Annotated in this window: 94 protein-coding genes and 2 pseudogenes (1 of these 96 only partly in view); 61 read left to right on the plus strand and 35 right to left on the minus strand. The window is 65.8% G+C overall.

Annotated features, from left to right (window positions below; all coding sequences use genetic code 11):
- Window positions 1-10 precede the first annotated feature (10 nt).
- The 22 genes from NG697_RS08790 (at window position 11) to dnaE (ending at window position 25,626) form a co-directional block, all read left to right on the plus strand.
- Window positions 11-385 (plus strand): SCO2097 family morphological protein, encoded by a 375-nt coding sequence (locus tag NG697_RS08790; RefSeq protein WP_252600732.1) that lies wholly within the window; start codon window positions 11-13, stop codon window positions 383-385.
- A gap of 465 nt (window positions 386-850) precedes the next feature.
- A complete protein-coding gene (gene mraZ / locus NG697_RS08795) occupies window positions 851-1,279 on the plus strand; it encodes a division/cell wall cluster transcriptional repressor MraZ (RefSeq protein ID WP_058929387.1) in 429 nt (142 codons plus the stop codon).
- 168 nt (window positions 1,280-1,447) lie between these two features.
- Window positions 1,448-2,440: a 16S rRNA (cytosine(1402)-N(4))-methyltransferase RsmH gene (rsmH, locus tag NG697_RS08800; RefSeq protein ID WP_252600736.1), complete on the plus strand. Its 993-nt coding sequence runs from the start codon at window positions 1,448-1,450 to the stop codon at window positions 2,438-2,440.
- Window positions 2,437-3,132: a cell division protein FtsL gene (ftsL, locus tag NG697_RS08805; RefSeq protein ID WP_252614029.1), complete on the plus strand. Its 696-nt coding sequence runs from the start codon at window positions 2,437-2,439 to the stop codon at window positions 3,130-3,132. The genes rsmH and ftsL overlap by 4 nt, the downstream gene beginning before the upstream one ends.
- A 62-nt stretch (window positions 3,133-3,194) precedes the next feature.
- Window positions 3,195-4,991, plus strand: coding sequence for a peptidoglycan D,D-transpeptidase FtsI family protein (locus NG697_RS08810; RefSeq protein WP_252609131.1), 1,797 nt, complete (start codon window positions 3,195-3,197; stop codon window positions 4,989-4,991).
- Between the two features lie 89 nt (window positions 4,992-5,080).
- Window positions 5,081-6,721 (plus strand): UDP-N-acetylmuramoyl-L-alanyl-D-glutamate--2,6-diaminopimelate ligase, encoded by a 1,641-nt coding sequence (locus NG697_RS08815; RefSeq protein ID WP_252600743.1) that lies wholly within the window; start codon window positions 5,081-5,083, stop codon window positions 6,719-6,721.
- Window positions 6,722-6,727: 6 nt separating this feature from the next.
- Complete coding sequence (locus tag NG697_RS08820) at window positions 6,728-8,194, plus strand: UDP-N-acetylmuramoyl-tripeptide--D-alanyl-D-alanine ligase (RefSeq protein WP_252600744.1); 1,467 nt, start codon at window positions 6,728-6,730, stop codon at window positions 8,192-8,194.
- Window positions 8,191-9,300 carry a phospho-N-acetylmuramoyl-pentapeptide-transferase gene (mraY, locus tag NG697_RS08825; RefSeq protein WP_252600745.1) on the plus strand — a complete coding sequence of 370 codons (1,110 nt, stop codon included), beginning with the start codon at window positions 8,191-8,193 and terminating at the stop codon, window positions 9,298-9,300. The genes NG697_RS08820 and mraY overlap by 4 nt, the downstream gene beginning before the upstream one ends.
- A complete protein-coding gene (gene murD, locus NG697_RS08830) occupies window positions 9,282-10,859 on the plus strand; it encodes a UDP-N-acetylmuramoyl-L-alanine--D-glutamate ligase (RefSeq protein WP_252600746.1) in 1,578 nt (525 codons plus the stop codon). The genes mraY and murD overlap by 19 nt, the downstream gene beginning before the upstream one ends.
- Before the next feature lie 2 nt (window positions 10,860-10,861).
- Window positions 10,862-12,250: a putative lipid II flippase FtsW gene (gene ftsW, locus NG697_RS08835; protein ID WP_252600750.1), complete on the plus strand. Its 1,389-nt coding sequence runs from the start codon at window positions 10,862-10,864 to the stop codon at window positions 12,248-12,250.
- A gap of 6 nt (window positions 12,251-12,256) precedes the next feature.
- Window positions 12,257-13,357: an undecaprenyldiphospho-muramoylpentapeptide beta-N-acetylglucosaminyltransferase gene (murG, locus tag NG697_RS08840; protein ID WP_252600752.1), complete on the plus strand. Its 1,101-nt coding sequence runs from the start codon at window positions 12,257-12,259 to the stop codon at window positions 13,355-13,357.
- Window positions 13,354-14,730, plus strand: a complete 1,377-nt coding sequence (gene murC / locus NG697_RS08845; RefSeq protein WP_252600755.1) for a UDP-N-acetylmuramate--L-alanine ligase — start codon at window positions 13,354-13,356, stop codon at window positions 14,728-14,730. Before murG ends, murC begins: the two co-directional genes overlap by 4 nt.
- Entirely contained in the window at window positions 14,723-15,661 is a 939-nt protein-coding gene (locus NG697_RS08850; protein WP_252600758.1) for a cell division protein FtsQ/DivIB, read from the plus strand. The genes murC and NG697_RS08850 overlap by 8 nt, the downstream gene beginning before the upstream one ends.
- A gap of 187 nt (window positions 15,662-15,848) precedes the next feature.
- On the plus strand, window positions 15,849-17,081 hold the full coding sequence (gene ftsZ, locus NG697_RS08855; protein ID WP_252600760.1) for a cell division protein FtsZ: 1,233 nt from the start codon (window positions 15,849-15,851) through the stop codon (window positions 17,079-17,081).
- 8 nt (window positions 17,082-17,089) lie between these two features.
- Window positions 17,090-17,779, plus strand: a complete 690-nt coding sequence (locus NG697_RS08860) for a purine nucleoside phosphorylase YfiH/LACC1 family protein (protein WP_252600763.1) — start codon at window positions 17,090-17,092, stop codon at window positions 17,777-17,779.
- Window positions 17,772-18,515: a YggS family pyridoxal phosphate-dependent enzyme gene (locus NG697_RS08865; protein WP_252614030.1), complete on the plus strand. Its 744-nt coding sequence runs from the start codon at window positions 17,772-17,774 to the stop codon at window positions 18,513-18,515. The genes NG697_RS08860 and NG697_RS08865 overlap by 8 nt, the downstream gene beginning before the upstream one ends.
- An 88-nt stretch (window positions 18,516-18,603) precedes the next feature.
- The gene (locus NG697_RS08870) at window positions 18,604-19,134 is read left to right on the plus strand and encodes a cell division protein SepF (protein ID WP_056342219.1); all 531 of its coding nucleotides are present in this window, start codon (window positions 18,604-18,606) and stop codon (window positions 19,132-19,134) included.
- A gap of 120 nt (window positions 19,135-19,254) precedes the next feature.
- Complete coding sequence (locus tag NG697_RS08875; RefSeq protein WP_056342216.1) at window positions 19,255-19,542, plus strand: YggT family protein; 288 nt, start codon at window positions 19,255-19,257, stop codon at window positions 19,540-19,542.
- 177 nt (window positions 19,543-19,719) lie between these two features.
- On the plus strand, window positions 19,720-20,415 hold the full coding sequence (locus NG697_RS08880) for a DivIVA domain-containing protein (protein ID WP_252600771.1): 696 nt from the start codon (window positions 19,720-19,722) through the stop codon (window positions 20,413-20,415).
- A 93-nt stretch (window positions 20,416-20,508) separates the two neighbouring features.
- Window positions 20,509-21,099 (plus strand): signal peptidase II, encoded by a 591-nt coding sequence (gene lspA / locus NG697_RS08885; protein ID WP_252609134.1) that lies wholly within the window; start codon window positions 20,509-20,511, stop codon window positions 21,097-21,099.
- Entirely contained in the window at window positions 21,092-22,018 is a 927-nt protein-coding gene (locus tag NG697_RS08890; protein WP_252600775.1) for an RluA family pseudouridine synthase, read from the plus strand. The genes lspA and NG697_RS08890 overlap by 8 nt, the downstream gene beginning before the upstream one ends.
- Before the next feature lie 50 nt (window positions 22,019-22,068).
- On the plus strand, window positions 22,069-25,626 hold the full coding sequence (dnaE, locus tag NG697_RS08895) for a DNA polymerase III subunit alpha (protein WP_252600778.1): 3,558 nt from the start codon (window positions 22,069-22,071) through the stop codon (window positions 25,624-25,626).
- A 10-nt stretch (window positions 25,627-25,636) separates the two neighbouring features.
- Here the strand turns inward: dnaE and NG697_RS08900 are convergent, their stop codons facing one another.
- On the minus strand, window positions 25,637-26,134 hold the full coding sequence (locus tag NG697_RS08900; RefSeq protein ID WP_252614031.1) for a flavin reductase family protein: 498 nt from the start codon (window positions 26,132-26,134) through the stop codon (window positions 25,637-25,639).
- A gap of 159 nt (window positions 26,135-26,293) precedes the next feature.
- On the opposite strand from NG697_RS08900, the gene NG697_RS08905 reads away from it, so the two are divergent.
- The 3 genes from NG697_RS08905 (at window position 26,294) to nrdR (ending at window position 28,872) form a co-directional block, all read left to right on the plus strand.
- Complete coding sequence (locus tag NG697_RS08905) at window positions 26,294-26,827, plus strand: FecR family protein (RefSeq protein WP_252600780.1); 534 nt, start codon at window positions 26,294-26,296, stop codon at window positions 26,825-26,827.
- Window positions 26,828-26,836: 9 nt separating this feature from the next.
- Window positions 26,837-28,213, plus strand: coding sequence for a histidinol dehydrogenase (gene hisD / locus NG697_RS08910; protein WP_252600783.1), 1,377 nt, complete (start codon window positions 26,837-26,839; stop codon window positions 28,211-28,213).
- A gap of 152 nt (window positions 28,214-28,365) precedes the next feature.
- On the plus strand, window positions 28,366-28,872 hold the full coding sequence (gene nrdR, locus NG697_RS08915) for a transcriptional regulator NrdR (RefSeq protein ID WP_252600785.1): 507 nt from the start codon (window positions 28,366-28,368) through the stop codon (window positions 28,870-28,872).
- 77 nt (window positions 28,873-28,949) lie between these two features.
- Here the strand turns inward: nrdR and ppgK are convergent, their stop codons facing one another.
- Window positions 28,950-29,753, minus strand: coding sequence for a polyphosphate--glucose phosphotransferase (ppgK, locus tag NG697_RS08920; protein WP_252614032.1), 804 nt, complete (start codon window positions 29,751-29,753; stop codon window positions 28,950-28,952).
- A gap of 57 nt (window positions 29,754-29,810) precedes the next feature.
- Window positions 29,811-30,689: a type I methionyl aminopeptidase gene (gene map / locus NG697_RS08925; protein ID WP_252614033.1), complete on the minus strand. Its 879-nt coding sequence runs from the start codon at window positions 30,687-30,689 to the stop codon at window positions 29,811-29,813.
- Between the two features lie 120 nt (window positions 30,690-30,809).
- Between map and NG697_RS08930 the strand changes: the two genes are divergently transcribed.
- A complete protein-coding gene (locus tag NG697_RS08930) occupies window positions 30,810-30,974 on the plus strand; it encodes an SPOR domain-containing protein (RefSeq protein WP_252569270.1) in 165 nt (54 codons plus the stop codon).
- A 34-nt stretch (window positions 30,975-31,008) separates the two neighbouring features.
- Here the strand turns inward: NG697_RS08930 and panB are convergent, their stop codons facing one another.
- Window positions 31,009-31,914, minus strand: a complete 906-nt coding sequence (panB, locus tag NG697_RS08935) for a 3-methyl-2-oxobutanoate hydroxymethyltransferase (RefSeq protein ID WP_252614034.1) — start codon at window positions 31,912-31,914, stop codon at window positions 31,009-31,011.
- Between the two features lie 264 nt (window positions 31,915-32,178).
- On the opposite strand from panB, the gene glnA (NG697_RS08940) reads away from it, so the two are divergent.
- The 4 genes from glnA (NG697_RS08940) to NG697_RS08955 all read left to right on the plus strand — a co-directional run bounded on the left by glnA (NG697_RS08940) (window position 32,179) and on the right by NG697_RS08955 (window position 37,574).
- A complete protein-coding gene (glnA, locus tag NG697_RS08940) occupies window positions 32,179-33,519 on the plus strand; it encodes a type I glutamate--ammonia ligase (protein ID WP_056342417.1) in 1,341 nt (446 codons plus the stop codon).
- A 6-nt stretch (window positions 33,520-33,525) separates the two neighbouring features.
- Complete coding sequence (locus tag NG697_RS08945; RefSeq protein ID WP_252614035.1) at window positions 33,526-36,537, plus strand: bifunctional [glutamine synthetase] adenylyltransferase/[glutamine synthetase]-adenylyl-L-tyrosine phosphorylase; 3,012 nt, start codon at window positions 33,526-33,528, stop codon at window positions 36,535-36,537.
- 66 nt (window positions 36,538-36,603) lie between these two features.
- Entirely contained in the window at window positions 36,604-37,047 is a 444-nt protein-coding gene (locus tag NG697_RS08950; protein ID WP_252600793.1) for a VOC family protein, read from the plus strand.
- Entirely contained in the window at window positions 37,026-37,574 is a 549-nt protein-coding gene (locus NG697_RS08955; protein WP_252600808.1) for a GNAT family N-acetyltransferase, read from the plus strand. Before NG697_RS08950 ends, NG697_RS08955 begins: the two co-directional genes overlap by 22 nt.
- A gap of 267 nt (window positions 37,575-37,841) precedes the next feature.
- Here the strand turns inward: NG697_RS08955 and glnA (NG697_RS08960) are convergent, their stop codons facing one another.
- Complete coding sequence (gene glnA / locus NG697_RS08960; RefSeq protein WP_056342177.1) at window positions 37,842-39,266, minus strand: type I glutamate--ammonia ligase; 1,425 nt, start codon at window positions 39,264-39,266, stop codon at window positions 37,842-37,844.
- A gap of 284 nt (window positions 39,267-39,550) precedes the next feature.
- On the opposite strand from glnA (NG697_RS08960), the gene NG697_RS08965 reads away from it, so the two are divergent.
- On the plus strand, window positions 39,551-39,988 hold the full coding sequence (locus NG697_RS08965; RefSeq protein WP_252600795.1) for an RDD family protein: 438 nt from the start codon (window positions 39,551-39,553) through the stop codon (window positions 39,986-39,988).
- 86 nt (window positions 39,989-40,074) lie between these two features.
- Here the strand turns inward: NG697_RS08965 and NG697_RS08970 are convergent, their stop codons facing one another.
- The 4 genes and pseudogenes from NG697_RS08970 to lipB form a co-directional block, all read right to left on the minus strand.
- The gene (locus tag NG697_RS08970; RefSeq protein WP_252614036.1) at window positions 40,075-40,431 is read right to left on the minus strand and encodes a DUF3817 domain-containing protein; all 357 of its coding nucleotides are present in this window, start codon (window positions 40,429-40,431) and stop codon (window positions 40,075-40,077) included.
- Between the two features lie 99 nt (window positions 40,432-40,530).
- The gene (locus tag NG697_RS08975; RefSeq protein WP_141140114.1) at window positions 40,531-41,283 is read right to left on the minus strand and encodes a DUF4191 domain-containing protein; all 753 of its coding nucleotides are present in this window, start codon (window positions 41,281-41,283) and stop codon (window positions 40,531-40,533) included.
- Between the two features lie 86 nt (window positions 41,284-41,369).
- Window positions 41,370-42,354 (minus strand): annotated as a pseudogene (locus NG697_RS08980) (lipoyl synthase).
- Window positions 42,351-43,019: a lipoyl(octanoyl) transferase LipB gene (gene lipB, locus NG697_RS08985; RefSeq protein ID WP_252609146.1), complete on the minus strand. Its 669-nt coding sequence runs from the start codon at window positions 43,017-43,019 to the stop codon at window positions 42,351-42,353. The pseudogene NG697_RS08980 and the gene lipB overlap by 4 nt, the downstream one beginning before the upstream one ends.
- Window positions 43,020-43,155: 136 nt before the next feature.
- On the opposite strand from lipB, the gene NG697_RS08990 reads away from it, so the two are divergent.
- Window positions 43,156-45,042 (plus strand): serine/threonine protein kinase, encoded by a 1,887-nt coding sequence (locus NG697_RS08990; protein ID WP_252600155.1) that lies wholly within the window; start codon window positions 43,156-43,158, stop codon window positions 45,040-45,042.
- A gap of 54 nt (window positions 45,043-45,096) precedes the next feature.
- On the opposite strand, the gene NG697_RS08995 is transcribed toward NG697_RS08990, so the two are convergent.
- Complete coding sequence (locus NG697_RS08995; RefSeq protein ID WP_252600156.1) at window positions 45,097-45,990, minus strand: TIGR01777 family oxidoreductase; 894 nt, start codon at window positions 45,988-45,990, stop codon at window positions 45,097-45,099.
- Between the two features lie 74 nt (window positions 45,991-46,064).
- Between NG697_RS08995 and NG697_RS09000 the strand changes: the two genes are divergently transcribed.
- Window positions 46,065-49,556, plus strand: a complete 3,492-nt coding sequence (locus tag NG697_RS09000; RefSeq protein WP_252609148.1) for a S41 family peptidase — start codon at window positions 46,065-46,067, stop codon at window positions 49,554-49,556.
- 125 nt (window positions 49,557-49,681) lie between these two features.
- On the opposite strand, the gene NG697_RS09005 is transcribed toward NG697_RS09000, so the two are convergent.
- The 5 genes from NG697_RS09005 to NG697_RS09025 form a co-directional block, all read right to left on the minus strand.
- Complete coding sequence (locus NG697_RS09005) at window positions 49,682-50,110, minus strand: OsmC family protein (RefSeq protein ID WP_252614037.1); 429 nt, start codon at window positions 50,108-50,110, stop codon at window positions 49,682-49,684.
- A 232-nt stretch (window positions 50,111-50,342) separates the two neighbouring features.
- Entirely contained in the window at window positions 50,343-50,693 is a 351-nt protein-coding gene (locus NG697_RS09010) for a hypothetical protein (protein ID WP_252614038.1), read from the minus strand.
- A gap of 162 nt (window positions 50,694-50,855) precedes the next feature.
- A complete protein-coding gene (gene sucB, locus NG697_RS09015; protein ID WP_252614039.1) occupies window positions 50,856-52,580 on the minus strand; it encodes a 2-oxoglutarate dehydrogenase, E2 component, dihydrolipoamide succinyltransferase in 1,725 nt (574 codons plus the stop codon).
- Between the two features lie 124 nt (window positions 52,581-52,704).
- Window positions 52,705-54,087: a dihydrolipoyl dehydrogenase gene (lpdA, locus tag NG697_RS09020; protein WP_252614040.1), complete on the minus strand. Its 1,383-nt coding sequence runs from the start codon at window positions 54,085-54,087 to the stop codon at window positions 52,705-52,707.
- A gap of 283 nt (window positions 54,088-54,370) precedes the next feature.
- A complete protein-coding gene (locus NG697_RS09025) occupies window positions 54,371-55,897 on the minus strand; it encodes a leucyl aminopeptidase (RefSeq protein WP_252600162.1) in 1,527 nt (508 codons plus the stop codon).
- Between the two features lie 260 nt (window positions 55,898-56,157).
- Between NG697_RS09025 and NG697_RS09030 the strand changes: the two genes are divergently transcribed.
- The 4 genes from NG697_RS09030 (at window position 56,158) to NG697_RS09045 (ending at window position 61,443) form a co-directional block, all read left to right on the plus strand.
- Window positions 56,158-57,096: a proteasome assembly chaperone family protein gene (locus NG697_RS09030; protein WP_252600163.1), complete on the plus strand. Its 939-nt coding sequence runs from the start codon at window positions 56,158-56,160 to the stop codon at window positions 57,094-57,096.
- Between the two features lie 70 nt (window positions 57,097-57,166).
- Window positions 57,167-58,528 (plus strand): MFS transporter, encoded by a 1,362-nt coding sequence (locus NG697_RS09035; protein ID WP_252614041.1) that lies wholly within the window; start codon window positions 57,167-57,169, stop codon window positions 58,526-58,528.
- A gap of 81 nt (window positions 58,529-58,609) precedes the next feature.
- Complete coding sequence (locus NG697_RS09040; protein WP_252614042.1) at window positions 58,610-59,869, plus strand: DUF4192 domain-containing protein; 1,260 nt, start codon at window positions 58,610-58,612, stop codon at window positions 59,867-59,869.
- 266 nt (window positions 59,870-60,135) lie between these two features.
- Window positions 60,136-61,443, plus strand: a complete 1,308-nt coding sequence (locus tag NG697_RS09045; protein ID WP_058929344.1) for an RNA polymerase sigma factor — start codon at window positions 60,136-60,138, stop codon at window positions 61,441-61,443.
- Window positions 61,444-61,611: 168 nt separating this feature from the next.
- Here NG697_RS09045 and NG697_RS09050 read toward each other — a convergent pair whose 3' ends face one another.
- Window positions 61,612-61,833, minus strand: a complete 222-nt coding sequence (locus NG697_RS09050; protein WP_056345317.1) for a DUF7455 domain-containing protein — start codon at window positions 61,831-61,833, stop codon at window positions 61,612-61,614.
- Window positions 61,834-62,089: 256 nt separating this feature from the next.
- On the opposite strand from NG697_RS09050, the gene NG697_RS09055 reads away from it, so the two are divergent.
- Complete coding sequence (locus tag NG697_RS09055) at window positions 62,090-64,198, plus strand: DNA gyrase/topoisomerase IV subunit B (RefSeq protein ID WP_252600166.1); 2,109 nt, start codon at window positions 62,090-62,092, stop codon at window positions 64,196-64,198.
- An 81-nt stretch (window positions 64,199-64,279) separates the two neighbouring features.
- Here the strand turns inward: NG697_RS09055 and NG697_RS09060 are convergent, their stop codons facing one another.
- On the minus strand, window positions 64,280-65,305 hold the full coding sequence (locus NG697_RS09060; protein ID WP_252600167.1) for a M56 family metallopeptidase: 1,026 nt from the start codon (window positions 65,303-65,305) through the stop codon (window positions 64,280-64,282).
- 6 nt (window positions 65,306-65,311) lie between these two features.
- Entirely contained in the window at window positions 65,312-65,698 is a 387-nt protein-coding gene (locus NG697_RS09065) for a BlaI/MecI/CopY family transcriptional regulator (RefSeq protein WP_056345326.1), read from the minus strand.
- A gap of 263 nt (window positions 65,699-65,961) precedes the next feature.
- Here NG697_RS09065 and NG697_RS09070 point away from each other — a divergent pair, with 263 nt between their 5' ends.
- The 3 genes from NG697_RS09070 to cydD are packed head-to-tail and all read left to right on the plus strand — an operon-like array spanning window position 65,962 to window position 72,121.
- A complete protein-coding gene (locus tag NG697_RS09070; RefSeq protein ID WP_252600168.1) occupies window positions 65,962-67,554 on the plus strand; it encodes a cytochrome ubiquinol oxidase subunit I in 1,593 nt (530 codons plus the stop codon).
- A 22-nt stretch (window positions 67,555-67,576) separates the two neighbouring features.
- Complete coding sequence (cydB, locus tag NG697_RS09075; RefSeq protein ID WP_252600169.1) at window positions 67,577-68,626, plus strand: cytochrome d ubiquinol oxidase subunit II; 1,050 nt, start codon at window positions 67,577-67,579, stop codon at window positions 68,624-68,626.
- Between the two features lie 6 nt (window positions 68,627-68,632).
- The gene (cydD, locus tag NG697_RS09080; RefSeq protein WP_252609153.1) at window positions 68,633-72,121 is read left to right on the plus strand and encodes a thiol reductant ABC exporter subunit CydD; all 3,489 of its coding nucleotides are present in this window, start codon (window positions 68,633-68,635) and stop codon (window positions 72,119-72,121) included.
- 6 nt (window positions 72,122-72,127) lie between these two features.
- On the opposite strand, the gene NG697_RS09085 is transcribed toward cydD, so the two are convergent.
- Entirely contained in the window at window positions 72,128-72,646 is a 519-nt protein-coding gene (locus NG697_RS09085; RefSeq protein WP_252600171.1) for a DinB family protein, read from the minus strand.
- A 9-nt stretch (window positions 72,647-72,655) separates the two neighbouring features.
- Window positions 72,656-75,166, minus strand: a complete 2,511-nt coding sequence (locus tag NG697_RS09090) for a DNA gyrase/topoisomerase IV subunit A (RefSeq protein WP_252609155.1) — start codon at window positions 75,164-75,166, stop codon at window positions 72,656-72,658.
- A gap of 112 nt (window positions 75,167-75,278) precedes the next feature.
- Here NG697_RS09090 and NG697_RS09095 point away from each other — a divergent pair, with 112 nt between their 5' ends.
- The 3 genes from NG697_RS09095 to NG697_RS09105 all read left to right on the plus strand — a co-directional run bounded on the left by NG697_RS09095 (window position 75,279) and on the right by NG697_RS09105 (window position 79,998).
- Window positions 75,279-77,963, plus strand: a complete 2,685-nt coding sequence (locus NG697_RS09095; protein WP_252600173.1) for a bifunctional acetate--CoA ligase family protein/GNAT family N-acetyltransferase — start codon at window positions 75,279-75,281, stop codon at window positions 77,961-77,963.
- 42 nt (window positions 77,964-78,005) lie between these two features.
- On the plus strand, window positions 78,006-78,752 hold the full coding sequence (locus tag NG697_RS09100) for a DUF5998 family protein (RefSeq protein ID WP_252600174.1): 747 nt from the start codon (window positions 78,006-78,008) through the stop codon (window positions 78,750-78,752).
- Window positions 78,753-78,831: 79 nt separating this feature from the next.
- A complete protein-coding gene (locus NG697_RS09105; protein WP_252609159.1) occupies window positions 78,832-79,998 on the plus strand; it encodes an alkaline phosphatase family protein in 1,167 nt (388 codons plus the stop codon).
- Window positions 79,999-80,002: 4 nt separating this feature from the next.
- Here the strand turns inward: NG697_RS09105 and sepH are convergent, their stop codons facing one another.
- Window positions 80,003-81,376, minus strand: a complete 1,374-nt coding sequence (gene sepH / locus NG697_RS09110) for a septation protein SepH (protein WP_252614043.1) — start codon at window positions 81,374-81,376, stop codon at window positions 80,003-80,005.
- Window positions 81,377-81,594: 218 nt separating this feature from the next.
- Here sepH and NG697_RS09115 point away from each other — a divergent pair.
- Window positions 81,595-81,819 (plus strand): annotated as a pseudogene (locus tag NG697_RS09115) (DUF4193 domain-containing protein); the annotation flags it as partial.
- A 10-nt stretch (window positions 81,820-81,829) separates the two neighbouring features.
- Here the strand turns inward: NG697_RS09115 and NG697_RS09120 are convergent.
- Window positions 81,830-82,318, minus strand: coding sequence for a DUF3093 domain-containing protein (locus NG697_RS09120; protein WP_252600177.1), 489 nt, complete (start codon window positions 82,316-82,318; stop codon window positions 81,830-81,832).
- A 115-nt stretch (window positions 82,319-82,433) separates the two neighbouring features.
- Here NG697_RS09120 and dut point away from each other — a divergent pair, with 115 nt between their 5' ends.
- The 4 genes from dut (at window position 82,434) to NG697_RS09140 (ending at window position 84,941) form a co-directional block, all read left to right on the plus strand.
- Complete coding sequence (dut, locus tag NG697_RS09125; RefSeq protein WP_252600178.1) at window positions 82,434-82,976, plus strand: dUTP diphosphatase; 543 nt, start codon at window positions 82,434-82,436, stop codon at window positions 82,974-82,976.
- Window positions 82,977-83,081: 105 nt separating this feature from the next.
- A complete protein-coding gene (locus NG697_RS09130) occupies window positions 83,082-83,819 on the plus strand; it encodes a DUF3710 domain-containing protein (RefSeq protein ID WP_252600179.1) in 738 nt (245 codons plus the stop codon).
- On the plus strand, window positions 83,812-84,174 hold the full coding sequence (locus tag NG697_RS09135) for a single stranded DNA-binding domain-containing protein (RefSeq protein WP_374209911.1): 363 nt from the start codon (window positions 83,812-83,814) through the stop codon (window positions 84,172-84,174). Before NG697_RS09130 ends, NG697_RS09135 begins: the two co-directional genes overlap by 8 nt.
- Window positions 84,171-84,941, plus strand: coding sequence for a DUF3159 domain-containing protein (locus NG697_RS09140; RefSeq protein WP_252600180.1), 771 nt, complete (start codon window positions 84,171-84,173; stop codon window positions 84,939-84,941). The genes NG697_RS09135 and NG697_RS09140 overlap by 4 nt, the downstream gene beginning before the upstream one ends.
- Here NG697_RS09140 and NG697_RS09145 read toward each other — a convergent pair.
- Window positions 84,908-85,657, minus strand: a complete 750-nt coding sequence (locus NG697_RS09145) for a potassium channel family protein (protein ID WP_252600181.1) — start codon at window positions 85,655-85,657, stop codon at window positions 84,908-84,910. The two genes, NG697_RS09140 and NG697_RS09145, sit on opposite strands and share 34 nt — an antisense overlap.
- Window positions 85,657-86,328, minus strand: a complete 672-nt coding sequence (locus NG697_RS09150) for a potassium channel family protein (protein ID WP_056345371.1) — start codon at window positions 86,326-86,328, stop codon at window positions 85,657-85,659. Before NG697_RS09150 ends, NG697_RS09145 begins: the two co-directional genes overlap by 1 nt.
- Before the next feature lie 118 nt (window positions 86,329-86,446).
- On the opposite strand from NG697_RS09150, the gene NG697_RS09155 reads away from it, so the two are divergent.
- The 8 genes from NG697_RS09155 (at window position 86,447) to NG697_RS09190 (ending at window position 98,108) form a co-directional block, all read left to right on the plus strand.
- Complete coding sequence (locus tag NG697_RS09155) at window positions 86,447-88,423, plus strand: APC family permease (RefSeq protein WP_252600182.1); 1,977 nt, start codon at window positions 86,447-86,449, stop codon at window positions 88,421-88,423.
- Window positions 88,420-89,844, plus strand: coding sequence for a class I SAM-dependent RNA methyltransferase (locus tag NG697_RS09160; RefSeq protein ID WP_252614044.1), 1,425 nt, complete (start codon window positions 88,420-88,422; stop codon window positions 89,842-89,844). The genes NG697_RS09155 and NG697_RS09160 overlap by 4 nt, the downstream gene beginning before the upstream one ends.
- 152 nt (window positions 89,845-89,996) lie before the next feature.
- Complete coding sequence (gene acnA / locus NG697_RS09165) at window positions 89,997-92,807, plus strand: aconitate hydratase AcnA (protein ID WP_252600184.1); 2,811 nt, start codon at window positions 89,997-89,999, stop codon at window positions 92,805-92,807.
- Window positions 92,808-92,936: 129 nt separating this feature from the next.
- On the plus strand, window positions 92,937-94,910 hold the full coding sequence (gene dxs / locus NG697_RS09170; RefSeq protein ID WP_252614045.1) for a 1-deoxy-D-xylulose-5-phosphate synthase: 1,974 nt from the start codon (window positions 92,937-92,939) through the stop codon (window positions 94,908-94,910).
- The gene (locus NG697_RS09175) at window positions 94,907-95,524 is read left to right on the plus strand and encodes a DUF402 domain-containing protein (protein ID WP_252600186.1); all 618 of its coding nucleotides are present in this window, start codon (window positions 94,907-94,909) and stop codon (window positions 95,522-95,524) included. The genes dxs and NG697_RS09175 overlap by 4 nt, the downstream gene beginning before the upstream one ends.
- Window positions 95,521-96,081, plus strand: coding sequence for a hypothetical protein (locus NG697_RS09180; protein WP_252600187.1), 561 nt, complete (start codon window positions 95,521-95,523; stop codon window positions 96,079-96,081). Before NG697_RS09175 ends, NG697_RS09180 begins: the two co-directional genes overlap by 4 nt.
- An 11-nt stretch (window positions 96,082-96,092) precedes the next feature.
- Window positions 96,093-97,070 (plus strand): aldo/keto reductase, encoded by a 978-nt coding sequence (locus NG697_RS09185; RefSeq protein ID WP_252600188.1) that lies wholly within the window; start codon window positions 96,093-96,095, stop codon window positions 97,068-97,070.
- Between the two features lie 12 nt (window positions 97,071-97,082).
- A complete protein-coding gene (locus NG697_RS09190; RefSeq protein WP_252609165.1) occupies window positions 97,083-98,108 on the plus strand; it encodes a nucleoside hydrolase in 1,026 nt (341 codons plus the stop codon).
- 9 nt (window positions 98,109-98,117) lie between these two features.
- On the opposite strand, the gene NG697_RS09195 is transcribed toward NG697_RS09190, so the two are convergent.
- A complete protein-coding gene (locus NG697_RS09195; RefSeq protein WP_252614055.1) occupies window positions 98,118-99,374 on the minus strand; it encodes an FAD-dependent oxidoreductase in 1,257 nt (418 codons plus the stop codon).
- 133 nt (window positions 99,375-99,507) lie between these two features.
- On the minus strand, window positions 99,508-100,419 hold the full coding sequence (locus NG697_RS09200; protein ID WP_252614046.1) for an aminoglycoside phosphotransferase family protein: 912 nt from the start codon (window positions 100,417-100,419) through the stop codon (window positions 99,508-99,510).
- 212 nt (window positions 100,420-100,631) lie between these two features.
- On the opposite strand from NG697_RS09200, the gene NG697_RS09205 reads away from it, so the two are divergent.
- The 3 genes from NG697_RS09205 (at window position 100,632) to NG697_RS09215 (ending at window position 103,767) form a co-directional block, all read left to right on the plus strand.
- Window positions 100,632-101,480: an ECF transporter S component gene (locus tag NG697_RS09205; RefSeq protein WP_252600191.1), complete on the plus strand. Its 849-nt coding sequence runs from the start codon at window positions 100,632-100,634 to the stop codon at window positions 101,478-101,480.
- 10 nt (window positions 101,481-101,490) lie between these two features.
- The gene (locus NG697_RS09210; RefSeq protein WP_252614047.1) at window positions 101,491-102,237 is read left to right on the plus strand and encodes an energy-coupling factor transporter transmembrane component T; all 747 of its coding nucleotides are present in this window, start codon (window positions 101,491-101,493) and stop codon (window positions 102,235-102,237) included.
- Window positions 102,238-102,312: 75 nt separating this feature from the next.
- Window positions 102,313-103,767 carry an ABC transporter ATP-binding protein gene (locus tag NG697_RS09215; protein ID WP_308293083.1) on the plus strand — a complete coding sequence of 485 codons (1,455 nt, stop codon included), beginning with the start codon at window positions 102,313-102,315 and terminating at the stop codon, window positions 103,765-103,767.
- On the opposite strand, the gene NG697_RS09220 is transcribed toward NG697_RS09215, so the two are convergent.
- The 9 genes from NG697_RS09220 to NG697_RS09260 form a co-directional block, all read right to left on the minus strand.
- Complete coding sequence (locus NG697_RS09220; protein ID WP_252600194.1) at window positions 103,753-105,969, minus strand: 3-hydroxyacyl-CoA dehydrogenase NAD-binding domain-containing protein; 2,217 nt, start codon at window positions 105,967-105,969, stop codon at window positions 103,753-103,755. The two genes, NG697_RS09215 and NG697_RS09220, sit on opposite strands and share 15 nt — an antisense overlap.
- On the minus strand, window positions 105,966-107,264 hold the full coding sequence (locus NG697_RS09225; RefSeq protein WP_252600195.1) for a thiolase family protein: 1,299 nt from the start codon (window positions 107,262-107,264) through the stop codon (window positions 105,966-105,968). Before NG697_RS09225 ends, NG697_RS09220 begins: the two co-directional genes overlap by 4 nt.
- Window positions 107,265-107,384: 120 nt before the next feature.
- Complete coding sequence (locus NG697_RS09230) at window positions 107,385-108,713, minus strand: HRDC domain-containing protein (RefSeq protein WP_252614049.1); 1,329 nt, start codon at window positions 108,711-108,713, stop codon at window positions 107,385-107,387.
- 31 nt (window positions 108,714-108,744) lie between these two features.
- A complete protein-coding gene (locus tag NG697_RS09235; protein ID WP_252600197.1) occupies window positions 108,745-109,395 on the minus strand; it encodes a DUF3000 domain-containing protein in 651 nt (216 codons plus the stop codon).
- 61 nt (window positions 109,396-109,456) lie between these two features.
- Window positions 109,457-110,572 carry a threonine aldolase family protein gene (locus NG697_RS09240; RefSeq protein WP_252609204.1) on the minus strand — a complete coding sequence of 372 codons (1,116 nt, stop codon included), beginning with the start codon at window positions 110,570-110,572 and terminating at the stop codon, window positions 109,457-109,459.
- A 74-nt stretch (window positions 110,573-110,646) separates the two neighbouring features.
- Complete coding sequence (locus NG697_RS09245; RefSeq protein WP_252614050.1) at window positions 110,647-111,411, minus strand: SDR family oxidoreductase; 765 nt, start codon at window positions 111,409-111,411, stop codon at window positions 110,647-110,649.
- On the minus strand, window positions 111,408-112,775 hold the full coding sequence (locus tag NG697_RS09250) for a DUF6421 family protein (protein WP_252600199.1): 1,368 nt from the start codon (window positions 112,773-112,775) through the stop codon (window positions 111,408-111,410). The genes NG697_RS09245 and NG697_RS09250 overlap by 4 nt, the downstream gene beginning before the upstream one ends.
- A 154-nt stretch (window positions 112,776-112,929) precedes the next feature.
- Window positions 112,930-113,439: a peptide-methionine (R)-S-oxide reductase MsrB gene (msrB, locus tag NG697_RS09255; protein ID WP_252600200.1), complete on the minus strand. Its 510-nt coding sequence runs from the start codon at window positions 113,437-113,439 to the stop codon at window positions 112,930-112,932.
- 14 nt (window positions 113,440-113,453) lie between these two features.
- Complete coding sequence (locus NG697_RS09260) at window positions 113,454-113,945, minus strand: hypothetical protein (protein ID WP_252614051.1); 492 nt, start codon at window positions 113,943-113,945, stop codon at window positions 113,454-113,456.
- Window positions 113,946-114,164: 219 nt separating this feature from the next.
- On the opposite strand from NG697_RS09260, the gene NG697_RS09265 reads away from it, so the two are divergent.
- On the plus strand, window positions 114,165-115,343 hold the 5' portion of the coding sequence (locus NG697_RS09265; RefSeq protein WP_252600234.1) for an alpha/beta hydrolase family protein. Its footprint extends 24 nt past the window's final position; 1,179 of the gene's 1,203 nt are visible here — the first part of the coding sequence; it begins with the start codon at window positions 114,165-114,167; its stop codon lies off the right edge, out of view.

A 115,343-nucleotide genomic window follows, 5' to 3' on the forward strand; every position in this document is an offset into this window, starting at 1 on the left:
GGAGGTCGTGATGCCGCTCTCGGAGCACGAACAGAAGCTGCTGGAGCAGCTGGAGAAGCAGCTGCACGAGGACGATCCGAAATTCGCGAATTCCATGGGTTCGGATCCCGGGCGAACGTGGTCCACCCGTCACATCGTGATTGGTGTGCTCTGCACCCTCGCGGGGATCGCCGTGCTCCTGGTCGGCGTTACAGTCCCGAACATCTTTGTCGGTGTCCTGGGCTTTGTGGTTATGGGCGGCGGTGTGTACTTCGCCACAATGCGCAACGCTGCAGGCGGCAAGCAGCGCTCCGCACCTGGCACAGGTAAGTCCGGAAAGCCCAGGAGTTCATTTATGTCCAGCCTGGAAGAGCGCTGGGACGAGCGCCGCCGCGACGAATCCTAAGGCAGCGCCTGCAAGTCCGGTGCAATGGCCATAGGTTCAGGCCTGCCCTCCATTTCGCTCCCCACGGTCAGGATGACCGCAGCAGAAGACCCGCCACGGCGGGTCTTCTGCGTTTAACCCGCAACAGGTAGCGGCCGGTGCCCTTTTGCGCGCTGGAAACGACCCCTACTGCGGCCCGGATGAGCGGCCGGACGCCCGCGGATCCGCCGTCAGCGTCAGATGAAAGCCCGACGTCGGCCTGGCACCGCCGTCGGGCAGATATGGTTCGCACCGAAACGGCGCCGGGCCCTCCACTTCCATCCACCGCCTGCTCCCGCGCCATTTGGGGGACGAAGGCCTGAAATGGGGGAATATTGGCTTGATTTGCGTTGACTGTGGTGGAAAGTGGAGTAATGTGGAGGACATAAGAGGGTAGTTGCAACACAGGGGATGTGCAGTTCCTGACGGCAGACAGGCGGTGGGCCAGTGTTTCTGGGCACACACTCGCCACGTCTGGACGAAAAGGGCCGAATTATCCTCCCTGCGAAGTTCCGTGAGGAGCTTGCCAGCGGGCTTGTTCTCACCAGGGGACAGGAACGGTGCATCTACGTCTTCAGTGAGCAGGAATTTGCACGTGTCCACGAGCAAATGCGGGAGGCGCCCATTTCCTCCAAGCAGGCCCGGGACTACATCCGCGTCTTTCTCTCTGGAGCCTCGGACGAGGTACCTGACAAGCAGGGGCGCATCACCATTCCGGCCGCGCTCCGGGAGTACGCAGGCCTCGGCAGGGAACTGGCCGTCATCGGTGCAGGAACCCGGGCCGAGATCTGGGATGCCCAGGCCTGGAACGAGTACCTCGCGGAGAAGGAAACCGCCTTCTCCGAAACCGACGACGCCATTCCGGGGATCCTGTGATCACCTGAACGGCCCGGCGGACGCTTCTTGAACGAGATCTCCAGCCGCCCATCGGACAGTCAACCTGGCTCACTTCCCCGGAGCCAGGCCGGCAGGACGATAGGCGCGGATGGGGATCTGGCCCAAGAAGCAGCACTACCAACACCCACGGCAGGAAAGGACGAAGGCATGAACGATCACCCGAAGCCAACGTCCGAACGCCATGTGCCGGTCCTCAAGGACCGGTGCATCAATTTGTTGGCCCCCGGCTTCGAAGCTGCCCGCCTCCGAGGTGAGACCCCCATCGCGATTGATGCGACCCTCGGCATGGGCGGCCACTCTGAAGCCATGCTGGAGCGTTTCCCGGATCTGCACCTGATCGGCATCGACCGTGATGAGGAAGCCCTGGCACTGGCAGGGGAGCGGCTGGCGCCTTTCGCTTCCCGGACCGACCTGGTCCACGCCGTCTACGACGAAATCGCCGAAGTCCTCGAAGACCTGGGCGTGGCACAGGTTCATGGCATCCTGATGGACCTGGGCGTTTCATCCCTGCAGCTGGACCAGCGTGAGCGTGGCTTCGCCTATTCCTTTGACGCTCCGCTGGACATGCGGATGGACACCAGCCGCGGGCAGACCGCAGCAGATGTGGTTAACAACTACAGCGAAGAGGATCTCGTCAGGATCATCCGGAAGTGGGGCGAGGAGAAGTTCGCCGGCAGGATCGCCAACAGGATTGTCGCGGCGAGGACAGTTAAGTCTTTCGCCACCACCGGGGAACTCGTGGAACAGATCCGCTCCGTGGTGCCGGCGGCAGCCGCCAAATCGGGCGGCCACCCGGCCAAACGGACGTTCCAGGCACTGCGCATTGAAGTGAACGAGGAACTCGACGTGCTGGAGCGCGCTGTTCCTGCCGCCGTGGCAGCAACGGCCCTGGGCGGACGCATCGTGGTGATGTCTTACCACTCCCTCGAGGACAAAATCGTCAAATCAGTTTTCCAGGCTGGCTCCAAATCCTCCGCGCCGCTCGGATTTCCGGTGGAGCTTGAGGAACACAAGGCCTTCCTCAAAACCCTGACCAAGGGCACCGAGGTACCCACCGCCGTCGAGATTGCAGAAAATCCGCGCGCAGCCTCCGCCAGGCTGCGGGCCGTGGAACGTATCAGAGCCAGGAGAGAAGCATGAGCACTGCCGCCGTCAAGAACTTCCCGGTCGTTTCCGGCAGCAGCGCCCCGGCGATCAGGTCGCTTCCTTCTGGCACCGGCCGCAGGGAACGCACACCCCTGTCTGTGGTGCGTTCCGCCCCCAAGAAGCGCCGTGCGCCGTTTGTGGTGATGTGTTTCGCCTTGCTCGCTGTTGCGCTCGTAGCCGTGCTGGTCCTGAACATCTCAGTCTCTACCTCCCAGTACCAGCTGGTGGAACTGAGGGGTAAGCAAAGCACGCTGACCAAGCAGAACCAGGACCTGACACAGCAGGTCCAGAACTTCGAGGCGCCCCAGAACCTGGCGGCAAAGGCCTCAGACCTGGGCATGGTGGCTTCGACCGTCAAAGGCCAGATCGACCTCTCCACCCTTGCCGTCACGGGCAAGGCAACTCCGGCGGTGAAGGGTGGCGCGGCTGGATCGGTTATCCCTGCTCCAGCTGTAGAGGGAGTGCTCACCGTGGTTCCCCCGGCGACGAAGTGGGAGCCGCTGACGAACCGTAAACCGGCTGCCGAGGAACCGGCCCCTGCTGCGGCCCCTGCATCGGCCCGGGCAGCGGCACCTGCCGCTGCAGCACAGCCGGCTGAAGCGCCCGCACCACCGGCACGTGCCGTGGAGCTCCACGGCGGTTCGGTTCCAGCACCCGAACAGAAGGTGCCCGGGTCTAACCGGTAGCCGCTGAAGGACAACCAGTCAGGTAATAAACAGGCAACAAGGCGAGCAGCAAGGGAATCACGGTGGCGCAGAGGACGGGCAGGGCAAAAAGCGGCAAGGCCCCTAACGCCACCAAGCGGCTGCGCCTCGGCCTGGGCATTATGCTGACGCTGCTATTAGTGGTGGGCGGCAAGCTCTTTTTCGTCCAGGGGCTCGACGTCGGCGGGATGGCCGCAGCTGCGCTCGATTACCGGATGCGCGAGACTTCCCTCCCCGCCGAACGCGGCAGCATCCTTGGCGCCAACGGGACGGTCCTGGCCAACAGTGTGATCCGCTACAACGTTGTGGTTGACCAAACCACCAACACGAAGACAGAGAAGTTCTGGCGCCTGGAGGAGGGCGTGGACAAACTTGTTGAAGTCAGCCGGGAGCAGGGCATCAGCGAACTCGCGGCTGTCCTGGGCATGGACGCTGACGAACTCAGGAACGCCGTGACGGGCGAATCGAAGTACCACATCGTCGCCAAGGACCTGAAGCCGGATGTCGAGCTCAGGGTCTCGGATCTCAGTATTCCCGGCATCGTCACTGAGGGCGTCAGCAAACGCGTGTATCCGAACGGTTCCGTGGCCGGCGGTATTATCGGCTTCCTCCAGGACGGCAACACCGGCCAGGCGGGGATCGAGCAGACCCAGGATGGGCTGCTGCGCGGGAAGGACGGCAAGCGGCTCTTCGAGATCGGTGCCGACGGTCTCCGGATTCCGGTCGGCGTGGATGACCTGACACCGCCGGAGGACGGCAAGGACGTCAAGCTCACGCTCAATTCCGATCTCCAGTATTTCGCCCAGCAGGCCATTCAGAGCCAGTCAGACAAACAGGGCGCCGAGTGGGGTGTCATCACGGTGATGGACGCCAAGACCGGTGACATTGTCGCGATGGCGGACACTAATGCCCCGGATCCGAACGATCCCGGACGGGTGGCTGCCAAGGACCGCGGCGTGCGCTCCGTTACCGCAGCGTATGAGCCCGGCTCGGTACAGAAGATGATCACGGCCGCCGCCTTGATTGAAGAAGGAAAATCCAGCCCCCTGGATACGTTCACTCTCGGACCGTCGTACACCGTGGACGGCCAGACCTTCACAGACGCCTTTACCCATGGCACCGAAGAGCGCACGCTCGCCGGCATCCTGGGTTGGTCAATGAACACCGGCACCGTGGCGGCCGGGTCGCGGCTGACCAAGGAACAACGGTACGACTGGCTTAAGAAATTCGGCATCGGCGAAGCCCCGGACATTGGATTGCCGGCTACGGCCTCCGGCATTCTCACACCGGCTGACCAGTGGGACGGCCGCCAGGAATACACGGTGCTGTTCGGCCAGGGCGTATCGCAGTCCACCCTGCAGACAGTCCGAGCCTTCCAGACGATCGCCAACAACGGTGTGATGCTCCAGCCGCGCCTGATTGACGCGTACGTTTCACCGGACGGAACAGAGGAGAAAGTCGCCCCGCAGCCTTCCCGCCAGGTGGTGTCGGACGGCACCGCGCAGCAGGTCCAGGACATCCTGGAAAGCGCGGTGACCGAAGGCCAGATCAAGGACGCCGCAATCGACGGATACCGGGTGGGGGCAAAAACCGGAACCTCTGAATCGCCGTGCGACGACGGGAAGTCAGGGTTCTGCGGCTACACCGCTTCCATTGTGGGGATGGCACCGATGGATGATCCCCGGTTTATTGTTGAGGTGGTACTGCAGCGTCCCAAGGGCAATATCTACGGCATTACGCAGGGGCCGGTGTTCCGCTCGGTTATGAGCCAGGCACTGCGCACCTACAACGTCCAGCCGTCCGCGGGCGAACCGGCCAGGCTGCCGCAGTACGCCAAGTAGCATCAAGCCAGGCAGCAGTTCCCTTATTGCCCGCAGCGGAAGCAGTCTCCCGCGGGCATGATCCACTAGTACCACCATCGGAGATTCCCTTGTCAGAGCAGAACGCATCAGCCAGCAACGCGGGGCCGGCAGGGGCACCGGCCCCCGCTCGGTTCAGGCCTACGGCAGTTGCTGCGGTCCGCCTGGACACGATCGGCGACGCGATCGGTGTGCAGGTCCCGGGCGCCTCCGCTGCCGTCAGCGTCACGGGAATTTCACTGAACTCGCGAGCCGTGGAACAGGGCGACCTGTATGTGGCGCTGCCGGGTGCTTCCCGCCATGGCGCAGACTTCGTGTCGCAGGCGGTCGGCAGGGGAGCGGTGGCAGTCCTGACCGACGACGCCGGTGCACGCCTTCTCGCGCTGTCAGCGGATACCGCCGTCCCCGTCCTGGTGGTGGACGGACCGCGCAACGTGGTGGGGCCGCTGTCCGCCATGATCTACCAGAGCCAGCCAGCAGTTGGGCGGACGCCGCGCTTGTATGGTGTAACGGGAACCAACGGCAAGACCACCACCACGTACTTCATCAACGCCTTGCTCCGTGCGCTCGGGCAGCAGACCGGCCTGATCGGAACCATCGAAATCCTGGCCGGCGGAGAACCGGTTCCCAGCCTCCTGACCACGCCTGAGTCACCGGATCTCCACGGCTTGCTCGCCCTCATGCGGGAACGGGGACTGGACGCCGCGTCCATGGAAGTCTCCTCCCACGCCGTGTCCTTTCAGCGGGTGGACGGTGTGCACTTCGACGTTGCCGGTTTCACGAACCTGACGCAGGACCATCTGGATCTGCACGGCACCATGGAGGACTACTTCGCCACAAAGGCGGAACTGTTCACGCCGGGCCGTGCCCGCAGGGCTGTGGTGACGGTCGACGACGAATGGGGCCGCAGGCTTGCGGCCACGGCACGGACCCCGGTCACCACCCTCTCGATGACACCCGGCGGAGCTCCCACCGACTGGACCGTAACGGCCACCGCCGCGCGTGGGCTGGGTACCGACTTCAGCCTGCAGGGACCCGACGGCGTTACACTGAATGTCCACACCGGCCTGCCTGGCGCTTTCAACGTCGCCAACGCCGCACTGGCCACCGTAATGGTCTTGGCCAGCGGAATGGACGCCGCCACCGTGCAGGCCGCCCTGGACCACCACGACCCGTTCACCGTGGCGGTACCGGGACGCATGCAGCTCGTATCCGAAGAACCGGCGGCTGTAGTGGACTTCGCCCACAACACTGATGCCCTGGCACGCGCACTGGAAGCGGTCAGGTCACCGCTGCCCGGCTCCCGGGTGATCGTGGTTTTCGGAGCCACCGGACAGCGCGACCAGGGCAAGCGTCCCGCCATGGGCGCCGTCGCAGCAAAGATGGCCGACATCGTCATCGTCACGGATGACGACCCCCACGACGAAGACCCTGCAGCCATCAGGGCAGATGTGCTGGCGGGCGCACGGTCGGCGCGCGAACAGGAATCTCCGGAGTGTGTCATCGAAGAGGTTTATCCCCGCGACGCCGCCATCCGGCGCGCCGTGGAACTGGCCGGTCCGGCCGACACCATTCTTGTGGCCGGCCGCGGCCATGAGGTCTGGCAGGAAGTCAAGGGCGTCAATCTTGCACTGGACGACCGTGTGGAACTGCGGAACGCCTTGACAGCCAGGGGATTCACCGTTCTCCGAGACGACCGGATAGAGTCCTAGACCGAGATGATTGCACTTACTGCGGCGGAAATCGCCGATATCACACACGGACGCCTGAACGCCGATCCGGGGATCACGCCCCTTTCGGTGGTCACCGATTCGCGCGAGGCTGCCGCCGGGTCGCTATACGTGGCGAAACCTGGCGAGCACGCTGATGGCCACGACTTCGTTGCCGCCGCCTTCAGCCGGGGTGCGGTGCTGGTCCTCGCCGAGCGCCCCGTAACGGGCCCGGACGGCGTCAACTATCCGGCCGTCCTGGTAGAGGATGCCGTGCTGGCCATGGGCGCGCTGGCCGCCGAAGCGGTCCGTCGGATCCGCCTGGCCCGTTCTGCCGCAGGCGACCCCCTGACCGTCATCGGGATCACCGGTTCCGCCGGGAAGACCACCACGAAGGACCTCCTCGCCGGCATCCTCACCCAGCAGGGCGCGACCGTTGCCCCGCAGGGGTCCTACAACGGCGAGGTGGGCGTACCGCTCACCGTCTTCCTCGCCGACACCCAAACGCGGTACCTGGTGATCGAGATGGGCGCCACAGGCATCGGGCACATTCGCTACCTGGCCGACATGGTGAGGCCTGACATCGGCGTCGTCCTCGGCATCGGCACTGCCCACGCCGGGGAGTTCGGCGGTGTGGACAACATTGCCCAGGCCAAGGGCGAACTGGTGGAGGCCCTCGCCGCCGGCGGCACCGCCGTCATCAACCTCGACGACGACCGCGTCGCTGCCATGCGCAGCCGCACCGCCGCCACCGTGCTGGGCTTCTCGGCCGAAGGACGCCCTGACGCGACCGTTCGGGCCGAGAATCCGGACACAAACGCTGAGGGCAACCCGGAATTCGAGCTCGTCCTGCCCGGCGCCGAAACAGGCCTGCACGTCAGCAGCCGCCTCATCGGCGCCCACCACACCGGCAACCTCCTCGCCGCAGCAGCGGCCGCGCACGCGGCCGGAGTGTCCGGCAAGGACATCGCCGTATCGCTGAGCACACAGTCAGCAGCCAGCCGTTGGCGGATGGAACGCACTGAACGTGCTGACGGCGTGACCATCATCAACGACGCCTACAACGCCAACCCGGAGTCCATGCGGGCGGCCCTGCGCACGCTGGCCGACCTTGGCCGCGGACGGCGCACCTGGGCCGTCCTGGGCGCGATGCTGGAACTGGGACCCGATTCAATCCGTGAACACACCGTCGTGGGCACCCAGGTGGTCCGCCTGAACATTTCCCGGCTGGTCGTCGTCGGCCGCGAAGCCCGCGCACTTTACGTTTCCGCCGTCCAGGAGGGTTCCTGGGGCGACGAATGCGTCTTTGCCGAAACCGCCGAGGACGCCTATGTGCTCCTCAACGCCGAGCTTGAGCCCGGCGACCTGGTGCTTTTCAAGTCGTCCAACAGCGTTGGACTGCGGCACCTGGGCGATCGGATAGCATTACCCCCACAATCCACGGAACCCACCGATGAAGGGAGCGAGCTGCTGTGATTGCACTACTGATCGGCGCAGGACTTGCCCTGCTATTTGCCTTGGTGGGAACGCCGCTGTTTATCCGCTTGCTTGTCCGCAAGAGCTACGGCCAATTCATCCGTGATGACGGACCCACGTCCCACCACACCAAACGCGGTACGCCCACCATGGGCGGCACCGTGGTGGTGGGTGCGGTCCTGCTCAGCTACGGGCTGACCCACCTGATTATGTGGATGATGAACCCGGACTCGTCAGGCCCCTCCGCCTCGGCACTGATCCTGCTCTTCCTGATGGTCGGCATGGGGCTGGTGGGCTTCCTGGACGATTTCATCAAAATCTCCCGCCAGCGGAGCCTTGGCCTGGACGCGAAGGCCAAGCTCATCCTCCAGGCCGCGGTAGGCATAGCCTTCGCCATCCTGGCCCTGAACTTTCCCGACCCGGACGGCCTTACGCCGGCCTCGACCAAAATCTCCCTGGTCCGCGACATTCCCTGGCTGGACCTGGCCTTCGCGGGCACGGTGGTCGGCGCAATCCTCTTTGTCCTCTGGTCCAACCTGATCGTCACGGCGGCGACCAACGGCGTGAACCTGACGGACGGCCTGGACGGTCTCGCTGCCGGTGCCTCGGTCATGGTCTTCGGTGCCTACACGCTGATGGGCATCTGGCAGAACAACCAGGCCTGCGGGTCACCGAGGGAAGCCGGCAGCGGCTGCTATTCCGTCCGCGACCCCCTGGACCTGGCGCTCCTGGCCGCCATCCTGAGCGCCGCCCTCGTGGGATTCCTCTGGTGGAATACCTCCCCGGCCAAGATCTTTATGGGTGACACCGGGTCATTGGCCATCGGCGGCGCGGTCGCCGGCTTCGCCATCCTGTCGCGGACGGAACTGCTGCTGGGAATCATCGGCGGCCTGTTCGTCCTGATTACCTTGTCCGTGATCATCCAGGTGGGCTACTTCAAGGCCACCGGCGGTAAACGCGTCTTCAAGATGGCACCGCTGCAGCACCACTTCGAACTCAAGGGCTGGGCAGAAGTCACGGTGGTGGTCCGGTTCTGGATCCTGGGCGGGCTCTTCGTGGCCGTGGGCCTGGGTGTCTTCTACGCTGAATGGGTTGTGCTCCTGTGACTGTTTCTCCCCGCCTGCAAGACCTGGTCAGTTGGGATTCTGACTGGGAAGGGCTGCGCGTTGCAGTCACCGGCATCGGAGTATCCGGGTTCGCCGCGGCAGATACTCTCATCGAACTCGGTGCCCGGGTGGTGGTGGTTGATGCCGCCATGTCCGAGACAGCTAAGGCACAGGCCGACACCCTGAAGATCGTCGGCGCCGTCGACGTGCTCCTGGGCGAGGAAGCCGTCAACAGGATCCCCAAGATCGAAGGCAGCTTCCCCGACCTCATCGTGACCTCGCCGGGTTGGCGGCCTGACCAGGCGCTCCTGGCGGCCGCTGCGCGCGCCCACATTCCGGTCTGGGGCGACGTCGAGCTTGCCTGGCGCCTGCGGGTCCGGGCCGGGCACAAGACCGCTGACTGGCTGACCATCACCGGCACCAACGGCAAGACCACCACTGTGGGCCTGACAGCGTCGATGCTGCAGGCCGCCGGCCTGAAGGCCATCGCGGTCGGCAACGTGGGCACCCCCATCCTGGACGCCCTCCGCGACCCCGTGGAATACGACGTCTTCGCGGTTGAACTATCCAGCTTCCAGCTGCACTGGGCTGAAACGCTGTCGCCGGTGGCCAGCGTCTGCCTGAACGTGGCTGAGGACCACGTTGACTGGCATGGTTCCTACAATTCCTACCTCGCGGACAAGGCCAAGGTCTATGCGCGGACCCAGAAGGCCTGCATCTTCAACGCAGAACAGATCGAGACCGAACGGATGGTTGAGGACGCGGACGTTGTGGAGGGCTGCCGGGCCGTCGGCTTCACCACACTAACGCCGGCCATCAGCATGCTCGGCGTGGTGGAGGGCCTGCTCGTGGACCGCGCGTTTATCGAGGAACGCAGGGACAGCGCCGCCGAGCTGGCTTCGATGACCGACCTGGGGCAGTTTGCGCCCAGGCACATGGTGGCGAACGCCCTTGCGGCTGCAGCCCTGGTCCGGGCATACGGTGTGGATGCGAAGGCCGTGCGCCAGGGCATCCAGGACTACGTGCCGGGGAACCACCGCATCCAGCCGGTCGCCAAGCAGAACGGCGTGCTCTGGGTTAACGATTCCAAGGCCACCAACCCGCACGCAGCAGCCGCGTCACTGGCCACCTTTGAAAACGTCATCTGGATCGCGGGCGGCCTGTCCAAGGGCGTCAGCTACGACCACCTGGTCCGGGACCACGCCGCCCGGCTCAAGGCTGTTGTGCTCATCGGTACGGACACCGCCGCGCTGGCGGACGCCTTGCAGCGACACGCGCCGGATGTCCCCGTGATCACGACGCCGCCGGGCGACACTGAAAATATGCAGACTGCCGCAACGGGCGGGGCCACCACGGGCAGCTCGCCGGATTCCGGTGCGGCCGTGATGTCCCGGGCCGTTGCGTCAGCGGCGCAGCTGGCGGCATCAGGCGACACCGTGCTGATGGCCCCGGCAGCTGCTTCCATGGATCAGTTCTCTTCCTATGCTCACCGCGGCGACGCCTTTATTGAAGCTGTCCGCGAGCTGGTGGAAGGGCAGGCCCAGACCGGCGAGGAGTAACAATGGTCAGCACGCCCACCCGGTCGCCGGCGTCCCGGCCGCGCGCCGGGAAACCCGCTTCGCCCGTAAAGTCCACCATCACCCTGCCGGACCGGATCCGGGACTGGTACCAGGCCTTCTGGTCCACGCTGGAAGGAACCGGCACCTCCAAGAACGGCTCAACGTATTACCTGATCCTTGGTTCCACGCTGGCCCTGACCGCCATCGGCATCATGATGGTGCTGTCGGCCTCCAGCGTCGAATCCATCGCTGCGGGAAAGTCGCCCTACGGCGACGCCCTCAAGCAGGGGATGTTCGCCGCCATCGGCATCTTCACCATGTTTGTCCTCTCCCGCATCAACGTGGTCTGGCTGAAGCGGCTGGCATGGCCGGGGCTGGGCGGGGCCCTTGTCCTCCTGGTCCTGGTGCAGCTGATCGGAGACGAAGTCAACGGCAACAAGAACTGGATCGACCTGGGCGGCATCACCTTCCAGCCGTCCGAGGCGTCCAAGCTGACTCTGGCGCTGTGGATGGCCACTGTCCTGGCCAGGAAAGGGAAGCTGCTGCGGCGCTGGCCCCACGTGCTGATCCCGGCCGTGCCGCTGGCGGGCGGGGTCATCGGCCTGGTCCTGCTGGGCAATGACCTGGGCACCGCCATGATCATCATGATGATCACTGCTGCCGCCCTCTTCTTCGCGGGAGTACCGCTGTACCTGTTCGGGTTCGCCGCACTGGCCGCAGCCGCCGGCACGGCCGTCATGGCCATCACCAGCTCAAACCGCATGTGCCGCATCACCTCGTGGTGGACGGGCCAGTCCTGTGCCGACGGCATTGACGCCAACTACCAGGCCACGAATGGGCTCTACGGGCTTGCGTCCGGCGGCTGGTTCGGCGTCGGCCTCGGCCAAAGCCGGCAGAAGTACAGCTGGATCCCGGAAGCCCATAACGACTTCATCTTCGCCATCATCGGCGAGGAACTCGGCCTGGTGGGCACCGTCGTCGTGCTTGTCCTTTTTGCCATCCTTGGCGCCGCCATCTACCGCGTAGTGGTGGCGCAGGAGGATATGTTCCACCGGGTGCTGGCCGGCACCATCATGGTGTGGCTGCTGGGGCAGGCCACGGTCAACATGGCCGTGGTGACGGGGCTGATGCCGGTGATCGGCGTACCGCTGCCGTTCATTTCCTACGGCGGTTCGGCACTGCTGATGTCGCTCTGCGCCGTGGGGGTGGTGCTCTCGCTTGCCCGCGAACAGATGGCGCCTGCCCTCAGGCCGAAGAAACTGCTCAAATTCGGCGCCAAGAAGGCCGGGGGATCGGCTGGCCGCAAACCTGCTGGCCGGAAAACCGCCGGCACGACAACCGCTGCCCGCAAAACCGCCAGCCCCACAACAACCGCAAGAAAGCGTACGTAGCACCAGATGACTTCCCAGAACCTGTCCATTGTCCTGGCGGGCGGCGGAACCGCCGGCCACATCAGCCCACTTCTGGCCATCGCGGCCGCCCTGCGTGCCGCCGTGCCCGGCGCCAGGCTGCTCGCCGTCGGCACGCCCGCCGGCATGGAAACCCGGCTGGTGCCCGCCGCCGGCCTTGAACTGGCCACCATCGACCGGGTGCCGTTTCCGCGGGAACCTTCCATTGACCTCCTCAAGCTGCCCGCACGGCTGGCCGGGGCGGTCAGGCAGTCCGGACGCATCCTCGACGACGCCTCGGCCGACGTCCTGGTGGGCGTCGGCGGCTATGTCTGCACACCCCTGTACCTCGCCGCCCGGCGCCGGGGAATCCCCATCGTGATCCATGAGGCCAATACCAGGCCCGGCCTGGCCAACCGGGTGGGATCGTTCCTGACCCATCACGTCGCCACCGCCTTCGACACCACGCGCCTGCGTCACGCCCGCCATGTGGGCATGCCCATGCGGACCGAAATCTCCAGCCTGGACCGGGACACTGCCCGCGCCGCCGCCCGCGAAGAACTGGGCCTGGATCCCACCTCGCCCACGCTGATTGTGACCGGCGGCTCCTCCGGCGCCCAGAGCATCAACCGCGCGGTCGCTGCCGCCGTCCAGGACCTTGGCGCGGCGGGGATCCAGACACTCCACATCACCGGCCGCGGCAAGACGGTTTTGGGGCCCGACGGCGGCCCGCTCGCCGCGCCGGGCTACCGGCAGCTGGAGTACGTGGACGGCATGGAACGGGTGTACGCAGCCGCGGACGTGCTGCTGGCGCGGTCCGGAGCGGCCACGGTCTGCGAAGTGGCCGCCGTGGGAGTGCCGGCAGTGTTTGTCCCGCTGCCCATCGGCAACGGCGAGCAGGCGCTCAACGCGGCGGGGCTCGTGAACGCCGGTGGCGCACTCCTGGTCCAGGATAAGGACTTCACCGCGCAGTGGGTGGCCGGTATGCTTATCCCCCTGGTCACCGACCCCGGCCGCCTGGCCACCATGGCCGCCAGCTCGCGCCGCCTTGGCATCAGAAACGCCGATCAGCGCATGGCTGACCTTGTCCTGGAAGCGGTATCCGCATGATCCCCACAAACATCCGCAGCCAGGAGTCCCTGGGCCGAGTACATTTCATCGGCATCGGCGGGGTGGGAATGTCCGCCGTGGCCCGCATCATGGTGGCCCGCGGCGTCGCCGTCAGCGGATCGGATGCCAAGGACCTTCCGGTGATGGCGGAGCTGGCTGCCGCCGGCGCGAGGATCGCCGCCGGATACGCCGCAGCCAACCTGGGCAATGCCCAGACCGTGGTGGCCGGCTCGGCGATCCGTGCGGACAACCCCGAACTGGTGGCCGCGCGTGCGGCGGGCCTGCCCGTGCTGCACCGCTCGGAGGCGCTGGCGGCCACCATGGGGGACGACCTCGTAGTGACCGTGGCAGGCACTCACGGCAAGTCCACCACCACCTCCATGATCACCGTCCTGCTCCAGGGCGCCGGGATGGATCCGTCGTTTGCGATCGGCGCCAACGTGCCTGCGCTCGGCGTCAATGCCGCCCACGGCACGTCAGGGGTCTTTGTGGCCGAAGCGGACGAGTCCGACGGCTCCTTCCTGAACTACCGGCCAAAGATTGCCGTGGTCACCAACGTCGAACCCGATCACCTGGACCACTACGGCACCGCAGAGGCCGTCTACGAGTCCTTCGACCGCTTTACGGCGCTGCTTCCGGCCGACGGCGTCCTGATTACCTGCGCTGACGACGCCGGCGCCGCAGCCCTGGCAGAGCGCACGCTCGCCCGCGGCAACACCAGGGTGGTGCTGTACGGCACCTCGGACGGGTCGGACCTGGTGCTGCACGACGGCGGCCCGGGGGACGTGGCGGTTTCCTCACCGGCCGGGCGGTTCGCCCTGGACCTGCAGGTCCCGGGTAGGCACAACGCGCTGAACGCCGCCGCCGCCGTCGCCGTCGCGCTGGAGCTGGGGGTCGACGCCGACGCTGCCGCGCGTGCCCTGGCGCACTTCGCGGGCGCTTCGCGGCGCTTTGAACTGAAAGGGGAGGCGCGCGGCGTGCGCGTCTATGACGACTACGCCCACCACCCCACCGAAGTCCGGGCCGCCCTGACGGCTGCACGGTCAGTGGCCGGCGGGCACCGCGTCCATGTTTTGTTCCAGCCGCACCTGTTCTCCCGCACCAGGGAGTTTGCCAGGGAGTTCGCAGATGCGCTGAACCTGGCAGACACGGCCCTGGTCCTGGACATATACCCCGCGCGCGAAGATCCCATCCCCGGAGTCAGCAGCCAGCTCATCGCCGAGCACCTGTCGCCCGGCGGACGCCTGGTGGAGCCGGGCGGGGCGGTTGCTGCCCTTACGGACGCCGCCGGGCCCGGCGACATCATCCTGACCGTCGGGGCAGGGGATGTCACGGCTTTCGGACCGCAGATCGTGCAGGCTCTCAGTGGGTAGACCGCGCCGGCCCACCTACGCTTCACCGGGCAGGCGGCAGCCACCCGCGCCAGCGGAACCGGAGGTCATCTCGGCCTCCAAACGCGCCCCCGAGGCGGACACCCCGTCTTTGCCCGACCGCAAGAATGCGAAGTTCGCGGACCGGAACCCGCCGTCAGACAAGGCACCAGCAGGCAAGGCGCCGGCAAGCAAGGCGCCGGCGGGCACCGACAATGTGCTGGCCTTCCCGGAGCCGCCCGGAAAACGCCTTAAGCGGAACATCCTGGTGACCCTGGGCACTGTCCTGGCGTTGGTCTGCGCGCTGCTGGCCGCCGCAATCTTTTCGCCGGCACTCGCCGTAGGCACCGTCACGGTGTCCGGGACCCGGCTCGTCACCACGGAACAGGTGCAGGCCGCACTGGAGCCCCTGAAGGGCAAACCCCTGCCCCAGATCAGCGATGAGGAGGTCAGCCGCCTCCTGGCGCCGCTCGTCCAGATCAAGTCCGTCTCAACCCAGGCACGCCCGCCGTCCGGGTTGATGGTCCAGGTTTTGGAGCGGGTCCCGGTGGCCCTGGTCAAGCAGGGGGAGCAGTACCAGTTGGTGGATGTGGACGGCGTGGTCCTGGCCAGCCCTGCGGACCCGGCCGCAGTTGCCCTGCCCGTGATCGACGGCGGCGCCGGAACCATCGGCAAGGACCTCTTCCAGGCCACCGCAGCGGTCCTCGGTGCACTCCCGCTGGACGTGCTGTCGAAGCTGTCCAACGCGTCCGCCCAGTCAGTGGACGCCGTTGAGCTCAAACTGGTGGACGGTCAGACCATCATTTGGGGGAATGCGGGGGAGAAGGAGCTCAAGGCCAAGGTGCTTGAAGCCTTGCTCAAAGTTCCCGCGGACCCGAAGAACCCCGTCCGTGTGTACGATGTGAGCGCGCCCCGGCATCCGGTGACGCGCTGAACGCTTTATTTACCCGGTATTCCCGCGACACGCGGCTCCGGTTATTGAATGTCCGAACCATAGGAAATAGCGTTCCAGACATGAGTTACTTGACATAACTATAACCTTCAACTCGAAGGTTAAGGTTCGAAGCTTCAAGCCCGACTCCACAGTTTTCGCAATAGGACACGAACAAGGGACACGTAACGTGGCAGCTCCGCAGAATTACTTGGCCGTCATCAAGGTCGTCGGCATCGGCGGCGGTGGCGTGAACGCAGTCAACCGCATGATCGAGGTCGGTCTTCGCGGCGTCGAATTCATCGCGGTCAACACCGATGCACAGGCATTGTTGATGAGCGATGCAGACGTCAAGCTCGACATCGGACGTGAGCTGACCCGCGGGCTCGGTGCAGGCGCCAACCCCGAGGTGGGCAAGCAGGCTGCGGAGGACCACGCCGACGAAATCGAAGAGGTCATCCGCGGCGCGGACATGGTGTTTGTGACCGCCGGCGAAGGTGGCGGCACGGGCACCGGCGGCGCCCCTGTGGTGGCACGCATCGCCCGGTCTCTCGGAGCGCTGACCATCGGTGTGGTGACCCGCCCGTTCACGTTCGAGGGCCGCCGTCGTGCGGGTTCTGCAGAGGCGGGCATCGACGCCCTCCGCGACGAAGTGGACACGCTGATCGTCATCCCGAACGACAGGCTTCTGTCCATCAGCGACCGCAACGTCTCCGTCCTGGACGCTTTCCGTTCCGCTGACCAGGTCCTGCTGTCCGGTGTCCAGGGCATCACGGACCTCATCACCACCCCCGGCCTGATCAACCTCGACTTCGCGGACGTCAAGTCCGTGATGCAGGGCGCAGGCTCCGCGCTGATGGGCATCGGCTCCGCCCGCGGTGAAGACCGTGCGGTGAAGGCTGCCGAGCTCGCCATTGCATCGCCGCTGCTGGAAGCCTCCATCGACGGCGCCCATGGTGTCCTGCTCTCCATCCAGGGCGGTTCCGATCTTGGCCTGTTCGAAATCAATGAAGCTGCCCGCCTGGTCCAGGAAGTGGCCCACCCCGAAGCCAACATCATCTTCGGTGCCGTGATCGACGACGCACTCGGTGACGAGGCCCGTGTCACGGTCATTGCCGCCGGTTTCGACGACGTCAAGGCCACCTCTCCCTCCATGGACCAGTCGCAGCCGCAGGTTGCGCCGCAGCGGCCCGCAGCGGCACCCGCGCCGGCTCAGGCCCCCACTTCGGGTGGCAGCCACCAGCACAACGTCCAGCCGGTCCACGCCGGAGTCGGCGCGTCAGGCCTGAGCAACTGGGGCCAACAGCGCCCGTCGTCGGTCCCCGCCGATTCAGGCTTCGACGTCGACCTGCCCTCGGTAGTGGAGCCGGACCTCTCGGGCAACCGCGCCGATGACCTGGATGTCCCCGACTTCCTGAAGTAGGGCCCGGGTTGTTCTATTGGCGGGCCGAAGTGTCTGCTGGTGTGAGTGTGGCGTTCTCAGACACCCAGGCCGGCAATCTTGCCCTGCACGTCGGGGACAACGCCGCTGATGTTCTCCAGCGCCGGGAGGCGCTGGAGAACGCTGCCGGCCTAACCCGTGGTTCCCTCCGGTTCATGGAGCAGGTCCACGGCACTGCGGTGGAAATGATGGAGCCGGCCACGCCAGCGCCGACCGCCGATGCCATGGTGTCGCGGGGGCTGCCGCTTGCGGTGATGGTGGCCGACTGCATCGCGGCAGTACTCGTAGGGGAAGGACCTGACGGTCCGGTCCTCGCCGCCGTGCACGCAGGCCGCCCGGGGATAGAAAACGGCATTCTCCCGGCGACAGTGGAGCGGATGCGCTCAGCCGGGGCTACCGCCATCCGTGCCTGGCTGGGCCCGTCAATCTGCGGGCGTTGCTATGAGGTGCCCGCCGAACTGCGCGCCCAAGTAGCTGCCCAGGTGCCGGCGACGTGGGCTGCCACGTCCTGGGGCACGCCCGCACTGGATCTCCCAGCAGGGGCGAAGAGCCAACTTGAAGCTGCCGGCGTCGTCATCGAATATGCGGGTCCGTGCACGCTTGAAAACGAAGAGCTTTTCTCTTACCGCAGGTCCAACACCACCGGGCGCTTCGCGGGACTGGTGTGGTCGCATGAATGAGGGCGCTGTGGAGGACAACGCCGAACGGATGGCTGATCTGGCGGAGCGCCTCGCCGCCGTGCAGCGTCGTATTGATGCGGCCGTCCAGGATGCAGGCCGGGCGGGGGACCTGCCCACGCTGATTGTGGTCACCAAGTTCCATCCGGCCGCCGACATCAGGCGCCTGGCTGCCCTCGGCGTCCGCGACGTCGGCGAGAACAGGGACCAGGAAGCCTCCTCGAAGGCGGCCGAACTGGCAGGCCTCGGACTCAACTGGCACTTCGTCGGGCAGCTGCAGAGCAAAAAATCGAAATCCGTGGTGAAGTATGCCCATGCGCTCCATTCCGTGGACCGGCTGGCCCTGGTTGATGGCCTTGAGCGTGCCATCGCCGCGGAACAGGAGCGTACGGGCCGGGGAGCCCTGGACTGCTTCATTCAGGTCAGCCTCGACGACGACGACGCCGGCGCGCATCGCGGCGGCGTGGCCGCCGCGGAGGTACCACTCCTGGCCGAGCGGCTGGCGGCTGCGGCAGGACTGGAACTGGCCGGCGTTATGGCTGTCGCCCCGTTGGGCACCAGTCCTGAGGCGGCGTTTGAAAAGCTGGCGGCCATCTCGGCGGCCTTGGTAGCGGAGCATCCCGGCGCAACCGCCATCTCGGCGGGCATGAGCCAGGACCTGGAAGCGGCCATCCGTTTCGGTGCGACACACCTGCGAATCGGTTCCGATATTCTCGGATCGCGTCCTGACGTGGGGTAGCGTCGAACCCATAGGAAGTGAATGGCGGGGGATTCAAGGCTGTCAAGTCATTGGGCGGCCCGCCTACGGACACGATTAGGAGTCGACCATGGCCGGCGCTCTGCGCAAGACAATGATCTATCTTGGGCTCGCCGATGGCGATGAACACTACGAGTCCGAGCACACCACAACACGTAAGGACGAGGACGATTCGATGGAAGTTGACCGCGAGGAACGCCGTGCACCGGCACCGGTCCGCGACGTCAGCCGCGAGTCATCACACGCCCCCGAAGAGGAATACCGCGCACCAGTGACCCCCATCAAGCGTGCGGCCTCAAGCCGCGAAGAACCGTCCGGGCTTCGGCAGATCACCACGATCCACCCGCGGTCCTACAATGACGCCAAGCTCATCGGTGAGAGTTTCCGGGACGGCATCCCCGTCATCATGAACGTCACCGACATGGGCGAAGCGGACGCCAAGCGTCTCGTTGACTTCTCGGCAGGGCTGGTTTTTGGTCTCCGGGGCAGCATCGAACGCGTCACGAACAAGGTTTTCCTGCTGTCACCGTCGTACATTGAGGTCATTGGCGATGACAAGAAGGTCAGCGAGACCCAGGCCAGCTTCTTCAATCAAAGTTAGCCCTGAGCTTATTCCGGATGCCAGACAGGTACACCTGTCTGGCATCTGTGCTGAAATAGACAAGAAACATTGGCAGGGCACCGCGGTATCCGGAATGGACATGGAGATATGAGTTAAGTCATGGGAATTGTTTTCGGACTTGTCTATATCGCCCTTTTGCTGTTCTTCGTGGCGCTGATCATCCGGCTGGTCTTTGACTGGGTCCAGATGTTTGCCAGGGAATGGCGTCCGCGTGGTGTTGCCCTCGTGGTGGCCCACACGGTGTACTCGATCACCGATCCGCCCCTCAAGGGGCTCCGGAGGCTGATCCCGCCGTTGAGGCTCGGCGGGGTGACTTTGGACCTCGGGTTTCTGGTCCTGTTCATCGCCGTCAGCATCGCGATGGCGGTCACCAGGGGTTTCGCGTAATCTTCGACAAGACCTAGCGGCGCAGGCGAAGTTCCTGGAATTGGAACTCCCTCTGAGCCGCGAAGAAATCTCCGGTTTGACACCCAGTGTTGAATTAGAGGAACCAGACAATATTTAGGTACCGTAGTTTTGACGGCCGGAAGGCCTACTGACTAACTAGACCAATGAGGTGACCAGATGGCTTTGACGCCAGAAGACGTTGTCAACAAGCGCTTTCAGCCGACCAAGTTCCGCGAAGGCTACGACCAGGATGAAGTTGATGACTTCCTGGACGAGATCGTTGTGGAACTCAGGCGCCTGAACCAGGAGAACGATGAGCTCCGCAAGAAGCTTGCAGAAGCAGGTTCCGGTGTGCCGGCCAGCTCCGCTGCGTCCGCCCCGGTGGTGGAGAAGGTTCCCGCACCCGTCAAGGCTGACAAGGTTGAGTCCCCGGCTAAGGCCGAGGTCGAGGCGAAAGCTCTCGACGCCGCCAAGAAGAAGGAAGCCGAGCCGGTAGCACCTGTTGCGGCCGTCCCGGCTGCTGCGCCCACCGCAGCCAACGGAAGCACGGTTTCAGCCGAGTCCGCTGCCGGCCTGCTCGCCATGGCGCAGCAGATGCACGACCGTCACGTCGCCGACGGTCAGTCCCAGAAGGACAAGATCATCGCAGAGGCCCAGATCGAGGCCAGCAGCCTGGTCAACGATGCCCAGGAGAAGTCCCGGAAGATCCTCGGTGCCCTCGAGCAGCAGAGATCCGTCCTGGAACGCAAGGTGGAGCAACTCCGCGGCTTCGAACGCGACTACCGCTCACGCCTGAAGGCCTACATTGAAGGCCAGTTGCGCGACCTTGACGCCCGCGGTTCCGTGGCGGCACCTGAGGTTGAAGCGAACTAGTTCGTCAAGCACGTATTCTGAGAACCGGTGGCTGAGGATTCCTCGACCGCCGGTTTTTGGGATTTAACATTTGTTTTACAAAATGAAAGCACTATGACTGACCACCTCGCCGCTGACGCCGCAAACCCTTCTCCTTCATCGGCCCGCCCCCGGCGGGCACTCCTGCTCTCGCTCTTCGCCGGTTTTGCGGTCTTTGCGTACGTCCTGGACCAGCTGACAAAACTCTGGGTGACGTCCTCGATGGTGGAGGGTGAACGCATTCCGGTGCTTCCGCCGCTCCTGCACTGGTACTTCATCCGCAATTCCGGCGCCGCATTTTCGATCGGGGAAAATGTCACGTGGGTGTTCTCCATCATCATGGCCGGCGTCTCCATCGCCATCCTGCTCCAGGTGCGTAAGCTGGGCTCGGCCTGGTGGTCGCTGGCACTGGGTCTGCTCCTGGGCGGGGCCCTGGGCAACCTGACGGACAGGCTCTTCCGGGAGCCCTCGTTCGGCATGGGGCACGTGGTGGATTTCATCCAGCTGCCCAATTTTGCGATCTTTAACATCGCCGACTCCGCGGTGGTCTCAGCGGTGGCCATCATCTGTATCCTCACGCTGAAGGGGATCGCCCTTGACGGTTCACGGCATGTCGCGGTGCCACGGAAAGAGGCGGCACAGCCGAAGGACACGGACGGTGTCTGAGCGTGTGGTGGTCGCCGACGAATTCGGCGGAACGCGGGCGGACGCAGGGCTCGCCAAGCTGATGGGGATTTCCCGGTCAATGGCCGCGACCCTCATTGCTGAAGGCAACGTGGTGAGCCGCGGCAAGAAACTCGGAAAGTCCGCGCGGTTGGTTGCCGGAGATGTCCTGGAAGTGACGGTGCCTGAACGACGGGACCCGCTCGAAGTAGTGGAGGAAGTTGTGGAAGGCCTGAAAATCCTGCTGGACGACGACGAATTTGTCGTTGTGGACAAGCCGGTGGGCGTTGCCGCGCATCCGTCGCCCGGCTGGGTAGGGCCCACGGTAGTCGGCGGTCTCGCCGGAGCCGGCTTCCGGATCTCGACGTCGGGTTCCCCCGAGCGGGTGGGAATCGTGCACCGGCTCGACGTCGGCACGTCCGGGGTGATGGTGGTGGCCAAAACGGAGCGCGCCTATACGGCCCTGAAGCGGGCCTTCAAGGAGCGCACCGTGGAGAAGGTGTACCACGCGGTGGTCCAGGGGCTCCCGGATCCGCTGGAGGGCACTATCGACGCACCAATCGGTCGCCACCCCGGACACGACTGGCGCTTTGCCGTGATCGAAGACGGCCGGCCGTCGATCACGCACTATGAGGTGCTGGAGGCTTTTGGTAAGGCCACGCTGGTGGAGGTGCACCTTGAGACCGGGCGTACACACCAGATCCGGGTCCACTTTTCAGCGTTGCGGCACCCATGCGCCGGGGATCTTACCTACGGGGCGGATCCTCGGCTCGCCGCCAACCTGGGCCTGACCCGGCAATGGCTCCATGCCCGGCAGCTCGGCTTCGACCACCCGGTAACGGGGGAGCGCGTGACCGTTACCAGCGAATACCCGCAGGACCTGGCCTTTGCCCTCGAAGTCCTGGAGTCCGGGGAGGCCTAGCGGCTGGGTCGCTGGGTCCTTGGCGGTCCGCCAGCGCTTAGAATGGTGCGGTGACTTCCAGCAATGCCTCGTTCGTCCATCTCCACAACCACACCGAATACTCCATGTTGGATGGCGCAGCCCGCCTGGGTGAGCTCTTCAACGAGACTGAACGCCTCGGGATGCCGGCCCTGGCCACCACCGACCACGGTTACCTTTTCGGGGCTTTCGATTTCTGGAAGCGCGCCACGGACCAGGGGATCAAGCCGATTATCGGCGTCGAAGCCTACGTCACCCCCGGCACCGCACGGACGGACAAAAGCCGTGTCCGCTGGGGCGAGGAACACCAGCGCAAGGACGACATCTCCGGCGGTGGCTCCTACACCCACATGACGCTGCTGAGCTATAACAACGTCGGCATGCGCAACCTCTTCCGGGCCTCGTCCATTGGCTCGCTGGACGCGGTCTTCGGCAAGTGGCCTCGTTTGGACCGTGAGCTCCTGAACACATACTCCGAAGGCCTGATCGCCACTACTGGCTGCCCTTCGGGCGAGGTCCAGACCCGGCTGCGGCTGGGCCAGTACCGCGAGGCCATGGAAGCCGCCTCGGAATTCCGGGACATTTTCGGTGCGGAGAACTATTTCTGCGAACTGATGGACCACGGCCTGGACATTGAACGCCGGGTCACGGGGGACCTGCTGCGGCTGGCCAAGGACCTGAACCTGCCGCTGGTGGCCACCAACGACCTGCATTACACGCACGAACACGACGCCAAGGCGCACGAGGCCCTGCTTGCCATCCAGTCGGGTTCCACGCTGCTGGAGCCATCGTATGACAACGGCGGTTCCCGCTTCGCGTTCTCCGGCAGCGGCTACTACCTCAAATCCCCGCAGGAGATGCGGGAGCTGTTCAGGGACCACCCGGATGCGTGCGACAACACCCTGCTGATCGCCGAGCGCTGCGATGTCTCGTTCAACACCGGTGCTAACTACATGCCGCGGTTCCCGTGCCCGCCGGGCGAGGACGAGACATCCTGGCTGGTCAAGGAAGTTGCCACGGGACTGGAATACCGGTACCCGGGCGGTGTCCCGGACAAAGTCCGCACCCAGGCTGACTACGAGCTCGAAGTCATCACCTCCATGGGGTTCCCGGGTTACTTCCTGGTGGTGGCCGACTTCATCAACTGGGCGAAGAAAAACGGCATCCGCGTCGGTCCGGGCCGTGGCTCCGGAGCCGGCTCCATGGTGGCGTACGCCATGCGCATCACGGACCTGGATCCGCTCCTGCACGGGCTGATCTTTGAACGGTTCCTCAACCCGGACCGTGTGTCCATGCCTGACTTCGACGTTGACTTCGATGACCGTCGGCGGTCCGAGGTCATCGACTATGTGACCCGGAAATACGGCGACGAGCGCGTGGCCATGATTGTCACGTACGGCACCATCAAGACCAAGCAGGCGCTGAAGGACTCCTCCCGTGTGCTGGGTTACCCGTTCAGCATGGGCGAGCAGCTGACCAAGGCGCTCCCGCCGGCCGTGATGGCCAAGGACATCCCGCTCGCCGACATCCAGAACAAGGACTCAAAGCGCTACAGCGAGGCGGGTGACTTCCGCCAGCTGATCGCCACTGATCCCGAGGCCGCCAAGGTCTTCGAGACGGCTCTCGGCATTGAGGGGCTGAAACGCCAGTGGGGCGTGCACGCCGCCGGCGTCATTATGTCCTCGGACCCCATCATCGATGTCATCCCGGTCATGCGGCGCATCCAGGATGGCCAGGTGATCACGCAGTTCGACTACCCCACCTGTGAGGGCCTGGGCCTGATCAAGATGGACTTCCTCGGCCTGCGGAACCTGACCATCATTTCCGACGCCCTGGAGAACATCAAGCTCAACCGCGGCCTGGACCTGGACCTGGACAGCCTGGCCCTGGATGACGTGGCCTCCTATGAACTGCTGGCCCGGGGCGACACCCTGGGCGTGTTCCAGCTTGATGGCGGCCCCATGCGCTCACTGCTGAAGCTGATGAAGCCTGACAACTTCGAAGACATCTCCGCGGTGCTCGCGCTCTACCGGCCAGGTCCCATGGGCGCCAACGCGCACACCGACTACGCGCTGCGCAAAAACGGGATCCAGGAAGTCATTCCGATCCACCCCGAACTCAAGGAACCCCTTGCTGAAATCCTCGGCGGAACCTACGGCCTGATCGTCTATCAGGAGCAGGTGATGGCCGTAGCCCAGAAGCTCGCGGGCTATTCCCTCGGGCAGGCAGATATCCTGCGGCGCGCCATGGGTAAAAAGAAGAAATCCGAGCTGGACAAGCAGTTCGCCGGATTCTCCCAGGGCATGCAGGACAACGGCTATTCCATGGCCGCCGTCAAGACCCTGTGGGATATCCTGCTGCCGTTCTCCGACTACGCCTTCAACAAGGCCCACTCCGCCGCGTATGGCGTGATCTCCTACTGGACCGCCTACCTGAAGGCGCACTTTGCGCCGGAATACATGGCTGCGCTGCTGACGTCGGTCGGTGACGACAAGGACAAATCGGCAATTTACCTCAACGAATGCCGGCGCATGGGAATCACCGTGCTGCCGCCGGATGTGAACGAATCCGCGCTGAACTTCACCCCGGTAGGCACCGACATCCGCTTCGGCATGGGCGCCATCCGCAACGTAGGGGTCAACGCCGTCGAAGCGATGGTGGCCGCGCGCGAAAAGGAAGGCGCCTACACGTCCTTCAAGGACTACCTCATGAAGGTCCCCGCCGTGGTCTGCAACAAGCGGACCATTGAATCCCTGATCAAGGCCGGAGCCTTCGATTCCCTCAACCACCACCGGCGTGCGCTGGCGATGATCCATGAAGAGGCCATCGACTCCGTCATCACCCTCAAACGAAACGAAGCGATCGGCCAGTTCGATCTCTTCGCCGGTTTCGAGGAGGCCGAATCCGAAGCGTCGCTGAGCATCGAGATTCCCGACCTGCCGGAATGGGAAAAGAAGGACAAGCTCTCCTTTGAGCGGGACATGCTCGGCCTGTATGTGTCGGACCACCCGCTGCAGGGCCTGGAAGGACTCCTCAGCCAGCACGCGGACCAGTCCATCACCTCGATCATCGGCGAAGACGGGCCGCACGACGGCGCCATCATCACCATCTCCGGCATGATCACCTCGCTCAGCCGCAGGATCGCGAAGGCGAGTGGCAACGCCTATGCCCGTGCCGAAATCGAAGACCTCGGAGGTTCGATGGAGGTGATGTTCTTCGGCCAGGTCTACGGCCCTATCGCGTCGGTCCTGGCCGAGGACCTGATCGTGGTGGTCAAGGGGCGCCTGCAGCGACGGGACGACGGTGCCGTAACGCTGAACTGCATGGAACTGTCCGTTCCGGACCTCAGTGAAGGAACCAACGGCCCCGTGCTGATTTCGATGCCCACCCACAAGGCAACCGAAGCTGTTGTCACCGAACTGGGCGATGTCCTGCGGAACCACCGGGGGAACTCTGAAGTCCGGCTGCACCTGCAGGGGGACACCCGGACGGAAGTCATGGGCCTCCCCGTCCATCTCAGGGTCAACCCCAGTCCGTCATTGTTCGGCGACCTGAAGGTGCTCCTGGGCCCAACCTGCCTGGACAACTAGGTCCCGAAAGTTAGATCTCGTAGTCCAGCGGGACCGGCTGGCCATAGCCGCCGGCGTGGTACAGGAGCGGCGAACCGTCGTCGCCCACTTCGCCGTCCACAACTTCAACCACCACCACGGCATTGTTCTCGAAGGAGAGCCGCATCTGGATCTTGCCGATCAGCCAGCCCGCGACGTCTTTGAGGATCGGGACCTCGTGCGGGCCAAGTTCCCAGTGGTCCCCGCCGAACCTGTCCTTGGTGCGGGCGAAACGGTCCGCCAGCGCCTGGTTTTCCAGGCCCAGCATGTGGACGCCGAGGTAGGAGGCATTGGCCACGGCCGGCCACGAACTTGAACTGCGGGCCATGTTAAAAGTGAACCGCGGCGGCTGCGCTGAAAGTGACGCCACGGACGTGGCGGTAAAGCCGTAGGGCTCGCCCTGGTAGTTCACGGTGATGATCGCGACCCCGGCCGCATGCCGCCGGAACATTTCCTTGAAGGTGCCCTCGAACGGCGTTTTGTCTGTCATCTTGAAAGTTGCTCCCTGAAAAGCAGGCTGAAATGGACTTTTCCTTAAGGGTATTAGTCCCCGTCGGAGAGGGAGCAATCGCTGGACCCGGCACGTCATCTGTCAAGACTGCCCATGTCATTTGATCTTCGATACCCGACCTTTGTTAAGGTTTATTTCATGAGACAACACATCAGCCGCCGGTCTTCCCGGCTGCCGTGGAAATGGTTTTCCGCTGCTGCTGCCGGTGGCGTTCCCGTCGGCCTGCTGTGGTGGCTGCTCGCGCCAGGGGGGATGAACCTGATCACGCGCAACCCCGCCCTGGCCGACGGGACCAATCCGGAGGTATGGCTGCTCAGGGACCTCACCCTTGCTGGGCTTTGTGTGTTCGCAGGGTGCCTGGTGGCCGTCTTCCTGACCGATAAAGGCGGCCGCGATGCGCAGGCGGCCTTCCTCCTGGGCCTGGCCGGCGGACTGGGCGGGGCCCTGATCGCGTGGCTGACCGGCGTGCTTGCGGGCCAGCTGTGGGGCGGCCCCGCAGATACATCTGTCAATGCCAGCGTCGCGTTCTCGCTCCGGTCCCTGTCCGTGCTGATCCTGTGGCCGGCCGCGACTGCCACGTCCGTGTTTGTCCTGAGCCTGATAAACCTGCTCAAGAGCGGGCCCGGGAGTGCGGGCACGCCGGTAGCCGAAGACAACGCGCCCGGCGCGTAAAATGGACCGGTGACCATTTCTCCTGAACTTCCTGCCACCCCGCCTGCCGCCGCTGTCAGCTTCCGGACGGTCGACCTTCGGGGCAGGGGCCTGACGCTTGCCGGTTTGCGCGCTGCTGTTCCCCGTGCCCGGCAGCACACCGTGGCGGATGCGGAACAAAAAGTGCTGGATATCATCAAAGCCGTCCGCGAGGACGGCTTCGCGGCCCTCAGCGACCTGGCACTCCGTTTCGACGGAGTCCAGCAGGTCCACCCCCGCGTCCCGGCGGCCTCGTTGGCCCGGGCGCTGGCGGACCTGGATCCGGCGGTACGCAGCGCATTGGAAGAGTCCATCAGCCGGGCCCGGCGCTTCGCGGACGGGCAGCGGCCGCGGGATCTCGACGTCGAACTCGGCGACGGTGCGCTGGTGAGCCAGAACTGGGTGCCGGTATCGCGGGTTGGCTTGTACGTCCCCGGCGGTCTCGCCGTCTATCCGTCGTCGGTCATCATGAATGTTGTCCCGGCGCTGGCTGCGGGAGTGCAGTCCATCGCCCTGGCATCGCCGCCGCAGAAGGACTTCGGCGGCCTCCCGCACCCCACCATCCTCGCGGCAGCGGCCCTGCTCGGCATCGACGAGGTCTACGCCATCGGCGGGGCCCAGGCCATCGCTGCGTTCGCTTACGGAGTGCCGGCACATGACGCCGGGCCGGCGCTGGAGCCCGTTGATGTAGTCACGGGTCCGGGAAACATTTTTGTGGCTACGGCGAAGCGCCTGGTCAAGGGTGTGGTGGGCATCGATTCCGAGGCGGGGACCACCGAAATCGCGATCCTGGCTGATTCAACGGCGCAACCTGACCTGGTGGCGGCAGACCTGATCAGCCAGGCGGAGCACGACCCCCAGGCGGCTTCCGTGCTCATCACGGACTCGGCGGACCTGGCCGCGGCGGTCCGCACCGAACTGGACCGGCAGGCGGCCGGCACCAAGCACTCCGCGCGTGTATGCGAGGCGCTCTCCGGCCCGCAGTCGGGAGTTGTCCTGGTGGAGGACCTGGAGCAGGGCATCGCCGCCTGCGACGCCTACGCCGCTGAGCACCTTGAAATCATGACCGTTGACGCGCCGGCGGTCGCTGCCCGGATCCGGAACGCCGGGGCGATCTTTGTGGGGGACTACAGTCCTGTCAGCCTGGGCGACTACTGCGCCGGCTCCAACCACGTCCTGCCCACCAGCGGGACTGCGGCGTTTTCCTCCGGACTGAACGTCACCACTTTCCTGCGCGCCATCCAGGTCATCAACTACAGCCGGGCCGCGCTGCAGGAAGTCAGCGGCCACATTGTGAGCCTGTCCGGTGCCGAGGACCTGCCGGCGCACGGTGAAGCGGTCACGGCGCGCTTCCGCGAGGCCCGCTGACGCAGCAGGCCTCGCGGGGCCGGCTGCGGGCACCACTACATGTGGTAATTACAGGATTGTTATTCCGCTACATGTAGTCGTAAACTGAGAGACGGAGAGGTCCGCCGGGGCCGGAAACATCGGCGCTGGAAGACATCGAGGGAGGGGACACCATGTACTGTCCATTTTGCCGCAATCCGGACTCCCGCGTTGTGGACAGCCGGATGGCCGACGACGGCTCGGCCATCCGCCGCCGCCGGCAGTGCCCGGAATGCGGCCGCAGGTTCACCACCGTGGAAACCACGAGCCTTTCGGTGATCAAACGCTCCGGAGTGGGCGAACCCTTCAGCCGCAGCAAGGTCATCAACGGCGTGCGTAAGGCATGCCAGGGCCGGCCGGTCAGCGAAGACGACCTGGCGCTCCTTGCCCAGGAGGTGGAGGAGCAGATCCGTGCCTCGGGCGCTGCCGAGATCGACGCCCATGAAGTCGGCCTGATCATCCTTGGTCCGCTGCAGAAGCTTGACCAGGTGGCCTACCTGCGTTTTGCCAGCGTGTACCAGGCCTTCGAATCCCTTGAGGACTTCGAGACCGCTATTGCCCTGCTCCGCCACGAGTCCGTGGAAGAAGGCACGCAACCCGCGGCGGCGGCTGCGAAGAGCTCCGAAAAGAGCCCCCTGTAAGCTCCGGTGGTGGCCGCGGAGGGGAAGCCGCCGCCACCACCGGCACCGGCTGCCCCAAGGCGCCGGGCAGCTACCGGCTATTTTGTGAGCTTGTGCTTAATGGCAATTTCGACGGCGGCACCGACGATCCCGGCCTCATTCTTGAGTTCGGCCGGCACGATCCGGGTGCGCAGTTTGAGGTGCGGCAGGTATTCGTCTGAGCGCTTGGAGATGCCACCTCCCACGATGAACAGCTCGGGCGAGAACAGGAATTCCACGTGCGAGAAGTAGCGCTGCAGCAGCACGCTGTATTCCTCCCAGCTCAGTCCGTCCCTTTCGCGGGCCACGGCTGAGGCTTTGCTTTCGGCGTCAAATCCGTCGATCTCCAGGTGCCCCAGTTCTGCGTTGGGGACGAGGCGGCCATCGAAGATGAATGCTGAGCCAATTCCAGTGCCCAGGGTGATCACCAGGACAGTGCCATCCACCCCCTGACCCGCACCAAAACGGGCCTCCGCCAGCCCTGCGGCGTCGGCGTCGTTAATGACCTCCACCGGGCGGCCAAGGTGTGCGGTCAGCAAAGCATCAATGTCGGTGTGGAGCCAGGTCTTGTCCACATTGGCCGCCGAATGGACCACGCCATGCTGGATGATGCCGGGGAAGGTGACGCCCACGGGCGAATCCGCGGCCGGAGCCTCGGGGCGGCTTGAAAGCTCGGCAACCACCTGCGCCACGACGTCGGCTACGGCGGCAGGGGTGGCGGGCTGGGGCGTAGGCACGCGGAACCGTTCACCCAGCAGCTTGCCTTTTTTCAGGTCGACAATGCCGCCCTTGATTCCCGTACCGCCGATGTCAATGCCGATCAGCGGGGCGTTCTTGTGCGACTTCTCGTCCTTCTTGGCCAATGTTCTTCCGTTCGTGGCAGGGCGGCAGGTCGGCCGGGCGGCTGACCGGAAAAAATTTCAGGGGAGCGTGAGGATTTCGGCGCCGGATTCTGTCACCAGCAGTGTGTGCTCAAACTGGGCGGTCCGCTTGTGGTCGCGGGTGACAACTGTCCAGTCGTCCTCCCACATGTCCCACTCGATGGTGCCGAGGGTCAGCATGGGTTCGATGGTGAACACCATGCCGGCCTCGATGACTGTGTTGTAGGCCGGCGCTGCATCGTAGTGGGGGATAATCAGGCCCGTATGGAACGCTTCGCCCACGCCGTGGCCGGTGAAGTCCCGCACCACGCCGTAGCCGAAACGCTTGGCGTAGGACTGGATGGCCCGGCCGATCACGTTGATCTCCCGGCCGGGAGCCACGGCTTTGATGGCCCGGTTGAGGGATTCCCGGGTGCGCTCCACCAGCAGGCGGGACTCGTCGTCGACGTCGCCCACCAGGAAGGTGTGGTTCGTGTCGCCGTGGACTCCCTTGATAAAAGCGGTGATGTCGATGTTGAGGATGTCGCCGTCCTGAACCACGGTGCTGTCCGGGATGCCGTGGCAGATCACTTCATTCAGCGACGAGCACAGGGACTTCGGGAACCCTCGGTAGCCAAGCGTGGACGGGTAGGCCTTGTGGTCCAGCAGGAATTCGTGACCCACCTTGTCCAACTGGTCGGTGGTAACGCCGGGCCTGATGTGGTTGCCCACCTCAACGATGGCCTGTGCGGCGATCCGGCTGGCGATCCGGATTTTCTCAACGGTCTCGGCGGATTTGATCTCGGAGCCGGTGAACTTGGCCGGGCCGGGCTTGCCTACGTATTCCGGGCGCGGGATGGACGCGGGAACGGGGAGCTGCGGGCTGACGGTTCCGCGGGTAAGGGTGCCGGTGGGTGCAGTCGAGGCTAGGGAAGGCATAGATTGATCATATAAGGCACCGCATTAGGCCAAGTAACTGGAAGCCCCAAGCTGTCCGCATCCACGTTTAAGTTACGTGGATCACGGCAGGGCCCCCGCCGGCTGGAACGAGGAGGACCGATGACTGAGTACTGGTACAACGTGAACACCCACGAGGTGGAAGAGGACGCACTCTCAGACTGGAGCCAGCTGATCGGCCCCTACAAAACGCGGGAAGAGGCCGAACACGCCCTCGAAAAAGTCCGGGCCCGCAACGAGGCCTGGGAAAAGGGCGAGGAGGACTGAGCCGTAGCCTGGCCCGGCCCGTGGCCTGCCCTGCCTAGAAGGAGTGCTCCGGTCCGGGGAACTGGCCTGAACGGACCTCGTCGCCATACGCCTTCGCCGCGTCACTGAGGGTAGTGCGCACGTCGGCATACTGTTTGACGAACTTCGCCATCTTGCCGCCGCGGAACCCGGCCATGTCCTGCCACACCAGCACCTGCCCCGTGGTGGCGTTGCCGGCGCCGATCCCCACCGTCGGCACGCTGACCGCCGCGTCAACGGCGGCCGCAGTGTCCGCCGGAACCATTTCCATCAGGACGGCGAACGCCCCCGCCTCCACCAGCGCCACGGCGTCGTCAATCAATCGCTGTGCGTCATCCCCGCGGCCCTGGACCCGGTATCCGCCCAGCGCGTGTTCACTCTGGGGGGTGAAGCCGATATGGGCCATCACCGGGACGCCGGCCTGGACCATGGCCCGGACGGTTTCCGCATAGTATTTTCCGCCCTCGATCTTGACGGCATGGGCCAGCCCCTCCTTGAGGAACCGGACACCTGTTTCCACACCCTGCTGCGCCGAGACTTCATAACTGCCGAACGGCAGGTCTGCCACCACCAGGGCTCGCTTGGCGGACCGCGCCACGGCGCGGCAGAGGGGCAGGAGTTCATCCACCGTGACCGGCAGGCTGGTCTCGTTGCCGAATACGTTGTTGGACGCCGAATCGCCTACCAGGAGGACCTCGATGCCAGCCTGGTCGAAGATCTCTGCGCTGTACTGCTCGTAGGCGGTCAGCATGGCGAAGCGTTTGCCGTCCCGTTTGGCCTGCTGCAGGTGGTGGATACGCACCCTGGGTGCGGGCTTCGCGTTCACTTCCGACGACGGCGGCTGCACCCGTGCAGGTCCGTTTCCGTATGGTGCGTGTACTTCAGCGGACGCGCTTGACTCAGAGCTATTGGTTGAGGCCATGGCAAGAGCGTAATGCGGCAGCAGCAGTCCTAGCCACCGCAGACGGGCCGGCGGACCGTGATCCGCGTCATATTCACGTGCCCGCCAAGGGCATTTTTGCCACCTGTGGGCGCGGCCGTCAATGGTTGCTGTGTAAACGCTGTGTTACGTGCGGCGCCGTCGCCCGCATTGGAGCCGATTGCTTAGTAAAGTGAAGGTGAACTGCTGCCGGCTGCCGCTTCCGCGGACCCGGGGCATGAACGATTGACCGGAGAAGAGGCCATCATGGACCGCCAGCAAGAGTTTGTCCTGCGCACAATCGAGGAGCGCGACGTACGGTTCGTACGTTTGTGGTTCACCGACGTCGTAGGTTCACTCAAATCGGTGGCACTTGCCCCGGCAGAGGTTGAAGGGGCGTTTGAGGAAGGGCTCGGTTTCGACGGCTCAGCCATCGAAGGCCTGGCACGCGTGTTCGAATCGGACATGCTGGCGCAGCCGGATCCGTCCACGTTCCAGATCCTGCCGTGGCGTGGCGAGACCGAACAGACCTCGCGTATGTTCTGCGACATCCTGACTCCGGACGGCGAACCGTCGGCCGCGGATCCGCGCAATGTCCTCAAGCGCACGCTGGCCAAGGCTGCGGACATGGGGTTTACGTGCTACACGCACCCGGAGATCGAGTTCTACCTCCTCAAGTCCCAGCAGCCCGGGCCCGACGGTGCTCCGGTACCCGTTGACGAGGGCGGCTACTTCGATCACGTTCCCGGCGGCGTGGCGCAGGATTTCCGCCGCACGGCCGTAACCATGCTGGAATCCGTGGGCATTTCGGTTGAGTTCAGCCACCATGAAGCCGGTCCCGGCCAGAACGAGATCGACCTGCGCTACGCGGACGCCCTGCAGACCGCGGACAACATCATGACGTTCCGCACGGTGATCAAGGAAGTGGCCCTCCAGCAGGGAACCTACGCCACGTTTATGCCCAAGCCTTTCACCGACCACCCCGGCTCCGGGATGCACACGCACTTCTCGCTGTTCGAGGGCGACACCAACGCTTTTTACGAGGCGGGCGCCGAATTCCAGCTTTCCAAGACGGCCCGCCAGTTCATCGCAGGCATCCTGAAGCACGCTCCCGAGTTCACGGCTGTGACCAACCAGTTCGTAAACTCCTACAAGAGGCTCTGGGGTGGCGGCGAAGCGCCAAGCTACCTCAGTTGGGGCCATAACAACCGTTCGGCCCTGGTCCGCGTCCCGCTGTACAAGCCCGGCAAGGGCCAGTCGGCCCGCATCGAATACCGCGGCATCGATTCGGCAGCGAACCCCTACCTTGCCTATGCCGTCCTGCTGGGGGCCGGGCTTAAGGGGATCGAAGAAGGCTACGACCTGCCCGCCGCAGCAGAGGACGACGTCTGGTCGCTGAGCTCCGCCGAGCGCCGTGCCATGGGCCACGACCCCCTGCCCGCCAGCCTTCACGATGCCATCCGGTCCATGGAGGACTCCGAACTGATGCCCCAGATCCTCGGCGAGCAGGTCTTCGAGCACTTCCTGCGCAACAAGCGTGCCGAATGGCAGGACTACCGGCTCCAGGTGACGCCCTACGAGCTGCAGCGCAACCTCGGCATTCTCTAGGCGGCGGTGAGCCTCGCACGCCGCCTCATCTCAGCCGGCTTCAGTGACCTGGAGAAGGGTGAGCGCTTCCTTGCTGCCCCGGAACTGGACGGCCTGGACCCGGACAGGATTTTCGCCGGCCTGCAAATGGCCGCCAATCCTGACACCGCACTGCAGTCACTGGTGCGGCTGATCGAAAAGCACCCCGGTCTCCGGGAGCTGGCCGCGGCCGATCCGGAGGTCAGCGAGCCGCTCTACCGGGTGCTCGGGGCTTCCGAAGCGCTGGGGGAATTCCTCATCCGGCACCCTGAGCACCTGGACGCCTTCGACGTCACGGCCAGTCCCGAGCCACTTCAGGCAGACCCGGAACACCTCCGCTCTGTCCTCCTGAAATCCGTCCTCGCGGAACCCGGGTCAGCACGGCCCGTGGCGGGAATGACCGGAGCCGACGCCTATGCCGCGCTGCGGGCGGCCTACCGCCGCGGGGTGGTGGACCTGGCGGTCAAGGACATGTGCGCTGCTGACCCGCTGGACTTTATGCCCGCCGTCGGAGCTGAACTCGCTGACCTGGCAGGGGCCGCGATCGAAGCTGCGCTGGCAGTTTCCCGTGCCGAGGCTGCCGAGCAGTTCAGCGCCGGGGAGGTGGCCGCCGTTGGACTGGCCGTCATCGGGATGGGCAAATGCGGAGCGCGGGAACTGAACTATATTTCCGACGTCGACGTCATCTACGTGATCGACGCCGGCGACCTGGACGACGCCCGCGCCAGTACTATCGGCACAGCCTTGGCCACCGGTATTTCCCGGGCGATCTCCTCCGTGGCGCGTGAACCCGGCCTCTGGGAAGTGGACGCCAACCTGCGGCCGGAGGGCAAGTCCGGCCCACTGGTCCGAACCTTGGCCTCACACGAAAGCTACTACGCCCGCTGGGCAGAGAGTTGGGAATTCCAGGCGCTCCTGAAGGCGCGGACCATCGCCGGTGACAAGGACCTGGGGGAACGCTACGAAAAAGCCGTGGCCCCGTTGATCTGGAGCTCCGCGGGCCGCGAAGGGTTCGTGGAGTCCGTGCAGGCGATGCGCCGAAGGGTTACCGAGCATATCCCGGCGGCGGAGGAACAGCGGCAGATCAAACTCGGCCGCGGCGGCCTCCGGGACGTGGAGTTCACCGTGCAGCTGCTCCAGCTGGTGCACGGAAAATCCGACGAAACCATTCGGCGCAGGGATACCACCGCGGCAATAGCGGCACTCTCAGCCGGAGGCTACATCGGCAGGTCCGACGCCGCCGCCTTCGATCACGCGTACCGGTACCTTCGCCTCCTGGAACACCGCATCCAGCTGTTCCAGCTCCGGCGGACACACCTGATGCCCGTCAGCGAAGCGGCACAGCGCGCCCTCGCAAAGGCAGTGCTTAGCCCGTTCTCCAATGACAGGCCGCCGCCGGCTTCGCTGCTGGCCACCTGGCAGAAGACCAAACGCTCTGTCCGCGAACTGCACGAACGTATTTTCTACCGTCCGCTGCTTAACACCGCTGCCAAACTCAGCAGCGAGGACGCCAGACTGACGCCGGAGGCCGCCCAGGGCCGCCTCGCCGCGCTGGGCTATCGTGACCCGCGGGGCGCCATGCGGCATATCGAGGCACTCACCGCCGGTGTCAGTCGGCGGGCAGCCCTGCAACGCCAGCTGCTGCCCGTCCTGCTGGACTGGCTCGCCGAAGGTGTTGATCCCGACGCCGGACTGCTCGCGTTCCGGCGCGTCAGTGAGGCCCTTGGCACCACCCACTGGTATCTGGGCATGCTCCGGGATTCCACAGCGGCGGCTGAACGGCTATGCAACGTGCTCTCGAACTCACGCCTGATTGCGGATCTTTTGGAGGTTTCGCCGGAGTCGGTAGCCTGGCTGGGCACCAACAAAGACCTCGTCCCGCTGGGCTTCGAAGCCCAGTGGCAGGAGATCACGTCCAAAATGTCGCGCCACTCGGACCCGGAAAACGCCATCAGGCTGATCCGGCTCATTAGGCGCCGGGAGATCCTCCGGATCGCGATCGCCGATTCTGCCGGGCTTCTCAACCAGGACCAGGTGGGCGCGGCGCTGGCTGACACCGACCGGGCAGCGGTGCTGGGCGCGCTGCGCGTGGCCGAAGGCATCGTCTCTGCTGCGGGACCGCTCAAGACCGCGATATTGGTGGTGGCCATGGGCCGCCAGGGCGGCCGCGAGATCGGCTACGGCTCCGACGCCGACGTCATGTACGTGCACCGCGCGTTGCCGGGCTATACGGACGAGGAAGCGCAGGATCAGGCGGCCCGGATTGTCGCCAAAGTCTCCAGCCTGCTCACGCAGCCGCTCAAGCCGGCCATCATGGCCGAGCGGGTGCTGCAGATGGACGCGGATCTGCGGCCCGAGGGCAAAAACGGGGCCATGGTCCGCTCCCTCGATTCGTTCGCCGAATATTACCGCCGGTGGTCGTTGATCTGGGAAGCGCAGGCGCTGCTGCGGGCCCGGCCCATGGCGGGCGACGATGCCCTGGCCGAGGACTTCCTGGCCCTCATCGACCCCATCAGGTACCCGGAGTCGATTTCGGAGCAGGACGTCCGGGAGGTTCGCAGGGTCAAAGCGCGGGTGGAAGCGGAGCGGTTGCCGCGCGGGGCGGATCCGGCACGCCACGTGAAGCTTGGCCGCGGAGGACTGAGCGACGTCGAGTGGCTGGTGCAGCTCCTTCAGCTCCAGCACGCGGCCAAGCACCCGGAACTGCGGACCACGTCCACGGTGGAGGCCCTGGAAGCGGCGGCTTCACTGGACCTGCTCAGCGGGCCTGACGCGAAGCTGCTGGCCGACGCGTGGCGGCTCGCCAGCCGGATCCGGTCCGCCAACGTCATCTGGAGCGGCAGGGCGTCGGACACGCTGCCGTCCGCCCGCGGGGACCTTGAGGCGGTGGCCCGCTGGTGCGGCTACGAACCTGGCAACGCGGCCGCCCTGGAAGAGGACTACCTCCGCCTGAGCCGGCGGGCCCGGGCGGTGTTCGAGAAGGCCTTCTACGGCCATTAGCGGCTGCCTGGGGTTCTCCCGGAAGGCAGCAGACAGCTGCCGCGGTGCGGTGCTAGGTTGGGGGCCATGGCTACGCAAATCTACCTGAACCTGCCCGTGAAGGATCTGAAGCGGTCCGTCGATTTCTTCACCGCCCTTGGCTTCTCCTTTAACCCGGACTACACCGATGAAAACGCGACGTGCATGATCATCAACGACAACGCGTTTGTGATGCTCCTCGTGGAGGGTTTCTTCAAAACGTTCACCTCCCGGGCCGTGGCCGATGCCACCAGTTCCACCGAGGCCATCACGGCGTTTTCGGTGGACAGCAAGGAAGCCGTGGACGAAACGGTACGCAAGGCGCTGGCCGCCGGCGGCACCCCGTCCCAGGAAGTCCAGGACTACGGCTTTATGTACAACCACAGTTTCCAGGACCCGGACGGCCACCTGTGGGAAGTTATGTGGATGGACCCTGCCGGCCCATCGGCCGAGGGCGGGGCTCCCGCCGGATCCGACGGACAGCCGACCTGAAAACCCGGGTTGATTCCGTCTGGCTCATTGCCCTGGATGACCTCAGTGCGGATGCGCTTGCCATCCAGCTGGGAGAGGTGGCAAACATTGAGCTGGGTCCAGGACAAAGCAGCTTCGTTGGTGACCCGCTCCGCATGGTCCTGGCGGGACTGGAGGAGGATTCGCGGTTCCCTTATGTCGTGGAGGCCGCGGGCTACGCTGTGGGCGTGCTGACCCTCCAGTCCGGCGCCGCGTGCCTGGCCGGCTGGCCGGACGAGGATTCGGCCTGGCTGTTGCGCGGTTTCCTGATCGACAGGCGCCACCAGGGGCAAGGCCTCGGGCCGCTGGCGGCAACGTCCGCGGTGGAGGCGGCCGCGAAACTGACCGCCAGGCGCGGAACCCACGAGGCCGGCGTCGTGCTTTCCGTCAACGAAGCCAATCCGGCCGGGTTGTCCGCGTACAGGACCGCCGGCTTTGTGGATCAGGGGCAGTACCTGGCCGGCAGTTCCGGACCGCAACGGATCATGTACCGGAGCTTCACGGGATAATTCGTCCAGACACGGCGGCCGGGCATTGCCTCCGGCTCCACATTGATCGATCATGTGGATTGGCGGTGTTCTTCAAACCTTGTTGGGGGGAAGGCTTGAAAAGTCTTCGTCTCGGGGAGCACATGTCAGGGGGCTGGCTTCTGGTCTCAGCACGTCTGGAGTCAGCCCCCACCTTAAGGACAAAAAAGTCCGCCCGGCCTCCAGCGTTGACGCTGGCAGCCCGGGCGGACTTTTTGGCGGACTGAACGGGTTCAGCCGCGGATCTGGCTAGACGCCGTAGTAGAGCTCGAACTCGTACGGGTTCGGGCGCAGGGACAGCGGGCGGATCTCGTACTCGTACTTGTACTCGATCCAGGTGTCGATCAGGTCCTGGGTGAACACGCCACCGGCCTGGAGGAACTCGTTGTCCTCGCGCAGGGCCTCCAGTGCCTCTTCCAGCGAGCCCGGAGCCTTCGGGATGTCCTTGGCTTCCTCGGCGGGCAGCTCGTAGAGGTCCTTGTCGATCGGAGCCGGCGGTTCGATGCGGTTGCGGATGCCGTCAATGCCGGCCATCAGCTGGGCAGCGAAGGCCAGGTACGGGTTGGACGAGGGGTCCGGAGCGCGGAACTCGATGCGCTTGGCCTTGGGGTTGGAACCCGTGATGGGGATACGGATACCGGCGGAGCGGTTGCCCTGCGAGTACACCATGTTGACCGGAGCTTCGAAGCCCTTGACCAGGCGGCGGTAGGAGTTCACCGTCGGGTTGGTGAAGGCGAGGACGGACGAGGAGTGCTTCAGCAGGCCGCCGATGTACCAGCGGGCCATGTCGGACAGGCCGGCGTAGCCCTTTTCGTCGTAGAACAGCGGCTCGCCGTTGGTCCACAGCGACTGGTGGCAGTGCATGCCCGAACCGTTGTCGCCAAAGACCGGCTTCGGCATGAAGGTCACGGACTTGCCCCAGGCGTCGGCCGTGTTCTTGACGACGTACTTGAACTTCTGCAGGTCGTCTGCGGCGTGGGTCAGGGTGGTGAACTTGTAATTGATTTCAGCCTGGCCGGCGGAGCCTACCTCGTGGTGGCTGCGCTCGACCTCGAGGCCGGCCTCATCCAGGGCGATGCACATGGCGTCGCGGAGGTCAGCCTGCTTGTCGGTGGGGGAAACCGGGAAGTAGCCGCCCTTGATGGGGGTCTTGTAGCCGAGGTTTCCGCCGTCTTCTTCGCGGCCGGTGTTCCAGTGTGCTTCTTCGGAGTCGATCTTGTAGAAGCTGCCCTCGGGGGAGGACTGGTACTGGACGTTGTCGAAGACGAAGAATTCGGCTTCCGGAGCGAAGAACGCGGTGTCGGCGATGCCCGTGGAGGCGAGGTAGGCCTCAGCCTTTTCGGCCACGCCGCGGGGGTCGCGGTGGTAGGGGTCTCCGGTGCGGGGGTTCACGATGGAGAAGTTCAGCGCAAGGGTCTTCTCCATGCGGAAGGTGTCCAGGAATGCGGTGGTGACGTCCGGGATCAGCTGCATGTCGGATTCGGCGATGCCCTGGAATCCGCGGATGGAGGAACCATCGAAGAGCTGGCCGTTGACGAAGAAATCCGCGTCGACGCTCTTTGCCGGCACGTTGAAGTGCTGCTGCACACCCGGGAGATCGGTGAAGCGGATATCGACGAATTTAATATCTTCGTCCTTGATGAACTTGAGGACTTCGTCCGCAGTCTTGAACATCTATGCTCCTTACGCATATGTAATATCTGGCTGGCAAGCCAACTGATCCAGCGCAATCCGAAGGGCAGGGAAACCAAGTTTCCCTGCTTGGGAGGTATTGCTTGAAACTGCTATCAGCCTATGGACACGTCATTTCCCGTCAGTGTCCACATTGTTTCGGGCAGGTTACAGAATGCCCGGTTCAGGTTACAGAATTGTCCTGATCAGGTAACGCTATCCGGTGTCCGTAGTGTGGTCCAACGGTTTCCACTCTGTGGTCGGCGGTGAGTCGGTAAGCTTGGACGGTGGTAGATCGCAATGACATTGGCTCCTGGCTCAGCGGACCGGACACGTCCGGCATCTCAAGGTACCCGGGGGAGCGCCTGGGATTGCCCGAATCCGGTTCCGGCTCCATCGCCAGGGCGGGCAGGCGCATCCTCGCCATCGTCCTTGACTGGGGGATTGCCCTGCTGATCAGCAATTTTGCCTTCGGCGGTGACTCCTGGGCCACATTGGCGATTTTCGCCGCGGAACAGATGCTGCTTGTGGGCACGCTCGGTTACAGCATCGGCCACCGAGTGGCCGGGATCCAGGTGCTGCGACTGGGCGGCGGGCCCGCGGGTCCAATGGCTGCCGTGGTGAGGTCAGTGCTGCTGTGCCTGGTGATTCCCGCCGTAATTTTCGATCCGGACCAGCGGGGACTGCACGACAAGGCGATGAATACCATCCTCGTGCGGCGCTAGCAGTAATCAGGAACCCGGCCGTGCCGGTTCGCCGGCACCTGACGGCCCCGAACACCTGACAGCCCCGAATAGAGGGCAGTGCGCCGTCAGACCCCCGCTGTTTCTTTTGTCCCGGCAGGAACGGCCGTGCCTCGCGTCAGGTAGCCGCGCTTTCCGGCCCAGCGTTCGAACGCGACAGTGGCGAACGGGAACACCGCCGACAGTCCCGCGAACAGGGCCACAACGAAGGGCCACCGCTGGAGACGCCACAGGGCGAGGGCGGCGATGCCGTAGCCCACAAACAGCGCACCATGGATGGGGCCGGCGATCTCCACACCCAGTTCGGTGGTCTTGGCGACCCACTTGAAGTACATGCCAGCCAGCAGGGCAGCCCAGCTGAAGGCTTCGGCAACAGCCAGGACGCGGAAGGCCCGGATAACAAGGGTTCTAACGGGAATGGTCATGTTGCTACTTCCAATCAATGTGCCCGCCTGTTCGGCGGCGTCCGGCAGACAAAAACCGCCCTGGTTCCGGCAAGCCGGAACCAGGGCGGTTCAAGGGTCTTAGCGTCCGCGGTTGGGGCGCGCTTTGTAGGGGTCGATTCCCTTGGGAATCGGGAGGCGGTTGCCCAGCGAGGAAATGCGCTTGGATACCGCATTCACCTCAAGCTTGGTCAGTTCATTCTTCAGCTTGCCCATTTTCTTGGCTACCTGGCTGATGGGAACCTGGCCCTCGCCGCGGCCGCTTTCGATCATGTGGACCGTGACGTTCGGGAGGATGCGCGCAAGGCGCTTACGCTCGGCGTCGAGCATTGGCTTGACGCGGATGGTGGGGCCTTCGCTGACGAGGACGACGCCGGGACGGCCGACGGCGCGGAACACGGCGTCCTGCGTGCGCGGGTTTACGGCGACCGGCTGGTCCTCGGTGATCCAGCCGCGCTTAAGCGTGCCCAGTGCCGCGCCTGAGGCTCCGGGCTGGTTCTCGATCTGGGCGAATGCGGCACGTTCGGCGCGACGCGAAAGGATCAGGGTGGCGCCGAGGAGGCCCAACGGAATACCGATGAGCAGGCCGGTGATCCAGTTTTCCAGCCAAAAACCCACCAGGAAGCTGACAGCCACAACACCCAGGAACACCAGCAGCATCAGCCACGGGACCATGGGGTCATGGCGGCGGGTCATGTTAAAGACTTCGCCGATCTGCTTGAGCCGGCTGGGCTTCTTGACCTTTGCTTCTTTTGGCTTGCGCGAGAAGAGGCCACGCTTCGGGGCGTCAGAGGCCGCCGGAGTGCTGTTACTGGAATCAGGGGAGTTCGCCATAGTTCCTCAATTCTACGTGATTTATGCCTGAGGGCCGGACGCCGGAGAATGTCCGGCGCCGGCCCTCAGGGATACCAAACTACGGCTTAGGAATGGGCGGCCAGCAGTGAGCTGGCTTCCTGGCGGGTGCTGCCGGAGGACTCGATGTGGGCGAGTTCGGCGGGGATTTCCCAGCCCTTCTTGCGCATCGCGGTGGCCCAGAGCCGGCCGGCCCGGTAGGAGGAACGGACCAGCGGCCCGGACATGACCCCGAGGAACCCGATCTCATTGGCCTCGTCCTGGAGGTCCACGAACTCCTGCGGCTTGACCCAGCGGTCCACCGGCAGGTGCCGTTCGGAGGGGCGCAGGTACTGGGTGATGGTGATCAGGTCACAGCCGGCCTCGTGCAGGTCTTTGAGGGCTTCTGAGATCTCCTCGCGGGTCTCGCCCATACCCAGGATCAGGTTGGACTTGGTCACCATCCCCAGCTTGCGGCCCTGGGTGATGACATCCAGGGACCGGTCATACCGGAACGCGGGCCGGATGCGCTTGAAAATCCGGGGCACGGTCTCGACGTTGTGCGCGAAGACCTCCGGCTTCGAATCACAGATCGCCGCGATGTGCTCGGGCTTGCCGGAGAAGTCAGGGATCAGCAGTTCGACGCCGGTGCCCGGGTTCAGCTCGTGGATCTTCCGGACCGTCTCGGCATACAGCCACACGCCCTCATCGGCCAGGTCATCACGGGCCACACCGGTGACCGTGGCGTAGCGCAGCTGCATCGCCAGGACCGAGCGGGCCACCTTCGTGGGCTCGAACATGTCCACCGGGGACGGCTTGCCCGTGTCGATCTGGCAGAAATCACAGCGCCGGGTGCATTCGGACCCGCCGATCAGGAACGTGGCTTCCTTGTCTTCNACCGGCCTCCTCACACACCGTGTGCAGGCCTTCCTTCTTGACCAGGTTCTTGAGCTGGACATACTCCGGACCCATCTGGACCTTCGCCTTGATCCACTCCGGCTTCCGCTCCACAGGTACTGCAGAGTTGCGCTGCTCAACGCGCAGCAGCTTCCGGCCTTCTGGTGCCAGTGTCACAGGAGTGCTCCCTCAGGGCTTGAAACGAGTGCTTCTTCGTGCTTGCGAAATTCTTCCACGAACCGGTCCGCGATATCGCTCGGGGCTATGTTCCTGCCGGTTTCGATGGACATTGTGGTGACGCTGGCGTCGGTGATGCCACAGGCGATGATCTGGGCATAAGGCGCCAGATCATTGTTGCAGTTAATGGCGACGCCGTGCATTGTGGCCCCGTCCAGGACGCGGATGCCGATTGCTGCAATCTTCCGGTCCGGGCCCTTGCTGTCAGCCGTGATCCACACGCCGGCGCGTCCCTTGATGCGCTCTGCGTTGATGCCATAGTCAGCCATAACCGCGATCATGACGGCTTCGAGCCGTTCAACGTAGTCTCGGATGCCGGACCGGTTCTTCAGCTTGAGGATCGGATACGCGATCAGCTGGCCGGGGCCATGCCAGGTCAGCTTTCCGCCGCGGTCCACCGCAACGACGGGCGTACCGTCCAACGGGCGTTCGTGCTCTTCCGTGAGCTTGCCCGCTGTATAGACGGCGGCATGTTCAAGGATGAGGACAGTGTTGGGCGCTTCGGCTGTGACGACCTTGCTGTGGATCCCGCGCTGCAGATCCCAGCCGCGCGTGTAGTCAACGAAGTCCGGGGCGAGACCCACCTGTGAAAACTCAAGAGTCATGCCGTCAAGCTTAGACCCCGATCCGTGAGGGGTCCGGTTATAGTGTCGGACCTCTCATATCTCTGACGGATCCAGCGATGCCCATGGCCTGTGGATAACTTCTGCAGGCATTCCCGGATTCCGCTAGACATAAGTCATGGATGATTTCACTGCCCCGGTGGTTCCCGGCTTCCTGGTGGGCCGCGTGTTGGGCCGCGGCGGAAGTTCAACGGTGTGGCTGGTTACCGAAGCAAGGTCCGGCCGCGAGTTTGCGCTGAAATGCCTCGGTGCAGGGCACGGCGGTGCGACCGGTCCCGGCGAAGGCAGGGAAAGCGGGGCCGACGCCGAGGAGGCCATCCGCCGTGAAATCCGCATTCTTTCTGTCCTTGACCACCAGCACCTCATCAAAGCCCACGACGCCCTCCGTCTTCGCGAGCCGGCCGGATCAGCAGTTACGGCCGTAGGGACAATAGGGCTGCTGCTGGATTACGCGCCCGGCGGTTCCCTCGGAGAGCTGGTCGGAAGCAGGGCCAAGCTCACCATCGGGGAGACGGTCACCGTGCTCACCCCTATTGCCCAGGTACTTGGCTACCTGCACGGCCAGGGGTTCACCCACGGTGACGTATCGCCCGGGAACGTCCTCTTTACAGGCCATGGCAAGCCAATGCTGTCCGACGTCGGGATCGCCAGGATGGTGGGTGATGTTTCGGCAGTGCCGGACCATGGCACCCCGGGGTTCATGGATCCGGCACCGGTGGACGCCGTGAGGGCGGGGCTGCAGCCGGAACGCGACGTTTACTCGGTGGCGGCGCTGGGGTGGTATTGCCTCACGGGCCAGCCGCCACGCCGTACCGCCGACCGTCTGCCTCTTTCCCTCCTGCTCCCTGACGTTCCAGTCGAGCTGGCCGCGGCCCTGGAGGCTGGTCTTCATGAGGACCGGCGGCTCCGGCCCACGGCTGTTGAGCTGGCGACGGCGGTCTACCGCAGTGCCCCACCGTTGCCGGTGGACCTCGCCTCCTCCGTCCACGCCACGGTTATCCCGCAGCTCCTGACGCGGCGCCCCGTCCCGGAACATCCCGGCGGTGCGCTCTGGAATGGTCTCCGGACCTGGCGGCGCAGGATCTCGACGTCGCGTTGGTCCGGGCTGGTGGGGGTGCGGCAGGTCCTTCCGTTCCCGGCTGGGGAGAAAGCGGAGATGCCCGTGGTGCGCGCACCGGAGCCCCGCGCACCAGAGGCCAGCGCACCTGAGGCCAGCGCACCAGCGGCCGGCCGCGTCGACGCAATGGTCCAGGCTGTCGACGGGGAAAAGCCGGCGCCGCGCGGCAGGCATGCCGTGAAACCTGTCCCGAAGGGTCACGAACCCAACGCCGGTGCGAGGCGTCGGACGGTGGCGTCGTCGAAATCGGTGGACCCCGGCCCGTCCCGGCGCCGTGGGCGCTCAGGGATAGCCGGGCACAATCGAGGCACCATGCTGTTGGCGGTGGGAGCGGGTGCGATCCTGGCAGGCGCTATCTGGGCCGCCGGCGTCTTTGGGCCGGATGGGCCGTGGGGGGCGCCAGCTTGGCCAGAGACGGTGGCGGAGAGTGCGGATGCCGGAGGGGTGGACCCAGTGTTCGCCGCCGCAGGAGTCCCGGCCGACGCCGCGGCCCAGCTGGACTCGGCGGACCCGCTCGAAGCAGTCCGGGGATTGGCCGCCGTGAGGTCCCTGGCCTTCAGTTCCGGCCGGCTGGAGCTGCTGGATCTGGTTAATGCCCCGGGATCGGCGGCCTCTGCCGCGGATGCAGGCCTTAAGGCCGAGCTCCAGGAGTCAGGCCACGTCCTGGCCGGATTCACGAGTTCCGTAGCGGATCTGCAGGTCCAGCCCGGCGGTCCCTCCGGCCAGGTTGTTGTCAGTGTCACGTCAGCCACGTCGCCCTATGAGGAAAGGGACGCTTCCGGAGCGATCGTGGCGGCCGGCGCCCCTGCAGCCGTCCAGAACCTCCGGCTGGTGCTGGTCTCCGTTGACGGCCGCTGGCGGATCACGGACGTCCTTCCCGGCACCTGACTGGTTGCCTCAGCACGTTGGCTCAGCCTGTTGGCTCAGCCCATTGACTCAGGCTCAGTGTTTGCCGGCCACCCAGGCAGCGGCCTGGGCCAGTGACGGGTGCTGCCACTGGAAGCCGGCTGCTTCCAGGGCCGCCGGTTCCATCCGCTGGCTGGAAAGGATGAGTTCATCGGCCAACTTCCACATGACCAGGCGCAGGGCAGGCGAAGGTACGCGGAAAAATGCCGGCCGATGCAGCGCGGATGCCAGTGCGCCGGTCAAGGCGTTAACGTCGGCGTTTTCGGGGGCGCAGACATTGACCGGGCCGTGGAGCCCGGAGTCGGCGAGGAACAGAAATGCTGCGGCGACGTCCGGAAGCGTGATCCACGGCCAGTACTGCCTGCCGTTGCCGAGTGGACCACCGAGCCCGAGGCGAAGCAGCGGCAGAAGCCGGCCCAGTGCGCCGCCTGCAGGGCTGAGGACAACACCCGTCCGGGGAGTGATAACACGGACGCCTGACGGGGCCTCGTGCGCGGCTGCTTCCCACTCACGGCAGATCCGCGCCATAATGCCCTTGCCGTTCGGCGAGTTCTCGCGAAGAACGGCAGTACCCCGGTCACCGTAATAGTTGGAGCCCGACTGGCTGACGAAGACCTGCGGCGGCTGCTCCAGCTTCGCCATCGCCGCTACCAGTGTGCGCGTCGGGTCCAACCGCGAGGTCAACAGCTCGTCGATCCGGCGTCTGGTCCAGGGTCTGTCCCCGATTCCGGCACCGGAGAGGTTGACCACTGCGTCGGCGCCGGCCAGCGCCGCCGGATCCAGGCGGCGCGCTGCGGGGTCCCAGCGGATTTCGGCCGCGGACGTGGGCTCGCGTCGGACGAGGGTGGTCACGTCATGGCCGGCCTCTCGCAGCGTTGCGGACAAATGGGTCCCGATCAGCCCTGAGGCCCCGGCAATGACGATGTGCATGATCCATCTCACCACGGCCCGCACGCCGTCGGTACCTCCCCGGGACCGTACCGGGAGTTGACTATGATCGAACGATGACTTCTTCGAGCTACTTCCGGTTTCCGCATGTTCACGGCGATCTGGTCACGTTTGTGGCAGAGGACGACGTGTGGATCGCGCCGCTCAGCGGCGGCCGCGCCTGGCGGGTTTCGTCACTGCAGCTGCCTGCCCGCAATCCGCGTTTTACGCCTGACGGCAAACGGCTGGTCTGGACTGTCGTCCAGGGAACCGCCCCGGAAGTGGTCTCGGCGGAGGTGGACGGCGGTGGCTACCGGCAACTGACGTATTTCGGCCACGCCACAACCAGGGTCAAAGGCTTCACGGCAGCCGGCGACGCAGTAGTGACCAGCGCGTTCCGCCAGGCTGAAAGCCGGCACACCTACGCTTACAGCGTCCCGGTCGACGGCGGGTCGGCTGAGGAGCTCCCCTTCGGACCCGTCGAATCCGTGGCCTTTGGTCCGGAAGTGGGGGACGAGCGGCCGGTTGTCCTGGCCAGTGTGCTCTCCCGTGAACCGGCCTGGTGGAAGCGGTACCGCGGCGGCACAGCGGGCAAGCTCTGGATTGACGCCGACGGAAACGGGGAGTTCGAGCGCCTGGTTGCCCACCTCGACGGAAACCTCGCAGATCCGATGTGGGTGGACGGGCGCATCGCGTTCCTGTCAGACCACGAGGGTTACGGAAACCTGTACTCGGTGCTGCCCGGCGGCGGCGATCTTCGACGGCACACCGACCACGAGGACTTCTACGTCCGGCACGCGTCCACCGACGGTGGGCGGGTCATCTTCGAATCTGCCGGTGAGCTCTGGATCCTGCACGATCTGTCCTCTGCCGCGGTACGGCTGGACATCTCGCTGGGTTCCGCGTCGCAATCGCGTCGCCCGGGCCTGTTGAAAACCTCCAAACATTTGGGCACGGTGATGCCGGATGACAGCGGCTCCGCCAGCGCAGTGGAGGCCCATGGCACCCTTCACTGGCTCCGTCACCAGGACGGCCCCTCCCGTATCGTCGAGGCCACGCCGGGTGTCCGGGCACGGCTCCCCAGGCCGCTCGACGGCGGCCGCCTCGCTTACGTCGCCGATCACGACGGCGTGGAGGCGATCTACATCAAGGAGATTGCCGCGCAGGTTCCCGACACCGTGGTCCCTGCCGTTACGGCAGCCCCGGCTGCCGTAACCGCTGCAGCCGCTCGGGACCAGGAAGCGCCACTGCCGCGCCCGGTTCCCGCGGCAGCATCGTCCGCACCGGTGACTGCCGACGTCGTTGTTCCGGTGCCTGATGACTCCCGGGCCGATGACTCCCCGGCCGACGCCGCCCACGGCCCGTCGGAAGCCGACGTCGACGCAGGACGGGCCGGCCTGCCGACCCGCATCGCCTTCCCGAAGCCGTCACGCGCCAGCGCCCTGGAAGTTAGCCCCGATGGCCGGTGGCTTGCGGTGGGTACCTCCTTCGGGGATGTCTATGTGGCGGACACAGCCACCGGCGAGCTTTCCCTCGTCACCAGCATCGGCGAGGGCAGCATCGCGGAACTCGCGTGGTCGCCTGACTCCCAGTGGCTTGCCTGGTCCGAACCTGTCACCTCGTTCGGTTCCCGGAGCCGGCTCCGGCTGGCCAATGCCGCGGACCCGGCGGGCGGCATCGTCGAGGTCACTGACGGCCGTTTCTGCGACGGGTCCCCAAGCTTCACGCCGGACGGTAAGTTCCTGGCCTTCCTGTCCAACCGCAGCTTTGATCCGGTGTACGACGGGCACTCGTTCGACCTGTCCTTCCCCAGCCCCATCAAGCCGTACCTGGTGGCACTGGCCGCCACGACGCCGTCGCCGTTTGGCCCCGCCGTTGACCTGTCCCCTGCCGCACACACGGACAGCGCGGATACCACGGACGCAGACACCGCGGCAGGTCCCGCGGTCCGCGTGGATCCGGCCGGGCTGGCCCACCGTGTCATCGGCGTTCCGGTGCCCCAGGGCAACTACACGTCACTCACGTCAACGGAGGGTGCACTGCTATGGCTGGACTGGGCCCTGGCAGGCGTCACCGGCGACGGCAAAGCCAGCCAGGAAGACAAGGACGCCCGCCCCAGCCTGGTCCGGTTCGACCTTGCCCGCCGTAAGTCCGCCACGCTGGTGGAAGCCCTGGACAGCTACCGGCTCTCCGGCGATGGCAAGAAAGTAGTGCTGGTCAACGACAAGCAGGTCAGTGTGGTTCCTTCTGCTGCCAAAGCCGATGAGGAATCCGGCCAGCTGGTCAAGGTGGACCTGGGCCGCATCCGCGTGATGATGGACCCCCTCAGCGTCTGGGGCCAGGCGTTCGACGAAGCCTGGCGCCTGCAGCGCGACTTCTTCTGGGCAGAAGATATGGCAGGACAGGATTGGGAGTCGATCCACAAGCGGTACCGTCCGATCGTTGACCGGTTGGGGTCCCACGACGACCTGGTGGACCTGCTCTGGGAGCTCCACGGCGAGCTGGGCACCTCGCACGCCTACGTCCGGCCCGCAGCCGTCACGGAAAACGGCAGCAACGGCCAGGGACGGCTTGGCGCAGACTTCACGTTCACACCCGCGGGCTGGGAGATCACCCGCATCCTGGCCGGCGAGTCCTCGGACCCGCTGGCCACCTCGCCGCTGACCCGGCCCGGCGCTGCCGCCATGGCCGGGGACGTAGTACTGGCTATCGACGGTGTGCCGCTGTCCGCCACGGTGAGCCCCGCGATGCAGCTGGTGGGCGCCGCCGGACGGGCTGTGGAGCTGACATTACGCAACGGAGCCGGGCATGGAGTCGAGGCAGGGGAGCAGCGGAGGATCGCTGTGATCCCGGTCAAGGACGAGGAGCGACTGCGCTACCAGGAATGGGTGGCCGCGAACCGCGGGATCGTCCGGGAGGCCTCCGGCGGCCGCTACGGGTACCTGCATATCCCGGACATGATGGCCAACGGCTGGGCGCAGCTGCACCGCGACCTGGACACCGAAACTGCCCTGGACGGACTCATCGTGGATGTCCGCCGGAACCGTGGCGGACACACGTCCCAGCTGGTGGCGGAGCTGATTGGCCGGAAGGTCACCGGCTGGAGTATGCCCCGCGGCGAACGTCCGCGGACCTACCCGCACCACGCGCCGCGGGGGCCGGTGATCATCCTCGCCGATGAATTTGCCGGGTCCGACGGCGACATCATCACCCAGGTCTCCAAACTGCGGGGGATCGGCCCGGTGATCGGCACGCGCACGTGGGGCGGTGTGGTGGGGATCGACAACAGGTTCTCCCTGGCCGACGGTACCGGCGTGACCCAGCCGCGGTACGCCACCTGGTTCGGTGGCGGCGTGGGCTGGTCCGTGGAAAACTACGGCGTGGATCCCGACATCGAAGTGCTCTACCCGCCGCACGCCTATGCCGCCGGCAGGGACCCCCAGCTGGAATACGGGATCGGTGCGCTCAAGGAAATGATCCAGGAACTGCCCACGGACAGGCCCCCGGTCCGCGAAGGCTACCGGCGCCTGAAGCCTGCACCGCTGCCGTCCCGCCGGCACGGCGAATAGGGCCGGCCCGGTAGCAACAGAACAAAGCAGGCCCCGCTCCTCCCGGATAGTCCGGGCGGGGCAGGGCCTGCTCTGTCTCAGGAGCCTTCAGCGTTCATAGCGAACGCGGCAGCGGCCTGGCTGGATCAGGACTGAAGGGTAGCGGCCAGGGTGATGTCGATGCTGGCCAGCGCGCCGGAAACCGGGCACCCAACCTTGGCTTCGCCGGCGATCTTCTGGAATTCCTCTTCGGAAATGCCGGGAATCTTTGCGGACACCGTCAGGTGGCTGCCGGTGATGCCGGTGCCGGGAACGAAGGTCACGTCGGCTTCGGTGTTGACTTCTTCCGGAGCATGTCCGGCCTGGGCGAGCATATTGCTGAACGCCATCGAGAAACAGCTCGCGTGCGCTGCGGCGATCAGCTCTTCCGGGCTGGTCTTGCCCTCGGCCGCTTCGGTGCGGGCCTTCCAGGTAACCTCAAATGTGCCCAGGCCGGAGCTGTCCAGCGTGGTCTGACCCGACCCTGTCATCAGGTCGCCGTTCCATACTGTGTGCGCGGTGCGTGTTGCTGCCATGTCCACTCCTCAAAGTCGGTTCGAACCGGGACCGGCCGTTGCCTGGCCCCGCCGGTTCCAATCCTAGGGATTGAGCGGCGGCCGTGCACAGGGTGTCCGCTCTCAGTGGATTGTGACTGTGCAACCCAGCCGCCCGGCGGCTGCGTGGCGGTCACCGCTTGGCCGTTAAACTTCGACGGCGCCGCACCCCACAGAGGGGGAGCGGCGCCGTCGTGAGTGGTTCAGCCGGCGTTCAGTTCCACATCGTGGCGATGGCCACGTTGAGCAGTGCAAGTCCGCCAACTCCGTGGGCCAGGCCCTTGCTGATGTCTTCGCCCTTTTTGTATTTGCGGCGGCCGATGAAAGCCAGCACGCCGACGGCCAGGGCGATGGCGAACTTGATGCCCAGCTTGAAGTAATTCGCGTCCATGTCCAGGGACGGGATCAAGCCCATCAGCACAATGCCGGTGATGAGCTGAAGAGCTGCGCCGTCGAACTGCCGGGGGTGGACGGTGGGGGTTTTCATGTTCCCGATCCAGATTCCGACGATCATGGCGGCGCCGACGATGTGCAGGAAGACCACGAGGTTGTACACGATAATCATGCGATCAGTCTACGCAGGGGTTCTACATCATGTAGTAAGGCCGGCCGCAGAGTTTGTGTGTCGGCGGAGACAGCGCTGCGCCTTAAAACGCGACGGCGGTGCACGCCTTCCGGTGGTTTCCCACCGGCGCGTGCACCGCCGTCGTGCGGTTCTGGCCTGGGGCTAGAGTCCCAGGTCGGCCTCGAAGGCGCCTTCTTCAAGGCGGGCCTTCAGGGTCTGGAGGAAGCGGCCTGCATCCGCGCCGTCCACCAGGCGGTGGTCGTACGTGAGGGACAGGTACATCATGGAGCGGATGGCGATCGAGTCGTCACCGTTCTCATCGGCCACCACCACGGGGCGCTTGACGATCGCGCCGGTGCCCAGGATGCCGACCTGAGGCTGGTTGATGATCGGGGTGTCGAACAGGGCGCCGACCGAACCGATGTTGGTGATGCTGAACGTTCCGCCGGACAGTTCGTCCGGGCCGATCTTGCCGTCGCGGGTGCGCCCGGCAACGTCGGCGATCTTGGCGGCCAGTCCGGCCAGGTTCAGGTTGCCGGCATCGGAGATGACCGGAACCAGGAGGCCCTTGTCCGTGTCCACTGCGATCGCCAGGTGCTCGGCGTTGTGGTATGTGATTTCCTGCTTGTCCTCGTCGTACGCAGCGTTGAGCTTGGGGTGCTGCTTGAGGGCCTCGGCCACGGCCTTGGCGATGAACGGCAGGAAGGTGAGCTTGACGCCGTTCTGGGCCAGGAAGGAGTTCTTGGCCTTCAGGCGGAGCTTGGCCACCTTGGTCATGTCCACCTCGTGCACCTGAGTGAGCTGCGTGGAGATTTCGAGGGATTCGCGCATACGGCGGGCGATGACCTGGCGGATGCGGGGTGCCTTCTGCGTGGTGCCACGCAGGGAGGAGGCAGCCGGGCCGGCTGGAGCGGCGGACGGCTTGGCCGGTGCTGCTGCAGCGGGAGCGGCCTTGGCTTCTGCCGCGGCGAGGACGTCCTGCTTGCGGATGCGCCCGCCGACGCCGGTACCGGACAGTGATGCGACGTCCACGCCGTGCTGGTTGGCCAGCTTCCGGACCAGGGGAGTCACGTAGCCGGATTCGCCGCCGGCAGCAGGCTCGGCCGCGGGTGCCGGGGCCGTAGCGGGAGCAGGTGCTGCTGCCGCGGCAGGTGCCGCCGGAGCAGGCTCTGCCTTGGGTGCTTCGGGTGCCGGTGCCGCTGCGGGCGCCGGTGCGGCAGGCGCGGCGGCGGGTGCCGGCGCTGCAGCTGGGGCCGGTGCGGAGGCTGCCGCGCCGGAGCCGATGACGGCGAGGACGGCGCCAACTTCGGCGGTTTCGTCTTCGTTGACCCGGATTTCCTGCAGCGTTCCAGCGACGGGGGACGGGATTTCGGTGTCAACCTTGTCCGTGGATACCTCGAGCAGCGGTTCGTCCACTGCAACGGTGTCGCCCACGGCCTTCAGCCAGCGTGTGACGGTTCCTTCGGTGACGCTTTCGCCCAGTGCCGGGAGGGTGACATCGTGGCTTTCGCCGTCCGAAGCGGCGGGTGCTGCCGCTGCGGGAGCTTCTGCAGCCGGTGCTTCTGCGGCCGGGGCTTCCTCGGCCGGGGCTTCCTCGGCCGGGGCCTCTGCAGCCGGTGCTGCTGCTTCGGGGGCTGCGCCGCCGCCGGAGCCGTCGCCGATGCGGACCAGGGGAGCGCCTACTTCAGCGGTCTCGTCTTCGGCTACGAGGATTTCCTCGATGATGCCGGCAATCGGAGAGGGGATTTCGGTGTCTACTTTGTCGGTGGAAACCTCGAGCAGCGGTTCGTCCACCTCTACCCGGTCACCTACCTGCTTGAGCCAGCGGGTGACGGTTCCTTCGGTGACGCTCTCACCGAGGGCGGGCAAGTTAACGGATTCAGACATGTCGTCCCCGTTCTCCTTATTGATCTTTTGTGCGGATGATGGCTGGCTTGTTCGAGCTTAGTGCACCCGGCGGGTCACGCCGGGTGCACTAAGCCCTGTTGTCTTGCTGTGCTGCTGGCTGTAATTAGCCGTGAAGCGGGCGACCGGCCAGGGCCATTGCGGCCTCGCCGAGTGCCTCGTTCTGCGTCGGGTGCGCGTGGATGAGTCCGGCAACATCTTCCGGGTAGGCTTCCCAGTTGACGATCAGCTGGGCTTCGCCGATCTGCTCGCCGACGCGGGTGCCGATCATGTGGACGCCAACAACAGGGCCGTCTTTTTCGCGGACGAACTTGATGATGCCGCCGGTGCCCAGAATGGCGCTCTTGCCGTTTCCGGCCAGGTTGTATTCCGTGCTTTCAACCCTGTCTTCGCCGAACTTCTCCTTGGCGGCCTTCTCGGAGTAACCCACCGAGGCAATCTCGGGATCGCAGTAGGTGACCTTGGGGACGTTGATGTCGTCGACAACCACGGGCTTCAAGCCGGCGATTTCTTCGGCGACGAAGATGCCCTGCTGGAAACCGCGGTGTGCCAGCTGCACGCCGGGAACGATGTCGCCGACGGCGTAGACGTTGCCGACGCCGGTGTGGAGGCGTTCGTTGGTGATCACGAAGCCGCGATCAACCGTGACTCCCGCTTCTTCGAACCCCAGGCCCGCCGTGGACGGTCCGCGTCCGACAGCAACGAGCAGAAGGTCTGCTTCGAAGGTCTTGCCGTCCACCAGGGTGACCTTGACGCCGTCGTTGTCCTGCTCGACGCCCTGGAAGAAGGTGCCGGTGTTGAACTTGATGCCGCGCTTCTTGAAGCTGCGCTCCAGGACCTTGATGATGGATGCGTCCTCGTTGGGCACCAGGGACGGCAGGCCCTCAATGATGGTGACGTCCACGGCGAAGGACTTCCATACCGAAGCGAATTCGACGCCGATGACGCCGCCGCCCAGGACGATGACGCTCTTGGGCACGTAGTCCATCTTCAGGGCTTCGTCGGAGGTGATCACGCGGCCGCCGATTTCCAGGCCCGGAAGGGAGCGGGAGTAGGAGCCGGTGGCGAGGACGATGTTCTTGCCCTTGTAGGCCGTGCCGTTCACGGTGATGGTGTCCGGGGCGGTGAGCTTGCCTTCGCCCTCAATGACGGTGATGCCCTTGCCCTTGATCAGACCCTGCAGGCCCTTGAACTTACCGGCAATGATGCCGTCTTTGTAGGCGTTCACGGCGGTCATGTCGATGGACTGGAGCTCCACGTTCACGCCGTACTTGGCGCCGTCGCGGGCGTGGTCGGCAACTTCTGCGGAGTGCAGCAGGGCCTTGGTGGGGATACAGCCGTTGTGCAGGCAGGTGCCGCCCAGTTTGGCCTTCTCAACCAGACCAACGGTCAAGCCAAGCTGTACGGCACGCAGGGCCGTGGCGTATCCGCCGCTGCCGCCACCTAGTACCAGGATCTCGAATTCTTGCGCAGTTGCCTGATCGGCCACTTAGACGCTCCCTCGCGTGAACGATGACGCGATCGTGCGCATCATCTGGTCTTGGAACTTGTACTGCCGTGATTATGCCAGCAGGCAGGTTCTCGTGCATTTGTGACTACCGGGGTTCACCTTAGCGAACCCCTCATCCATGCTCCACCTTGGCGCCGCCTTTGTGGGGCGCTTGTGTCGAGTGTCACGCGGCCATGTGGCCAAGGGATCACGGCCGGTTCTGTGGTCGCAGGTCAAACGGCCGCGTGACAACTCAACAGCACGGGTCAGGGTTCCCCGGGGGTCAGACGGCAGCCGCCAGCATGTCCTCCACGTAGGCAACCAGTGTGCGGACCGTGCAGCCCGTGCCCTGTTTGTGGGTGTAGCCGTAAGGGCTTCCGTTGTTGAAGGAGGGGCCGGCGATGTCGATGTGCGCCCAGGGGATCTGCTCCCCGTCTTTGCCCTTGCCCACAAACTCGCGCAGGAAAACAGCCGCGGTCATCATGCCGCCGTGGCGCTCACCGATATTGGCGAGGTCGGCCACCTGGGAGTCGATGCTCGGGCGCAGTTCCTCCGGCAGCGGCATGGGCCACACCAGTTCGCCCGCACGGTCGGCGGCGGCCTTGAGTGGCCCGGTGACACTGTCAGAGCCCATCACGCCGGCGGTCCTGTTGCCGAGGGCGATGAGCTGCGCACCGGTGAGGGTGGCGACGTCGATGATGGCGTCAGGGTATTCGAGGCTCGCCGCGACGATGCCGTCTGCCATGACCAGGCGGCCCTCGGCATCGGTGTTCAGCACCTCAACGGTCTTGCCGCCGAACATGGTAAGGACATCCGCCGGCCGTGAGGCCGCACCGGAGGGCATGTTTTCTGCGATGCAGAGCCAGGCGGTCGCCTTCACCGGCAGGCCAAGTCCCGCGATGGCCAGCACAGTATTAAGGACGACGGCGGCGCCTGCCATATCGCTCTTCATGTCACCCATGCCAAGGGCCGGCTTGATCGAAATTCCGCCGGTGTCGAACGTGATGCCCTTGCCCACCAAGGCGATTTTTGCGGTGGCCTTTGCAGGGGCGTATTCGACCTTCACCAGGCGGGGCTGGCGCGTGGACCCCTTGCCCACGCCCATGATGCCGCCGAAGCCTTCCTTTTCCAGGCGCTTTTCGTCCCAGACCGTGACCTTAACAGGCAGGCCCTTGGACAGTTCCTTGGCGGCTTCCGCAAAGGATTCGGGGTAGAGGTGGCTGGGCGGCTGGTTGACCAGGGACCGCGTGGCGTTGACGGCTTTGCCGATCAGGCCTGCCCGCGTCAGCGCAGAGCGCAGCGCATCATTGGCGGTAACGTCCGTGTAGATCACCGCGTTGCGGACCGGATCCTTCAGCCCGTCGTTGGACGACCGGTACTCGGTGAACGAATAGGCTCCCAGGGCCGCACCTTCGGCCACCGCCGCGACGTCGGCGACTCCCGCCGTTGGGAGCGCGAGGACAACGGTGGGCAGGCCGCTGAGCTGGCGGACGGCGGAACCTGCGGCACGCCGCAGGGCCTCTTCGGTCAGCGGGCGGCCAGCGGCCACCTTGCCGACGCCGGCGAGGACCAGGACCCCGGAACCCGTTTCCGGCAGGCCGGGCAGCCGGACGACCTGGTCAGCGGCGCCGGTGACGCCCAGGACCTTCAGGGAGTCAGTTAGCGCTTCAGCCGATTTTGCGGTCAGCGGATTCTCAAGCAGGACGGGGCCGTCCGATCCCTGTCCCACGCCGATGACAACGGCGTCACTGGGGGTCCTCTTCAGGTCCTTAGCGAGGGTACTAAGGTTGATTTCAGTATTCTTGACCACGGGGTAAGTCCTCAATTCTCGAAAAGGCTGTTCGCGCTGGTATGGATGTCAGGCGCTCGGCCATGGAAATCCGGCGGCCGTCCGATCGGGACGTCGCCGGGGTGCCGGTAAACCCGTCCGGCGGGCCATTCACGATCGTAGCCGCTGCGGGCCGCGGCAGCGGAATCTCCTGAGACCTGCGCCACACCCGCTGGCGGAATTCAGGGGTGCCTGGCCGCGTTGTACAAGATATTCACCCGACTCCTTGAAAGGACGACGCCGTGCTTGAACGGATTTCCGGTTCCCTGCTGGACCCCGATGCGCTCTATGCGAGCAACATCGAGCTGTTCCACAGCCCGGCGCTCCGCGGGCTGAACCTGGTGATGGGTTTCACTGGCTTCGCCGATGCCGGCCACGTGGTGAAGCAGATCAATGCGGAGCTCCTGGACACCCTCGACGCCGAGACGGTGGCGGTGTTCGACGCCGACCAGCTCATCGACTACCGGTCGCGGCGGCCCCACATCTCCTTTGTGGAGGATCACTTGCAGGACTATCAGCAGCCGAAGCTGGCGCTGTACAAGCTGACGGACGGGCTCGGCAGCCCCTTCCTGCTGCTGGCCGGTTTTGAACCCGACCTTCAATGGGAGCGGTTCGCGCGCGCCGTCGTCGGCATTGTGGAAAAGCTGGACGTGAACCTCGTGACCTGGATCCACTCCATTCCCATGCCGGTGCCGCACACGCGCCCGGTGGGTGTGACCGTCCACGGCAACCGTCCGGAACTGATCGAGGGCATCTCGGTCTGGAAGCCCACCGTTGACGTTCCGGCGGCCGTGGGCCACATTCTGGAGCTGCGGCTGATGGAAGCCGGGCGCAATGTTGCCGGCTACGTGATCCACGTTCCGCACTACCTCGCTGAGGCGGAGTACCCGCCGGCCGCCGTCGCCGGACTCGAATTCCTCGGTGCCGCGACGTCCCTGATGCTGCCGGCGGACCGGCTGCGCGAAGCGGGCCGGGAAGTGGGGCGCCAGATCGCCGAGCAGGTGGCCGCCTCCGAAGATGTGCAGCAGGTGGTCACCCGGCTGGAGGAGCGGTACGACGAGAAGGCCGAAGGCACAGTCCGGCGCTCCCTCCTGGCCGATGAAAATGACGAACTGCCCAACGGGGACGAGCTGGGCGCGGCAGTGGAGGCCTACTTGGCCCGCGAGAACCCGCACCCGTAGCCCCGCCCCACGGCGTCCGCCTGGCAGACGCTTGCCCTGGTCCGGGCAGCAGCCCGGGCATAATGAGGGGGTGACTGCACCCCGAGCCTGGCTGATCTGGACCATCGGCATCTTCGCCTACCTTGTGGCCGTCTCCCAGCGCACGTCATTCGGTGTGGTGGGACTTGAGGCCACCGAGCGGTTCCATGCCGGCGCGTCTGCCATCTCCTTCTTTACGGTGCTGCAATTGCTGGTCTACGCCGGCCTGCAGATCCCCGTGGGCCTGCTGGTGGACAGATTCGGCTCGCGCGCCATGATCGCCGGTGGAGCCGTCCTGATGGGTCTTGGCCAGCTCCAGTTGGCCTTCGCCGACACCATCCCCGGCGGTGTGGCGGGGCGGGTTCTGGTGGGCGCCGGGGACGCCATGACCTTTATTTCCGTGATCCGCCTGATTCCGTTGTGGTTCGCGCCGGCCAGGGTTCCCCTGGTCACCCAGCTGACGGGCATGTCAGGCCAGCTCGGGCAGCTTTTCAGTGTGCTTCCCTTCGCCTTTGTCCTGCATTCCTTCGGCTGGACCTCCGGTTTCCTGATGCTGGCGGGCATGGCGGGCGTGGCGGTTGTCCTGGTGCTGGTGCTCTTGAAGGACCACCCGCCCGGTGCGCCCGCGCCGCAGGCGCAGCAGGGGTTGAAGGCCACAGGCGCCTCGCTCGCGCGGGCATGGCGCCAGCCTGGCACCCGGCTGGGGATGTGGAGCCACTTCACCATCCAGTTCAGCGGCACCGTCTTCGCCATGACCTGGGGCTATCCGTTCCTGATCTCGGGGCAGGGCCTGGATGCCGGAACCGTGGCCGGCCTGATGACCTTGTACGTTGCGGCGGCGATGGCGGTGGGCCCCTTCATTGGGCAGTTCGTTTCCCGCCACCCGCTTCGCCGGTCAACGATGGTCCTGCTCATCGCCGGCGCCACGGCCTCTGCCTGGGCCGCGGTGCTGCTGATGCCTGGCCGTTCCCCGCTATGGCTGCTGGCGTGCCTGGTGGTCGTCCTGGCCATCGGGGGGCCGGGATCGATGATCGGGTTTGATTTCGCACGGACGTTCAATCCGGCGCACAGGATCGGAACCGCAACGGGCATCGTGAATGTGGGCGGCTTTATCGCGGCCCTCGTGGCCATCTTCCTGATCGGCCTGGTGCTGGACGTCCTGCTGGCCAGCGGCTATTCCGACGGCGTCCTGTACGGGTTGGAACCGTTCCGGATCGCGCTCAGCGTACAGTTCCTGCTGCTGGGCTTTGGCGCCGCCATGACGATTGTCTGTCGGCGCAAAGTACGGCGCCAGATGGCAGCGCAAGGTGTTGTGGTGGCACCATTGTTTCGGGCCATGGCGCAGCAGCGGCGGGCGAACCTGGCCCAGCGTCGCCAGCCGTCCGAGACCAAGGACCGCGCGGATAAAGACTGACACCTTTCCTGAACAGGCAGGTTATTCACATACGGCAAGTTGGCGCTTCACCGCGGCTCGCGCGGCGCCAAAGCTGGAACCATGAAACCTTCAGAACACCTGACCGTCCGAGGCCCTGAAGACATCCTCGGGTTCATTCCGCATTCCCTGGGCTACTGGCCGGCCGACAGCCTGGTTGCGATGACCCTGCAGGGGAACCGGCTGGGAGCAACCCTGAGGCTGGATCTTCCAGGCCCGGAAACCCTCGCGGACCCGCGGGAGTACGCGCGCACGGTGCGCGATTATCTCCTGGCTGACAAGAATGCCGACGCCGCCTTGTTGGCATGCGTCACCAACGACGGCTGGATGGAACCACCTGGAACCTACCGCGGGCTATTGGATGCACTCCAGAGGGTCCTAGGCGCCGCGGGGATGCCGGTGCGGGACGCCTGGTATGTCGGCGACTCCTTCTGGCGTGATGCTTTCTGCACCGATCCGTCCTGCTGCCCCTCGCCGGGCCGGTCTGTTCAGGCGATCCGGGACAGCATGCTTAATGCCGAGATGGTCTTCCGCGGCAGCAGCGTTGGGCCCGCGCCGGAGTACGGGGCGCATCCTCCATCCCTGCTTTCCGGCGAGGACCGGGCAGCCGTCCTTGCCTCTGAGGCCACGTGGGCGGCACAGCTGGACCGGCGACGGGGGAGCAGGGAACAGTTCGGCCAGCTGATGGTCCAGTGGGAGGCCCTGCTGGCCAACCAGCCTGGGCCTCTGCCCGTCAATGACGTTGCCTTCCTACGCGCGTCGCTCCGGGTCCCCGCCTGGCGTGACGCCGTCCTGGTGATGGCCGCCGCCGGTCAGGCGGCTGCCCTGGCGGGTGCCGAGATGTTCGGCATCTTCGATGTCGGCTGCATTCTGGCTCCGGTGGGGCCCATGCTCCCGGGGCCCTTACCATCCGGACTTCCAGCGTCGGGAGCCGGACTGACAGGACGGGAGCCTGCCGGAACGCGTGCTACCGGACCCGGTACTCGCAGCATGCCTGCCATTCCAGGATATGGTGAAGTCCTGTTGGGTCTGGACCCGGTGGTTCCTGCCTGGCACACCCTTAACAGCCTGGACAAAGTGCTGGAACAGCTGTCGGCGTGCGGCGGGCAGGCCGGTGCAGCCGCGCTGACCGGGCGTGGGTGGATCGCGTGGTGCAGGGGTAGGGGCTCCTACGCTGCTGCGTACCTCGGCCGCGCCCTTGACGAGGAGCCAGGCTACCGGCTCGCCGAACTCATGCTTGAGCTGGTCCGGCGCGGCAGCCTCTGCGGCTGGGCTGCACGGAAAGAGGCCGCCTGGCGGAAATTCGAACCGGATGCAGCCTGACCGAATTCCGCCTGACCGGTTTGGATGGGGGCAGCGTTGAGGTCGGGTTTGGGAAAACCGTGAGACAATGGTTGCCGAGACCCGGTTGGGTCCGTGAATCAAGTGCATGTGATGAAGCCCCGTTGGGAACATTACAGCCGCCCCGGCAGTTCTACTTGTAGACTCTGCCGGCCGTGGTTGCACCTGATATTCATCACGGACTTGACAGGGTCATAGTGGTGTTGCCCGTATGGTGATTCCACAGACCGCCGCTAGAAAGGTTTTCTGTGACCCCGTCTTCCGCGAAGAAGGAACCCGCCGCCCAGGACGATTTGTCCCCTGAGGCGAAGCAGGCTGCAACGAACGCCAAGCGAGCAGCGACGCGGGCAGCCAACAAAGCCATCAAGGATGCCTCCGGTGACACCGGTTTGGACGGCAAGCCTGAGCCCAAGAAGCGCGGGCCCAAGCCCGGCGCCAAAGCCGCTGCCGAAGCAGCCGGAAAATCAGCCCGCGGCGCATCGGACGATGATGAGGACGTTGAGGAAGACCTCGACGACATCAACATCGCCGACGACAGCGAGATTAACGCCGCCAAGGCCGCATCAGCAGCCACGGGCAAGGGTTTTGTCTACTCGGATGCCGATGATGACGATGCCCCTGTCCAGCAGGTGATGTCGGCTGGCGCCACGGCTGACCCCGTCAAGGACTACCTCAAGCAGATCGGTAAGGTTGCGCTGCTCAATGCCGAGCAGGAAGTTGACCTCGCCCTCCGGATCGAAGCCGGACTCTTCGCCGAAGAGAAAATCAACGCCGACGACGGCTCGATGGACCCCAAGTTCAAGCGTGAACTTGAGTTCGTCATCCACGACGGCAAGCGCGCCAAGAACCACCTGCTCGAAGCCAACCTCCGCCTCGTGGTCTCGCTGGCCAAGCGCTACACCGGCCGCGGCATGCTGTTCCTGGACCTTATCCAGGAAGGCAACCTGGGCCTCATCCGCGCTGTTGAGAAGTTCGACTACACCAAGGGCTTCAAGTTCTCCACGTACGCCACGTGGTGGATCCGCCAGGCCATTACCCGGGCCATGGCAGACCAGGCCCGTACCATCCGCATCCCGGTGCACATGGTTGAAGTCATCAACAAGCTGGCCCGCGTGCAGCGCCAGATGCTCCAGGACCTGGGCCGCGAACCCACACCCGAAGAGCTGGCCCTCGAACTGGACATGACTCCCGAGAAGGTCGTCGAGGTCCAGAAGTACGGCCGCGAACCGATCTCCCTGCACACCCCGCTGGGTGAAGACGGTGACTCCGAGTTCGGTGACCTCATCGAGGATTCCGAGGCCGTGGTTCCCGCCGACGCGGTGAGCTTCACGCTCCTGCAGGAACAGCTGCACTCCGTCCTGGACACTCTGTCCGAGCGCGAAGCCGGCGTGGTGGCCATGCGTTTCGGCCTGACCGACGGCCAGCCGAAGACTTTAGACGAAATTGGCAAGGTCTACGGTGTCACGCGTGAGCGGATCCGCCAGATCGAGTCCAAGACCATGTCCAAGCTCCGCCACCCGTCACGGTCGCAGGTCCTGCGAGACTACCTGGACTAGATCAGGACTCAGGCAGTGCGGGTCCCCTTCGGCCCATCATCTTCGGATGGATGGGCCGAAGGGGACCCGCTTTTCCTGTCTGCGGCTTCATGGCAAGTTCACGACAGAAGAGGACCCCTCCGGCTGGAGGGGTCCTCTTCGAGGTGTATCAGGTTGTGGTGCGCCTGGTCAGTCGACGGACACGGGAGCCTTCTCGTGAAGCCTGCCCGTCTCGTCGTGCCAGTCGGAGCTCAACGGCCTCAGCGTAGCCTCGATTGCACGGGCGTGGTGGCCGCAGAACAGCAGCTCACCGCCGGAGGACTCGAGTACAACGCGGACATATGCCTGAGCCCCGCAACGATCGCACCGGTCCAGTGCGTTGAGTGTGCGGTCTGCCACTGCTGTTGTCATGTCGGCCTCCTTAGTAGATCTGTATGTCCATATAACCAGTATTCGTACCAATCCCATCGCAAGGACGGGTCAAGTTCGCTGTCCGCGTAGCCACAAGAATTGATCAAGCCGCCGGTTTCGGTCACGGAAAGATAACGAGTGGCCTTGCCCACAGCCCGTGGGAAGTGTGGCAGCCCGCTGTCTGCTGCCGCGCCGACTAGGCTTGATGGAGCGCCCGCAGCGCCAGCTGTTCCGTCACTGAAGGAGTTCACAACCCGTGGCACCAAGTTCTGATTACACCGCCCGGCACCTTTCTGTCCTGGAGGGCCTCGAGGCCGTCCGCAAGCGCCCCGGCATGTACATCGGTTCCACCGATTCGCGCGGGCTGATGCACTGCCTGTGGGAGATCATCGACAACTCGGTGGACGAAGCGCTTGCCGGATTTGGACACGACATCAAGATCATCCTGCACGCGGACAACTCGGTGGAAATCCACGACGACGGCCGCGGCATCCCTGTGGACACGGAACCCAAGACGGGGCTCACCGGCGTCGAGGTGGTCTTCACCAAGCTCCATGCGGGCGGCAAGTTCGGCGGCGGGTCCTACACGGCCTCCGGCGGCCTGCACGGCGTGGGCGCCTCCGTGGTGAACGCCCTGTCTGCGCGCCTGGACGTTGAAGTGGACCGCGGCAGCAAGACCTACAAAATGTCGTTCCGGCGCGGCGAGCCTGGGCGCTTCAAGGACCAGGGATCCAAGCTGGACCCGTCGGCGGTGTTTGCGCCGTTTGTGGACGGCTCGGTGCTCGATGTGGTGGGCAAGGCGAAGCGTGGTGTGACCGGGACCCGGATCCGCTACTGGGCGGACCGCCAGATTTTCACGCCGGACGCCAAGTTCTCCTACGACGAACTGGCCGCACGGGCGCGCCAGACGTCCTTCCTGGTACCGGGACTCAAGCTCACCGTCCGCGATGAGCGCAGGCTGCCCGGTACCCCCGGTGAAGCAGCCGGCCACGAAGAGGTGTTCCACCACGACGGCGGCCTGTCCGAGTTCGTCGAGTTCCTCGCCGCCGATCCCGGAGTGACCGACGTCTGGCGGCTGCACGGCTCAGGCAAATTCAAGGAAACCGTGCCGGTACTCGACGAACGGGGCCATAGCCAGCTCGCCGAGGTTGAACGTGACTGCGAAGTGGACGTGGCTCTCCGGTGGGGCATCGGCTATGACAGCACCGTCCGCAGCTTCGTCAACATCATCGCCACGCCCAAAGGCGGAACCCACCAGTCGGGCTTCGAGCAGGCGCTGGTCAAGACGTTCAGGAAAGCAGTGGAGGCCAACGCCCGCAAGCTGAAGGCCGGCAACGACAAGATCGAGAAGGATGACATCTTCGCCGGCCTGACAGCTGTCCTGACGGTCCGGCTGGCCGAACCGCAGTTCGAAGGCCAGACGAAGGAAATCCTAGGCACCTCCGCCGTCCGCGCCATCGTGTCGAAAGTGGTGGAGCAGGAGATCACCGCAAAGCTGAATTCGGCCAACCGGAACGACAAAGCCCACTCAGCGCTGCTCCTGGAAAAGATCGTCAGCGAGATGAAGTCCAGGATTTCCGCGCGGGTGCACAAAGAAACCCAGCGGCGCAAGAATGCCCTGGAAACCTCGTCCATGCCCACCAAGCTTGCCGACTGCCGGACGGACGACGTCGACCGTTCCGAACTCTTCATCGTGGAAGGCGACTCCGCACTGGGAACCGCCAAGCTGGCGCGGTCCTCGGACTTCCAGGCGCTGCTGCCCATTCGCGGCAAGATCCTGAACGTGCAGAAGGCGTCCGTGGGGGACATGCTGTCCAACACGGAGTGCGCTGCGCTGATCCAGGTGGTGGGTGCGGGATCCGGACGCAGCTTCGACATCAACGCGGCCCGGTACGGCAAGGTCATTCTCATGACCGACGCCGACGTCGACGGCGCCCACATCCGGACCCTGCTGCTGACACTCTTCTTCCGGTACATGCGCCCCATGATCGACGCCGGACGGGTCTATGCTGCCGTGCCGCCGCTGCACCGGGTGGAGGTCATCAACGCCGGGCAGAAAGCCAACGAGATGATCTACACCTACTCGGAGGCGGAACTCCATGTGCTCCTGGCCCGGCTGGCCAAGGAAGGCAAGCGCTACAAGGAACCGATCCAGCGGTACAAGGGCCTGGGCGAGATGGACGCCGGACAACTTGCCGAGACCACCATGGACCCGCGGCACCGGACGCTCCGCAAGGTGGGGATCGAGAATGCCAAGCATGCCGAAGACACGTTCGACCTGCTGATGGGATCCGATGTTGCCCCGCGCAAGGACTTCATCATCGCCGGCGCCTCCAGCCTGGACCGGGAGCGGATCGACGCCTGATGTCCTGTGATGGCGAGGCCGGCGTCGGCACAGCCCATGCCGGGGTTTAGTCCGGACGGCGGTTCCATCCGCGGCGTCGGTTCAGCCCAGCAGGCCCGGCACGATCAGCAGGGCGGTGGGCACGGCCAGGAGCAAGGCGGAGCCGGCAAGCACCAGCCCGCGGGCGGCGGCAGGCAACTGCGGCTCAGGGGACAGCAGCCGGCTGACCCGGGAGATAGTGGTCCGGGCAGAACCAGAGACGGCGCCTGTGGGCGCCTCAAGTCCGTCCAGGGCAAGGCCGGGGTGCGCGGACGGTATGGCGGCGGCCGCCATGCTTCCCGCCATCCCCGCCCCCATCCCTGCCGTCATACCTCCGGTAGGTCCGCTGGCCACAATGGCGATCGCCTTGATGAGTGTGGCTTTGCCTTCCGACTTCAACGCGACGTCGTCAGCCAGCATTTCGATGAGCGAGTTCACCGCCTCCTGAGCGAGGCGGGTGGTGGGCAACCAGGGGAGTGCCTGGCGCCACGCGGCAAACGCCCAGAGCAGAAGATGGTGGCGCTGGTTGAGGTGGGCATTCTCGTGGCTCAGGACGGCCCGCAACTCAGCCGGCTCCAGCGCGGCCATCAGGCCGTCCGAGAGCACCGTCACGGAGCGGGCCCCGCCGGGCAGGCAATAGGCGACGGGTGAATCGTGGCTGATGACCACCGTGCGGGCCGCGTCGACGGACGGGGCGGCCAACAGGGCCAGGAGTTCCCGGTGCCGACGCCGCTGCCGTTCGATCTTGTAGTAGGTCAGCAAGAGGGTGAAGACCAGGTGGGCGGTGAGCAGCGCCGCGGCGGACAGGGCGAACAGATGCCAGAAGCCCAAGGCCGTGGTGGGCGCGTTGAACAGAACCATATCCGCCAGCCCGCGAAGCCCGGAGATGAGGTTGTCTCCGATCGGTTCAAGCCCGTAGACCAGCATGGCGCCGATCATGGACAGCCCGCCCGCAAGTGCTATTGCCTGCCACAGCAGCATGGCCGTGAACGGTGACCGGGCAGGCCACGAGGCACGGGAAAGCAGGATAGGCACTGGCCACGCCAGGACTATCGCGAGGACCGCCAGCAGGTACGAGGTCCAGAACATGGTCCGCTAGATGTGGCCAAGCAGCTTGCGCAGCGTTTCCGCTTCACTGTCCGTAACGGAGCCAATGAACCGTGCCAGCACGGCTTCACGGTCAGGCGCTGAGCCCAGCACTTCGTGCATCAGCTCGGCCGTGTGGTCTTCCCTGCTGGAAACGGCCTGGTAGCGGTGCGGCCGCATACCGCGTTCACGCTCCACAAGGCCCTTCTTCTCAAGCCGTGAGAGGACGGTCAGGACCGTGGTGACGGCAAGCTCCTTGCCCTCATGCCCGGCAGCATCCCCTTTTGCCTCGGTGGTTGTTGCCAGTCTGTCGCGCAGGGTATTCGCGGTGGCTGCTTCGTGGCCCGCCCAGAGCAGATCCATCACTGCCCGTTCCAGTTCGCCAAGACTTGCCATTGCAATACTTCCTTCGATTTCCCCGCACCGGGCCGTTGACGGCCGCGGTGACTGCACTATGCGCTACAGATACAAAAACAAATTTACCTGTTTTTCGCCTGAGTTTCTACGTACGGTAGAACACTCGGCGCGCCGCGGCCTTGTGGGAGCCACTTCCAGGTGGAACTGTTGGTTTACAGTGCCCGCCGCATTGTTCTACACTCTGTAGAAGTCAAAGTTCTACGTCACGTAGAAAAATTGCACCGCCAACCCGAGGGACTGCTGTGGAAGCTCTGGAAATCGCACGCTGGCAATTCGGCATCACCACCGTCTACCACTTCATGATGGTGCCGCTCACCATCGGACTGGGCCTGGTGGTGGCCGTGATGCAGACGTTCTGGCACCGCACCGGCAAGGTGGAATACCTCCGGATGACCAAGTTCTGGGGCAAGCTCTTCCTGATCAACTTCATCATGGGCGTGGCCACCGGCATTGTGCAGGAGTTCCAGTTCGGCATGGCCTGGAGCGAGTACAGCCGCTTCGTTGGAGACGTGTTCGGGGCGCCGCTGGCCCTGGAGTCGCTGCTGGCCTTCTTCGTTGAGTCCACGTTCCTGGGCCTGTGGATCTTCGGCTGGAAGCAGCTGAAGCCTGGCATCCACCTGGCCTGCCTCTGGGTGGCCGTGGTGGGATCGGTGTTCTCCGCCTACTTCATCATCGTGGCCAACAGCTGGATGCAGCATCCGGTGGGCGCGGAGATCATTGACGGCCGGCCGGTCATGACCGACGCCTGGGCCGTGTTCACCAACAACACGGCCCTGGTGGCCTTTCCGCACACGCTGATGGGAGCGCTGGCCGTTGCCGGCGGTTTCCTCCTGGGCATCGCCTGGTACCATCTCTGGCGCAGGCGCACGGACGGCATCGACACCATCGGCGCCGACGGGAAGGTGATTCCCGGCGAAGCCGCCATCCCCGGCCGGGACCGGACCGATTACAAAGTGTGGATCCGCTCGTTGCGGATCGGCGCCGTCGTCGCCATGATCTCGTTCGCCGGTACCGCCCTGACCGGCGACCTGCAGGGCAAACTCATGTTTGAGCAGCAGCCTATGAAGATGGCCGCGGCTGAGGCCGCGTGCCACGACGGCACCGGTTTCTCCGTGCTCAGCGTCGGGAACCTTGGCTCCAGGAACTGCGATGAGATTGTGGCCCTGATCGAAGTTCCGGGCATCCTCTCCTTCCTGGCCAATGGCGACTTCACCACCGAGGTCAGGGGCGTCAACGGACTCCTGGACCAGTACAAGGCCGACTACGGAACCCACCTGCCGGACAACCCGATCTACGGCGAGCGGGCCGGCCAGGAGATCGAGTACGTCCCGGTTATGGAAGTCACCTACTGGGGCTTCCGGATGATGATCGGCTTCGGCGGCCTTGCGGCACTGGCGGCGCTCATTGCGCTCTGGGTTACCCGGAATGGCACGGTGCCCGCGTCCCGTTGGCTGATGCGCCTGGCGGTGTTCGGCATCCTGGCCCCGTTCGGCGCCAACGCGGCCGGCTGGATTTTCACCGAGATGGGCCGACAGCCGTTTGTGGTGGCCCCCAACCCGGACCTGAACGGCATCGACCAGGTGTTTATGTTCACCGCGGCCGCAGTCTCACCGGGAGTGTCGGCCGGTGAGCTGCTGACGTCACTGATCGTCCTGACCGCCGTCTACGCTGCGCTGCTGGTGGTTGAGGTCAAGCTCCTGGTCAAGTTCATCCGGGGCGGTGTGGTGTCCGCGATGCCGGAACTGGCCCACACGCCGGCCGACAAAAACGGGGACGCCAGCAAGGGCCCCGGCACTGGCAAGCCCGCCGACGACGTCCTGGCATTCGCCTACTAAGAAGAGCAGAGGATACTCGAGCATGGAACTGCTGCCCACCATCTGGTTCATCGTCATCGCGGTGCTTTGGACCGGCTACCTCTTCCTTGAAGGCTTTGACCTCGGCGTGGGAATGCTGATGAAGCTTTTCGCGCGGAACAACACCGAGCGCCGGGTGCTGCTGAACACCGTCGGCCCGGTCTGGGACGGCAACGAGGTCTGGCTGATCACGGCCGGAGCCGCAACGTTTGCGGCGTTCCCGCTCTGGTACGCCTCGCTGTTTTCCGCCCTCTACCTCCCGCTCCTGGTGGTGCTGGTTGCCCTCATCTTCCGTGCCGTGGCGTTCGAATACCGCGGCAAGGGTGACACGGACATATGGCGGTCGCGCTGGGACTGGGCCATAGCCCTCGGCTCTTTCTTCGCCGCCTTCGGCGTCGGCGCTGCCCTGGCCTTGACCACCACCGGCCTGCCGCTGAACGCGAACGGTGACCGCGAAGGCGGTGCGTTCGCGTGGTTCAGCGGTTACGCCGTACTGGGCGGGCTGGCCGTGGTGGGGTTCTCCCTGCTGCACGCGCTGGCGTTCCTCGCATTGAAGACCGACGGCGACGTGCGCCACCGCGCGCGCCGCTGGTTCGTCCGGCTGCTTCCGGTCCTGCTGCTGCCTTTGGCAGGCTGGGCACTCTTCATCCAGTTCCTGGAGGGCAAGCCGTGGACCTGGGCGGCCGTGATCGTGGCCGTCATTGCCGCAGCAGCCGCTTGGTTCCTGGCACGGCGGGGATCCGAAGGCAGGGCGTTTATGGCGATGGGGGTCTTCCTCATCCTCGGCAGCGCGTCAATCTTCGGTGCGGTGTTCCCGGTGGTGCTGCCCTCCACCCTGGACCCTGCCTTTGACCTCACTGTTGCCAACGCGTCGTCGTCCGATTACACGCTCGGGCTCATGAGCGTGGTGGCAGCCGTTGGCCTGCCCCTCGTGATCACTTACCAGGCGTGGACCTACTGGGTGTTCCGGCGCCGTGTCAGCGCGTCCCAGATCCCCGCGGCGCACAGCTTCCTGCCGGCCATTGCTGTCCGGGCATTCACCACGAAGGGCTGACCGGCTGTGCGCCCAGACTTTCCGGCCGGACCGGCCACCCGCTCCGCCATCTACTGGCTTGGCCTGCTGGCAGCGCTGAAGGCGCTGTCACTGGTCCTGATGGGGCAGGCCGTGGCTGCCATGCTGGCCGGGCTGGCCACCGGGAACGGGTCGTGGGCCGAGCAGCTGCCCTGGGGCCTGGCGGGCGTTGTCCTAAGGTCCGCCACAGTCTGGGCCCAGGGCATCGCCGCGCGCCGCGCCGCGCTGGGCATCAAGGAGGAACTCCGCTCCGAGCTGCTGGCCCGGGCCCTGCGGAACGGTGCTCGGAGCACCGGTCCGGCCGATGGCGGGCTGGCCGTCCTGGCTACGCGCGGGCTTGATGCGCTGGACAGCTACTACACGCAGTTCCTCCCCGCCCTCGTGAACTGCGCCGCGATCCCGCTGCTGCTCGGGGCCCGCATCCTGTTCACGGACTGGGTCAGCGCGGTGGTGATTGTCCTGACTGTTCCGCTCGTTCCGCTGTTTATGGTGCTGATTGGCCGCTATACCGAGGACCATGTCCGCGAGGCCCAGGAAACCCTGACCCGGCTTTCCGCACACATGCTGGAACTGGCCAAGGGCCTTCCCGTGCTGGTGGGGCTGGGCCGTGCCACCGCGCAGCGCAAGGCCCTAGAGGAGATCTCGGAGGAATACCGCGCCAGGACCATGGGGACGCTGCGCACCGCATTCCTGTCCGCACTGGCGCTGGAACTGATCGCAACCATTTCCGTAGCAGTGGTTGCCGTATTCATCGGCGTCCGCCTGGTGCACGGCGACATGCCGCTTGAGGCCGGCCTCCTGGCGCTGATTCTTGCGCCGGACTGCTACCTGCCGCTGCGCGAGCTGGGCGCCGCCCACCACGCCAGTGATGACGGCCGGGCGGCCCTGGCCGAGACCAGGAAGGTCACTGAAGCACCCGAGCCGCAACCGCTGCCCGCACAGGGACGCGAGGCTGCCGCGTCCGACGGCGGCAGCCGGTGTTCCGTGCCCGGGTCCGGGGGAGTGACGGTCACCGACCTCAGTGTCACGTACTCCGGACGGTCCGCCCCCGCCGTCGGGCCGTTAACGTTTACTGCCCCGCACGGGCTGATCACCGCCCTGGACGGTCCCAGCGGCGCCGGCAAAAGCACCGTCCTTGGCGTGCTGGCCGGGACCATCGGCGACGGCGGCGGAACCACAGTTTCCGGCCGCCTCTCCGGCCTGGCACGCGACGCGGTCGCCTGGGTCCCGCAGCATCCGGTCATGGTGGCGGACTCCGTGCTCGAGGAGGTCATGCTGTACCTCGGTGGCGGAAGGGGCTCAGATACTCCGGCAGCAGCCGAGACGGCCACGGATTGTCTGGCCGCTGCGGCTGCCGGCCACCTCACCGGCCACCATCCGGCCGAACTGAGCCCGGGCGAGCTGCGGCGCGTTGCGCTGGCCCGCGGCCTGGCCCGCATCAGGTCCGGTGCCACCTTGCTGCTTCTCGACGAGCCCACCGCACACCTTGACGGCGTGTCGGCGGCGCTGGTGCAGGACTCGATCCGTGCGCTCCGGGGCCAGGTCACCATCATCCTGGTGGCCCACGACCAGCAGACCCGCGAGCTGGCTGACCACCTGGTGCCTGTTTCCGCCCACGGCATCACGGCGCCCTCCGACGGAGCTGTGCTGTCAGCAGGGACAGGGCCGTCCGGAACCGTGTGCGACGGAACCGGGGCCATTGTGGAGCAAGAGCATGCCCCGGAAATTTCCGGGCGTCATCCGGCGAGGACGCAGACGCCCGCGGCCGGGGATTCCCGGCCAGGCTGGACTGTCCGTCTGCTGGCCGGCCTGCTGGCACCGGTGGCTGGCCGGTTCACCGGCGCCGCCGTGGTGGGGACTTTTGCCGCCCTTTTCGCTGTTGCCCTGTCTGGCCTTTCCGGCTGGCTTATCATCAGGGCCAGCGAACAGCCGCCCATCCTGTACCTGCTCGCTGCCATCGTCGGGGTGCGATTCTTTGGGATCGGGCGCGCCGTCCTGCGCTACTGGGAACGGCTCCTGCTGCACGATGCCGTGTTCGGCGCCCTCACCCGCCTGCGCGGCCGGCTCTGGGAATCACTGAGCCGCAAGGCACTCTCACTGCGGCGGCTCCTACAGGGCGGCAACGTCCTGGGTACGGTGATTGACGACGTCGACACCGTCCGGGACCTGCTGCCGCGGGTTGTGCTGGCGCCCGCAACGGCGCTGGCCGTGGCCGGTTCAACGCTGGTGGCAACCGCCCTCGTGGCGCCTGCCGCGCTGCCGGCCGTTGCCTTGGCAGCAGCTTTCAGCCTGTTCGTGGCGCCGGCCGCCGCCCTGTGGGGGGACCGCCGCTCGGCCACAGCGGAACAGAGCCTGCGGGCAGGCGTCCTGCGGCGCACGTCCGCCGCGCTGGATGCCCGGGCGGAGCTGCACGCGAACGGCATCGCTGCAACAGTCCTGGACGCGCTGCGCGCCGAGGACCGCCTGGCCACCCGGGCATCGCAGCGTTCCGCCTGGGCCGAAGGCCTCGGCCAGGCCATCACCGTCGCCGCCTGCGGCACCGCCGCCTTGGGTGCTGCCGTTCTGACCGCACCCCAGGTGCTGGCAGGAACCATGGAGCCCGCCACCGCCGCGGTTGCTGTCCTGCTGCAGCTTGCACTCGTGGAACCGTACGCGGCGATGACGACGGCGGTGCGCCAGTACCCGGCGCTACGCAGCGTTATGCGCCGGGTCGGTGAGTCAGGGGTGCTGGATGGCGGTGCCACGGAAACCGGGGCCGGCGACGGCCTGCATGCTGTCCCCGCCCGTTCCGGTGCCGCCCCGGGGGTTGAACTGGAAGGCGTCGGGGCGGCCTGGCCCGGCGGGAAACCCGTGTTCTCCGGGGTCTCCGCAACGGCCGGACCCGGCACGTGGCTGGCGGTCACCGGACCGTCCGGCGCGGGGAAATCCACGCTGCTCGCCGTCCTGCTGGGATTCCTGCCGGCCGCCACGGGCCGGGCCGCGGTGACCGGCACGGTGGCCTGGTGCCCGCAGGAGGCACACCTGTTCGATTCGACGCTGCGGGGCAACCTGATGCTGGGCGTCCATGCCCCGCCTACCACCGATGCGCCGCCTACCACTGGTGCGCCTGCCGCCGGTGAAGCCGAGCTGGAAGCGGCGTTGGCCGCCGTCGGCCTCAGCGCCCTGGTGTCGCGGCTGCCGGCCGGGCTGGACACCCGGATCGGGCCGGGTGGTTCCTTCCTCAGCGGCGGCGAGCGGCAACGGCTGGCCGTGGCGCGGACCCTGCTGACGGGGGCCGAGGTTATCCTGCTCGACGAGCCCACGGCTCATCTGGACGCACAGTCGGGACGGGAAATGCTGGCAGACCTCCGCGCCGGCCTGAAAGACCGGACAGTGGTCATGGTCACCCACAATCCGGCCGACATCCAGCCGGATGACGCCCGGCTGGAGCTCTCGGCGGTGTCCCGGACGGGCACGGCTGCTTCGCTGGTGGGTTGAGTCCCCTCAGCCGTCCACATCGTGGAGGTGATGGACGACGTCGTGCAGGAAGTACTGGGCCAGCGTCAGGACCGTGAATTCGGAACCGTTGCTGCGCAGGCCCCGCCGTCCCCACTCTGACTCCCGGACGCCGGCGAAGGACTCGGCAATCTGCTTGCCCTCGGCCGTCAGTTCGGCGCTGACCACGGCGGGATCGGCATTGGCGTAATCCTTGTCGACTGCCGTTTGGTCCTGGTCCCAGTTCTCAAACCGGGCGCCGTCGGCGTCGAGCATAAGGTTCAGCCGCTGGTCGAACAGCGTGAAGACGTCGCGGACGTGGCAGGCATATTCCAGCGCCGACCACGTGCTGTCATCCGGGCGTTCTGCAACGTCAGGCCGGCGGAGGACGGCCCGCCAGCGCGGGAGCATGTTTTCCACGCTGCCCGGCACCGTGGCCGGTGTGGCGGTGGAAGCGTCGAAGGAGCACTCGGTGCACGGCCGGGAGAGGACCCAGGTCCAGTCCTTTTCATCAGGAATGATAGGCATGGCAGCAGTCTAGGACGGATCGCTCCAGGCCATGGCCGGACCCACCGCGTCCACTGCCTGGGACAGCGGAATCCCCGAACCGTCGCGCCGGCCGTGCTCCTGCGGCAGCGACCTGGCAATACCGGCGAGCGATGAGGCCTTCGCGGGTCCGTGCCCGGCCCACGCCAGCAGCAGCGTGTCTTCGCCCTTGAGGAACCTATGGGCGCGAACGCCGGCTGTTGCACGGCCCTTGGCAGGGTATTCGGCGAAGGCCGTCACTTTCGCCGCACCCGGGGCGGTGCCCGGCAGGGCGCCGCTCGTGCCGGCAATGGTGACCACCACGGCGTCGTCGTCGGCGGCGGTGACCGCCCCGAAGAACAACACCTGGTCCCCGGCGCCGAGCTTGATACCCACCATGCCGCCGGCCGTTCTGCCCTGGGCCCGGACGTTGGCGGCGCTGAAACGGAGCAATTGAGCCTCACGGGTCAGGAACACCAGCTCGGTCTCCTCAGACCCGGCCGACGCCACACCCACCACCTCGTCCTTGTCCTTGAGCGCAATGACTTCCCAGTCCTCGCGGTTCAGGGGGTAATCGGGCTGGACCCGCTTGACCACACCCTGGGCGGTGCCGATGGCCAGGACTTCATCCAGCGGGGCGAACGCCACCAGCGCTTCACCCTTCAGCAGCGTGATGAAGTCCTTGGCCGGAACACCGCCGGCGAGGTTGGGCAGGCCGGACATCGGCGGCAGCACCGGCATGTCCATGACCTGAAGCCGCAGCATCCGGCCCTGTGAGGTGACCGCCGCTATTTCCCCGCGGGCCGAGGTCTTGACCACTGAACGGAAAACGTCGTGCTTGGCCCGCGGCCCGGACTCGGCGAGGGGCTCCTGGTTGGACGTGCGCGCGATCTGGCCCGACGCCGTCAGGATGGCCCAGCAGGGATCGTCCGAGATCTCCAGGGCGAGCGGCGCGGCCTGGCCCTTGCCGTTGGGGGCGGCCGCCAGGGCTGCCGCCACGGTGGGGGAGACGGCCTCGGATTCGAGCAGAACCGTCCGCCGCGGAGTGCCGTATTTTTCGGCGATTTCGCCGAGTTCGGAGGACACAAGTCCGCGCAACCGCTCCTCGGAGCCGAGGATGGCTTCCAGTTCCACGATCTCGCGGCGCAGCTCCTCCTGCTCCTTTTCAAGCTCGATCCGGGAGTACTTGGTCAGCTGCCGCAGCCGCAGTTCCAGGATGTAGTTGGCCTGGATCTCGGAAAGATCGTAGATGGACATCAGCCGGACCCTGGCCGCCGCCACCTCATCCGAGGAGCGGATGATCTGGATGACCTCATCGATGTCCACGATGGCGATCAGGAGGCCCTCCACCAGGTGCAGGCGGTCCTTCTTCTTACCCAGCCGGAACGACGTCCGCCGGCGCACCACATCGATCCGGTGCTCCACGTACACGGAGAGCAGCTTTACCAGGCCGAGGGTCTGCGGCTGGCCGTCCACCAGCGTCACGTTGTTGATGCCGAAGGAATCCTCCATCGGCGAGTAGCGGTAGAGCTGCTGGAGCACGGCGTTCGGGTTGAACCCGTTTTTCAGCTCGATGACCAGGCGCAGGCCATGCTGGCGGTCCGTCAGATCGACGATGTCACTGATCCCGGTCAGTTTCTTGCCATTGACGGCGTCCTTGATCTTCTCGATCACCTTTTCGGGGCCCACCATGTAGGGAAGCTCGGTGACCACCAGGCCGGTGCGCCGGGCCGAGAGCTGCTCGATCTCCACCTTCGCCCGGGTCTTGAAGGAACCGCGTCCGGTGGCGTAGGCGTCCCGGATGCCGTCCAGGCCCACGATCCGGCCGCCTGTTGGCAGGTCCGGCCCCGGTACAAAGCGCATGAGGTCATCGAGGGTCGCGTCCGGGTGGGCGATCAGGTGCCGCGCGGCGGAGATGACCTCCACCAGGTTATGCGGGGCCATGTTGGTGGCCATCCCGACGGCGATGCCCGTGGCGCCGTTGACCAGCAGGTTGGGGAACGCGGCCGGGAGGACATCCGGCTGGGTCAGCTGGTTGTCGTAGTTGGGGACAAAGTCCACCACGTCTTCGTCGAGGTGGTCGGTCAGCGTCAGGGCTGCTGCCGCGAGCCGGGCCTCCGTGTACCGGGGGGCCGCGGGACCGTCGTCGAGGGAGCCGAAGTTGCCGTGGCCGTCAATCAGCGGCAGGCGCAGCGAGAAGTCCTGGGCCATCCGCACCATGGCGTCATAGATGGCGGTATCGCCGTGGGGGTGGAGCTTGCCCATGACCTCGCCCACCACACGGGCGCTCTTGACGTGGCCGCGGTCCGGACGCAGGCCCATCTCACTCATCATGTACAGGATCCGGCGCTGGACCGGCTTGAGCCCGTCCCGGGCATCAGGCAGAGCCCTGGAGTAGATCACCGAATACGCATACTCCAGGAAGGAGCCTTCCATCTCGGACGTGACATCGATGTCCACGATGTTCTCGACGAAATCCTGGGGTGCGTCCCCGGCAGGGGCTGGGCTTTGGCGGCGGGCCATGGGGCTGGTGGATCCTTCTGGGTTACTGGTGGTGCTGTGGTCTGGGCGCAGGTCTGGAGGAAGTTCTCCGGGCACACGGCCTGCGCCGTCAGTTTGTGGTTAGGCTAAGCCTATGGTGGATCAGCCCGGGGACGGCGAATATCCGGAACATTGGGAAGCCGATGTCGTGCTCCGTGACGGTGGCACCGCCCATCTGAGGCCCATCCACCCCAGCGATGCGGACGCGGTCCAGGCTTTCCATGCCGGGCAGTCGCAGAACTCAATCTACATGCGCTTCTTCGCGTTCAAGGCCCGGCTGTCCAGCAAGGAGCTCAAGCGCTTCACCGAAGTGGACTACAGGGACCGGGTTGCCCTGGTGATCACCTTTGGCGGCGAAATCCTGGGGATCGGCCGCTACGACAGGCTGGATGATCCCCTCGAAGCCGAGGTCGCGTTCAACATTGCCGACGCCCACCAGGGCCGGGGCATCGGCTCAATCCTGCTCGAACACCTTGCCGCGGCCGCCCACGAAATCGGGATCCGCCGCTTCAGCGCCGAAGTGCTGCCGGAAAACCGCAAAATGCTAATGGTGTTCGCCGACGCCGGCTACGACGTCAAACGCCATTTCGACGACGGCGTCGTCAGCCTGGAGTTCAACATCGACCCCACCGAAAAGTCCCGGGTGGTGATGGAATCACGCGAGCACCGCGCCGAGGCGAGAAGCGTCCGGGACCTGCTGGCGCCGTCGTCCATTGCCGTCATCGGGGCCAGCCGCAAATGGGGGACCGTGGGGTACCAGCTGCTCGAACACATCATCGAAGGCGGCTTCTCCGGGCAGGTCTACGCCATCAACCCGGAGGCGTTGGAGCTCGCCGGAATGATGTCCTTCGGCAGGATTTCCGAGGTCCCGGAACCTGTGGGGCTCGCTGTGATAGCCGTTCCGTATGAGGAAGTGGCCACCGTGGTTGACCAGTGCGCTGCGGCCGGGGTCAAGGGGCTGGTGATCGCCTCCGCGGGCTTCGCGGACGACGGCGAACGCGGCCTCGCCCGCCAGCGCAACCTGGTCCGGAAGGCCAGGGCCAACGGCATGAGGGTGATCGGGCCCGCTTCCCTGGGGATCGTGAACACCCATCCCGACGTGAGACTGAACGCCTCCATGGCGCCCTCACTGCCGCGTCGCGGGGGCCTGGGCCTGTTCAGCCAGTCGGCGGCGATCGGTGTTTCCCTCTATGCGGCGTCACACCGCCGCAGGCTGGGGCTTTCGACGTTCCTGTCGGCGGGCAACCGCGCGGACGTCTCCGGCAACGACATGATGCAGTTCTGGGAGGACGACGCCGACACCACCGCGGTGGGCCTTTACCTGGAGTCGATCGGGAACCCCCGCAAATTTTCCCGGATCGTCCGGCGGCTCGCCCGCACCAAGCCCGTGGTGGTGGCCAAGTCTGAAACCATGGGCCTGCGGCTGCCGCCTGGCCACGCCGTCCGGACCACCCAGGCACCCGCCGGTGCGCTGGACGCCATGATGCGCCAGTCCGGCGTCATCCGGGTCGAGACCATCGAACAGCTGATGGACATCACGCAGATAGTGTCCGGCCAGCCGCTCCCGGCGGGGCCAGGGCTGGCCATTTTCAGCAACTCCCTTGCGCTGGGCAACGTGGTGGCGGACAGCGCCGAGGCGCACGGCCTGACCGTGGATGGCATCATCACCGACGTGGATCTCGACGCCGGGATGTCCCTGGCGCTGCCGGCCCTCCGCCGCAGCCTCCAGGACGCTCTCGCGTCCGACGCCGTTCACGCCGTGGTGGCCGCCCTGCTGCCGGTGCGGGGCCTGACTGTGGACCATATCGCTGAGGTCCTGGCCGAATGCTCGGCCGCCGCCGGAAAACCGGTAGTCGCCGCCTTCACCGGCATCCTTGACCCCTCCATCTACGTGGAGGGCATGGTGGGCAGTGAGGGATGGACAGTGCCGTGCTTCTCCAACGCCGGTGCGGCTGTGGCGGCGCTCGCCGCCGTGGTGCGCTACGCGGAGTGGGTGGCACGGGACCCCGGCCACTTTGTCCAACCCGAAGGCTGCGATCCGGAAAGCGCACGGATCCTGCTGGATCAGCTTCTCCACGATGTCCACGGGGAGCAACTCAAGACCCTGGAGCCGGCGTCCGCGGCCCAGCTGCTGGCGCACTACGGCATTGCGGTGCTGCCGTCCGCAGGTTTCGACTCAGAAGAGGAGGCCGTTGCTGCCGCCGGCAGGCTGGGCTGGCCGGTCGCGCTCAAAACCACCGACCCGGCACTTCGCCACCGCCTCGACCTGGGCGGAGTCCGCCTCGACATCGAGGATCCGGATTCCCTCCGCCGCAACATCGCGCAGATGCGGCGCTCGCTGGCACCTTACGGTTCGCGGGCCCTGGAGGTGCAGTCCATGGCCGCGGTGGGGCAGGCGTGCACGTTCCGGGCCATTGAGGATCCGCTGCTGGGGCCGGTAGTCTCCTTTGGGCTGGCCGGGGACGCGGTCAACCTGCTGGATGACTGGGCGCACCGTGTGCCTCCGCTGTCCGCGGCCGACGTGAAGGACTTCGTCCGTGGGCCCCGCGCGGCCCGCAAACTCTTCGGCTACCAGGGCCTTCCCGCCGTCGATATTGACGCCTTGGAGGAAGTCGCCGGGCGCTTGGCCTGGATGAAGGACAACCATCCGGAAATAGCCCTAGTGGAATTCAACCCTGTCCTCTGCGGAACCCAGGGCGTGTCCATCTTGGCCGCAGATATCCGGATCGGCAACGCAGCCCAGCGCACTGACAGTGCCCGCCGGGCCATGCTGGGCTGACCGCGGTTAGCATGTCCCCGGCCGATCTGTGAAAATGGGGGAATGAGCTCACAGCCTTCCCAGTCGACGCCTTCCACCTCCGGCAGTGACAACCAGGCAACCCGCCCCCACAGCTCACACAGCCACACGCCGCAGGGCCAGAGCCTGGACGGTGCGCTCCAGAAAGCGGGCTTCTACCCACGCCTGGTGGCTGACGTCGTTGACGACGCCCTGGACGGCCGCGAATGCGTGGCCCACCTGGTGCACCTCGAAACCCACTTTGACCGGGCCGAAGTCCGCCGCCACATCACCGTGCTGGTCCTGACCGCAGACATGCTGGTGATCACCCACGTGGACGACCAGCAGCTCGATGACGCCGGCGAACAGATCGTGGCCCAGATCTCCACCGAATCCGTGCCCGTCGCGCAGATCCGCTCCGTGGTCCTGAGCTACATGTACTCCCAGCCGCAGGACTACAAGCCCTCGGATCCGGTCCGGGAAGTCACCCTCGCCATTGCCTGGTCCGGCGGCCAGCGGCTGGACATGGGCCCCGCCAGCTGCGGAGACCCGCAATGCGAGGCAGACCACGGCTACAGCGGCACCATTGCCCAGGAGGACATCGTCCTGCGGATCAGCGCCGAAGCCGACGGTCCGCAGGCCGTCCAGGACGCCAAACTCTTTGCCCGCGCCCTGCGGGCCGTGAACACCGGTTCCACGGCTCCCGTGCCGCACGCCGGCCAGACGCTCCAGCCCCGGCCCCGGACGGGTGTGTTCGGAAACCGGCTCAGCCGCGGGCACCAGCAGCGCTGAGATGCCGGACCAAGGGAAAGCAACAGTCTCCTCAGTCTCTTCCGCAGCGGTTTCGCAGGGGGCCGCCCCGCAGCTTAGAATGCCGCCCGCGCCTGCCTTTGGCCGGCGGTCCATCGGGGATGTCCTCACCAGCGCGGCGGCCAGCCTCGGGGTAGAAGGTTTCACGAACTCCCTGGGCCTTCCGCCGGCGTCGCGCGTCTGCGTGGTCCTGGTCGACGGCCTGGGCCGGAACCTGCTCAAACAGAAGTCTGCCCACACGCCCTTCCTGCGCTCCGTGATGCAGTCCGGGCAGGGGGAAGTTCCCGTCTGGCTGGACTCCACGTTCCCCTCAACCACGGCCGCTGCCCTGGCCAGCTTCGGCACGGGACTCCCGCCCGGCCAGCACGGAATGGTGGGCTATGACGTCCTGGACCCGGACCAGGACAAAGTCGTCAACATGCTCGGCAACTGGGATGCCAAGGTGGACCCCACTGAGTGGCAGCCGTTTCCTACCGTCCTCGAACGGGCTGCCGATTCAGTTAGTGTGACCACGGTCAGCCTGCCGCAGTTCGGCAACTCGCCCATGACGCAGGCGGCCCTCCGCGGCGGGAATTTCGTCTCAGCCGTGACGGCCCACGCGCGCACAGAAGCCGCCGCCGAAGCCATGGACACAGCCGGGAAGTCCCTGATGTACTTCTACGTCAACGAACTGGATAAGGCCGGCCACCGGCACGGTTGCCAGTCCGAACAGTGGGAACACCAGCTCGAAGAGCTTGACGCAACCGTCAAACGGCTCCACGCGTCGCTCCCGGCCGGGACCACCGTCCTGCTCACCGCGGACCACGGGATGCTCGACGTCCCGGAACAGCAGCGGATCGACTTCGCCGCGGACGCGTCGCTTGTTGACGGCGTGCGGCATACGGCGGGGGAGCCCCGGATGGTACATCTCTACCTTGAGGATCCGGCAGACGCCGCGGGCCGGGAGCGCTTGCTGGGCGCGTGGCGTGCCCGTTTCGGCGACAGGATCTGGGCCTTTACGCGGGAGGATGCCATCGCCGCCGGGCTGTTCGGGACACTGCGCCCGGCCGTCGGGCCCCGGATTGGCGACATCATGATTGCAGCGCGGGACGCGCTGGCCCTCTACGACACCCGCCGCGGGCGCCCAGCCGCCATGGAGGTGGTGGGCCAGCACGGCTCGCTGACCAAAGCGGAACGCGAAGTACCCCTGCTGTGCTTTAAGGCCGAAGGCAAGCCACGGCGACGCTGAGGCGTCAGTCCCGCTTGGTCCCGAAGACGATCTCGTCCCAGCTGGGAACCGTGGACCGCTTCGGTTTTGCGGGCTGCCGTTCAGGCTGGTCCGCGTCATGGTCGTGGTGCTGGCCCGATCCTGCGTCATCGGTGCCGGCCGCGTAGGCCGCCCTGCGCGGGCTGCCGCCGCCCAGCAGTTCGTCCAGGCCCACGTTCGGCGCGGGACGCCCCGGAGCTGTCTCGCCGGGGGCACCCTGCCCTGCGGGACGAAGCGGGGACGCCACAATGGTGACTTCCCTCGTGTCGGTGCTGACGCCGTCGTGCAGTTTCAGGACGTCATCGTCCTCGGAGTCCCGGTGCGGCGGGATGAGGCTCAGCCTGGACAGCATTGACGGCCGCGCATCACGCTTGCGGGTGAGGGGATCGGCGGGCGGGGCGTCGTCCGGCGCGGTGGACTCGGCAGGTGCTGCCTCGCGCATTTCGGGCTCCCGGTACTTCTGCTCCCTGGAATCCGGTTCCGGGACCACCTCCGAGGGACGTGGATGGGCAGCGGGCACGCCGTGGGTCAGCAACAGCGCCAGGGCGTCGTCCGCGTCTTCGTCGACACCCAGACGCTGGCCGCGGCGTGAACGGAGCATATCCAGGAGACCGTCAGATTCCCTGGCCTGCGGGACGGCCTGCGGGCCGGTCGAATTTCGGGCGGCCGCTGCTTCCGCGTCGGTTTCAAAGTCAAACGGGCGGTCCGTGACGGCAGTGAGACGGCGGGCCGGAACGGGACCGTCCAGCGGTTCCAGCTCACTGAGCTGCTGGGCCCAGCGGTTGGCGTTCTGCAGCGACTTGCGGGCCGGACTGAACGTCCACTGCGCAGGCGGCTCTTCCCCGATGCCGGAGGTGCCGTCCTTTTTGGCTTCAAAACGGGCCACCACGGTCCAATTGCCGTCCTGGCGCCGCCACGAATCCCACTCCACGGTGGAAGGTTCAATCCCGTGGGCTGAGAGCCGGTGGTTGACCATGTCGTGGAGGGAAGCCGGGTGGTCGCCGAAAATGGAGCGGTAGGTGTCATGGCCGGGGGAGGGCGAAGCCACTTCCACCTTCCGTGCCTGTTGCGCTACATACTCCCGCTCGGCAAGGACCGGGCCCTCATACCGCTCGACCTTTGCGAGGGGAAGCCCGGAAAGCTCAGCCACCTCCGCTGCGGTGGCACCGCAGCGGATCCGAGACTGTATGTCCCGCGGGGACATGGCAATGGGCGCAGCCGCGGAAGCCGTCTTCGCCGAAGACCGGCTGGCCGTCCGCAGTGCTTCATCGATCGGCAGCTGGAACATCTCGCCGCCGGCACCGCTCAACAGGAGATGCTCCCCGTCGTCGTGTACGCCTACAAGCCGTAGATCCTGCATACAAATCCTCCACCCTGGCATTACTATCAATCGAAACTCTGCCACTCACCGGCCCCCTTTTGGGTTAGGAGCAAGGGCGCGCCGCGATATTCCGGCACTTTCGGACGCCAGTGCGGTCAGCAGCGGGGGTTTGCGCAGTGCCAGCGGACCGCACCGGCGCGGAAGTCTGGATTTTGCCGCGTGCATGCGGAAGGATGAGCCCACGCCGGGCACAAACCCGGCGATCAGATAACCCGACGGCCGCGGTTGATGTGGACGAAAGCGACCTCGCCGCAGGCTACGAGCTTCCCGGGGTGGACCTGTCCGGCGAGGAGCTGCTGGTTCTGGTGGTGCCTCCACAAGCGGACGAGTTTACGTGTTCCTCGTGCTTCCTGGTCCGGCACCGTTCACAGATTGCGCGGGAAAAGGACGGCCACTTCTATTGCAAGGAGTGCGAGGGCTGATCCGGGGTGCCTATTTCCGCGAAAGCGCGGCAGTGAGTTCCTCGGGCCGCCTGGACGACGTCAGCCAATAGGGGGTCCGGTCGGACGGGTCCGTGATTTCGATCCGCACCACCGGGTCGATCCAGCCACGGATGCACAGGTAGGCGAGGCCGTTGAGCCGGGTCCCGCGCTGGGCCGTGGCGTCCTTGCCGTGGAACGCTGCCGCGTCGCCGACGAAGCGGCGCTCAATGGTGGCGCGTCCTACCGTCAAGGCGTCACTGGTGACAAGGATCGTCGGAGTGGACAGCACGAGCAGGACAGCAATGATCGTGAACAGGACGCCGGCCGCCGTATAGCCCGCAACCATGCTGATCGGGGCGAAAACGAGGATCCCGGCACCGGAGATCCCTGCCGCGATGATCCAGATCCAGACGTTCGGCCACAGCCTCTCCCGGAAAACTGCCGGGGTGCCGGCAGAGGGGGCGTCAGGGACGGGCGCGGTGGAGCTGGATTCGGGCATGCCACCAGCTTTCCACCTTTGGCTGGCTATTTCATCTTGGGTTCATCCGGTCTTGGCCTGCGACGTCCCGTTGAATCTAGGACGGAACTGCGGCTGGGCGTTAGAGTGAGTGACTGTGACTGACGAACTTGCCACTGTTGAAACCGTTCCTGACGATGAGCTGGCCGGCCCTGCACCGGATGCAGCCGCAGCCTACGGGGCCCCGACGCTGCAGGTGCAGCTGAAAATGCTCGACGCCGGGCTGGAGGCACCTTCCTATGCCCACCCCGGCGACGCGGGAGCTGACCTGCGGACCCGGGAAGATGTGGTCCTGGCACCGGGGGAGCGGAAGCTGGTGGCTACCGGTGTTTCCATCGCGCTGCCGGACGGGTTTGTAGCCCTGATCCACCCTCGCTCCGGCCTGGCCACGAAGCATGGGCTGACTATCGTCAATGCGCCCGGCACTGTGGATGCCGGTTATCGCGGGGAAATTTCCGTGACCCTCCTCAACACCGATTCCAGGAACGCCATAGAGCTGCGGCGCGGCGATAGAATTGCACAGATGGTGATCCAGCGGGTGGAATATGCGCAGTTTGTCCCCGTCAACGAATTGAGCGAATCGGTGCGGGGAGCCGGCGGATTCGGATCCACCGGCGGCTTCACCTCGCCAAACGCCTGACACACCCGACGGCGGCAACCAGCGTTGGTTGCCCGCGGCAGCAAGACTTCCGACGGTACCCACCGGGCCCGGCGAGTCACTTTCACAACTAAGGAGACAATCCCCATGGTTTTTGGGCTCGGCAGGAAATCAAAGAAGGAACATCCGGCCGACCCGGACGAATCCCAGGCCTCAGTGGAATCAACGGATTCCGCTGACACGGCCTCGGCGGACGCCGGGCGTCGGGTTTCGGGCCCCTTTGATGTTTCCGAGGTCTCCAGCCGCGAGGGATATGTTGACCTCGGTGCGCTGCTGATTTCCCCGAGCGAGGGGCTCCAGCTCCGGCTCGAAGTTGAGGAAGCCACCCAGCGCGTGGTCGCTGTGACCATGGACCTGAACGGCTCCAGCCTTCAGTTGCAGGCGTTTGCTGCTCCCAAGACCGAGGGACTGTGGGACGAGATCCGCGAACAGATCGGTCAGTCCGTGGGAAGCCAGGGCGGGCAGGTTGAAGAAGTCCAGGGTGGCTTCGGAACCGAACTGATCGCCAAACTGCCCGCCGGTGCACAGGACGGCAGCCAGGGCTACCGGGTGGCGCGCTTCATAGGCATCGACGGGCCGCGTTGGTTCCTGCGCGGCGTCCTGGGCGGCGCGGCAGCGATGGAGCGCGAGGCTGCGGCACCGCTTGAGTCCCTTTTCCGCAAGATTGTGGTCATCCGGGGCGACAGCCCCATGCCGCCCCGGGACCTGCTTCAGCTGCGGCTGCCCAAGGATGCCAGCGTCACCCCGCCGCCTGGTGCCCCCGAATTCAATGCCCCCGAGTTCAAGGGCCCCGAACGTGGTCCGGAAACCACCCAGATTGGCTGATTCCCGCCAAGGTCCCCGGGAATCCTCCCCGGACGCGGGGATGCCGGTCAGCCGGCTGCCGGAACGGGGGAGGGTAGTGTGCCAGGGGCACATCGAATCGGTCACCTACATGCCCGCGGACCGGAACGCGGCATTCACCGCCATTGTCTCGGACCCCGACATTCGCGAGACGGGCGCCAAACCGGCACAGGGAACGGGTGGCCGCCTGCGTGTGGTCTGGCTGGGGCGGCGCAGGGTGCCGGGCATCGAGGCCGGGACCGTAGTCCGCCTTGAGGGCATGCTGTCCCAAAGCCAAGGCCTGCCCACCATGTTCAATCCACGCTATGAAATAGTTTCCCGCCAGGAGAACGAATGACCTCGCCCCAGCAGCCCGAGCCGTCCAAGCAGCCCGAGCCGTCCAAACAGCCCGAGCCGTCCGCGGTGAAGGGACTTGCTGAGGGCTATGCAGCCAAAGCCGGCCTGCACCGCACCCATGACGGCCGGATCGATGTCCTCAAGAGCGCCGGAGGAATCCAGGGCATCGCCGAGAGCATTGTGCCCGGCCTGGTCTTCCTGATCGCCTTTACCATCACGCGGGACCTGACGCCGTCGTTGGTGGCCGCGCTGGCCTCCGCCGCGGTGTTTACGGTGGTCCGCCTCGTCCAGCGGCGCCCGCTGACCCAGGCCCTCGCCGGCGTGGTGGGGGTGGGAATCTCGGCCTGGCTCGCCAACACTACGGGCAAGGCCGAGGACTTCTACCTGCCGGGCTTCTTCACGAACACCGCCTACATCCTCGCCATGGTGATCTCCATCGCGATCAAGTGGCCGGTGGCCGGCCTGCTGTTCGGGATCATCCGCAACGAAGGGCTGGACTGGCGCAAGGATCCCGCGCGGCTTAAGGCTTACCGCCTGGGCACGTGGATCATCGTGGCTGTCCTGGTACTTCGGCTGATCGTTCAGGTCCCCCTGTACCTGATGGGCGAGGACGGACTCGCCGCCCTGGCCACGACCCGCCTGATCATGGGGGCGCCGCTCTATATCCTCGGCGTCTGGATCGCGTGGCTTGTCACCCGGCCGGTACCGGCGGACGCCGACGCCCCGACGTCGGATCAGCCGCCGAGGCCGTCGTCCTCCAGCGCCTGAGTTTCGGCAGGCTGCACGCCTTCGGGCTCATGGGAGGCCTCCTCCGGCTCCTCCGCTGATTCGGGCGACAGCAGCGCACGCAACTGATCCTCGGCCGCGATGGTGGTGACGAAAAACAACTCGTCCCCGCCATCAATGACGTCATCCCGGCTGGGAGTGATGGGTGCGTGGTCCCGGAGGATTGCCACCAGCGTGGCGTCCTCGGGCCAATGGATGTCGCCCACCGTCAGGCCAATGACGTGCGAATCGTGCGGCACCGTGAACTCCACCAGCGAAGCGACGCCGGTCTGCAGTGTCAGGAGCCGGACCAGGTCGCCGATCTCCACCGCTTCCTCCACAAGCGCGGTCATCAGCTGGGGGGTGTTGACGGCAACGTCCACGCCCCAGGAGTCGTTGAACATCCAGTCGTTTTTGGGGTTGTTGACCCGACCCACGGTGCGGCCCACGCCGAATTCGGTCTTGGCCAGGAGCGAGACCACCAGGTTCACCTTGTCGTCGCCCGTGGCTGAAACAACGACGTCGGCGTCCTCCACTTTCGCTCCCTGCAGCGTGCTGAGCTCGCAGGCGTCGCCCACGAGCCAGTGCGCGCCGCGCAGCCCGCTGCGTCCGATGACCTCAGGTTTGAGGTCGATCAGCAGGATTTCGTGCTTGTGGGCCAGTAGTTCCCTGGCGATCGATGACCCGACGCTGCCGGCGCCGACGATAACAACTTTCACTACAACTCCTTGGCGGGTGCTTTGGCCAGAATCTGGGCGACCTGGGAACTGCGGTCCACCGGCAGCATGGCGTGGACTGTGTCGCCGTCCTGGTACGAAGTCCCGGTTTCCGGAAGCATGCCCTCGCCGAACCTGGTGAGGTATGCCACCCGGATGTCGGCAGCTTTTTCGACCTCGCTGATCCGGTGGCCGATCCAGCCGGCGTCGAGGTCCACCTCGGCGAGGACCAGCCGGCCGGAAGGCTCGCGGAAATCACCGGCGAGATGCTGTTCGGGCAGGATGCGGCGCAAGACCTGGTCTGCGCTCCACCGGACGGCGGCCACGGTGGGGATGCCGAGCCGTTGATAGATTTCTGCCCTGCCGGGATCGTAGATCCTGGCCACAACGTGGGGGACGTGGAAGGTCTCGCGCGCCACGCGGGTGGCCAGGATGTTGGAGTTGTCACCGCTGGAAACGGCCGCGAAGGCGTACGCCTCTGCCACGCCGGCCTGCTGGAGGGTGTCCCGGTCGAAGCCCACACCGGTGACTTTCCGGCCCGTGAAGCCCTGCCGGAGCCGGCGGAATGCGCGGTCGTCCTGGTCGATGATGGCGACGGAATGACCGGCGTCCTCCAGCGTATGCGCCAGAGTGGCCCCTACCCGGCCACATCCCATGATCACGAAATGCGCCACCGTATCTCCTCAACTTCCGTAGCCTGTTGCTGCTGCTAGAACTCTACCGGCAGCGCGCGTGCTGCATCCGCCCGGACGCCGTCATGACATGGGCAGGGAATCAGACTAGCTTTGTGGAGTGCTGACTATATTGAATGCCGTGAAACGGGTGCTGGTGGGCAGGCCCTTCAGGAATGACAGGCTCGCCCATACGTTGCTCCCCAAACGGGTAGCACTCCCGGTTTTCGCTTCCGACGCACTGTCATCTGTGGCTTACGCGCCCGATGAAATCCTGCTTACGCTGGCCCTGGCCGGCGTGAGTGCCGTGGCCTTTTCGCCGTGGGTGGGCCTGGCCGTGATGGTGGTCCTCCTGACGGTGGTGGCGTCCTACCGGCAGAACGTGCACGCCTACCCCTCCGGCGGCGGAGACTACGAGATCGCCAACGAAAACCTGGGCAAGTTTTCCGGGCTGACTGTGGCCTCGGCGCTCCTGGTGGACTACGTCCTGACGGTGGCCGTCTCGATGTCCTCGGCGGCCACCTACCTCACCACGGCGGTGCCGTCCCTGCACGGGCAACAGACCCTGTTCGCCACCATCGGCGTCGTAATCCTTGCCCTCGTCAACCTCCGCGGCATCAAGGAAGCCGGCAGCGTTTTCGCTGTCCCCACGTACATTTTTATGGCAGCGATCCTCGGCATGACAGCGGTGGGCGTCTTCCAGGCCGCCACAGGCCAGCTGGGCGAAGCACCGTCGGCGGCCTTCGAGATTGTGCCGGCTCCCGGTTTCGACGAAGGGCTGGTGGGCCTGGCCGGCGCCTTCCTCCTGCTCCGGGCGTTCTCCTCCGGCGCCGCCGCGCTGACCGGCATTGAGGCCATCAGCAACGGTGTGCCGAACTTCCAGAAACCGAAGAGCAAGAACGCGGCCACCACGCTGTTGCTGCTCGGCGTCATCGCCTCGTCCATGCTGGCCGGCATCATCTTTCTCGCCAACGCCACGAAGGTGCATATTGTGCTGGATCCGGCGACGGAATTCCTGATGAACGGCCTGCCGCTGCCGGAGGATTACATTCAGAGTCCGGCCATCAGCCAGATCGCCCAGACCATCTTCGGCCCGGGATCAATCCTGTTCTTCATCGTGGTCGCCGCCACCGGAGTAATCCTGGTGTTCGCCTCGAACACCGCGTTCAACGGGTTCCCGGTACTTGGCTCCATCCTCGCCCAGGACGGCTACCTGCCTCGCCAGCTGCGGACCAGGGGAGACCGCCTGGCGTTCAGCAACGGTGTCCTTGCCCTGGCCGCCGGAGCGTTGGTGCTGATCCTCGCGTTCAACGGCGACGTCACCAAACTGATCCAGCTCTACATCGTGGGCGTCTTTATTTCCTTTACCCTCAGCCAGCTGGGCATGATCCGGCATTGGGGGAGGCACCTCAAGCTCGCCAAGGACAAAGCCACCCGACGCCGGATGGTGAAGTCCCGCACCATCAACAGCATCGGGTTCGGCATGACGTCCCTGGTGCTGGTGATCGTGCTGATCACCAAGTTCCAGCAAGGCGCGTGGATCGCGCTGCTGGCCATGTTCATCCTGTTCCTGATCATGTGGAGCATCCGGGCACACTATGACAACGTGGCCAAGGAACTGGCCGTGGACGAGGACTCCTCGCCGCGTGCCTTGCCGTCCCGGGTCCACGCGGTACTGTTGGTGTCCCACGTGCGCAAGCCGGTGTTGCGTGCCCTGGCCTACGCCCGGGCCTCGCGGCCGTCGCGGCTGGACGCCATCACGGTGGACATTAATGCAGAGGAAACCGCGCATACGGTTGCCGACTGGGAAAAGCTGGAGATCCCCGTGCCGCTGACCGTCCTCGCCAGCCCGTACCGGGAAACCATCACGCCCATCATGGAATACGTCAAGAACATGCGCCGTGATTCCCCCCGCGACCTGATCGTGGTCTACATCCCTGAATACGTGGTCGGCAAATGGTGGGAACAGCTGGTCCATAACCAGACAGCATTGCGTATCAAAACCCGGCTGCACTTTGAACCTGGCGTGATGGTGGCCAGTGTCCCGTGGCAGTTGAAATCGTCCGAAGAAGCCAAAAACATGCAGGATATCCGATGAACCCCCAGACCCAGAGCCACCCCGCAGCTGCCACGGCAGCCCCCACCGAACTGGTGCTCGACGTCGGCCCGGTGGCCCACGGCGGCCACTGTGTGGCCCGGCACGAGGGCAGGGTTATCTTTGTCCGGCACGGCATCCCCGGCGAAAAGGTACGCGTCCGCCTCACCGACGCGGGGGAGTCTGCCAAGTTCTGGCGCGCCGACGTTGTGGAGGTGCTGGAAGCCTCCCCTGACCGGGCGGATCACTTCTGGCGTCCGGCTGACTCCCTCCGCGCCTGGGCCCACGGACATCCGCCGGTGGGCGGAGCCGAATTCGGCCACATCTCCCTTACCCGCCAGCGCGCGCTCAAGTCGGCGGTACTGGCCGAACAGCTTCAGCGCCTCGCCGCCGTCGAACGCCTGCCCGACGGGCTGGACCTCGGAAACCTCGTGGAGGCTGTGGAGGCTGTGGACGCGGGCGGGCGGGATTCCAGCCTGGAGACTGAGTCAACGTACGACGCCGGCACTGGCCTGGGGTGGCGGACGCGCGCCAGCTTCTCGGTGACTCCGGGCGGCAAACTTGGCATGCACGCGCACCGTTCCGACCACATCATTGCCGTCCGGGAGATGCCGCTCGCAACGGAGCGCATCAACCGGCTGCGCTTGTGGGACCTCGACCTGACCGGCATCGAACGCGTGGAGGTGGCAGCGCCGTCGAACGGTTCACGCCCACTGGTGCTGCTGGCTCCTGCACCCGGCACCAAGCCCAAGCGGCTCAGTGCCATCGCGGCCCAGCTTCCGGACGACGTTTCCGTGGCCACGTTCGACCCCCTCACAGGGGAAGTCGCGCAGCTGCGTGGCCGGACCTGGGTCCAGGAGTCGGCAGCCGGCCACGACTACAGGGTTACGGGCGCGGGTTTCTGGCAGATCCACCGCGACGCGCCCGGGACGCTTGTGGGGGCCGTCACAGAATTCCTCCACAATGGCGGATTCCTGGCGCCGGGTTCCGTGGTGGCAGACCTCTACGCCGGCGCCGGGCTGTTCACGGCTCCATTGGCTGACGCGGTAGGGGAGACCGGGTCGGTTCTCTCGGTGGAAGGAGCACCGGGAACCAGCCGGGACGCCCGCAAGAACCTTCACGGTGCGCCGCAGGTGGAGATCGAGCACGGCCGGGTGGAACGTGTCCTCCGCCAAAAGCCGCGGAATTTCGACGCCATCGTGCTGGATCCGCCCCGGGCGGGCGCCGGGAAGCCCGTGGTCAGCCAGCTGATCGCCGCCGGCCCCCGCGCCATCGCCTACGTGTCCTGTGATCCGGCATCGTTTGCCCGGGACGTGGGGTACTTCCAGCAGGCAGGCTGGTCCCTGGCGGGCCTGCGGGCCTTCGATCTCTATCCGCACACCCACCACCTGGAGACGGTGGCGTTACTGACGCCGGGTCAGTGATGCTACTAGGATGGCGGTAGTAATCCCACGTCGCGCCCCGTATTCACGGCTGACCTCCTGCAATTTGTGTGGCCAGCACTAATTAGGCCTGCCTAACTAGCAAGCGGTCTACCGCGCGACAAAGATGAAACTGTTGCGAGAGGAGTCCTGCGATGAGCACAGTGGACAGCTTCGGTTCAAAAGGCAAACTTAATGTAGCCGGAACCGAATACGAAATTTTCCGGTTGAACTCCGTTGAAGGTGCAGAAAACCTTCCGTTCAGCCTCAAGGTATTGCTTGAAAACCTGTTGAGGACCGAGGACGGCGCGAACATCACGGCCGATCACGTGCGTGCCTTGGCTGGCTGGGATCCCAATGCCCAGCCCGATACAGAAATCCAGTTCACGCCTGCCCGGGTGATCATGCAGGACTTCACCGGCGTCCCCTGCGTGGTGGACCTGGCGACAATGCGTGAAGCGGTCAAGGAACTCGGCGGTGACCCCAAGCGGGTCAACCCGCTGGCTCCGGCGGAAATGGTCATTGACCACTCCGTGCAGATCGACGCTTTCGGCAACTCCGGCGCACTGGAGCGCAACATGGAGATCGAATACCAGCGCAACGGCGAGCGTTACCAGTTCCTGCGGTGGGGCCAGACCGCATTCGACGACTTCAAGGTTGTTCCCCCGGGAACCGGCATTGTGCACCAGGTCAACATCGAATACCTGGCCCGCACGGTCATGACCCGTGAAATTGACGGCGTCCTCCGGGCCTACCCGGACACCTGCGTCGGCACCGACTCGCACACCACCATGGTCAATGGCCTGGGTGTCCTGGGCTGGGGCGTTGGCGGCATCGAAGCCGAAGCGGCCATGCTGGGACAGCCTGTCTCGATGCTCATCCCTCGTGTTGTGGGCTTCAAGCTGACCGGGTCCATTCCGGCCGGCGCCACCGCTACGGACGTTGTGCTGACCATCACCGAGCAGCTGCGCAAGCACGGTGTTGTGGGCAAGTTCGTGGAATTCTACGGCGAAGGTGTTGCGGCAGTGCCGCTGGCCAACCGCGCCACCATCGGCAACATGAGCCCGGAATTCGGCTCCACTGCCGCAATGTTCCCCATCGACGACGTCACATTGGACTACCTGCGCCTCACCGGCCGCTCGGACGAAAATGTGGCGCTCGTGGAGTCCTACGCCAAGGAACAGGGCCTCTGGCACGATGCTTCCCGCGAGATCAAGTTCTCCGAGTACCTCGAGCTGGACCTGTCCACGGTTGTTCCCTCCATCTCCGGCCCCAAGCGTCCCCAGGACCGCATTGAGCTGACGGATGCCAAGGAACAGTTCCGCAAGGACATCCACAACTACGTCGCCATCGAAGACGGCAGCGTGGACGAGTCCCTGGACGAGTCCTTCCCCGCATCGGATGCACCGTCGTTCACGCACGCCGACTCGCACACCACCGAGACCAGCCGTGTTGTGTCCGCAGCGAACGGCGCCCACGGGCGTCCGACCAACCCGGTGCACATCAAGACTGAAGACGGCCGCGAGTTCGAACTGGACCACGGAGCGGTATCCATCGCCTCCATCACGTCCTGCACAAACACGTCCAACCCCTCGGTGATGCTGGCCGCAGCCCTGCTGGCCCGCAACGCCGTCGACAAGGGCCTGACCTCGAAGCCGTGGGTCAAGACCTCCGTGGCTCCCGGCTCCAAGGTTGTCACCGACTACTACAACAAGTCGGGCCTGACGCCGTACCTGGAGAAGCTCGGCTTCTACATCGTGGGTTACGGCTGTGCCACCTGCATCGGCAACTCCGGACCGCTGGACGCCGAAATCTCCGAGGCCATCCAGGCCAACGACCTTTCCGTCACCGCGGTGCTCTCCGGTAACCGCAACTTCGAGGGCCGGATCAACCCGGACGTGAAGATGAACTACCTGGCCTCCCCGCCGCTGGTCATTGCCTACGCCCTGGCCGGTTCCATGGACTTCGACTTCGACACCGATTCCCTGGGCAAGGACGAAGCCGGTAACGACGTCTTCCTGAAGGACATCTGGCCCAACCCGGTTGAGGTCCAGCAGGTCATCGACTCCTCGATCGACAAGGACATGTTCGCCCGCGGCTACGAGGGCGTCTTCGACGGCGATGCACGCTGGAAGGCGCTCGACACGCCGGCCGGTGACACCTTCGCCTGGGATCCGAACTCCACCTACGTCCGGAAGCCCCCGTACTTCGACGGAATGAAGGCGCAGCCGGAACCCGTCCAGGACATCTCAGGCGCACGCGTGCTGCTGAAGCTGGGCGATTCGGTCACCACCGACCACATCTCCCCGGCCGGTTCCTTCAAGTCGGACACCCCCGCCGGCCAGTACCTGCTGGCCAACGGTGTGCAGCGCAAGGACTTCAACTCCTACGGCTCACGCCGTGGCAACCACGAAGTCATGATCCGCGGCACCTTCGCGAACATCCGCATCAAGAACCAGCTGCTGGACGGCGTCGAAGGTGGTTTCACCCGCGACTTCACCCAGGCTGACGGCCCGCAGGCATATGTCTACGATGCCGCGCAGAACTACCAGGCAGCCGGCACCCCGCTGGTGGTCCTGGCGGGCAAGGAATACGGTTCCGGATCCTCGCGTGACTGGGCAGCGAAGGGCACCGCCCTCCTGGGCGTCAAGGCCGTCGTCGCAGAGAGCTACGAGCGTATCCACCGTTCCAACCTGATCGGCATGGGCGTCCTGCCCCTGCAGTACCCGGCTGGCGAGTCCGCGGCCACCCTGGGCCTGACCGGCACGGAAACCTTCTCGGTTGAGGGCGTTATTGCCCTGAACGAAGGGACCACGCCCAAGACCCTCAAGGTCACCGCCACCGCAGAAGACGGCTCCGCCAAGTCCTTCGATGCAGTACTCCGCATCGATACTCCGGGCGAAGCCGACTACTACCGCAACGGCGGCATCCTGCAGTACGTCCTGCGCCAGATCTCGGCCAACTAGCCGGAATCTGAACCCACGCAGTACTCTTTCGAAGCCCCGGCCGGTCACCGACCAGCCGGGGCTTCGGCTTTGCATTTTCCGCAAGGCGTTAGAGTTAACAGGCACGTCTACCACCCGAAGGAGGGGTCATTGGGAATCTTGGACACCATCCGGAATCCGCAGGACCTGAACCAGCTGTCTCACGAGCAGCTCGAAGAGCTGGCCGCTGAGGTCAGGAGTTTCCTGATCACCAACGTCTCCCAGACAGGTGGACACCTCGGACCCAACCTCGGCGTTGTGGAACTGACCCTGGCCGTGCACCGCATCTTCGATTCGCCCCGGGACAGCATCGTGTTCGACACGGGCCACCAGTCGTATGTGCACAAGCTCCTCACCGGCCGCCAGGACTTCAGTACCCTGCGCCAGCAGGGCGGAATGTCCGGCTACCCTTCCCGCGCCGAGTCCGAGCATGACATTGTGGAAAGCTCGCATGCTTCCTCCTCCCTCTCCTGGGCGGACGGCATCTCCCGTGCCAGGCAGCTCACCGGCGAGTCGGAGCGTTACACCGTCGCCGTCGTCGGAGACGGGGCGCTCACCGGCGGCATGGCCTGGGAAGCCATCAACAACATTGCGGCGGACAAGCGCCGCCGCGTGGTGATCGTGGTCAACGACAACGGCCGCTCCTACGCCCCCACGGTGGGCGGCTTCGCGGACTACCTCGCCTCACTGCGCCCCACCATCGACTCGTTTCGCGCCGCCCCTGCCTATGAGGGCACGCTGGACTGGTGGAAGAAGAAGCTCCAGAACGGCGGCCCCGTAGGCCAGTTCACCTACAAGAGCCTGCATGCCATGAAAAAGGGCATCAAGGACTGGTGGGCGCCGCAGGGCATGTTCGAAGACCTCGGCATGAAGTACATCGGCCCGGTTGACGGCCACAACCTGCAGGCCATGGAGCACGCCCTGTCCACAGCCAGGAACTACGCCGGCCCCGTGATTGTCCACGCCATGACCGAAAAGGGCCACGGCTACGCCCCGGCCCGGGCCCATGAAGCGGACCAGTTCCACGCCGTCGGCATTATCGATCCGGAGACCGGTGAGCCGACGGGAGTTTCCGGGTCACAGTCCTGGACGTCTGTTTTTGCTGACGAAATCGCGAAGATCGCCGACGAACGCCCCGACATTGTGGGCATCACCGGGGCCATGCTCATTCCCGTGGGCCTGCATAAGTTTGCGGCCAAGCACCCGGACCGCGTGATCGATGTCGGCATCGCCGAGCAGCATGCGCTGACGTCCGCCGCCGGCATGGCTTTCGGCGGGCTCCACCCCGTGGTGGCCGTGTATGCCACCTTCCTGAACCGTGCCTTTGACCAGCTCCTCATGGACGTGGCCTTGCACAAAGCCGGCGTCACCATCGTCCTGGACCGGGCCGGTGTCACCGGCCCTGACGGGGCCAGCCATCACGGCATGTGGGACATGGCAATGGTCCAGATCGTGCCCGGACTCCACCTCGCCGCGCCGCGCGACGCCTCCCGGCTGCGGGAAGAGCTGCGCGAGGCCGTGGCCATCAGCGACGCCCCCACCGTGGTGCGCTTCTCCAAGGGCACCGTGGGCGCCGAAGTGGAGGCCATCGAACGCCTGGGCGACGGTGTTGACGTGCTGGCCCGCCGGCCGGCCGGCTCCACCGAAAACGACGTCCTGATCGTCAGTGTCGGAGCGATGTCCGAACTGGCCCTCGACGTGTCCAACCGCCTGGGCGCCCAAGGCATCAGCACCACCGTGGTGGACCCGCGCTGGGTGCTGCCGGTGCGGCGTTCCATCATCGCGCTGGCCTCCCACCACCGGCTGGTCATCTGCATCGAGGACGGTGTCAGGGCAGGCGGCGTCGGATCGCGGATCCGGCAGGAAATGCGCGCCGCCGGCGTGGACACCGCCCTGAACGAGGTGGGGCTCCCCGCGGAGTTCCTGGACCACGGCACACGCAGCCAGGTGCTGGAGCGCGTCGGGCTGACGGCCCAGCAGATCACGCACGACGTCGTCGCCCAGGTTCTGGGCACAAAGGTCCCCTTCGCGCGCCCCCTGCCAGGCCAGGAGCACCCCACCACCGGCAGCCTGCCGATCCTGTGAGGGAAGAAGACGCACTGAAGTATCCGTCCGCCGTCGGGGATTCAAGCCCGGCGAGGCACACGAGCACCACCCGCGTTCCTGCGGGACTGCAGCCAGGCCAGCTGGTGGTGGCCCGGAACCGGAAATGGAACGGGCAAGCCCACTGGGTGGTCCCGGGTCGGTACCTCGGCGAGGACCGGCACGGCTGGTGGATCTTCCAGGGAACCAACGAATTCTGTTCGCGCCCGGGCGCCGCCTTTTACACAGCATCCGACGCCGTGCTGCTGGTGCCGCGGTCCGGAGACTGGGTGGCCACGTTCTACGACGACGCCCACCCCAGCGGCGTCAGGGTCTACGTTGACCTCGCCGTCGCCCACGAGTGGACGGACATCCGGCCCGCCGTCACCGAGTTCCATGTGATCGACATGGACCTGGACGTGATCCGCATGGCCGGCCGGGGCGTCTTCATCGATGACCAGGACGAGTTCGCCGAGCACCGCGTCGCCATGAATTACCCGGACCTGCTGGTGGATGACATCCAGGCGGCCGCGGACGAGCTATATCAGGCCGTCAAGGCACAGCACGCACCATTCGACGGAACAGACGCCGGATGGTTCACGAAGGGACGGTCATGAGCGGGATCATCAGGGTCTACAAACGGGACGACGAGGGAGTACTGCACTTCCGTGAAGGCTGGTTCGACGAGGACTACAGCCAGTTCGTGATGAACTACGGCGTGGTTGGCCACCAGAGCAAAACCGAAGAGACCGATGTGGCGGACGCCGCCGCGGTGGAGGGCCTGATGGATGCCTTTGCCGTCCAGTGCGCCGAGGACGGCTTCGCCGAAATCCCCGACGAGGACCAGTTCTGGGTGGTGGCGCAGTTCGCCCTCAAAACCAAGGAGGGCACGGACCGTGACCGCTACCTTGAGGAAAAGGCGAAGGACGCCCTCATCAGCCACCTGGCCTGGCGCGGCCTGGGAACCGTGGAACGCTCGGAGTTCAGCGACTATAAACTGAACATCTTCTGCCTCTGCCCCGACGTGAACAAGGCTGTCAGCGCAATCAAGGTCTGCAGCCGTGGCGAAGACCTCGACTTCACCAAACTCAGCATCGGCGCCGCGCCCTTCAGCGAACCGGACAACTTCAAACTCAAGCACTCCCCGAAGCCTGCCAACTCGTTCAGCCTCTAGAGGGGAAATCCATGCCTGACTACCGACGCCTGGGAAACTCCGGGCTGACCGTCTCCGTGGTGGGGCTCGGTTGCAACAACCTGGGCCGTGCCAATACGGTGACCGAATCGCAGGCGGGGACTGACGCCGTCGTTCATGCCGCCCTCGACGCCGGCGTGACGCTTTTCGATGTTGCTGACAACTACGGGCGGGAGCCCGGACTCAGCGAGACGATGCTGGGCAAGGCCCTGGCCGGCAAGCGGGATGATGCGGTGGTGGCCACCAAGTTCGGCATGGACGTCCGGGGTGCCAATGGCAACGACTTTGGGGCCCGGGGGTCACGGCGCTACATAGTCCGTGCGGTGGAGGCCTCGCTGCGGCGGCTGGGCACGGACTGGATCGACCTTTACCAGTTCCACACGCCTGACCCCCTGACCCCCATCGAGGAGACACTGAGTGCCCTCGATGACGTTGTCTCCAGCGGCAAGGTCCGCTACATCGGACACTCCAACCGCGCCGGCTGGCAGATTGCCGAGGCGGAATTTGTGGCCCGGGCCGCCGGCGGCACACGTTTCATTTCGACGCAGAACCACTACAACCTCCTGGACCGGCGGGCAGAACTCGAGGTCACCCCGGCGGCAGAAGCCTACGGCCTGGGTGTCCTGCCTTACTTCCCGCTGGCCAACGGCCTGCTGACGGGCAAGTATTCGCCGGGCTCGGCTCCGGCGGGGTCGCGGCTGAGCCATACGCGGACCAACATGGTGCACGACGCCGACTGGGACCAGCTCCAGCGTTTCAGTTCCTTCGCGGCAGTCCGCGGCCTGACCGAGATCCAGGTGGCCTTCTCCTGGCTCGCGGCCCAGCCTGCCGTCAGCAGCGTGATCGCCGGCGCCACCAGGCCGGAGCAGGTCCGCGAAAATGCGGCCGCTGCGGCCTGGGTGCCGTCGCCGGCAGAGCTCGCGGAACTGGATGCGATCTTCCCGAAGGTCCCCAAAGTTGCGCTCTTTTAGGAAACTCCGCAGATGACCAAGCTACTACTGGACGTTGATACCGGGATCGACGATGCCCTGGCGCTGGCTTACCTGGCCTCCTTGCCGGAGGTGGAGTTCGTGGCCGTGACGGCATCGCCCGGGAACGTGGACGCACACCAGGTGGCGCGGAACACCCTCGCCATGCTGGAACTGTGCGGACGCACCGGGGTGGAGGTCGCCGTGGGGGCATCCGCTCCGCTGAGCATTCCGCTGGTGACCACGCCCGAAACCCATGGTCCCCAGGGCATTGGCCACGCCGTCCTGCCGCCGCCGTCCGGGACGGTCTCGGCGCGGCACGCCGCCGACCTGTGGGTGGAGGCGGCCCGGGCACATCCGGGGGAGCTCACGGCCCTGATCACGGCGCCGCTGACGAACTTCGCGCTGGCCATCCGCCGCGAACCTCGGCTGCCAGAACTGCTGGGCAAGGTAGTTATCATGGGCGGCAGCTTCTACCACCAGGGGAACACCACTCCCACCGCCGAATGGAATACTCACGTTGATCCGCAGGCGGCCAAGGAAGTTTATGCGGCCTACCGCGGCCTGCCGGTGGACCGGCTGCCCATTGTCTGTTCACTGGACACCACTGAGCGGATCGAGCTGCGGCCGGAGCATGTGTTGCGGCTCGCGGAGGCGGCCGGCTGCAGTGAGCGGGAGCTGGTCCTGCCGAAGCAGCCTGAAGGGCTCAGGAGCACGGCCGACAGTCCGCTGGTGCGGCACCTGTCCGATGCCCTTCGCTTCTACTTTGAGTTTCACCGTCTCTACGGCCAGGGCTACCTGGCGCACGTCCACGACTACTTCGCTGCCGGTGTGGCCGCCGGGACGCTCGATTACGCAACCCGCTTGGCCACCGTGGACGTCGAGGTTGAATCGCCCCTGCTGATGGGGACCACCGTGGCCGATTACCGGAACCTGTGGAATCACCCGCCAAATGCCCGGATCGTCTCGAACAACAACCCTGAGCAGGCCTTCGGGGAATTGATACGGTCCGTCGGCGGCCTCGCGGCGCGGCTGCGCTGAACGTTCGCCCTACAGCGGCGCGTTTTCAGGCACGTCCACGTCCAGCGCGAGAAGGGCGTTCTCCACCACTTCCATGAGGGCCGGATGGATCCAGTACGGTCCCCCCGCGAGCTGGTGGACCGATACGTCGGTGGCCATCGCCTGGATCAGCGGCTGGATCAGGAGCGAGGCCTCGTGGCCCATGATGTGCGCGCCGAGCAGGCAGCCGGTGGACCGCTCGGCCACAAGCTTGACCACCCCTTCCTCGTCCTCCATGGCCCAGCCGTAGGCAGTGGAGCCGTAGTCCTGGACGGCGGTCACAACGTCTGTCCCGGCTGTTGCCTGGGACCGGGCTTCATCCTCGGTCAGGCCCACGGAGGCCACCTGCGGATTGCTGAATACCGCAAACGGCACTGCGGTGTAGTCGATGGTCCGGAGCCGGTCCGGGTGTTCCAGGTTATGCGCCACCACCCGGGCCTCCCGGTTGGCGACGTGCTTGAGCTGGTAGCTATTGGCGATGTCACCCAGGGTATAGACACCGTCAACGGGTTTGCCGCCGGCGAGGACCCGGAGGTTCGCGTCCACGGACAGGGTATGGTCCTCATCCAGGTCAAAGCCGGCGGCGTCCACGCCCAGCCGGTCGGTGTTCGGCACCCGCCCGGTGGCCATCAGGACGATGTCCGCCGCGACCCGCAGAGGTTTGCCGTCGTCGTCGGCGAACACAACGGTGACGCTGCCGTCGCCGTTGTCCTCGATGTACCCGCCGCCCACCACCACCCGCTCGGGCGGACCGTCGAGGCGCATCACGGTGTCCGAGGTGTGCACGTGCGGCAGGGCGATCCCCGGCACGTCGGGGAGCACAGCCCGGGAACCCGCGGCCACCACCACGCGGTCCGTGGTGAGCTCCACCCCGGAATCAGTGGTGAGCGTCCGCGGACCGGTGAACCGGACGTGTTCCTGGTATAGGTCCACATTCTTCAATTCCTCCGCGCGGTAGCGGCGGCCGGACTCGGAAATCGAATCAATCCGGCCAAAGATCCTGTCCCGCAGCTCATTCCACCGCACCTTGTCCAGGCTCAGGTCCACACCCAGGCGGGCGGCCTCCCTGGGCGCGGCCGCCAAGGTAGCCGGGTACACAAACACCTTCGTGGGGATGCAGCCGACGTTCAGGCACGTGCCGCCGAACACGCCGGCGTCGATCATGGCTACCTTCTTGTCATCCCAGAACGGCGTGATCAGCGAATTGCCGGATCCGGATCCGATGATGGCCAGGTCGTAAGGGGGTATTTGTGCCTTTCGGAAAGGTCAGGACGGCAAGTGTGACTGTTAGCCAGGAGTGGCGGCTAATTGCAGCTTAGTTTGGCGGGTTCCAGGTTCCGTCAACCGGTCCGCTTCCGGGACACGTTGTGAGGTCCCCGCGTTACACATCGTCCGTGTCCCGCAGAATCAGTTGAAGCCTGCGAACGCACTCCTGTTCGAAGTCCGGCCAGGTGGACCAGTAGTAGGGAACCCCCGACAGTGTGATGGCCAACGCCCAGGCACGAGCGCGCAGCCGCGTGCTTTTGTCGAGGCCCAGTTCCTCGGCGTACGCATGCCTGGCTTCGGCCGGGAGATCCCAGACCGCGGCGTGCTCGCAGGTCGGATCACCGACCGAGAGACCGCCGAAATCGACCACCCCCACCAGCACGCTGTTTCGGACCAGGAGGTTGGAGGGCTTGAGGTCGGTGTGCATCCAGGTGTGCGCCAACCGTGGCTGATCGAGTTCCAACGCCGCTTGCCAGATGGACTGCAGGCCGTCGAGATCCAACTGGAGTCCCTGTATGCCGCGGCAGGCGTCGAGGTTCGCTGACGTCCCGGTGGAGAGATCCCGCAGACTGCCGCCACGGTACGACAACAGTGGCTCTTCCCGCGGTGCGCCCATGAGGTCGATGCTGTGGAGGGCGCGGACAAAGCCAGCCAGGTCCCGGCCGAGCCGGGACAGATCCTGCTCACTTTCCGGGTTCAGCTCTGTACCGTCGACCCACCGGTACACCGACCAGGGGAACGGGTAGCTTTCATCCGGCCTGCCGATTGCCACAGGCTCGGGAATGCTGAGCGGAAGGTGCGGTGCAAGGCGCGGCAGCCATGTCTGTTCCTTGGCCACATCGGCCGCGGTGCCCGACGTCCGCGGCAACCTCACCACCAGATCATCGCCCAGGCGCAACATGCGATTGTCTGTGCCTTCCCCGGCAGGCGAGAGGGCCAGGTGCTCCCAGGCAGGGAACTGGTGATTGATGAGTCGGCGGACTGTCTTCTCCTTGAGGTTAACTTCGTCCGTCTGCAGGGAGGCCATGTCTCTAACTCAAACACAGGTCAGCAGTTCGCGGGGAACCTCTCTGGTCACACCGACATGCAACGCCCGGCTTGGCGGGTCCCGGAACCGGTAGACTGATGCCGGATCCGGGCCGGCGCAGACGCCCCCGGCTGCCGCCGAGGTGACATAGGCGGCGTTCCTCACCGCCCGGGCCATCCGGGCGCCACAGCCTGCATCCCAGAAGGAACGCCATGTCATCGCCCTCCCTCACCTTGCCGTCACCGGCCACTGCCCGGAACCGCCGCTTGCTGGAAACCCTCGGAGCGTTGGCCATCGCCGGCACGTACATCTACCTGGTGTTGAACCAGCCCGCGGACATCACCGGCGGCCCCGGCAGCGCGTCGGCCCTGATCGCCCTGTCCGGCTTCCTCGTGGGGGCCGTGCTGCTGATAATCGGCGTACTGCCCACACTGCCCGTGTCCACGCTGGTGCTGATTCCGGTGGCACTGGTCCTGAATATTGTCCTGGGCCAGTTCGTGGGCAGCACCTTGGTGCCCTTCTACCTCGACGCCATCGGCACCGTCCTGATCGCCGTCCTGGCCGGACCCGCCGCCGGAGCAGCCACGGGCGCCCTCAGCAGCATTGTCTGGTCCTTCTTCAACCCCACCGTCCTGCCGTTCGCCGCCGGTGCCGCCCTGATCGGCTTCCTGGCCGGCGTCGCCGCACGCCACGGCCTGTTCCGGCGCTTCTACCTGGCACCGGTGGCAGGGTTCCTGGCCGGCATCATCGGCGGTGTGGTCTCCGCTCCCGTTGCCGCGTTCGTCTTCGGCGGCACCTCCGGCCTGGCCACCGGCGCCATCGTCAGCGCATTCCGCTCCATGGGTGACACCCTCCTGGCGGCCATCACCAAGCAGGCCCTGATCTCGGACCCCATGGACAAGGCCATCGTCTTCACCTTGGTGGCCGTCTTGGTGTACGCCCTGCCGCGCCGCACCCGCCTGCAGTTCCCGTTTGTCCGGCGGCACCGCGTGCTTGCCGGAACAGCCATCAGCCAGCCCACCGGCGAATCCACCGGCAAATCCGCCGGCCAGGACGCCTGACCCACCCCTGATGCGTCTGCACCCCATGACGTCGCTGGCGGCTGCCGGCAGCACTGCAGTCATCACGACGGCGGCTGCCAGCTGGCCGCTGTCCCTCACCGTGATCGCCGCGGCCGCGGGCTTGTCGGTAGCCGGGGGAGTGGCCCGCCGGATGCTGCCGGCGGTGGCGGTCATCCTGGCTCCGCTGGTCCTGTCACTGCTGGCCATGCACGGACTCTTTTTTCCGGAGGGCACCACGGTCCTGGTGCAGTGGGGCCCTGCGCGGGTCACCGTGGAAGGGCTTCATTTTGCCCTCGAGCGGGCTGCGCGGCTTTCCGCGGCGGTGCTGGTGCTGCTGCTATGTTCCTTCACCATAAGTGTCCCGGACCTGGTGGCTGCCCTGTCCGCCCGCGGCGTCCACGCGCGGTTCGCGTTTGTGCTCGCCTCCACCCTGACACTGCTGCCGGCCATCAGTTCACGGCTGGGGCGCATCCGGCAGGCCCAGGAAGCGCGTGGCCTGGTGATCAGGCCTGGAATTGTCCGGCGCGCAGGCGCGTTCCGGTGGCAGGCGGTGCCCCTGGTGCTGTCCCTCGTGGAGGAAGCCGGCACCCGCGCGGCAGCCTTACAGGCCCGCGGGTTCGGCAGCGCCGGGCAACACACCAGTTACCGGGCGGTCCAGGATTCTCCGATCCAGCGGTGGGTTCGCCTCGTGCTGGTGTTGGCGGCGGTGGCGGCCATCGCCGCCCGCCTCTGGCAGCCGACGGCGGGTGCTTCTTAAGTGGCGCAAGGCTCACCTCCGGCCCTGGCAGCGGGTATCGAAGAATTTGTCTTCTCCGGCGAGCAGGAACCGGTTATGGCTGGCCTCGACGTGGCCTTCGCCGCGGGATCGCTGACAGCCGTGCTCGGCGGATCCGGCAGCGGCAAGTCGACGCTGGGACGCCTGCTCGCCGGCTGGTTGCTGCCCGGCGACGGCGGGACACTCACGGGTTTTCTCGAGCTTGCTGGCACGCGGCTCCGGTTCACCGGAACAGCCGCCGATCCGCGGATCGATCCCGGGAGCTGGGGCCGCCAGGTGGGCTTTGTGCCGCAGGATCCCTCCGCCGCCCTGTCCACGGTCCGTGCCACGGTGGCCGAGGAGCTGGCGTTCGGGCTGGAAAACGCGGGGATTGACCGTGCGACGATGGCCGGCGCCGTCCGGCACGCGGCAGCACTGACCGGCCTGACCCGGCTGCTGAACCGGGATCCTGCCACGCTTTCCGGTGGCCAGCTGCGCCGCCTGGCCATCGGTTGCGCGGTCATTGCCCGCCCCGCGGTTCTCATCATGGACGAACCCTTCGCCTCCCTCGACACGGACGGAGCCGAAGACCTTGCTGCCCTGGTGCGGAAACTCGTCCAGGACGGCACCGCCGTCGTGATCCTGAGCCAGCGGGCCGATGCCTTCCTGCACAACGCCGGTACCTGGCTGGTCCTTGCCGGCGGTACCGTGGCCGCGGCTGGCACGCCGGCAGAAGTCGTGGCTGCCGGGGCGCTGGAACTGGCGGGAGTGGTCCGCCCCCGTCCAGATACAGGTCCCCGGCCGCTGGCAGAAGCCGGCTTTCCACCCGTCGTCGACGGTCCGCCGGCTTTGGAGCTGCGTGACGTCTCGTTCACGTACCGGGGGACACAGCGCAGAGGCTGGTTCAGGGCACAACCGGGCCCGCCGGCTGACCCGGTCCTGCACGGACTCAGCCTGACCGTCAGCGCGGGCGAGATCCTGGCGGTGACAGGTCCCAACGGCGCCGGAAAGTCGACGCTGCTGAGGCACCTCAACGGTTTGCTCCAACCAACAGCAGGCAGCGTGCTGGTGAAGGGTCGGAACATCGGCGGACAGCCCGCGGGACGGGTGTCCGGTGACGTGGGGCTGCTTTTCCAGCAGCCCAGGGACCAGCTGTTTGAGCGGACCGTGGAACGGGAAGTCCGCTTCGGACTCGAGCGTGGGCAGCTGGCGGCTGACCAGGCGGTGCGGCAGGCCCTCGCCGCCGTTGGCCTGGAGCACCTTGCCGGGCGGCACCCGGCCGAACTGCCCGCGTCCCAGCAGCGGCTTCTGGCACTGGCCACAGTGCTTGCCCGGCGTCCCCCAGTCCTTGCCCTGGACGAACCGACCGTTTCCCTGGACGGCCATGGGCTGGCCGCGCTGGACCGGGTGGTGCGCAGCACGACGGCGGAGGGCGCCGCCGTCGTGCTGGTCACCCACGACCTGGACTACGCCCGGTCCATCGCGCACCGGCTGGTGCGGATCGAGGCCGGCCGCCTGCTACCCGCGGACTGATTCCGGGGTGGCTGCATCCGGGCTGACCGATTCGGAGGACTGACCCGTCAGGCCCGACGCGACGCCCGGCGCCAGGAAGCGCCTGCCGTTGACCCGTTCGGAGGCGCCAACACGGTCCAGGTACGGCGTGATGCCGCCCAGGAACATCGGCCAGCCAGCGCCGAGGATCATGCAGAGGTCGATGTCTTCAGGACCGGCCACTACGCCCTCATCCAGCATCAGCCCGATCTCCTCGGCGAGGGCGTCCTGCACACGGCGCAGCACGTCGTCCCCGGTGGACGGTGACGTGCCGAAGGACATCAGCGACAGGGTGGACTCCGGGATCTCCTGGGAGCCGTCGGCCGCCGGGGCCCAGAGCGATTTCACGCCGTTCTCGATCAGTTTCTGCAGGTTCGTGGACACAGCGAAGCGGTCTCCGAAAGCGGCGTGGAGGGACTCCTGGACATGCTGGGCAACCGGCAGGCCCACCATGGCACCCAGCGTGAACGGCGTCATCGGCAGGCCCATGGGACGCAGCGACGTGTCGGCGACCTCGGCAGGGGTGCCTTCGTCGAACGCGGCCGTCACTTCGCCCATCAGCCGCAGCAGGATCCTGTTGACCACAAAGGCCGGCGCATCCTTGACCAGCACCGCGGTCTTCTTCAGGCCCTTGGCCAGCTCAAAAGCGGTGGCCAGCACGGCGTCGTCGGTCTTGGGTGCCCGCACGATTTCGAGCAGCGGCATCACGGCCACCGGGTTGAAGAAGTGGAAGCCAACCAGCCGTTCCGGGTGCGCGAGGTCTTCGGCCATGGCCGTGACGGACAGCGAGGACGTGTTGGTGGCGAGGATGCATTCCGGCGAGACGATTGCCTCCACCTCGGCGAAGACCTGCTTCTTGACGTTCAGCTCTTCGAAGACAGCCTCAATGACAAAGTCCGCGTCCACGAAGGCCTCCTTGGAGACCGATCCCGTGACCAGTGCCCTGGTGCGGTTGGCTGCGTCCTGGCTGATCCGTTTCTTGCCGAGGAGCCTGTCCACCTCGGCGTGGACGTAGCCCACGCCCTTGTCCACACGGGCCTGGTCGATGTCCGTCATCACCACGGGGACCTTGAGCTGGCGGGCGAACAAAAGGGCCAGCTGGCTGGCCATGAGGCCCGCCCCCACGACGCCGATCTTGGTGACCGGACGGGCGAGCTTACGGTCCGGTGCGCCCGCAGGCCGCTTGGAACGCTTCTGGACCAAATCCAGGAACGCGTAGACCGTAGCGCGGAACTCGTCTGTCTGCATCAGACCGGCGAGGGTTTCGCACTCGAAGGCGGCCGATTCGGCCTGGGACATGGTCCGGTTGGCGTCGAGGATGTCCAGGACCTTGGCCGGCGCAGGCGAGGCATTGGAGGTCTTGGCCTCCACGAACGTCCGGCCGGCGGCGACTGCTGCGGACCAGCGCCCGGCAACGGCGGGATCAGCGGGATCCACGGCGTTGGCCCGTGCCGGGACCACCTCGCCGGTGATGACGGTGGCCGCCCAGGCGAGGGACTGTTCCAGGAAGTCTGCCGGTTCGAACAGGGCGTCGGCGATACCGAGCTGGAAGGCCTGCGGCCCGTTGAGCGTCCGGTTGTTGCTGAGCGGGTTCTCGATCATCACCTTGACCGCGTTCTCGGGTCCGATCAGGCGCGGCAGGATGTAGACGCCGCCCCAGCCGGGGACCAGGCCGATGAAGGCCTCGGGAAGCGCCAGCGCGCCGGCGCCGGTGGACACCGTGCGGTAGGTGGACTGCAGGGCGATCTCCAGGCCGCCGCCCAGGGCAACGCCGTTGATGAACGCGAAGCTGGGAACGCCGAGGTTAGCCAGCGTGGCATAAACGTCATGCCCGAGCTGGGCCATCCACAGGCCATGATCGCGATTCTCCAGCGACTTCACCGCGGACAGGTCGGCGCCGGCCACGAGGAAGTACGGTTTGCCCGTCACGCCCACACCCACGATCTCGCCGCGTGCCGCACGCTCCTTCAGGCCCTCCAGGACGGTGCCCAGCTCCACCAGGGTATTGGGTCCCAGCGTGGTGGGTTTGGAGTGGTCCAGGCCGTTGTCCAGGGTGATCAGCACGAACACTCCGGGGCTCTGCTGGCTGGGGGCGGCAGGCAGCTTGATGTCCTGGACGTACGAGTGGGTCACGGTTTCGTCGGGGAAGAGCTCGGCAAGCTTGGTGAAATCGGCGGCGCTCATGCTGCGGCTCCTTCGGTGGTGGCTACTGAGTTTGCTTCCTGGACGACTGCTGCGACGGCGCCGCTGTAATCTGTGTATTTCGAGTGACGCGGGTTTTCCCAGATGACGGTGGCGCCCATGCCCAAGCCTATGCACATGGTGGTGATCCCGTACCGGACCGAGGGATCTTCTTCGAACTGCCGCGCGAGCTGGTTCATCAGCCTGACCCCGGAGGAGGCGAGGGGGTGGCCCACTGCGATGGCGCCGCCGTACCGGTTCACGCGGGGGTCGTCGTCGGAAATTCCGAAGTGGTCCAGGAAACTCAGGACCTGCACGGCAAAGGCTTCATTGATCTCGAAGAGTCCGATGTCCTCAATGCTGAGGCCGGCGTTCTTCAGTGCTTTTTCGGTGGCGGGCACGGGGCCGATGCCCATGACCTCCGGTTCGACGCCGGCGTAGGCGTAGCTGACCAGCCGCATCTTGACCGGCAGGCCCAGTTCCGCGGCGGCTTCCGAGGACGCCAGGACGGCGGCCGTGGCGCCGTCGTTCAGGCCGGCGGCGTTGCCTGCCGTCACGCGGCCGTGGGCGCGGAAGGGGGTCCGCAGGGCCGCCAGGTCCTCGAGCGTGGTGCCCGGCCGGGGCGGTTCATCAACGCTGTTCACCGTCCAGCCCTGTCCCGGCTTCAGGGTAGCGACCGGAACGAGGTCAGGCTGGATCTGGCCCTGGGCGTATGCGGCTGCGAGCTTGTCCTGCGAGGCGACCGCGTAGGCGTCTGTGCGTTCCTTGGTGATGGCGGGAAAACGGTCGTGCAGGTTTTCGGCCGTGTTGCCCATGTTCAGGGCGGCAGGGTCAACCAGCCGCTCGGACATAAAGCGCGGGTTCGGATCGGCGCCGGAGCCCATCGGGTGGTTGCCCATGTGCTCCACACCGCCGGCGATGACGACGTCGTAGGCGCCGAAGCCGATGCCGCTCGCCGTTGTGGTCACCGCGGTCATGGCGCCGGCGCACATACGGTCGATGGCGAATCCGGGGACAGTGCGGGGGAGCCCTGCCAGGAGGGCGGCCGTGCGGCCGAGGGTCAGGCCCTGGTCGCCGGTCTGGGTGGTGGCGGCAACAGCGACTTCATCGATCCGGGCCGCGGGCAGGGTGGGGTTGCGGCGGAGAAGTTCGCGGATGCACTTCACCATCAGGTCATCGGCGCGGGTTCCGGCGTAGATGCCTTTCTCGCCGGCCCGGCCGAAGGGTGTGCGGACGCCGTCAACAAAAACGACGTCGCGGACAGTTCGCGGGGATCCGCTGCTTCCGTGGTGGCTCACGTTTACTCCTCATCGAGACGTTGGCGCCGTCCGGAGGCCAAAGGGCAGCACTCGGCAGGACGGCAGTGCACACTATGTTACTCGTCAGTAACATAGTGTGCAAGGCTCGGTGAGGAGCGTTTACTCGGTGGCTGCGGTTGCCTTGGTTTCCTTGGCCGGCAGAGGTTGCGGGTTGAGGAACGCGTCCGTGAGAAGCGGTGCCACCACGCCGATCTGCCATTCGCGGGCACCGAGGGCGCGCAGCTCGGCGGCTACTGTTTCTTCGGTTATGCCCGACGGCGGACGCCACGCCACGCGGCGCAGGTAGTCCGGCGTCAGCAGATTCTCCACGGGAAGGTTCAGTTCCTCCGCTTTCTCCTGCAGGAGCGGACGGGCGGTGGACAGGCGTGCGGCGGCCTCAGGGTCCCGATCGGACCACACCCGCGGCGGGGGCGGTGCGTTGGTGGGCAGGTGCAGCGGCGGAAGGTCCTCAAGATCGCGGGCAGCGGCGATGCACCGGAGCCACCGGGGTGCCTCACGCTGAGCCGCACGGCCATAGAAGCCCTTGGTGCCGAGCAGCTGGGGAACGGTGGACGGCATGGCCTTGGCGGCGGACACCAGGGCGGAATCTGGGATCAGCCGTCCCGGTGCCACATCGCGCTTCTGCGCCAGGGAATCGCGCTCCAGCCACATTTCGCGGACCGCGGCCAGCTGGCGCCGGTCGCGGATCTGGTGCAGGCCCGACGTCTTGCGCCAGGGGTCAACCCGGGGAGGCGCGACGCCGGCGGCAAGGATTGCGGCAAATTCCTGCTCGGCGTATTCCAGCTTGCCGTCGGCCTGCAGCAGTTCGATGAGTTCTTCGCGCAGCTCGGTCAGGACTTCCACGTCCAGGGCGGCGTAGCGCAGCCACGGCTCGGGCAGCGGCCGCGTGGACCAATCGGCGGCCGAATGTTCCTTCGCCAGGCCAAACCCGAGCAGCTGTTCGATGACGGCGGCCAGGCCAACGCGTGGCAGGCCGGCCAGCCGTGCGGCGAGCTCCGTATCGAAGAGCCTGTCCGGCCACATGCCCAGCTCCAGCAGGCAGGGCAGGTCCTGGCTGGCTGCATGCAGGATCCATTCCACCCCCTGGAGCGCATCGTTGATGATGGACAGGTTCTCGAACGGTTCAGGATCGATCAGCCAGGTACCTGAGCCTTCGCGCCGGATCTGCACCAGGAACGCGCGCTGGCCGTACCGGAATCCTGAGGCCCGTTCTGCATCAACCCCTGCGGGCCCTGTGCCGGCGGCGATGGCTGCCGCGCACCGCTCCAGCCCGGACTGCGTTTCGATAACCAGCGGCACGCCGTCGCGCGGTGCGTCGAGGTCAATGACTACGGGGACCTGGCTGTCGAAGCCTTCCACCGTGATGTGGGGAGTGGTATCAGCAGCCGGAGCGCCGGCCGTGGTGTTTTCCGGAATATGAGGGGTCATGATGCCTTCAGTTTACCGACACGGGGCAGTCCTAGTTCCGGCGCCGGCGCGGAAGGGCCGTGACGCCGTCGGGCAGAGGGGGGAGTCCGGCGAACGTACAGACCATGTCTGACCATGCTTCCAGATGGGCGGTGACGTCCGACGACGCCGGAGTCCAGGAAGCGCGCAGCTCGATATCGATCGACCCGGGCCGGTCGGAAAGTGTTCCAAAACTCTCCGATAGGACGCGGGTGGCGGTCCCGCCGGCCGCCCGGTAGGGGGCCTTGTGATTCTCTAGGGCCTCCACGAGCCAGGTCCAAGCGACGGTGCCCAGCATTTCGTCATTGCCCATTTCGGGCTCAAGCTGGGCCCGAATGTAGGTGACAATCCGGAATTCGCCGTCCCAGACTGCTGAGCCTTCCGGGTCGTGCAGCAGGATGAAGCGGCCCGTGGCCAACTCGGTGTCGTCGTCGTCCTCGGTGCCGGACGCCGCGGCCAGGGCCATGGCGGCGGGCCCGTGGACCGGTGTGGTGCCGCTGCCCGGTCCGGGCGCCATGACCTCGGCCCCGAGCGCCACGGCGAACGGTGCCAGGCGCGCCGGGGCGGGAATTTCCGCCAGGCGCAGTTCACTGCGGCATTGGGCCTTCCTGAGGGTTCCCAAGGCGTGGAGAAATTCCGGGGGAACCTGGGCTAGTGCGTTCACCTTCGCAGATTACGCAACAGCAGGGGGGAGGCAGTGCAGGCTCGCCGTCGGCCGGCCCATGCTATCCGGCCTCCTTGCCCGCGTGATGGGCCGCAAGTTCCCTTCGGATCGCGGCCACAAAGGCGTCGACATCATCCTCACTGGTGTCGAAGGAGCACATCCAGCGGACCTCGCGGGCGGCTTCATCCCAGTCGTAGAACCGGAAGGACTCCCGCAGGCGGTCAGCTATGCCAGCCGGCAGGACGGCAAACACACCGTTGGACTCCGTCTTCTGCGTGGGCTCCACACCCTCGATCGAGTCCACCGCGGCGCGGAGGCGTGCGGCCATGGCGTTGGCGTGCGACGCCGAACGGAGCCACAGGTCGCCTTCCAACAGGGCGATGAACTGGGCCGACAGGAAGCGCATTTTCGAGGCAAGCTGCATGTTCATCTTGCGCAGGAACTTCAGGCCGTGGGCCGCTTCGGGGTTCAGGGCCACAACCACTTCGCCGTACAGCAGCCCGTTTTTGGTGCCGCCGAAGGAGAGGATGTCCACGCCGGCGTCGCGGGTGAAGGCCCGCAACGGCACGTTTAGGTGCGCGGCGGCGTTGGCCAGCCGCGCGCCGTCCATGTGGAGTTTCATGCCCTTGGCGTGGGCATGATCGGCGATGGCCCGGACCTCATCCGGGGTGTAGCAGGTGCCAAGCTCGGTGGTCTGGGTGATGGACACTGCCAGCGGCTGTGCCCGGTGTTCATCGCCCCAGCCCCACGCCTCGCGGTCAATCAGCTCCGGCGTCAGCTTGCCGTCCTGGGTGGGGACATGCAGGAGTTTGATCCCGCCAATCCGTTCCGGAGCGCCGTTTTCGTCCATATTGATGTGCGCCGTCGAAGCGCACACCACAGCCCCCCAGCGCGGGAGCAGCGACTGCAGGGAAAGCACGTTGGCCCCGGTGCCGTTGAACACCGGGAAGCATTCGATGCCGGTGCCGAAGTGCTCCTCCATCAGCTCCTGCAGCCGTGTTGTGTAGTCGTCCTCGCCGTAGGACACCTGGTGGCCCTCGTTGGCAGCCGCGAGGGCGGCCAGGACCTCCGGGTGAACACCCGAGTAGTTGTCCGACGCGAAACCGCGGACGGACGCGTCATGCAGCCGGGCGGCGGGATTTTCAACCCGAGGGGCGGCATCTGCCGTTGTTGTCATTGCTTGCTCACGTTCTCAGTCTAGGGAGGTTGGGTCCGGCCGGTCCGGGGCCAGCCTGTCAGCGGAATTTGCGGTCAGGGGGTCAGGAGCAGGCGCTGGCCGTTCAGTTCGGCTGCCGGGCGGCTGAACAGCCCGACGACGGCGGCGGCCAGGTCCTCAACGTCGGTGGCGCCGGGGAAGGTCCGTTCCGGGTGCGCCTTCCGGAGTTCCGCGTCCACCAGAGCTTTCACCACCAGGACGACGGCGGCGCCGCGCAAGGCGGTGCCCTCATCCGCAGCCCCGCGGGCCAGGCCCTCCGCCATCGCCAGGGTCCAGGTCTCGGCGGCGGCCTTCGCCGCCACGTAGCTGGCCGTCGCCGCCGTGGGCTTGTCCACCGCGGTGGAGGACACCACGGCAAACCTTCCGGTTCCGGCGGCGGCCAGGTCGGTGTAAAAGACCCGGGACACATTCCTGAGCGTCGTGACGGCGCCGCGCTCCAGGAAGTCCCAGTCGGCGTCACTTTGGTCCGTGATGCCCTTGGCGCCGCGCCAGCCGCCGACGAGGTGGATGACTCCGTCCACGCGCCCGGCGGTTTCGGCCAGAAGGGTCTTCCGGAGGGCCTGGACGTCGGCGAGATCCGCAAGATCGCACACCAGGGGAGTGACGCCCTCGCCCGCCCGCCTCGCCGCAGCGTCGATGCGCGTCCTGTCCGCGCCAACCGTGAAGACCCGGAACCCCGCCTGGTGCAAGGCCCCGGCCACCGCGATCCCGGACGGTCCGCTGCCGCCGGTGACCAGGACGTTCAGCCCGGGGGCATGGTCCGGAACAGGAGCCACCGGCGGTGCGTCGGTTTCCCTCACAGCGCGGACGCTGCGGTGATGCCGGCGGTGGATTCGATGACTGGACGCATTTTCTTCTCCAAGGCTTCGTAGAACATGGACAGCGGAAATTCGTCGTCCAGCACCTGGTCGGTGAGGCCGCGGGGCGGACCGGCGACGGGAAGCGCGTCGGGGCCCTTGGCCCAGACTGATGCGGGGTTGGGCGTAACCGTGGCGGAGATCAGCTGGTACGCGGCAAGCCAATGGGCCATCTTCGGCCGGTCAATGGAACGCCAGTAGAGCTCGTCGATCGAGGCGCCGAGGCCGATCACCGCGTCCGCCACCTGGTCCCAGTCGATGCTGAGCCGGCTGTCGGTCCAGTGCAGGACGTGGTGCTGATGCAGCCAGGCGAAGAGCAACTGTCCGCCGAGCCCGTCGTAGTTGCGCACCCGGTTGCCGGTGATCGCGAAGCGGAAGATCCGGTCGAAGATGATGGCGTACTGCACCAGTTTCGCGTGCCGGCGTGCTTCCGGCCCGGCGTCTTCGTCCTGTTCGATCCGGACGGATTCACGGAAGGCTGTGAGGTCGCAGCGCAGTTCTTCCAGCGAATACAGGAAGTAGGGCATCCGCTGCTTGATCATGAACGGGTCAAAGGGCAGGTCCCCGCGCATGTGGGTCCGGTCATGGATCAGGTCCCACATCACAAACGTGGCCTCGGTCAGTTCCTGGTCGGCCAGGAGTTCCGCGGCGCCCGCGGGCAGGTCCAGGGAGGTGATGTCTGCCGCCGCGCGCAGGACCCGGCGGAACCGGGCAGCTTCCCGGTCCGCAAAAATAGCGCCCCAGGTGAACGTGGGTGTCGCCCGGACGGCCACGGTTTCGGGGAACAGCACCGCCGAGTTGGTGTTGTAGCCGCGGGTGAAGTCCAGGAACCGGATGGGCACAAAGAGCTTGTTGGAATAGTCCCCGGCCTCAAGGCCGGCCACAAAATCGGGCCAGATGACCTCGATCAGTACGGCCTCCACGAGCCGGCTGCTGCTTCCGTTCTGGGTGTACATGGGGAAGATGACAACATGCTGCAGGCCGTCCTGGCGCTGCAGCTGGGGCTGGAACGCCAGCAGCGATGCGAGGAAGTCCGGGACGGCGAATCCAGCCGTGGCCCACGCCTGGAAATCAGCGACGACGGCGTCAAGGTAGGCCGCGTCGTGCGGGAACAGCGGTGCCAGTTCGGCAAGCGACTCCGTGATGGCGGCAACCTGCAGGGCTGCCTCGGCGTGATGGCCGGCATCAGGCACGGAGCCGTCCTGGACCTGCAGTGCCTGCAGGGATTCGGCGGCGCTCCTGAGGCGGAGCCAGGCGGGATTTTCGGCGGTGATCCTCGTAGGGGCCACGGTCACGGTGACGGTCATGGTGTGACTGCCTTTCTCATTGCTTGGGGCATCTACGGCGAGCGTAGCAAGCAACCAGAGTCTCTAACTCAAATCGAGCCTGAGCATAAGATACTCTCGGGCTCGAGGCGCCTCGCGGCTCCGCCAGATGTAGGCGGAGCCACGGCTGGCGGACTCAGGACTTCGTGGATTCTTCCCCCGCAGCGCCGCGCGGCACCAGTTTCAGGGACACCGAATTGATGCAGAAGCGCTGGTCCGTGGGCGTGCCGTAGCCCTCACCCTCAAATACGTGGCCCAGGTGTGAATCACAGTGCGCGCACCGTACCTCCACCCGCTTCATGCCGAGCGTCCGGTCGTGGATGTAACGGACGGTTCCCTCGGCGAGCGGTGCCCAGAAGGACGGCCAGCCACAATGCGAGTCGAATTTTTCGTTGCTCCGGAAGAGCTCGGTGCCACAGGCACGGCATTGGTAGACACCCTCCGTATGGGTGTCCACGTACTCGCCGGTGAAGGGGCGCTCCGTACCCGCCTGCCGCAACACGTGGTACTCCTCCGGCGTGAGTTCCTGCCGCCACTCGGCGTCGGATTTCCGGTAGGCGGGTTCCGCAGCGACGGCGTCGGCAGCCGGAACGGGGACGGAATCCGTGGCCTTGTTCTCGAAGATGCTCTTACCAAAGATGCTCATAGTCAGCTCAACGCTCAGGAGTCGCCGATAAATCCCGAACCGGCATACAGGTGGAGCACGGGGAGCCCCAACTGGTCCTGGGCTTTGTTGGCCCAGTCCGTGTGGAACGTATCCGCAACTGCGTGGGGACGGGTGATCACCACTGCCTGGGCTGCGCCGAGTTCCTTGACCTTGGCAACGAGGCCTTTAACGGCCCCGCCGTCCACTACCTCGCCCGTTACCCCTGCGCCCAGCCCCTCCAAGGCGGCAAGCGAGACGGACAGTGTCTCTGCAGCCTCGGCCCGTTCAACGGTGGGGTCCGGGGCGTGGGCGGTCAGTTCGCGGAACGCCTTAGCAACGTCCAGCAGGGAGAGATTCTCAAGGAAATCCACCAGCAGATGCCGTTTAGTGTTCCCTGGAACCAGCAGGACAAGGGGAGTGTCCTGCCCGTCCACCAGGCGTTCTATGTTGACGCGGTCGTCCGCGCCCAGGGGTTCTTCGGTCAGGATGACGATTGGATCGCTCATGGCATCAGCCTAGTCGTGCGCACCGGCGCCTGCATCCATTTGGGCCGCACGGTGCACGCGGTGTCATGAGCGCGGCGTCCCCGGGGCCGGCAGAATTCCGATGCCACGTGCCGGACGGAATATGGTCAACCCGTCTGCGGCAGTAAGAATGGTTCCATGGCACCTTCCACGCGCACCTCCACGTTGACGGCGGCAGTTCCGACCCAGGCCGACGGCCGTATGTCGCTGCGCGCCAAATGGGCGCTCGGCGGCGTCATTGGCGGCGGGGCCCTTGCCGGCCTGCTGGCCACCGGCTCCTCCGCGCTGGCGCTCTATTTTGCCCGGCGTGTGATCACTCCCGTCCGGCAGCGGACGGCGGACCAGGAAGTCCTCGCCGTGCTCCGGGAAGGGGGCGGCCGCCAGGTCATCCTGACAGCCACTCCAGAGACCACGGTGGAGGGTGTCTATGGGTTGTTTTTCGACGGCGGGAAGGGGCACGCCCGGATCGGGCGGATTGTGTCCTATTCGCCGGCGGACGGCACGGTCCTGCGCGAAGTGGAAGCCGTCTATGCCGGCGATCTTGATACGGCCCGCCGCGGATGGTGGAGCGGTGCGCTCTACCCGGATCCCGCCACCGCCGGCTTTGCGGCGGAGGACGTGCAGATCGACGTCGACGGCGGCACGGCACCGGCGTGGCTGGTCCGGGCCGGCGGGACGTCCCGGACCTGGGCAATCATGGTTCACGGCCGCGGGGCAACCCGCCAGGAGGCTCTCCGGGCGGTCAGCCCAGCCCTCGAACTGGGGCTCACCAGCCTGCTTGTCTCGTACCGGAACGACGGGTTGGCGCCATCGGCCGAGGACGGCCGGTACGGCCTGGGATCCACGGAATGGCACGACATAGAGGCCGCCATCGAGTTCGCCCTGGCCAACGGCGCCGAGGAAATTGTTCTCTTCGGCTGGTCAATGGGCGGCGCCATCTGCCTGCAGACGGCCGATCTCTCGCCGAACCGTCACCTGATCCGGGCCATGGTCCTGGACGCGCCCGTCATCAACTGGGTCAATGTGCTGGCCCACCATGCGCAGATCAACCGCATACCGTCCCTCGTTGGCCGCTACGGGCAACTGATGCTGGGCCACCCCGTGGGCCGCAGGCTCACCGGCCTGGCAGCACCCGTGGACCTCAAAGCCATGGACTGGGTGGCGCGCGCCGTGGAAGTCCGGACGCCCACCCTGATCATCCACAGCGTTGATGACGAGTACGTTCCCTATGAACCCTCCGCCCTTCTGGCGGAGCGGAATCCGGACATGGTCACGTTCGAAACGTTCAACCACGCCAGGCACACCAAGGAATGGAATGTCGATCCCGAACGCTGGGAGAACCTGATCAAGGCGTGGCTCCGGCCGCAGTTGGCTCCGCGG

The organism is Pseudarthrobacter raffinosi (assembly GCF_023913835.1).
GTDB classification, from domain to species: domain Bacteria; phylum Actinomycetota; class Actinomycetes; order Actinomycetales; family Micrococcaceae; genus Arthrobacter; species Arthrobacter raffinosi.

Excerpts from the sequence above, each read along its gene's own strand:
- lspA (WP_252609134.1), top strand. The coding sequence starts at position 20,509 with ATGACTGACCACCTCGCCGCTGACGCCGCAAACCCTTCTCCTTCATCG.
- NG697_RS09050 (WP_056345317.1), bottom strand. The coding sequence starts at position 61,833 with ATGACAACAGCAGTGGCAGACCGCACACTCAACGCACTGGACCGGTGC.
- panB (WP_252614034.1), bottom strand. The coding sequence starts at position 31,914 with ATGGCCTCAACCAATAGCTCTGAGTCAAGCGCGTCCGCTGAAGTACAC.
- glnA (WP_056342177.1), bottom strand. The coding sequence starts at position 39,266 with ATGTTCAAGACTGCGGACGAAGTCCTCAAGTTCATCAAGGACGAAGAT.
- NG697_RS09190 (WP_252609165.1), top strand. The coding sequence starts at position 97,083 with ATGACCAAGCTACTACTGGACGTTGATACCGGGATCGACGATGCCCTG.
- NG697_RS08870 (WP_056342219.1), top strand. The coding sequence starts at position 18,604 with ATGGCCGGCGCTCTGCGCAAGACAATGATCTATCTTGGGCTCGCCGAT.
- murD (WP_252600746.1), top strand. The coding sequence starts at position 9,282 with ATGGGTTGTGCTCCTGTGACTGTTTCTCCCCGCCTGCAAGACCTGGTC.
- NG697_RS09040 (WP_252614042.1), top strand. The coding sequence starts at position 58,610 with ATGAAACCTTCAGAACACCTGACCGTCCGAGGCCCTGAAGACATCCTC.
- NG697_RS09160 (WP_252614044.1), top strand. The coding sequence starts at position 88,420 with ATGAACCCCCAGACCCAGAGCCACCCCGCAGCTGCCACGGCAGCCCCC.
- NG697_RS08950 (WP_252600793.1), top strand. The coding sequence starts at position 36,604 with ATGGCTACGCAAATCTACCTGAACCTGCCCGTGAAGGATCTGAAGCGG.
- NG697_RS08990 (WP_252600155.1), top strand. The coding sequence starts at position 43,156 with ATGGATGATTTCACTGCCCCGGTGGTTCCCGGCTTCCTGGTGGGCCGC.
- NG697_RS09200 (WP_252614046.1), bottom strand. The coding sequence starts at position 100,419 with ATGGCCTCCCTGCAGACGGACGAAGTTAACCTCAAGGAGAAGACAGTC.
- NG697_RS09180 (WP_252600187.1), top strand. The coding sequence starts at position 95,521 with ATGAGCGGGATCATCAGGGTCTACAAACGGGACGACGAGGGAGTACTG.
- cydB (WP_252600169.1), top strand. The coding sequence starts at position 67,577 with ATGGAACTGCTGCCCACCATCTGGTTCATCGTCATCGCGGTGCTTTGG.
- NG697_RS09120 (WP_252600177.1), bottom strand. The coding sequence starts at position 82,318 with ATGCCCGAATCCAGCTCCACCGCGCCCGTCCCTGACGCCCCCTCTGCC.
- NG697_RS09230 (WP_252614049.1), bottom strand. The coding sequence starts at position 108,713 with ATGACCCCTCATATTCCGGAAAACACCACGGCCGGCGCTCCGGCTGCT.
- NG697_RS08790 (WP_252600732.1), top strand. The coding sequence starts at position 11 with ATGCCGCTCTCGGAGCACGAACAGAAGCTGCTGGAGCAGCTGGAGAAG.
- sucB (WP_252614039.1), bottom strand. The coding sequence starts at position 52,580 with ATGTCTGAATCCGTTAACTTGCCCGCCCTCGGTGAGAGCGTCACCGAA.
- map (WP_252614033.1), bottom strand. The coding sequence starts at position 30,689 with ATGCCTTCCCTAGCCTCGACTGCACCCACCGGCACCCTTACCCGCGGA.
- NG697_RS09085 (WP_252600171.1), bottom strand. The coding sequence starts at position 72,646 with ATGCCTATCATTCCTGATGAAAAGGACTGGACCTGGGTCCTCTCCCGG.
- NG697_RS09095 (WP_252600173.1), top strand. The coding sequence starts at position 75,279 with ATGGTGGATCAGCCCGGGGACGGCGAATATCCGGAACATTGGGAAGCC.
- NG697_RS08880 (WP_252600771.1), top strand. The coding sequence starts at position 19,720 with ATGGCTTTGACGCCAGAAGACGTTGTCAACAAGCGCTTTCAGCCGACC.
- NG697_RS08905 (WP_252600780.1), top strand. The coding sequence starts at position 26,294 with ATGAGACAACACATCAGCCGCCGGTCTTCCCGGCTGCCGTGGAAATGG.
- NG697_RS09250 (WP_252600199.1), bottom strand. The coding sequence starts at position 112,775 with ATGACCGTCACCGTGACCGTGGCCCCTACGAGGATCACCGCCGAAAAT.
- NG697_RS09090 (WP_252609155.1), bottom strand. The coding sequence starts at position 75,166 with ATGGCCCGCCGCCAAAGCCCAGCCCCTGCCGGGGACGCACCCCAGGAT.
- murC (WP_252600755.1), top strand. The coding sequence starts at position 13,354 with ATGATCCCCACAAACATCCGCAGCCAGGAGTCCCTGGGCCGAGTACAT.
- msrB (WP_252600200.1), bottom strand. The coding sequence starts at position 113,439 with ATGAGCATCTTTGGTAAGAGCATCTTCGAGAACAAGGCCACGGATTCC.
- NG697_RS08975 (WP_141140114.1), bottom strand. The coding sequence starts at position 41,283 with ATGGCGAACTCCCCTGATTCCAGTAACAGCACTCCGGCGGCCTCTGAC.
- NG697_RS09185 (WP_252600188.1), top strand. The coding sequence starts at position 96,093 with ATGCCTGACTACCGACGCCTGGGAAACTCCGGGCTGACCGTCTCCGTG.
- NG697_RS08875 (WP_056342216.1), top strand. The coding sequence starts at position 19,255 with ATGGGAATTGTTTTCGGACTTGTCTATATCGCCCTTTTGCTGTTCTTC.
- ftsW (WP_252600750.1), top strand. The coding sequence starts at position 10,862 with ATGGTCAGCACGCCCACCCGGTCGCCGGCGTCCCGGCCGCGCGCCGGG.
- acnA (WP_252600184.1), top strand. The coding sequence starts at position 89,997 with ATGAGCACAGTGGACAGCTTCGGTTCAAAAGGCAAACTTAATGTAGCC.
- rsmH (WP_252600736.1), top strand. The coding sequence starts at position 1,448 with ATGAACGATCACCCGAAGCCAACGTCCGAACGCCATGTGCCGGTCCTC.
- sepH (WP_252614043.1), bottom strand. The coding sequence starts at position 81,376 with ATGCAGGATCTACGGCTTGTAGGCGTACACGACGACGGGGAGCATCTC.
- NG697_RS09205 (WP_252600191.1), top strand. The coding sequence starts at position 100,632 with ATGTCATCGCCCTCCCTCACCTTGCCGTCACCGGCCACTGCCCGGAAC.
- NG697_RS08995 (WP_252600156.1), bottom strand. The coding sequence starts at position 45,990 with ATGCACATCGTCATTGCCGGGGCCTCAGGGCTGATCGGGACCCATTTG.
- NG697_RS09130 (WP_252600179.1), top strand. The coding sequence starts at position 83,082 with ATGGTTTTTGGGCTCGGCAGGAAATCAAAGAAGGAACATCCGGCCGAC.
- NG697_RS09140 (WP_252600180.1), top strand. The coding sequence starts at position 84,171 with ATGACCTCGCCCCAGCAGCCCGAGCCGTCCAAGCAGCCCGAGCCGTCC.
- NG697_RS09240 (WP_252609204.1), bottom strand. The coding sequence starts at position 110,572 with ATGACAACAACGGCAGATGCCGCCCCTCGGGTTGAAAATCCCGCCGCC.
- NG697_RS09105 (WP_252609159.1), top strand. The coding sequence starts at position 78,832 with ATGCCGCCCGCGCCTGCCTTTGGCCGGCGGTCCATCGGGGATGTCCTC.
- murG (WP_252600752.1), top strand. The coding sequence starts at position 12,257 with ATGACTTCCCAGAACCTGTCCATTGTCCTGGCGGGCGGCGGAACCGCC.
- NG697_RS09210 (WP_252614047.1), top strand. The coding sequence starts at position 101,491 with ATGCGTCTGCACCCCATGACGTCGCTGGCGGCTGCCGGCAGCACTGCA.
- nrdR (WP_252600785.1), top strand. The coding sequence starts at position 28,366 with ATGTACTGTCCATTTTGCCGCAATCCGGACTCCCGCGTTGTGGACAGC.
- NG697_RS08865 (WP_252614030.1), top strand. The coding sequence starts at position 17,772 with ATGAATGAGGGCGCTGTGGAGGACAACGCCGAACGGATGGCTGATCTG.
- NG697_RS09260 (WP_252614051.1), bottom strand. The coding sequence starts at position 113,945 with ATGAGCGATCCAATCGTCATCCTGACCGAAGAACCCCTGGGCGCGGAC.
- NG697_RS08970 (WP_252614036.1), bottom strand. The coding sequence starts at position 40,431 with ATGACCATTCCCGTTAGAACCCTTGTTATCCGGGCCTTCCGCGTCCTG.
- ftsL (WP_252614029.1), top strand. The coding sequence starts at position 2,437 with ATGAGCACTGCCGCCGTCAAGAACTTCCCGGTCGTTTCCGGCAGCAGC.
- NG697_RS09005 (WP_252614037.1), bottom strand. The coding sequence starts at position 50,110 with ATGGCAGCAACACGCACCGCGCACACAGTATGGAACGGCGACCTGATG.
- NG697_RS09010 (WP_252614038.1), bottom strand. The coding sequence starts at position 50,693 with ATGATTATCGTGTACAACCTCGTGGTCTTCCTGCACATCGTCGGCGCC.
- glnA (WP_056342417.1), top strand. The coding sequence starts at position 32,179 with ATGGACCGCCAGCAAGAGTTTGTCCTGCGCACAATCGAGGAGCGCGAC.
- NG697_RS09215 (WP_308293083.1), top strand. The coding sequence starts at position 102,313 with ATGGCTGGCCTCGACGTGGCCTTCGCCGCGGGATCGCTGACAGCCGTG.
- NG697_RS08930 (WP_252569270.1), top strand. The coding sequence starts at position 30,810 with ATGACTGAGTACTGGTACAACGTGAACACCCACGAGGTGGAAGAGGAC.
- NG697_RS08820 (WP_252600744.1), top strand. The coding sequence starts at position 6,728 with ATGATTGCACTTACTGCGGCGGAAATCGCCGATATCACACACGGACGC.
- NG697_RS09220 (WP_252600194.1), bottom strand. The coding sequence starts at position 105,969 with ATGAGCGCCGCCGATTTCACCAAGCTTGCCGAGCTCTTCCCCGACGAA.
- lipB (WP_252609146.1), bottom strand. The coding sequence starts at position 43,019 with ATGACTCTTGAGTTTTCACAGGTGGGTCTCGCCCCGGACTTCGTTGAC.
- NG697_RS09065 (WP_056345326.1), bottom strand. The coding sequence starts at position 65,698 with ATGGCAAGTCTTGGCGAACTGGAACGGGCAGTGATGGATCTGCTCTGG.
- NG697_RS09000 (WP_252609148.1), top strand. The coding sequence starts at position 46,065 with ATGACTTCTTCGAGCTACTTCCGGTTTCCGCATGTTCACGGCGATCTG.
- NG697_RS09100 (WP_252600174.1), top strand. The coding sequence starts at position 78,006 with ATGAGCTCACAGCCTTCCCAGTCGACGCCTTCCACCTCCGGCAGTGAC.
- NG697_RS08900 (WP_252614031.1), bottom strand. The coding sequence starts at position 26,134 with ATGACAGACAAAACGCCGTTCGAGGGCACCTTCAAGGAAATGTTCCGG.
- NG697_RS09060 (WP_252600167.1), bottom strand. The coding sequence starts at position 65,305 with ATGTTCTGGACCTCGTACCTGCTGGCGGTCCTCGCGATAGTCCTGGCG.